The organism is Pseudomonas mandelii, from assembly GCF_002251635.1.
In the GTDB taxonomy this organism is placed as follows: domain Bacteria; phylum Pseudomonadota; class Gammaproteobacteria; order Pseudomonadales; family Pseudomonadaceae; genus Aquipseudomonas; species Aquipseudomonas mandelii_B.
This window is the reverse complement of record NZ_NMOJ01000245.1, coordinates 1-81,331: the sequence shown is the minus strand read 5'-3', so window position 1 is coordinate 81,331 and position 81,331 is coordinate 1. Positions and strand designations below refer to the sequence as shown.

General features: G+C 60.1%; 87 protein-coding genes and 2 pseudogenes. 50 read left to right on the top strand and 39 right to left on the bottom strand.

Features of this window, described 5'->3' with window-relative positions; genetic code table 11:
- Positions 1-95 precede the first annotated feature (95 nt).
- Positions 96-389 (top strand): fructose-bisphosphate aldolase, encoded by a 294-nt coding sequence (locus tag B7L09_RS30020; protein ID WP_094471853.1) that lies wholly within the window; start codon positions 96-98, stop codon positions 387-389.
- Between the two features lie 52 nt (positions 390-441).
- Here B7L09_RS30020 and B7L09_RS30015 read toward each other — a convergent pair whose 3' ends face one another.
- On the bottom strand, positions 442-864 hold the full coding sequence (locus B7L09_RS30015) for a hypothetical protein (RefSeq protein WP_094471852.1): 423 nt from the start codon (positions 862-864) through the stop codon (positions 442-444).
- Between the two features lie 200 nt (positions 865-1,064).
- Between B7L09_RS30015 and B7L09_RS30010 the strand changes: the two genes are divergently transcribed.
- Positions 1,065-1,520, top strand: a complete 456-nt coding sequence (locus tag B7L09_RS30010) for a hypothetical protein (RefSeq protein WP_094471851.1) — start codon at positions 1,065-1,067, stop codon at positions 1,518-1,520.
- A gap of 120 nt (positions 1,521-1,640) precedes the next feature.
- Here the strand turns inward: B7L09_RS30010 and B7L09_RS30005 are convergent, their stop codons facing one another.
- Entirely contained in the window at positions 1,641-2,105 is a 465-nt protein-coding gene (locus B7L09_RS30005) for a GNAT family N-acetyltransferase (protein WP_094471850.1), read from the bottom strand.
- A 969-nt stretch (positions 2,106-3,074) separates the two neighbouring features.
- On the opposite strand from B7L09_RS30005, the gene B7L09_RS30000 reads away from it, so the two are divergent.
- From B7L09_RS30000 to B7L09_RS29990, 3 genes are all read left to right on the top strand, one after another.
- Positions 3,075-3,506 (top strand): hypothetical protein, encoded by a 432-nt coding sequence (locus tag B7L09_RS30000; RefSeq protein ID WP_176457793.1) that lies wholly within the window; start codon positions 3,075-3,077, stop codon positions 3,504-3,506.
- Between the two features lie 258 nt (positions 3,507-3,764).
- On the top strand, positions 3,765-4,115 hold the full coding sequence (locus B7L09_RS29995; RefSeq protein WP_094471848.1) for a DUF6152 family protein: 351 nt from the start codon (positions 3,765-3,767) through the stop codon (positions 4,113-4,115).
- Entirely contained in the window at positions 4,115-4,627 is a 513-nt protein-coding gene (locus tag B7L09_RS29990) for a DUF6644 family protein (protein WP_094471847.1), read from the top strand. The genes B7L09_RS29995 and B7L09_RS29990 overlap by 1 nt, the downstream gene beginning before the upstream one ends.
- 121 nt (positions 4,628-4,748) lie before the next feature.
- On the opposite strand, the gene B7L09_RS29985 is transcribed toward B7L09_RS29990, so the two are convergent.
- The 7 genes from B7L09_RS29985 to B7L09_RS29950 all read right to left on the bottom strand — a co-directional run bounded on the left by B7L09_RS29985 (position 4,749) and on the right by B7L09_RS29950 (position 12,720).
- On the bottom strand, positions 4,749-5,615 hold the full coding sequence (locus tag B7L09_RS29985; protein WP_141213521.1) for a hypothetical protein: 867 nt from the start codon (positions 5,613-5,615) through the stop codon (positions 4,749-4,751).
- A gap of 102 nt (positions 5,616-5,717) precedes the next feature.
- Entirely contained in the window at positions 5,718-6,245 is a 528-nt protein-coding gene (locus B7L09_RS29980; protein WP_094471845.1) for a nucleotidyltransferase family protein, read from the bottom strand.
- 108 nt (positions 6,246-6,353) lie between these two features.
- The gene (locus tag B7L09_RS29975; protein WP_094471844.1) at positions 6,354-6,800 is read right to left on the bottom strand and encodes an NUDIX hydrolase; all 447 of its coding nucleotides are present in this window, start codon (positions 6,798-6,800) and stop codon (positions 6,354-6,356) included.
- 100 nt (positions 6,801-6,900) lie between these two features.
- Positions 6,901-7,449 carry a cupin domain-containing protein gene (locus tag B7L09_RS29970; RefSeq protein WP_007946335.1) on the bottom strand — a complete coding sequence of 183 codons (549 nt, stop codon included), beginning with the start codon at positions 7,447-7,449 and terminating at the stop codon, positions 6,901-6,903.
- Between the two features lie 825 nt (positions 7,450-8,274).
- On the bottom strand, positions 8,275-9,558 hold the full coding sequence (locus tag B7L09_RS29960; protein WP_094471854.1) for an NAD(P)/FAD-dependent oxidoreductase: 1,284 nt from the start codon (positions 9,556-9,558) through the stop codon (positions 8,275-8,277).
- Between the two features lie 70 nt (positions 9,559-9,628).
- A complete protein-coding gene (locus tag B7L09_RS29955; protein WP_094471842.1) occupies positions 9,629-11,119 on the bottom strand; it encodes an aldehyde dehydrogenase in 1,491 nt (496 codons plus the stop codon).
- 224 nt (positions 11,120-11,343) lie between these two features.
- Positions 11,344-12,720 (bottom strand): glutamine synthetase family protein, encoded by a 1,377-nt coding sequence (locus B7L09_RS29950; RefSeq protein ID WP_094471841.1) that lies wholly within the window; start codon positions 12,718-12,720, stop codon positions 11,344-11,346.
- Positions 12,721-13,001: 281 nt separating this feature from the next.
- Here B7L09_RS29950 and B7L09_RS29945 point away from each other — a divergent pair, with 281 nt between their 5' ends.
- The 5 genes from B7L09_RS29945 to B7L09_RS29925 all read left to right on the top strand — a co-directional run bounded on the left by B7L09_RS29945 (position 13,002) and on the right by B7L09_RS29925 (position 18,353).
- Positions 13,002-13,763 carry a gamma-glutamyl-gamma-aminobutyrate hydrolase family protein gene (locus tag B7L09_RS29945; protein ID WP_094471840.1) on the top strand — a complete coding sequence of 254 codons (762 nt, stop codon included), beginning with the start codon at positions 13,002-13,004 and terminating at the stop codon, positions 13,761-13,763.
- Between the two features lie 350 nt (positions 13,764-14,113).
- Positions 14,114-15,256 (top strand): polyamine ABC transporter ATP-binding protein, encoded by a 1,143-nt coding sequence (gene potA, locus B7L09_RS29940; RefSeq protein ID WP_077749122.1) that lies wholly within the window; start codon positions 14,114-14,116, stop codon positions 15,254-15,256.
- A 29-nt stretch (positions 15,257-15,285) separates the two neighbouring features.
- Positions 15,286-16,167 carry an ABC transporter permease subunit gene (locus B7L09_RS29935; protein ID WP_176457795.1) on the top strand — a complete coding sequence of 294 codons (882 nt, stop codon included), beginning with the start codon at positions 15,286-15,288 and terminating at the stop codon, positions 16,165-16,167.
- Positions 16,164-17,048 (top strand): ABC transporter permease subunit, encoded by an 885-nt coding sequence (locus B7L09_RS29930; RefSeq protein WP_010455442.1) that lies wholly within the window; start codon positions 16,164-16,166, stop codon positions 17,046-17,048. The genes B7L09_RS29935 and B7L09_RS29930 overlap by 4 nt, the downstream gene beginning before the upstream one ends.
- 207 nt (positions 17,049-17,255) lie before the next feature.
- A complete protein-coding gene (locus tag B7L09_RS29925) occupies positions 17,256-18,353 on the top strand; it encodes a polyamine ABC transporter substrate-binding protein (protein ID WP_094471838.1) in 1,098 nt (365 codons plus the stop codon).
- Positions 18,354-18,513: 160 nt separating this feature from the next.
- Here B7L09_RS29925 and thpR read toward each other — a convergent pair whose 3' ends face one another.
- On the bottom strand, positions 18,514-19,053 hold the full coding sequence (gene thpR / locus B7L09_RS29920; protein ID WP_094471837.1) for an RNA 2',3'-cyclic phosphodiesterase: 540 nt from the start codon (positions 19,051-19,053) through the stop codon (positions 18,514-18,516).
- A 60-nt stretch (positions 19,054-19,113) separates the two neighbouring features.
- Here thpR and B7L09_RS29915 point away from each other — a divergent pair, with 60 nt between their 5' ends.
- Positions 19,114-19,308, top strand: a complete 195-nt coding sequence (locus B7L09_RS29915; protein WP_010455448.1) for a hypothetical protein — start codon at positions 19,114-19,116, stop codon at positions 19,306-19,308.
- Positions 19,309-19,322: 14 nt separating this feature from the next.
- Here the strand turns inward: B7L09_RS29915 and B7L09_RS29910 are convergent, their stop codons facing one another.
- The 3 genes from B7L09_RS29910 to B7L09_RS29900 form a co-directional block, all read right to left on the bottom strand.
- A complete protein-coding gene (locus B7L09_RS29910) occupies positions 19,323-19,676 on the bottom strand; it encodes a DUF1428 domain-containing protein (RefSeq protein ID WP_094471836.1) in 354 nt (117 codons plus the stop codon).
- 16 nt (positions 19,677-19,692) lie between these two features.
- Positions 19,693-20,760: a hypothetical protein gene (locus tag B7L09_RS29905; protein ID WP_094471835.1), complete on the bottom strand. Its 1,068-nt coding sequence runs from the start codon at positions 20,758-20,760 to the stop codon at positions 19,693-19,695.
- Between the two features lie 144 nt (positions 20,761-20,904).
- Positions 20,905-21,117, bottom strand: coding sequence for a hypothetical protein (locus tag B7L09_RS29900; protein WP_094471834.1), 213 nt, complete (start codon positions 21,115-21,117; stop codon positions 20,905-20,907).
- 77 nt (positions 21,118-21,194) lie between these two features.
- Here B7L09_RS29900 and B7L09_RS29895 point away from each other — a divergent pair, with 77 nt between their 5' ends.
- On the top strand, positions 21,195-21,464 hold the full coding sequence (locus B7L09_RS29895; protein ID WP_094471833.1) for a hypothetical protein: 270 nt from the start codon (positions 21,195-21,197) through the stop codon (positions 21,462-21,464).
- Here B7L09_RS29895 and B7L09_RS29890 read toward each other — a convergent pair.
- The 3 genes from B7L09_RS29890 to B7L09_RS29880 all read right to left on the bottom strand — a co-directional run bounded on the left by B7L09_RS29890 (position 21,461) and on the right by B7L09_RS29880 (position 24,374).
- On the bottom strand, positions 21,461-22,099 hold the full coding sequence (locus tag B7L09_RS29890; RefSeq protein ID WP_094471832.1) for a Vgb family protein: 639 nt from the start codon (positions 22,097-22,099) through the stop codon (positions 21,461-21,463). The two genes, B7L09_RS29895 and B7L09_RS29890, sit on opposite strands and share 4 nt — an antisense overlap.
- A 35-nt stretch (positions 22,100-22,134) precedes the next feature.
- The gene (locus B7L09_RS29885) at positions 22,135-23,355 is read right to left on the bottom strand and encodes a helix-turn-helix domain-containing protein (protein WP_094471831.1); all 1,221 of its coding nucleotides are present in this window, start codon (positions 23,353-23,355) and stop codon (positions 22,135-22,137) included.
- A gap of 188 nt (positions 23,356-23,543) precedes the next feature.
- Entirely contained in the window at positions 23,544-24,374 is an 831-nt protein-coding gene (locus B7L09_RS29880; protein WP_094471830.1) for a helix-turn-helix transcriptional regulator, read from the bottom strand.
- 134 nt (positions 24,375-24,508) lie between these two features.
- On the opposite strand from B7L09_RS29880, the gene B7L09_RS29875 reads away from it, so the two are divergent.
- From B7L09_RS29875 to B7L09_RS29865, 3 genes are all read left to right on the top strand, one after another.
- Positions 24,509-25,027: a carboxymuconolactone decarboxylase family protein gene (locus tag B7L09_RS29875; RefSeq protein WP_094471829.1), complete on the top strand. Its 519-nt coding sequence runs from the start codon at positions 24,509-24,511 to the stop codon at positions 25,025-25,027.
- Between the two features lie 30 nt (positions 25,028-25,057).
- Positions 25,058-25,309, top strand: a complete 252-nt coding sequence (grxC, locus tag B7L09_RS29870; protein WP_094471828.1) for a glutaredoxin 3 — start codon at positions 25,058-25,060, stop codon at positions 25,307-25,309.
- Positions 25,310-25,456: 147 nt separating this feature from the next.
- Positions 25,457-25,891, top strand: a complete 435-nt coding sequence (locus B7L09_RS29865; RefSeq protein WP_094471827.1) for a nuclear transport factor 2 family protein — start codon at positions 25,457-25,459, stop codon at positions 25,889-25,891.
- 78 nt (positions 25,892-25,969) lie between these two features.
- Here B7L09_RS29865 and B7L09_RS29860 read toward each other — a convergent pair whose 3' ends face one another.
- On the bottom strand, positions 25,970-27,175 hold the full coding sequence (locus B7L09_RS29860; protein ID WP_094471826.1) for an NAD(P)/FAD-dependent oxidoreductase: 1,206 nt from the start codon (positions 27,173-27,175) through the stop codon (positions 25,970-25,972).
- Positions 27,176-27,432: 257 nt separating this feature from the next.
- Here B7L09_RS29860 and B7L09_RS29855 point away from each other — a divergent pair, with 257 nt between their 5' ends.
- From B7L09_RS29855 to B7L09_RS29830, 6 genes are all read left to right on the top strand, one after another.
- Positions 27,433-28,002, top strand: coding sequence for an RrF2 family transcriptional regulator (locus B7L09_RS29855; protein WP_094471825.1), 570 nt, complete (start codon positions 27,433-27,435; stop codon positions 28,000-28,002).
- Positions 28,003-28,035: 33 nt separating this feature from the next.
- Complete coding sequence (locus tag B7L09_RS29850) at positions 28,036-28,437, top strand: hypothetical protein (protein WP_094471824.1); 402 nt, start codon at positions 28,036-28,038, stop codon at positions 28,435-28,437.
- Between the two features lie 11 nt (positions 28,438-28,448).
- Positions 28,449-28,988 (top strand): HD domain-containing protein, encoded by a 540-nt coding sequence (locus B7L09_RS29845; protein WP_094471823.1) that lies wholly within the window; start codon positions 28,449-28,451, stop codon positions 28,986-28,988.
- Positions 28,989-29,198: 210 nt separating this feature from the next.
- Entirely contained in the window at positions 29,199-30,815 is a 1,617-nt protein-coding gene (locus B7L09_RS29840; protein ID WP_094471822.1) for an arylsulfatase, read from the top strand.
- A 68-nt stretch (positions 30,816-30,883) separates the two neighbouring features.
- The gene (locus B7L09_RS29835) at positions 30,884-32,152 is read left to right on the top strand and encodes an OmpP1/FadL family transporter (protein WP_094471821.1); all 1,269 of its coding nucleotides are present in this window, start codon (positions 30,884-30,886) and stop codon (positions 32,150-32,152) included.
- A gap of 49 nt (positions 32,153-32,201) precedes the next feature.
- Complete coding sequence (locus B7L09_RS29830) at positions 32,202-32,876, top strand: DUF3313 domain-containing protein (RefSeq protein WP_094471820.1); 675 nt, start codon at positions 32,202-32,204, stop codon at positions 32,874-32,876.
- A 34-nt stretch (positions 32,877-32,910) separates the two neighbouring features.
- Here the strand turns inward: B7L09_RS29830 and ligD are convergent, their stop codons facing one another.
- From ligD to B7L09_RS29815, 3 genes are read right to left on the bottom strand one after another with little or no spacing between them, the layout of a single operon-like run.
- On the bottom strand, positions 32,911-35,511 hold the full coding sequence (gene ligD / locus B7L09_RS29825; RefSeq protein WP_094471819.1) for a DNA ligase D: 2,601 nt from the start codon (positions 35,509-35,511) through the stop codon (positions 32,911-32,913).
- Positions 35,508-36,500: a methyltransferase gene (locus B7L09_RS29820; protein WP_094471818.1), complete on the bottom strand. Its 993-nt coding sequence runs from the start codon at positions 36,498-36,500 to the stop codon at positions 35,508-35,510. Before B7L09_RS29820 ends, ligD begins: the two co-directional genes overlap by 4 nt.
- Before the next feature lie 9 nt (positions 36,501-36,509).
- Positions 36,510-37,895, bottom strand: a complete 1,386-nt coding sequence (locus tag B7L09_RS29815; RefSeq protein WP_094471817.1) for an iron-containing redox enzyme family protein — start codon at positions 37,893-37,895, stop codon at positions 36,510-36,512.
- A gap of 192 nt (positions 37,896-38,087) precedes the next feature.
- Between B7L09_RS29815 and B7L09_RS29810 the strand changes: the two genes are divergently transcribed.
- A complete protein-coding gene (locus B7L09_RS29810; protein ID WP_094471816.1) occupies positions 38,088-38,528 on the top strand; it encodes a cupin domain-containing protein in 441 nt (146 codons plus the stop codon).
- A 127-nt stretch (positions 38,529-38,655) separates the two neighbouring features.
- On the opposite strand, the gene B7L09_RS29805 is transcribed toward B7L09_RS29810, so the two are convergent.
- Positions 38,656-39,378, bottom strand: a complete 723-nt coding sequence (locus B7L09_RS29805; protein ID WP_094471815.1) for a tellurite resistance TerB family protein — start codon at positions 39,376-39,378, stop codon at positions 38,656-38,658.
- A 397-nt stretch (positions 39,379-39,775) separates the two neighbouring features.
- On the opposite strand from B7L09_RS29805, the gene pcsA reads away from it, so the two are divergent.
- From pcsA to B7L09_RS29785, 4 genes are all read left to right on the top strand, one after another.
- On the top strand, positions 39,776-40,498 hold the full coding sequence (gene pcsA, locus B7L09_RS29800) for a phosphatidylcholine synthase (protein WP_094471814.1): 723 nt from the start codon (positions 39,776-39,778) through the stop codon (positions 40,496-40,498).
- A 6-nt stretch (positions 40,499-40,504) separates the two neighbouring features.
- Entirely contained in the window at positions 40,505-40,891 is a 387-nt protein-coding gene (locus tag B7L09_RS29795) for a DUF488 domain-containing protein (RefSeq protein WP_094471813.1), read from the top strand.
- 130 nt (positions 40,892-41,021) lie between these two features.
- Entirely contained in the window at positions 41,022-41,480 is a 459-nt protein-coding gene (locus tag B7L09_RS29790; protein ID WP_094471812.1) for a GNAT family N-acetyltransferase, read from the top strand.
- Between the two features lie 91 nt (positions 41,481-41,571).
- Positions 41,572-42,498, top strand: a complete 927-nt coding sequence (locus B7L09_RS29785; RefSeq protein WP_094471811.1) for a universal stress protein — start codon at positions 41,572-41,574, stop codon at positions 42,496-42,498.
- A gap of 132 nt (positions 42,499-42,630) precedes the next feature.
- On the opposite strand, the gene B7L09_RS29780 is transcribed toward B7L09_RS29785, so the two are convergent.
- Both B7L09_RS29780 and B7L09_RS29775 read right to left on the bottom strand, forming a co-directional pair.
- Complete coding sequence (locus B7L09_RS29780) at positions 42,631-43,443, bottom strand: class I SAM-dependent methyltransferase (protein WP_094471810.1); 813 nt, start codon at positions 43,441-43,443, stop codon at positions 42,631-42,633.
- 37 nt (positions 43,444-43,480) lie between these two features.
- Positions 43,481-43,750, bottom strand: a complete 270-nt coding sequence (locus tag B7L09_RS29775) for a DUF4242 domain-containing protein (protein WP_094471809.1) — start codon at positions 43,748-43,750, stop codon at positions 43,481-43,483.
- 183 nt (positions 43,751-43,933) lie between these two features.
- Here B7L09_RS29775 and B7L09_RS29770 point away from each other — a divergent pair, with 183 nt between their 5' ends.
- Entirely contained in the window at positions 43,934-44,926 is a 993-nt protein-coding gene (locus tag B7L09_RS29770) for an AraC family transcriptional regulator (RefSeq protein WP_094471808.1), read from the top strand.
- Positions 44,927-44,935: 9 nt separating this feature from the next.
- Here B7L09_RS29770 and B7L09_RS29765 read toward each other — a convergent pair whose 3' ends face one another.
- The 3 genes from B7L09_RS29765 to B7L09_RS29755 all read right to left on the bottom strand — a co-directional run bounded on the left by B7L09_RS29765 (position 44,936) and on the right by B7L09_RS29755 (position 46,845).
- Complete coding sequence (locus B7L09_RS29765; protein ID WP_094471807.1) at positions 44,936-46,144, bottom strand: cytochrome c biogenesis protein DipZ; 1,209 nt, start codon at positions 46,142-46,144, stop codon at positions 44,936-44,938.
- Between the two features lie 172 nt (positions 46,145-46,316).
- Positions 46,317-46,529 (bottom strand): hypothetical protein, encoded by a 213-nt coding sequence (locus B7L09_RS29760; protein ID WP_094471806.1) that lies wholly within the window; start codon positions 46,527-46,529, stop codon positions 46,317-46,319.
- A gap of 49 nt (positions 46,530-46,578) precedes the next feature.
- Entirely contained in the window at positions 46,579-46,845 is a 267-nt protein-coding gene (locus tag B7L09_RS29755) for a DUF2790 domain-containing protein (RefSeq protein ID WP_094471805.1), read from the bottom strand.
- A gap of 306 nt (positions 46,846-47,151) precedes the next feature.
- On the opposite strand from B7L09_RS29755, the gene B7L09_RS29745 reads away from it, so the two are divergent.
- The 5 genes from B7L09_RS29745 (at position 47,152) to B7L09_RS29725 (ending at position 51,466) form a co-directional block, all read left to right on the top strand.
- On the top strand, positions 47,152-47,892 hold the full coding sequence (locus B7L09_RS29745) for a response regulator (protein ID WP_094471803.1): 741 nt from the start codon (positions 47,152-47,154) through the stop codon (positions 47,890-47,892).
- Positions 47,889-49,199 (top strand): sensor histidine kinase, encoded by a 1,311-nt coding sequence (locus tag B7L09_RS29740; protein ID WP_094471802.1) that lies wholly within the window; start codon positions 47,889-47,891, stop codon positions 49,197-49,199. The genes B7L09_RS29745 and B7L09_RS29740 overlap by 4 nt, the downstream gene beginning before the upstream one ends.
- 104 nt (positions 49,200-49,303) lie before the next feature.
- Entirely contained in the window at positions 49,304-49,936 is a 633-nt protein-coding gene (locus B7L09_RS29735) for a CDP-alcohol phosphatidyltransferase family protein (RefSeq protein WP_094471801.1), read from the top strand.
- The gene (locus B7L09_RS29730; protein ID WP_094471800.1) at positions 49,923-50,522 is read left to right on the top strand and encodes a lysophospholipid acyltransferase family protein; all 600 of its coding nucleotides are present in this window, start codon (positions 49,923-49,925) and stop codon (positions 50,520-50,522) included. The genes B7L09_RS29735 and B7L09_RS29730 overlap by 14 nt, the downstream gene beginning before the upstream one ends.
- Positions 50,519-51,466: a phosphatidate cytidylyltransferase gene (locus B7L09_RS29725; RefSeq protein ID WP_094471799.1), complete on the top strand. Its 948-nt coding sequence runs from the start codon at positions 50,519-50,521 to the stop codon at positions 51,464-51,466. The genes B7L09_RS29730 and B7L09_RS29725 overlap by 4 nt, the downstream gene beginning before the upstream one ends.
- Positions 51,467-51,607: 141 nt before the next feature.
- Here the strand turns inward: B7L09_RS29725 and B7L09_RS29720 are convergent.
- The 3 genes and pseudogenes from B7L09_RS29720 to B7L09_RS29710 form a co-directional block, all read right to left on the bottom strand.
- Positions 51,608-52,348, bottom strand: a pseudogene (locus B7L09_RS29720) (HvfC family RiPP maturation protein); the annotation flags it as partial.
- The gene (locus B7L09_RS29715) at positions 52,341-53,180 is read right to left on the bottom strand and encodes an HvfB family MNIO-type RiPP peptide maturase (protein ID WP_094471798.1); all 840 of its coding nucleotides are present in this window, start codon (positions 53,178-53,180) and stop codon (positions 52,341-52,343) included. The pseudogene B7L09_RS29720 and the gene B7L09_RS29715, both read right to left, overlap by 8 nt.
- A 144-nt stretch (positions 53,181-53,324) precedes the next feature.
- A complete protein-coding gene (locus B7L09_RS29710; RefSeq protein WP_094471797.1) occupies positions 53,325-54,659 on the bottom strand; it encodes an acetamidase/formamidase family protein in 1,335 nt (444 codons plus the stop codon).
- 488 nt (positions 54,660-55,147) lie between these two features.
- On the opposite strand from B7L09_RS29710, the gene B7L09_RS29705 reads away from it, so the two are divergent.
- Together B7L09_RS29705 and B7L09_RS29700 are read left to right on the top strand one after the other, a co-directional pair.
- Complete coding sequence (locus tag B7L09_RS29705) at positions 55,148-56,194, top strand: class I SAM-dependent methyltransferase (protein ID WP_094471796.1); 1,047 nt, start codon at positions 55,148-55,150, stop codon at positions 56,192-56,194.
- Between the two features lie 89 nt (positions 56,195-56,283).
- Positions 56,284-57,126 (top strand): NAD-dependent protein deacetylase, encoded by an 843-nt coding sequence (locus B7L09_RS29700; protein WP_094471795.1) that lies wholly within the window; start codon positions 56,284-56,286, stop codon positions 57,124-57,126.
- Positions 57,127-57,242: 116 nt separating this feature from the next.
- Here B7L09_RS29700 and B7L09_RS29695 read toward each other — a convergent pair whose 3' ends face one another.
- Positions 57,243-58,145: a LysR family transcriptional regulator gene (locus B7L09_RS29695; RefSeq protein ID WP_094471794.1), complete on the bottom strand. Its 903-nt coding sequence runs from the start codon at positions 58,143-58,145 to the stop codon at positions 57,243-57,245.
- 151 nt (positions 58,146-58,296) lie between these two features.
- On the opposite strand from B7L09_RS29695, the gene B7L09_RS29690 reads away from it, so the two are divergent.
- Genes B7L09_RS29690 through B7L09_RS29680 form a run of 3 tightly spaced genes read left to right on the top strand, consistent with a single transcriptional unit; the run spans position 58,297 to position 60,881 of the window.
- Positions 58,297-58,995, top strand: coding sequence for a CoA transferase subunit A (locus B7L09_RS29690; protein ID WP_094471793.1), 699 nt, complete (start codon positions 58,297-58,299; stop codon positions 58,993-58,995).
- 33 nt (positions 58,996-59,028) lie between these two features.
- Positions 59,029-59,688, top strand: a complete 660-nt coding sequence (locus B7L09_RS29685; protein WP_094471792.1) for a CoA transferase subunit B — start codon at positions 59,029-59,031, stop codon at positions 59,686-59,688.
- Between the two features lie 11 nt (positions 59,689-59,699).
- Positions 59,700-60,881 carry an acetyl-CoA C-acetyltransferase gene (locus B7L09_RS29680; RefSeq protein WP_094471791.1) on the top strand — a complete coding sequence of 394 codons (1,182 nt, stop codon included), beginning with the start codon at positions 59,700-59,702 and terminating at the stop codon, positions 60,879-60,881.
- Positions 60,882-61,284: 403 nt separating this feature from the next.
- Here B7L09_RS29680 and B7L09_RS29675 read toward each other — a convergent pair whose 3' ends face one another.
- The 3 genes from B7L09_RS29675 to B7L09_RS29665 form a co-directional block, all read right to left on the bottom strand.
- Positions 61,285-62,604 carry an Nramp family divalent metal transporter gene (locus B7L09_RS29675; RefSeq protein WP_094471790.1) on the bottom strand — a complete coding sequence of 440 codons (1,320 nt, stop codon included), beginning with the start codon at positions 62,602-62,604 and terminating at the stop codon, positions 61,285-61,287.
- Positions 62,605-62,681: 77 nt separating this feature from the next.
- A complete protein-coding gene (locus B7L09_RS29670; protein WP_094471789.1) occupies positions 62,682-63,206 on the bottom strand; it encodes a DUF3833 domain-containing protein in 525 nt (174 codons plus the stop codon).
- Positions 63,207-63,217: 11 nt separating this feature from the next.
- Entirely contained in the window at positions 63,218-63,751 is a 534-nt protein-coding gene (locus B7L09_RS29665; protein ID WP_094471788.1) for a chalcone isomerase family protein, read from the bottom strand.
- A 164-nt stretch (positions 63,752-63,915) separates the two neighbouring features.
- Between B7L09_RS29665 and B7L09_RS29660 the strand changes: the two genes are divergently transcribed.
- From B7L09_RS29660 to B7L09_RS29645, 4 genes and pseudogenes are all read left to right on the top strand, one after another.
- A complete protein-coding gene (locus tag B7L09_RS29660; protein ID WP_094471787.1) occupies positions 63,916-64,710 on the top strand; it encodes a hypothetical protein in 795 nt (264 codons plus the stop codon).
- A gap of 56 nt (positions 64,711-64,766) precedes the next feature.
- Entirely contained in the window at positions 64,767-65,690 is a 924-nt protein-coding gene (gene yddG / locus B7L09_RS29655; RefSeq protein ID WP_094471786.1) for an aromatic amino acid exporter YddG, read from the top strand.
- Positions 65,691-65,715: 25 nt separating this feature from the next.
- Positions 65,716-65,916, top strand: a pseudogene (locus tag B7L09_RS32695) (glutathione S-transferase family protein); the annotation flags it as partial.
- Positions 65,917-66,007: 91 nt separating this feature from the next.
- Positions 66,008-66,595, top strand: a complete 588-nt coding sequence (locus tag B7L09_RS29645) for a DcrB/PsbP domain-containing protein (RefSeq protein ID WP_094471785.1) — start codon at positions 66,008-66,010, stop codon at positions 66,593-66,595.
- Positions 66,596-66,598: 3 nt separating this feature from the next.
- Here the strand turns inward: B7L09_RS29645 and B7L09_RS29640 are convergent, their stop codons facing one another.
- The 3 genes from B7L09_RS29640 to B7L09_RS29630 all read right to left on the bottom strand — a co-directional run bounded on the left by B7L09_RS29640 (position 66,599) and on the right by B7L09_RS29630 (position 69,591).
- Entirely contained in the window at positions 66,599-67,315 is a 717-nt protein-coding gene (locus B7L09_RS29640; RefSeq protein ID WP_094471784.1) for an alpha/beta hydrolase, read from the bottom strand.
- A 183-nt stretch (positions 67,316-67,498) separates the two neighbouring features.
- The gene (locus tag B7L09_RS29635) at positions 67,499-68,611 is read right to left on the bottom strand and encodes a succinylglutamate desuccinylase/aspartoacylase family protein (protein ID WP_094471783.1); all 1,113 of its coding nucleotides are present in this window, start codon (positions 68,609-68,611) and stop codon (positions 67,499-67,501) included.
- A 200-nt stretch (positions 68,612-68,811) separates the two neighbouring features.
- Positions 68,812-69,591, bottom strand: a complete 780-nt coding sequence (locus tag B7L09_RS29630; RefSeq protein ID WP_077749081.1) for an ABC transporter substrate-binding protein — start codon at positions 69,589-69,591, stop codon at positions 68,812-68,814.
- Between the two features lie 245 nt (positions 69,592-69,836).
- On the opposite strand from B7L09_RS29630, the gene B7L09_RS29625 reads away from it, so the two are divergent.
- Positions 69,837-70,481 carry a type 1 glutamine amidotransferase gene (locus B7L09_RS29625; protein ID WP_094471782.1) on the top strand — a complete coding sequence of 215 codons (645 nt, stop codon included), beginning with the start codon at positions 69,837-69,839 and terminating at the stop codon, positions 70,479-70,481.
- Positions 70,482-70,670: 189 nt separating this feature from the next.
- Here the strand turns inward: B7L09_RS29625 and B7L09_RS29615 are convergent, their stop codons facing one another.
- Positions 70,671-71,105: a rhodanese-like domain-containing protein gene (locus tag B7L09_RS29615; RefSeq protein ID WP_094471780.1), complete on the bottom strand. Its 435-nt coding sequence runs from the start codon at positions 71,103-71,105 to the stop codon at positions 70,671-70,673.
- A 101-nt stretch (positions 71,106-71,206) separates the two neighbouring features.
- Here B7L09_RS29615 and ftrA point away from each other — a divergent pair, with 101 nt between their 5' ends.
- A complete protein-coding gene (ftrA, locus tag B7L09_RS29610; RefSeq protein ID WP_094471779.1) occupies positions 71,207-72,181 on the top strand; it encodes a transcriptional regulator FtrA in 975 nt (324 codons plus the stop codon).
- A gap of 110 nt (positions 72,182-72,291) precedes the next feature.
- Here the strand turns inward: ftrA and cobF are convergent, their stop codons facing one another.
- Together cobF and B7L09_RS29600 are read right to left on the bottom strand one after the other, a co-directional pair.
- Positions 72,292-73,047 carry a precorrin-6A synthase (deacetylating) gene (gene cobF, locus B7L09_RS29605; RefSeq protein WP_094471778.1) on the bottom strand — a complete coding sequence of 252 codons (756 nt, stop codon included), beginning with the start codon at positions 73,045-73,047 and terminating at the stop codon, positions 72,292-72,294.
- Complete coding sequence (locus tag B7L09_RS29600) at positions 73,047-73,607, bottom strand: histidine phosphatase family protein (RefSeq protein WP_094471777.1); 561 nt, start codon at positions 73,605-73,607, stop codon at positions 73,047-73,049. Before B7L09_RS29600 ends, cobF begins: the two co-directional genes overlap by 1 nt.
- A 340-nt stretch (positions 73,608-73,947) precedes the next feature.
- Between B7L09_RS29600 and B7L09_RS29595 the strand changes: the two genes are divergently transcribed.
- The 7 genes from B7L09_RS29595 (at position 73,948) to astA (ending at position 81,151) form a co-directional block, all read left to right on the top strand.
- Positions 73,948-74,802 (top strand): MurR/RpiR family transcriptional regulator, encoded by an 855-nt coding sequence (locus tag B7L09_RS29595; RefSeq protein WP_094471776.1) that lies wholly within the window; start codon positions 73,948-73,950, stop codon positions 74,800-74,802.
- A gap of 2 nt (positions 74,803-74,804) precedes the next feature.
- Positions 74,805-75,449 carry a cysteine hydrolase family protein gene (locus B7L09_RS29590; protein WP_094471775.1) on the top strand — a complete coding sequence of 215 codons (645 nt, stop codon included), beginning with the start codon at positions 74,805-74,807 and terminating at the stop codon, positions 75,447-75,449.
- Entirely contained in the window at positions 75,446-76,777 is a 1,332-nt protein-coding gene (locus B7L09_RS29585; protein WP_094471774.1) for a type I glutamate--ammonia ligase, read from the top strand. Before B7L09_RS29590 ends, B7L09_RS29585 begins: the two co-directional genes overlap by 4 nt.
- Positions 76,761-77,513, top strand: coding sequence for an N-formylglutamate amidohydrolase (locus B7L09_RS29580; RefSeq protein WP_094471773.1), 753 nt, complete (start codon positions 76,761-76,763; stop codon positions 77,511-77,513). Before B7L09_RS29585 ends, B7L09_RS29580 begins: the two co-directional genes overlap by 17 nt.
- Positions 77,514-77,569: 56 nt before the next feature.
- Positions 77,570-78,919, top strand: coding sequence for an APC family permease (locus B7L09_RS29575; RefSeq protein ID WP_094471772.1), 1,350 nt, complete (start codon positions 77,570-77,572; stop codon positions 78,917-78,919).
- A 119-nt stretch (positions 78,920-79,038) separates the two neighbouring features.
- Positions 79,039-80,055: an arginine N-succinyltransferase gene (locus B7L09_RS29570; protein WP_094471771.1), complete on the top strand. Its 1,017-nt coding sequence runs from the start codon at positions 79,039-79,041 to the stop codon at positions 80,053-80,055.
- 61 nt (positions 80,056-80,116) lie between these two features.
- Entirely contained in the window at positions 80,117-81,151 is a 1,035-nt protein-coding gene (gene astA / locus B7L09_RS29565) for an arginine N-succinyltransferase (protein ID WP_094471770.1), read from the top strand.
- The last annotated feature ends 180 nt before the right edge of the window (positions 81,152-81,331 follow it).

The window sequence follows — 81,331 nt, the reverse complement described above, 5'->3', positions numbered from 1 at the left end:
GTAANTCCTCCGGTCTGCGAACCCGCGTACAGCTGCCACCCAATTTGTTTCGCAGCAAACGGTGGTAATTCTTCTTTTTTATTAGGATTTACACCATGACANATCAACAACCGCCCCGCCGCTTCACCCCCATGTCCCAACTCGCCACCGANTACCCCGTCCTGCTCATCGACAGCGACGCCCCACTGCGCGANCTCCACGCCTGCCTCAGCGAACGCCTCAACGCCGCCCTTGAACACCTCAACCTGATGGCCTGCTCCAGCCTCCCCGACTACGCCGAACACGACATCAACACCGTCACCAACATCGCCCGGATCATGGTCCAGGATGTGAGCGATGTGTTTCGGGTGATTGAGCAGCGAGGGTTTGATGCACCCAAGCGTCAGTGATCAAAGTTGAGTCGTAAAAAACCCGCACTGAGTTGCGGGTTTTTTGTTTTGTTCAGGCCTGTCGAGTTGACGAAAGGATTGTCGTCTCTATCAACGCGGCGACATCCTTCGCACCAAAACACCGGAATTTAACGCTGCCAGCACCGGTATCCAGACGGATGATCTTCGTCATGAACCCGCCTTCAACAGTGACCTTTCGGATGAATGCCAGTGGGAGCTCAATATCCAGCGTCCCGTCCTGAACGAGGCGGTTCATGGCATTGGCACTCAAACGAACCATTTTTTGCGTCAGCTCCATCTTCCCGCCAACCCAAAGTCCTCCGTATGCTTCCTTGAAGGCCTCCAGCACATCGCCCAACGCGTCCACATCCCCTGCCTCGGCTATGGAATACAAATCGTCCATGTTGTCGTAATTCACTTCGGCATCGGCGACCAGAAAATTCACCAACTTCGATTTTAAAACCTGTCCAGTCATCCTTGCCTCTCCATTATTGAAAAATGGCGACAGGTCTATTTATTCAAATAGTTCTATCACCTTTTCCTGTCACCTTTTTCTTGCCTTTTCTGCCTGGAACTTTACTACAAAATGATGTCGATATGATGGCGCACCACGACATCTTGTCAGTGGGGCTACCAGAGTCAGGCTGATTCCTGATAAAACCATGGACGTATGTGATGAGACTGATCCTTGCTGTGTTTTTGATGCTTAGCGGGTATGCCTACGCGGGTTGTGCCAACATCAGCGACAGTGACCAGCGCAACTACTGTAATGCCAAATCAGGTAACGGGAGTTGTGCGAGTATCAACAACTCGGATTTGCGCAATGCCTGCAACGCGGAGACCGGCAGCGGCAGCGGCAGCGGCAGCGGCAGTTGCGCCAACATCAATGACAGTGACCAGCGCAACTACTGTAATGCCAAAATAGGCAATGGGGGCTGTGCGAATATCAACAACTCGGATTTGCGCAATGCCTGCAACGCGGAGACCGGCAGCGGCAGCGGCAGCGGCAGTTGCGCCAACATCAATGACAGCGACCAGCGCAACTACTGTAATGCCAAAATAGGGAACGGGAGCTGTGCGAATATCAGCAACAGCGACCTGCGTAACCAGTGTGATTCATTGAAGCGATGATCAAACAGTTCATCGAGTGAACCAAGTAGAAGCCGCAACCGATTTCAGCCACAAATTACCCGCATCACTGCGGGTTTTTCATGACCTGTATTTACCCCTGCCCGCCTTCCCCGATCAAGGCTAAAGCCTCTTCGCCATAGGCACACATGCCAACTGAAGCCCTGAAGGTGAATGGTAAATAGCAGGTTCGTCACCCACGAAACCGCAGCGCCGGTAAAAATCAGCCGCGTTTAACGTAGCGTCCAGATTAACTTCTTTCACGCCCAACTCCCGCGCCAGGCATTCCAGATGGTCGAGCATCTTCAAGCCGATGCCCTCCCCCATGAAACCGGGTAACACAAAGATCGCGCCGATTTCGCTGTTGTTCAGATCAAGCATTCCAGTCGCCACCGGCTCACCCTGAATACAGCCCAGGTAGAAGTGCTTCTCCATCAAGTCGCTGTACCCGTCGTTGGCCGCGCCTGCCGTCCAGGCAAGCATCTGTTCTGCGGTATAGGCACCGATGCATTGGTGCCGTATCGCTTGAAGGCGGATATCGAATGCGGTTTGGGCATCGTGGGGCTGAGCGCGTCTAATCTCGAACATTTCATTCTCCTAGAGCCATCGGTGGACGGAGAACTAAAAAGCCCCGTCCATCTCTGGCGGGGCTTTGGGTACCTACGTCAATCCAATGAACGCGTGACCTCACGGCCCGCCAGCGGCGGTCATGGAGGAACACATCATGTTCATGCGGGAAATGTAGGTCATGGGTCGATAGTGTTTTGGATGAACGGGGTTGTCAATTTTGATGGGGAAAATAAACGCGTCCTTTTTTACATATTTCGCTCCTCACACTGTCTTTTTCTGTCTTGGAACTTTTTAACAAGCTGATGTCGATATGATGGCGCACCACAACATCAATCAGTGGGCCAACCAGCGCCAGGCTGTTTCCTGGAAAACCATGGACGTGTGTGATGAGACTGATTATTGCAGCGCTTTTGATGCTTAGCGGGTATGCCCACGCCAGTTGTGCCAGTATCAGTGACAGTGACCAGCGCTACTACTGTAATGCTAGAGCAGGTGGCGGGAGCTGTGCGGGTATCCGTAACTCAGGTTTGCGCATTGCTTGTTATGCAGAGACCGGCAACGTCAGAGGCAACGGCAGCGTCAACGTCAGAGGTAATGGCAATGGCAATGGCAATGGCAATGGCAATGGCANCGGCAGCGGCAGCGGCAACTTCAGCGGCAGTTGTGCCGCCATCAGCGACAGTGACCAGCGCTACTACTGTAATGCCAAAGCAGGTAACGGAAGCTGTGCGGGGATCAATAACTCAGATTTGCGCAATGCTTGTAATGCGGAGACCGGCAACGGCAGTTGTGCGGGCATCAATGACAGTGACCAGCGCTACTACTGTAATGCCAAAGCAGGTAACGGAAGCTGTGCGGGTATCATAAACAGCGACCTGCGCAGCCAATGTAATGCCTTGAATCACTGAGTGCACGGCTCATCCGAGTCCCCATTCATCCTGGGCCACTCCGCGCCATGCGGCTCCCTGGCAATCAAGGAAGTGTGTAATGAGACTAATACTCGCAGTGATGCTGATGTTCAGCAGCTACGTTTACGCCAGTTGCGAAAACATCAGCAACGATGACCAGCGTAACTATTGCAAGGCGCGTGAGGGCCGGGGCGGTTGTCAGAATATTAAGAACGACGACCAGCGCAACGCTTGCAAAGCGGAAACGGAAGGTACGGGTGATTGTGGAAACATTCGCGATGATGACCAGCGCAACTATTGCAAAGCCAAGCAAGGCTCCGGCGGTTGCCAAAACATCAAGAATGACGACATGCGCAATGCCTGCAAAGCGCAAACAGAAGGTACGAGTGACTGTGGAAACATTCGAGATGATGACCAGCGCAATTACTGCAAGGCCCAGCAAGGCTCTGGAGGTTGCCAGAACATCAAGGACGACGGTCTGCGCAACCAGTGCAAATCCTTGGCACCTTAGCTGAACGACACAGAGACAGCCGCGTGATAAAGGTGACAGGTCCTTTATTTAAATAGATCTGTCACCTCTTTCCACCTGCTACTGCTGGACGGCTTCGCCGTCCCGGCCTCCCCACCTCACCTGCTACTGCTGGACGGCTTCGCCGTCCCGGCCTCCCCACCTCACGAATCTATACTATTTTTAAGACTCTCTGGATTGACCTGCTCCCGATCAGAACAGGTCGACGGTCATCAATGATCCGTAACAGGAGATCGCATCATGAAGCGCTTGCTTGGGTCCCTTGGATTCTCAACGTTACTGGTGGCATCGACAGTGTTCGCTCATCACGGCTGGAGCGAGTACGACGCGAGCAAACCCTTGCAGCTGGACGGAACGATCGAAGAGTCCGGTTATTCCCACCCGCACGGGTTCATTCGCCTGAAGACCGACGACAAGACCTGGAGCGTCGTGCTGGCACCGCCATCGCGCATGGAAAACCGGGGGCTTTCCAGGGAAATGCTGAGTGTCGGCAAGCGGGCTACGGTGGTGGGCTATCAAAATCGCAACAACCCCGATGAACTGCGCGCAGAACGCATCACGGTCGACAACAAAACCACCGAGTTACGCTGATGCAGACAACCGGCACCAGCGGTGGATCGAGTCTGGACGGCTGGCTGGACTACGCGAGTGACTCGCCACTCGGGTCGGCCATGCGAAGCGAGTTATGGCTGTATCCGATCGTCGAGGTGGTTCACATCATTGGCTTCGTGGTGCTTGTCGGCTCGGTCGTCATGTTCGATCTGCGGGTTCTCGGGCTGTCGAAAGGTCTTCCGGTGACGGCACTGGCTCGCCACCTCCTGAGATGGGGAGTCGCGGCCCTGCTATTGATCGTCCCGGCTGGGCTGATGATGTTTTCAGCCCATCCACACGACTTCGCATCCAACGGCGTTTTTATCCTGAAGCTTTGCTTGATCGGTATTGCGGGCCTCAATGCGGCTCTTTTTCATGTTGGTGTGTTCCGTTCAGTAGACCGGTGGAACACCGACACCGCGGCGCCTGGAATAGCAAAAATCCAGGCGATATTTTCGATTATGTTATGGATCAGCGTGGTGCTCTGTGGCCGACTGCTAGCCTACACCTGACTGGGCAACATGGAAAAAAGGGAAAAAAGGGGCCTGATCTATTTATTCCACTTCCAACAAGTAGTATTAGAGTGCCCACCTCAAAGCGCTAAGGACAGAAACGCCCATGAAACCGTTGTATTCAGGCTCGCTCCGAATATGAAACACCCTCAGAAACAGGCACCTCCTCAATCCTATAAAAATCCGGAAGATATAACTCCCTCATCCGACCGATATCCCCTTTTACCCTATAGAATTTTTCCCCTAGACCCGAAACATCCCGAATATTAAACATCTCTAGTGAGTTTTCTTTAATTGCATCCTCTAGCTTTTCTTCGAGTACCTTAAGGCGAGGTCTGTACTCACTGTGCAGAGCCATATACTCCTGAATGCATGGCAATACTTTACGGAAAAGCTCGGACTCTTTTTCCTCTGGAATTCTATTGTATACAGATCCCAGCGATTCCCAAAAAACTGACGACCCGGCAATTATTTCCTCGGGACCCTGTGGCACGGATTTCTTTTTCAGAAAAGCAAAGACCGAAGCTTTCGATTTCTCAGACTCATATAAAACAACATCACCCTTAATAAATTTCAACGCCCTCAGCCTGGATACGAGATTAAGACCTGTCTGGTACGTCAGCTCGTAGTCATAGGCCTCGCGCACTACTCTCACGCTTGTGTTTAATGCGGGCCTCAAGTACGGATGAGAATGCCTTTGCGCATCGAACTCATCGAAAACATCTCCTATATTGACGCTCCCACTAAGCGCAGGATGTGCCAATTTCGCCACTATGCACTCGAACTCTTTATTGACTTCAGAAAGAAGTGATATATATTTTTTACTCGCCTCTGAAATCGCAATATTTGATGTCAACACCATATAATCATTTGCAATTTTATCAATTTTTTTTGAGTTATCTCGAGACGACACTACGCTATTTCGATATGCAACAAAGGCAACAAAAAGACTCAATAAAGCGGTAACTTCTGAAATACTCACTGTCATTTACACGCCCCTCATGCAATTTAAAATCAATTAGAACATTCCACCGAAAATGCTCGTAATAACCGCGCGTTCCAAGTAACGTTTTTGCTTGGTAACATTAAGTCAGCCGTACCCATGAATCCTAAGCCAAGGCCAGCGTGCCTGATAACTCTTCGCCTTCTGTTCAAATAAATCCGGCTGGGGCGTTTTGGGGTTGATACGAAGAATCCCCTGCTCCGTGTCGGCCAGACCGTTGGGTGCATAGAGCTCACCTGTTTCAATATCCAGCCCGATACACGTACCGGCGATCAGATAACGATCAATGCCGTCGCTGGTCGACTGAAGCCGAGGATAAGACCCGCCAAACCTCTGGCTGTACCAAAGATGGACACGGGCCTGGTTCTTGATTTCTACGCTAACTCCGAGATCCTGAAAGAGGCGCTGTGCCGAGTTAATGACCTCATTCTCAGCCTCCCACGACAAATCCTCATCGAAGTAGAAAACGTCGTAATCCTTGATCCCCCACGCTGGCGACTGTTTCGACTGATGATTCCAGACGGCCTGAAAAAGGCAGCCCGCCGTGAGCATGCATTGGTTCAAACCCAGTGAAGGCAAGCGCAAGGTGATTTCCGCGTTTACTGGATTGGTCATCGCGATGCTGACCTAGCAACCGCCAGGTCAAGGACAGAGCTAACTGCTACGCGAACTAATCAAGGCGTTTAAGACAAGGTGACTGACCTATTTATTGAAATAGATCTGTCACCTTTTTTTTACGACTTTCTTCAGCAACTCGTATAGCCCAGCAGGCACCAGCGGCGTTTCGCCAGTAATACTGTCGAGCGACAGCCACTTCGCAACAAAGGCAGCACCATCGCTTTCTTGAGCATCCAGGTGGGGCAGCTCATAAACGCTGGCATCCACGAATTTCGCATCGTAGACCTGCACGATTTCGTGCCCGGGCGTGCCGGCATAAGTGAAGATGTTTTCGAGTGTGCCGAGAAGGCGAACATCGGTGATGGATAAACCCAGCTCTTCGTCGACCTCACGTAGTACGGCTTGGGCGCTGGTTTCGCCAAACTCGATGCCGCCACCGATCGGGCGCAAGAAGGGCTTTCCAGCAACGGGGTCGAGTGCTTCGTTGACCAGTATCTTGCCATCGTGATGGAAGAGGCAGAGTGCGAGGGCTCGGATGCGGAGTGTGGTCATGAGGTGAAGTCCATTTGCTTTGTTTAAACCCTGTGGCAGGTGCGTCCGTTCGGCGTGGCTGCTGGCTGCTGGCTGCTGCTACAGGGTGTCCGTTTTGATATCAGAAGTTAGCCGGGGTGTTGGCGCTGATGATTTCCGCTTCATCCTGGCCAATATTGCGGAACTTGTGAGGCAGCGTCGTCGGAAAGTAATACCCGTCGCCAGCATTGAGCACACTGATCTGCCCATCAACCGTCAACTCAACCGTGCCCCGCGTCACCAACCCACACTCCTCCCCTTCCGAGTGCACAATCGGCTCTTCCCCCGAACTCGCGCCCGGCGCGTATTGCTCGCGCAACAAGCGCATCTGCCGGCTCGGCACCGACGCGCCAATCAGCAGCAATCGCAGCCCATGACGCCCAAGATCCGGCTGTTCATTGGCGCGGAACACATACTGATGCTCACGCGGCGGCTGGTCGAAGGTGAAGAAGTCCGCCAAAGACATGGGAATGCCTTCGAGCAGTTTTTTGAGGGAGCTGACGGAGGGACTGACCCGATTCTGTTCGATCAGGGAGATGGTGGCATTGGTGACGCCGCTACGCCGGGCCAGCTCGCGCTGGGACAGTTTGTAGCTTTCGCGTACTAGTTTGAGTCGTGAGCCCGTGTCCATGACAGCCTTATGCGAGAAATACTTAAGGGTTATGGGGGTGGATGGCGGGCGACTTTTGGCCGCGAAAGTACCGCTTCCCTGTCCCGGAAATGTGAAAGGCGGGTATTAAATCACGTTTGGTGGTGTTGCTCAGCAGGTTCGATGAATGGGTGGGTGAAAAGGTTGTTGGGGGCTGATGGCAGCCTGTTCACAGATGGAAACTGTGGGTATGAGTGGTCTTGCGATGGGGGTCCGGCAGTCAACATCGATGGTGGCTGATTTGGCCTCATCGCGGGCAAGCCCGCTCCCACAGTTTGAACTGCGGCGCCACAGATCTCCTGTAGGAGTGAGCCTGCTCGCGATGGCGGTGTGTCAGGCGACATTGATGTTGGCTGATCTGGCGCCATCGCGAGCAGGCTCACTCCTACAGTTTGGGCCGGGCGTACACACATTTTGTGCACGCCACAGATCTCCTGTAGGAGTGAGCCTGCTCGCGATGGCGGTGTGTCAGGCGACATTGATGTTGGCTGATCTGGCGCCATCGCGAGCAGGCTCACTCTTCCTGTTTCGCGTTTTGAACAAAGACCTCGCCAACACCGACCATCTCCCTGTGGGAGTGAGCCTGCTCGCGATGACGGTGTGTCATTCAACATCGATGTCGCCTGAAATTACGCCATCGCGAGCAGGCGCACTCCCACAGGGGGGCTGCGTCGGGTGGGGAATNNANGCACCGCTAGTGCCTGTGGGAGCGAGCCTGCTCGCGATGGCGGTGTGTCAGCTACATCAATGGCAGCTGATGTGGCCTCATCGCGAGCAGGCTCGCTCCCACAGGTTTCTGCGCGGGGCTTAGATACCGAACCGATCACGCAGCGCATAGTACGCGGCGCCCATGGCGGTGAGGGGTGCCTGGAAGGTGCGGCCGCCGAGCATCGGCATGTGCGGGAGCGAGGCGAACGCGTCGAAGCGTTCGGCGTCGCCGCGGATCATTTCCGAGATCAGTTTGCCGGCCAGGTGCGAGCAAGTGACGCCGTGGCCGCTGTAACCTTGCATGTAGTAGGCGTTTTTCTCGATGCGTCCGAATTGCGGCATGCGCGACATGGTCAGCAGGAAGTTGCCGGTCCAGCGGTAGTCGATTTTCACGTCCTTGAGTTGCGGGAAGGTCTTGAGGATTTTCGGCTTGATCAGTTGCTCGATGTCGTCCGGTTCGCGGGCACCGTAGACCACGCCGCCGCCGTACAGCAGGCGGTTGTCGGCGGTGAGGCGGTAGTAGTCGAGCAAGTAATTGCAGTCTTCGACGCAGTAGTTGTTTTTGATCAGGCTGCGCGCAACCTTTTCCGACAACGGTTCAGTGACGACGATTTGCGAGCCGCACGGCATGCTTTTGCGTGTGACCCGGTTGTCGAGGTCTTGCGGCAGGTAGGCGTTGCCGGCGATCAACAGGTATTTGGCGCGCACGACGCCTTTGGCGGTGCGCACGGTGATCGGTTCGCCGTAGGTGATTTCCACCGCTGCCGATTGCTCGTAGATTTTCCCGCCCAAGCCGATGATGGCCGAGGCTTCGCCGAGGGCCAGGTTCAGCGGGTGGATGTGACCGCCCTGCATGTCGAGCAGGCCGCCGACGTAGTTGTCGCAACCGACTTCGCGCTTGATGTCCGCCGCGTCGAGCATTTTAAGGTTTTTGTTGCCGTAACGTTCCCAGCTGCTTTTTTGCTCGGCCAGGCCTTTGAGCTGCTTCTTGTTCAGCGCAGCGAAGATGCCGCCCGGCTTGTAGTCGCACTGGATGTCGTAGTGCTGTATGCGCTGGCGGATGATGTCGGCGCCTTCGAAGATCATGCTGCCGAGGACTTCAGCGGTCTTGTCGCCGTAGCGTTCTTCGATGACATCGACGTCGCGGCTGTAGGAGTTGACCAGTTGGCCGCCATTGCGACCGCTGGCGCCAAAACCGACTTTGGCGGCTTCGAGCACGGTCACGCTGTAGCCCGCTTCGCACAGGAACAGGGCCGAAGACAGACCGGTGTAGCCGGCGCCAATGATGCAGACGTCGCAGTCCACGGCTTGTTCCAGGACCGGGAAATCGCCGGTGAAGTTGCGGGTGGCGGCGTAATAGCTGTTTACGTGGGTTTGTTTCACAGAATCTTGTTTCATAGCTTTCTCCGATGGCCACCGGCAGTGCCGGCGACCGTCGCTTTTTTTATAGGTGTTAGAGCTTGATCCAGGTCGCTTTGAGTTCGGTGTATTTGTCGAACGCGTGCAGCGATTTGTCCCGACCGTTACCCGATTGCTTGTACCCGCCGAACGGCGCGGTCATGTCGCCGCCGTCGTACTGGTTGACCCAGACGCTGCCGGCGCGCAAGCCGCGAGCGAAGGTGTGGGCCTTGCTCAGGTTGCTGGTCCAGACGCCTGCGGCCAGTCCGAAGATGCTGTCGTTGGCGATGGCCAAGGCTTCTTCAGCGGTGTCGAAGGTGATCAGCGACAGCACAGGGCCGAAAATTTCTTCGCGGGCGATGGTCATAGCGTTGGTCACGCCGTCGAAAATCGCCGGTTCCACGTACAGGCCGCCGGTGCTTTCAAGGGTGCGGCTACCGCCCGCGATCAGTTGCGCGCCCTGGTCCTTGCCGACCTGGATGTAGCGCAACACGTTGTCCAGTTGGCGCTGATCGACAACCGCGCCGACGGTGGTTTCCGGGTCCAGTGCGTGGCCCGGTTTCCAGGCTTGCAGCGCTTCCACCAACAGCGGAATGAACTGCTCGCGGATCGAACGCTCCACCAGCAGACGCGAACCGGCGGTGCAGACTTCGCCCTGGTTAAAGGCAATCGCACCGGCCGCTGCTTGTGCTGCCGCGCGCAAATCCGGCGCGTCGGCGAACACCACGTTCGGGCTCTTTCCCCCTGCTTCGAGCCAGACGCGTTTCATGTTGCTTTGCCCGGAATAGATCATCAGTTGCTTGGCAATCGCGGTCGAGCCGGTAAAGGCCAGCACGTCGACGTCCATGTGCAATGCCAGCGCCTTGCCGACGGTGTGACCGTAACCCGGCAGGACGTTGAACACGCCTTTCGGGATGCCGGCGTCCAGTGCCAACTGGGCGATGCGGATGGCGGTCAGTGGCGACTTTTCCGAAGGCTTGAGGATGAACGAGTTGCCGGCCGCGAGTGCCGGGGCGAACTTCCAGCTGGCCATGATCAGCGGGAAGTTCCACGGCACGATGGCGGCGACCACGCCCGCAGGTTCGCGGGTGATGAGGCCGAGTTGATCGTGCGGCGTGGCGGCGACTTCATCGTAGATCTTGTCGATGGCTTCGGCGCTCCAGCGGATCGCGTTGGCGGTCGCCGGGATGTCGATGTTCATCGAATCGTTGATCGGCTTGCCCATGTCGAGGGTTTCGAGCAGGGCGAGCTCTTCCTGGTTGGCCAGGATCAGATCGGCGAAGCGGATCAGGATGCGCTTGCGCTCGGCCGGGGCTTTTTTCGCCCAGATGCCGGACTCAAAAGTTTGGCGCGCGACGGCGACTGCCGCGTTGGCGTCGGCTTCGTCGGTGCTGGCGACATTGGCCAGGAAGCGGCCGTCGACCGGGCTGATGCATTCAAAGCTGTCGCCGCTGAGTGCCGGGCGGTATTGGCCGTCGATGAAGGCGCGGCCTTCGATAGTGAGGGACTGGAAGCGTTGTTCCCAGTCGCTGCGAGTGTTTGTCATGGTTGTGACTCGACGCAGAGGAATAAGTAGTCGTTGAATTGATTGCCAGTCAGCAAAGGATCAGAACACCGCAGCCCGCTGTGGGAGCGGGCTTGCCCGCGATAGCGGTGCGTCAGGCGCCATCGGTGATGACGCCATCGCGGGCAAGCCCGCTCCCACAGGGTTTGGCGGTGCACACAGGCTTTGTGTTCACCTCCTCCCCTTTACTGACGGGTTTTCGCCCATCAAACGGTGTGCAGATACCAGTTGTACTCAAGGTCCGAGATGGAATTCTCGAACTCGGCCAGCTCGCTTTCCTTGCACGCCACGAACACGTCGATGTACAGCGGGTCGATGTAACGGGCCATGACTTCGCTGTCGTCCAATTCGCGCAATGCATCGCGCAGGTTGTTCGGCAGGCTCTGCTCGTTCTGCTCGTAGCTGTTGCCTTCCACCGGGGCGCCCGGTTCGATCTGGTTGGTCAGGCCGTGGTGAATACCGGCCAGCACCGACGCCATCAACAGATACGGGTTGGCATCGGCGCCCGCCACGCGGTGTTCAATGCGCACCGAATCGGCGGAACCGGTCGGCACTCGCACGGCAACGGTACGGTTGTCGATGCCCCAGCTAGGCGAGTTCGGCACGTAGAACTGCGCGCCGAAACGGCGGTACGAGTTGACGTTCGGGCACAGGAAGGCCATCTGCGCCGGCAGGGTCTCGAGCACACCGCCGATCGCGTGTCGCAGCGCGGCGTTCTGCTCGGGATCCTCGCTGGCAAAGATGTTGTTGCCTTCTTTGTCGAGAATCGAAATGTGCACGTGCAAACCGTTGCCGGCCTGGCCCGGATACGGCTTGGCCATAAACGTGGTGTCCATCTCGTGGTCGTAGGCGATGTTCTTCACCAGACGCTTGAGCAACACCGCGTAGTCGCAGGCCTTTATAGGGTCATTGACGTGATGCAGGTTCACTTCGAACTGCGCCGGGGCGCTTTCCTTGACGATGGCGTCGGCAGGAATGCCCTGCTCTTTCGCGCCTTCGAGGATGTCTTGCAGGCAGTCGACGTATTCGTCGAGGTCGTCGATCAGGTACACCTGGGTCGACACCGGACGCTTGCCCGAGACCGGCGAACGCGGCGACTGCGGACGACCGTTCACGTTGTCCTGGTCGATCAGGTAGAACTCCAGTTCGAACGCCGCGCAGATGGTCAGGCCCATGTCGTCGAACTTGCGAACCACATTGGCCAGCACTTCTCGCGGGTCAGCGAAGAACGGCTGACCTTCGAGTTCGTGCATGGTCATCAGCAATTGCGCGGTTGGGCGCTTCTGCCACGGCTCAATGCTCAGGGTGTCAGGGATGGGATAGCAGATTCGATCCGAGTCGCCGATGTCCAGACCCAGGCCGGTGCTTTCCACCGTAGAACCATTGATGTCCAGAGCAAACAGAGACGCGGGGAGGTTGATGCCTTTTTCGTAAACCTTATGAAGACTGGTGCGTTCGATGCGCTTGCCGCGCACCACACCGTTCATATCCGCAATCAGAAGGTCGACGTACAAAACCTCAGGATATTTCTTAAGGAATGCGTTTGCTTCGTTGAGTTGAACGGTACGCAGAGGGACCGACATTTTGCACCTATTTAGCTGTTAATTATTATGTTCACTACCTTGTTGCGAGCCCAGTCAATCCGAAAGGCAAAGTGAAGTCAATAGCGAACACTTGGCCTTTCAACCTTTATTTTCGGGCCTTTTTGGGGGACGAGAGTGCCAGATCAGTCTTTGGCACCGCGTAAATCATGAGGATCGGACGATCGGCGTTTAGAATTTTTTACATGAGAGTTGTTAATTAAAATCAACAAGGCTAAGCTCCGGAAAAGCTCGTTCAAGTGTGAAACTTCGAGGTGATAAAAATGGCATTCAAGCCATTGATCGGCGTTACAGCGTGCGTCAAACAGATTGGCCTGCACCCCTACCACATCAGCGGCGACAAGTACTTGCGTGCTGTCAGCGTCGCGGCTTTGGGGCTGCCGGTGGTCATTCCATCCCTAGGCGAACTGACTGAAATCGAGGATGTGCTCGCGCATCTCGACGGTCTGCTGCTGACCGGCTCGCCCTCGAATGTGGAACCCTTCCACTATCAAGGCCCGGCCAGTGCCCCCGGCACGGATCACGATCCGGCGCGGGACGCCACCACCCTTCCTTTATTGCGTGCAGCCATTGCGGCGGGCGTGCCGGTGCTGGGCATCTGCCGTGGGTTCCAGGAAATGAACGTGGCGTTGGGTGGCAGCCTGCACCAGAAGGTTCATGAAGTGCCGGGCATGATGGATCACCGCGAAGCGGACAGCCCAGAGCTGGCGGTGCAATACGCCCCGGCGCATGCGGTGACGGTGCAACCGGGTGGCGTGTTCGAAGCGCTGGAGTTGCCGACCGAGTTCAGGGTCAATTCGATTCACAGTCAGGGCATTGATCGACTGGCTCCGGGCTTGCGCTCGGAAGCGGTTGCGCCGGACGGTTTGATCGAGGCGATTTCGGTGGAGCACAGCCAGGCGTTTGCCGTCGGTGTGCAATGGCACCCGGAATGGCAGGTCCTGTCGAACCCGCCCTACTTGAGCATTTTCCAGGCGTTCGGTGATGCGTGCCGGCGACGGGCCGCGTTGCGTAAAACCCGCTGAGTCAAAACCCGTTTACTGCCCCCGCGAGTCAGGCGGGCGTGTCTTTGCGCGTCCGTGACTTGCGACAACAACACACTGCGATAACAACAAGTACTACCAGGCAGCCAGGACGGCGGCGCCGAATAAGCCCGCTCCGGGCTTGCAATCAACTATTAAGTCAGGCCGCGTTGGCCCGACGCACGCGAAGGCGGAGTGTCAGTCGACATCATCGTTACCTGATACACCGCCTTAACAACAAGTACTACCAGGCAGCCAGGACGGCGGCGCCGAATAAGCCCGCTCCGGGCTTGCAATCAACTATTAAGTCAGGCCGCGTTGGCCCGACGACTGAAACCTGTTGGGAGTTTCACATGGCAAACGCCTCCAGCATCTACAGGAAGGCTCTTGAAGGTCACCAGGCACCGAAAAAGGTGCTGGTGAAAGTCGACCGCGTCACCAAGAAATTCGACGAAACCACCGCGGTGGATGATGTCTCGCTTGAGATCCATCAAGGCGAAATCTTCGCCCTGCTCGGTGGTTCCGGCTCCGGCAAATCGACCCTGCTGCGCATGCTCGCAGGCTTCGAGCGCCCGACCGAGGGACGGATTCTGCTCGACGGTGTCGACATCACCGACATGCCGCCGTATGAACGGCCGATCAACATGATGTTCCAGTCATACGCCTTGTTCCCGCACATGACTGTGGCGCAGAACATTGCCTTCGGCCTCAAGCAGGACCGTTTGCCCGCCAGCGAAATCGACGCCCGCGTTGAAGAGATGCTGCGCCTGGTGCACATGACCCAGTACGCCAAACGCAAACCCCACCAATTGTCCGGCGGTCAGCGTCAGCGCGTGGCCCTCGCCCGCTCCCTGGCCAAACGTCCGAAGCTGTTGCTGCTCGACGAACCGATGGGCGCACTGGATAAAAAGCTGCGTTCGCAGATGCAACTGGAGCTGGTTGAAATCATCGAGCGGGTCGGCGTGACCTGCGTGATGGTGACCCACGACCAGGAAGAGGCCATGACCATGGCCGAGCGCATCGCGATCATGCACTTGGGCTGGATCGCGCAGATCGGCAGCCCGGTCGACATTTATGAAGCACCGGTCAGCCGCATGGTCTGCGAGTTCATCGGCAACGTGAACGCCTTCGAAGGCACGGTGGTGGAAGACCTTGAGGGTCACGCGATCATTCACAGCCCGGACCTGGAACAGAAGATTTACGTCGGTCACGGCGTCAGCACCTCGGTGCAGGACAAGTCGATCACCTACGCGATCCGCCCGGAAAAAATGCTGGTCAGCACCCTCAAGCCGGACACCCGCTACAACTGGTCCGAAGGCAAGGTGCATGACATCGCCTACCTCGGCGGTCACTCGGTGTTTTACGTGGAATTGCCTGGCGGCAAAGTTGTGCAGTCGTTCATGGCCAACGCCGAACGCCGTGGCGCGCGGCCGACCTGGGACGACAAGGTCTACGTGTGGTGGGAAGACGACAGCGGCGTGGTACTGCGCTCATGAAAACACTCAATCAGCAGTTCATGCGGCTGATGCCGAGTGGTCGAAAGCTCGTCATCGGGATTCCTTTCCTGTGGCTGTTCCTGTTCTTCATGCTGCCGTTCTTCCTGGTGATGAAGATCAGCTTCTCGGAAGCGGCACTGTCCATTCCTCCTTACTCCGAGATCTACACCTTCGCCGAGCAGAAATTCCAGCTGCTGCTGAACCTCGGCAACTACTCGTTGCTGACTCAGGATGAGCTGTACATCTCGGCCTACTTCGGCTCGTTGAAGGTCGCGTTTTTAAGCACGTTGATGTGCCTGGTGATCGGTTTTCCGATGGCCTACGCCATCACCAAGGCCAGCAAGGAAACGCAAAACGTTTTGCTGCTGCTGATCATGATGCCGACCTGGACCGCGATCCTGATCCGCGTCTACGCGTGGATGGGCATTCTCAGCAACAACGGTTTGCTCAACGGTTTTTTGATGTGGACCGGGCTGACGGATCACCCGATCGAGATCCTCAACACCAACACGGCCGTGTACATCGGCGTGGTTTACGCCTACTTGCCGTTCATGGTGCTGCCGCTGTACGCCAACCTCGTCAAGCACGATCAAAGCCTGTTGGAAGCGGCGTCGGATCTGGGTTCGAGCAACTTCAACAACTTCTGGAAAATCACCGTGCCGCTAGCCAAGAACGGGATCATCGCAGGCTGCATGCTGGTGTTCATTCCGGTGGTCGGTGAGTTCGTGATTCCGGAGCTGCTGGGCGGCCCTGAGACGCTGATGATCGGTCGCGTGCTGTGGCAAGAGTTCTTCAATAACCGCGACTGGCCAGTGGCATCTGCCCTGGCGGTAGTGATGCTGTTGATCCTGATTGTGCCGATTCTGCTGTTCAACCGCAGTCAGGCCAAAGAGATGGAGGCACGGGGATGAAACGCTTCGGATTTTCAAAGTTCATGCTGATTTTCGGCCTGTCGTTTATCTACCTGCCGATGTTGATTCTGGTGATCTACTCGTTCAACGCTTCCAAACTGGTGACGGTCTGGGGTGGCTGGTCGTTCAAGTGGTACGCCGGTCTGCTCGACAACACGCAACTGATGGGTTCGGTGGTGCGCTCGCTGGAAATCGCCTGCTACACGGCGATTGCGGCGGTGGCGTTGGGGACGTTGGCGGCATTCGTGCTGACTCGCGTGACGCGCTTCAAGGGTCGCACCTTGTTTGGCGGTCTGGTGACTGCGCCGCTGGTGATGCCGGAAGTCATCACCGGTCTGTCGCTGTTGCTGCTGTTCGTGGCGATGGCGCAGTTGATCGGCTGGCCGATGGAGCGCGGCATTGTCACCATCTGGATCGCCCACACCACGTTCTGTGCGGCGTATGTCGCGGTGGTGGTCTCGGCGCGTCTGCGTGAGCTGGATTTGTCCATCGAAGAAGCGGCGATGGACCTTGGGGCGAAGCCGTTCAAGGTGTTTTTCCTGATCACCATTCCGATGATCGCGCCGTCACTGGCGGCCGGCGGCATGATGTCGTTTGCCCTGTCGCTGGATGACCTGGTGTTGGCGAGTTTTGTCTCGGGGCCCGGTTCGACGACCTTGCCAATGGAAGTGTTCTCGGCGGTGCGTCTGGGGGTGAAACCTGAGATCAATGCCGTGGCGAGTCTGATTCTGTTGGCCGTTTCGATCGTGACCTTCATGGTCTGGTACTTCAGCCGCCGTGCCGAAGCCACCCGCAAACGTGCGATCCAGGAAGCGATGGACCAGACCGCGAGCGAATCGTGGCAGCAACCTGAAAAGCGAATGGTGGAAGCCACGGTTTAGGTTGATGAGTTAACGGTGGCGAGGGAGCTTGCTCCCTCGCCACAGGTTGTGTGTTGCCCCACATGGTGGAAGCCACGGTTTAGGTTGATGAGTTAACGGTGGCGAGGGAGCTTGCTCCCTCGCCACAGGTTGTGTGTTGCCCCACAGGTTTTGTATTTACCGCATTTTTGCTTTGTGTCACTGAATAAAAAGAATGGAGTTGTACCGATGAAAATGTTTGGCAGGACTCTGCTGACACTGTCCTTAGTGGGCGCAATGGCTGCCGGCGCCCAGGCCAATGACAAGGTTCTGCGCGTCTATAACTGGTCGGATTACATCGCCCCGGACACGGTCAAGAAGTTCGAAGACGAGACCGGCATCCGCGTGACTTACGATGTGTTCGACAGCAATGAAACCCTTGAGGCACGGCTGCTCGCCGGCAAGTCCGGCTACGACATCGTGGTGCCGTCCAACAGTTTCCTGGCCAAGCAGATCAAGGCCGGTGTCTATCAGGAACTGGACAAGTCGAAGCTGTCGAACTGGAAAAACCTCAACCCGGTGCTGCTGAAAAACGCCTCCGCGAGCGACCCGGATAATGGCCACGCCTTCCCGTACATGTGGGGCTCGATCGGCATCGGCTTCAACCCGGCCAAGGTCAAGGAAGTGCTCGGCGCCAATGCACCGACCAACTCCTGGGACTTGCTGTTCAAACCGGAAAACGCGGAAAAACTGAAAGCGTGCGGCATCAGCTTCCTCGACTCGCCTACCGAGATGCTCCCGGCGGCCCTGCACTACCTGGGTTATCCGGTGAACTCCCAGGACAAGGCTCAGATCGCCGAAGCCGAAGCGCTGTTCATGAAAATTCGGCCGTCGGTGGCGTATTTCCATTCGTCGAAATACATCTCCGACCTGGCCAACGGCAACATCTGCGTCGCGGTCGGTTACTCCGGGGACGTGCTGCAAGCCAAGGCGCGCGCTCAGGAAGCGGGCGACAAAGTGAAGATCGATTACAGCATTCCCAAAGAAGGGGCCGGCAGCTTCTACGACATGGTCGCGATCCCCAAGGACGCGGCGAACGTGGAGAACGCCTACCTGTTCATGAACTTCCTGATGCGCCCGGACATCATCGCCGAGATCACCAACAACATCGGTTACAGCAACGCCAATGCGGCGGCCACGCCGCTGGTGGATGAGGCGATCCGGGACGATCCGGGGTCGTATCCGCCACAAGCGGTCATGGCGACGCTGTATGCGATTCCGGATATGCCGATCGGCGTTCAGCGCGTGATGACCCGGGGCTGGACGCGGGTGAAACTCGGGAAATAGTCGCTCAATGATCGTTCCCACGCTNAACGTGGGAACGATCACTGTCAAAGTTTCCGTTCACGCAGCGCCTTACCACCGCTGCACGCTCCCTGCAGCAGAACGGCCTCACCTGGCTTCCTCGGTTAAGGTGAATTTAGGCGCCCTCCTCGGGCGCCTTTTTTTATGCGGGGACCAGCGGCCATTCGGCCAGCGCCCGATACCGTCCTTTGCGGGATTCAAACAGGACAAAGCGATCAGCCCGCATAAAGAATTCAGGCGACGTCGCGGACTCAGGCACCGGCATTCGATAATCACGCATCAACGTCAGGTGCGGCCGAAACGCCTTCGACGCCTCCTCAAACCCGAACGGTAACATTGCCTGTTCCAGCGCATACACCAGACGCAACAACTCCGGCGGTGCCTGCTCAGGCGCCAGCACCAACACCCCTGACTTGCGCCAGACGTCCATTCGATCCAGCGCCAGCCTCAGCGGAGCACCTGGCACGTGAACCTTCGCGGCCGCCGCGCAGATCTCGCCAATCTGCGCGACGCCGACAGCCCCCAAAAACAACAACGTCAGGTGAAAGTTCTCCGCCGGCACCGGACGCCCACTGCGCAGCTCAAGGGCGCTGCGCCATTGGGCAATGGCCTTGCGTTGCTCCGGCGGGCAATTGAGTGCGAAAAACAGCCGCTTGAACGGTTCACGGGATTCGTCAGTCATGCCTGGCAGCTCCTGACATGCACGTTATAGTTGAACCAACCGAATCAACGGGAGGGGGCCATGCGACAGATCATCAGCAAAGAGCCATGGTGGGCAATGCCGCCGAAACCGGGGCAGGATGAGTCCGAGCTGGAATGGGGCTGGCTGGTTCACTATAGCGAAGGTGAGCCGCGCTTCGAATTCGTCAGGGAGCGGCCGACGGACAGCGAGATCCGCAACCGCAAAAGTTGCAGGATCACCCCGTCGCCGGAGTGATCCTTTCGTCGGGATCAGGCCTTCACGATCACTTCAAAACCACCAAAGACCAGGCGCTGGCCATCGAAGGGCATCGGATTGACGTCCGGCTGCATCCGCGGATCGTGCATGAGTGTGTCCATGCCAGCGTTACGGGTGGCCTTGTCTGGCCAGATGATCCAGCTGAACACCACGGTTTCGTCTTCCTTGAGCTTCACCGCCATGGGAAACGAGGTCACCTTGCCGTCCGGCACGTCGTCGCCCCAGCATTCAGTGACGCTGAGCGCGCCGCACTCCTTGAAAATGACCGCGGCGGTCTCGGCGTGTTTCTTGAATTTTTCGCGGTTGGCGGTGGGCACGGCAGCGAGGAAGCCATCAACGTAGGACATGGTGTTTCTCCTTCGGTTATGGAACGGTTTGCTGGGTAGTCGTTTCCATCGGGCTCCAATCGACAGCGCCGCCGCCCGAACTGACCGACGGTACGTCGGCGCTCCCCGCCAGGTTGCCCTCGATCTGCGCCGCCATGTAAAACGTACCCGCCATCACGCCGGTGGTCGGGTTCTGCACCAGTTTCATCCAGGCCTTGTCGAACGTATTGCCCAGGCTGCTACGAATCAGCGCCTCGCTGTCCGGCCGGTCGGCGGCCTGAATCATCGCGCGGATCCCCGCCACCCCCACCGTTATCAAGCCCCCGGCGAGTTTGCCGGCCGCCGCCGCTACGGCACTGGCAGCGCCCCGAGGGGCCATTTCGGCTTCCATCCGTTGGCTGGCGCGCTTGGCCACCGGCGCCATCGCCGTGTCGGTCGACCCGACGCCCTTGTCGCCGCCTGCCTTGTGGATCTTGTCGATCAACGCCGCGTAGGCCGGCAACGTATTCAGCGGCTGGGTGTGCACGACCTGATACAGCGACGCATCGCGCGCAGGCGGCGGCCCCAGTGCAATCGCGGGGATTTTCTGGATGCGGCCATTGAGCTGGGCCATCGGTACGCCGTGGCGTTGGGAGATTCGCTGCAGCTCTTCCTGAAGAATGTCCACGTAGAAGGCGGTTGCCAGGCCGAGGATTGCGTCGGGATCGATCTCTACCGCGACCGGCGCCAGCACGCGCTCCTGGTATTGCTCCAGCAGGTAGGCCGCCAGGCGCTTGGCCGAAGCATCCTGCTCGCCCTTGGCGCTGAGGGTGTACCAGCTGACTTTCATGGACAGCCATTCCTGGGTCCAGTAACTGCTGAACCAGGGAATGAAGTTCTCTTCGGTCAGTTGGTAGACCCGCGTTCGCCAGTAATCCATGGCGCCGCGGGCGTAGATTTTGGTCTGTTCGGTGGCGGACTGCGACGCGGCGACAATCTCCTGATTCACCTGGCGCCAAGTGCTCTCGGACACCACCACGATCGGCGCCACCACCGGGGCACGCACAGGCGTGGCGCATCCCGCCAACACCACCATCACGGCGACGATCAGCGAACGCAGGTTCAAGATCGCGGTTCCTACAGTGTTCCCCGAACGGTATGTCCGGTGTTCAAAGGCCTGTTTATTTGAGTATAGGTGGCGGTAATTGTTCGCTTGGGATTGGTAGCGACTTTAAGGGCCTCATCGCGGACAAGCCCGCTCCCACAGGGATTAGCGTCGTTTCAACATCTGTGTTTCACCAAAGAACATTGTGGGAGCGGGCTTGCCCGCGATGAGGCCCTCCAGAACACCAAAAAATCCGCCATCAACGACATCGATACTCACCATCGCGACGATTGCCTTCCGCAAAAAAACCGCCAGGCGCAGGATCGACCCATCCCAAGGCAAAAGCCCACACCGGAGGGGAAAATCATGTTGATCCATCTGCTGACCTGCCTGGCCCTGACGGCCATTACGCTGACTGTCTTTTCCTACATCGTCCTCGCCGAGGAGCGCAGATCATGATCCACGCCATCAGCCTTTCCGTAAGCTTCCCGGTGTTCGGCAACAACTTCTATTCGCAGCCATTCGTCTCTCGCAAAGAGCTGTCACTGGTGTTCGACAAAAACTTCGAGGCATTGCTGATACCGGCTGCCGCAAACCACTTCAACAATGAAGTGGTCGGGCTCAACGATCAGTTCCGGTTCCTCAATGACGTGTTGGTTGAACACCTGCTGGAGATCGAATTGGCCCAGAGCGCGCCCCGGTCTTCGCGTCAGTTCACGTTTTAGGATGAGGCGGGCCGACGAACGGCCCTCACCTTCCCGCTATTGCCACCGCCACAGAAAAACCGGTCCGCGCCATCGGATTCAAGCCCCGATACGCCGACACCGGCTGGCAGCGTGACACTTTGCAGCACCTCCCCGGTGTTCGGATCTACTCGCCGCAATTCACTTTCCTCTTCTTCCCAGGTGCCGTGCCACAGCGCCCCTTCAACCCAAGTCACCCCGGTGACGAAACGGTTAGACTCGATCGTGCGAAGAATCTTGCCGGTATCAGGGTCGATTTGATGGATCTTGCGTTCGCGATACTGGCCCACCCAAAGCGTGCCTTCAGCCCAGGCCAGCCCTGAGTCACCACCGCCGCCGGGCGCCGCAATGGTGCATCGATCTTNCCGCAATGGTGCATCGATCTTCTGAATGCGATCCTCGGCGATCTGGAACAGGTGGCGGCCGTCAAAGGCTGTTCCCGCATGCGCGGCGACATCGATGGAACGAGGTGTCTTACCGCTTGCCGGGTCGAGTGCATTGAGTTTTTCTCCGGAGGCGAACCAGACGTGCTCACCGTCATAAGAAACGCCATGCACGGTGTCGACGCCCGGAAAGGGTCCGTATTCGCGGATGATCTCGGCAGATGATTGCTTCATGGTTGCATCCTCTTCATTGGGTGGTGGGATGGATCCTAGTCACCCGGCACCCAAGCTGTGAGTAACAAAGTCGTCGCGAATCCCGGCAGCGGCGGCGTCATCCAGCGCCGGGCGCGCCCGCGACCAAACGACTGCACTTTGCCGGCGGTTGCCAGCGAATCGAGTGCCCGTTGCACCGTGCGCTGACTGGCCTTCAGCGCCAGGGCGAGCGCCGAACTCGACCACGACTCGCCGTCGGCCAGGAACGCGAGCAGCGCCGCCTGCGGCTCTTCGACGGGCCACGCCAGCACCACAACGTCGTCAGCACTCTGTGGTTTCAGCGCAAACCCACGCTTCGTCGCACTGACACCGGCCAGAGGCTTCAGCGCTGTGCGAAGCCGACCGATTTCGACGCGCAGTCTGGCGCGATGGGACTCATCGGTGAACTTCAGTCGAAAGGCCTGGGTGATCAGTGTTTCCCGCGCCACATCCTCGGGCCAGGCTTCGGCCAACGCCCGCACAAGGGTGAACAACACCGGGCGTTTGGCCAGGGACACTGACATCCCTGCGCCGCGCACGCCGTATCGGCACGCGTCGACTACCAGTGACGGTGAACTCAGCAATGCCTCCACCTCATCCAGCCGCAGGGGGCGTTCTTCACCCCGGGCAATCAATCGCGCGGCGGGCGTGTCGAGGACTTGAGCGGCGTGTTCAACCTCGGCGGTGAGCGCGGGAATACCGGCGTCTGAGGCCGCGCGCTCGGCCCTTTCGAGCGCAGACCGTGCCCTTCTTGTTTCGAGTCGCCGCACGGCGATCCCGGCCACCACTAATTCATGAACGACGCGCAATGCCGGCGGCAGCGGTGCGGGGTCGAGCTCGGCGAGCAGCGCTTCGACCTCATCGAGGGACCCGATCAACAACAAACGTCGAACCTGCAAATACCGCGCATGGGCCGCATTCGCGCCATCGCCATGCGCCTGCAAGGTCACTCGCGCCGCTTCGAGCGCCTTCACCGGCCAGCCGAGATCCCGTGAAGCCAGGGCGATTTCGGCCTCGGCGACCACGCACCGCGCCCGGGCCACAGGCGCTTTCGGACCAAAGGCGCGCGCGGCGCTGCGCACCAATGCCTTGGCCCGGACCAGATCGCCCAACTGCGCCATGGCGATGCCGCGAAGCGCCAGCGAAGGGGCATCGTCGCGCAAGGCAACCCGGTTCAGCGCACCGAGGGGATCGCCCGCCGCAAGTGCGTGCGCTGCGGCGGTGATCAGTGAGTCCATTTGGATTGCGCCACAGGTGTCACTCCCACGGTTCGGTGCCCGTAGATGAGTCTATCTCACGCCCACGAAACCTGTGGGAGCGAGCTTGCTCGCGAATTGGCCGGCACATCCAACATCGATGGCGACTGATCCACCGCCATCGCGAGCAAGCTCGCTCCCACAGGGATTGTGTTTAACCGGCCTGAGGGTCACCGCGGGCGTTTTGCCTCTTGCACCCACTCGCGCGGGCTGCTGCCGGTTTTGCGCCGGAACGCCCGGGCCAGCGCCGAAGGGCTTTCGTAGCCGACTTCATCGGCGATCAGCGCGATGGACTTGCCTTCACGCAAGCGTTTCTGCGCCAGGCTGATCCGCCAGCTCACCAGATAGTCGACCGGCGTCTGCCCCACCACCGAGCGAAAGTAGTCGGCGAAACTGGCCCGAGACATGTTGGCCGCCGCCGACAGTTCGGCTACGGTCCAGGCCTTGCCGGGCGCATCGTGCATCAGGCTCAAGGGTCTTGCCAGACGCGGGTCGGCGAGACCGGCCATCATCCCGGGCGTCTGGTCACGGCTGGTGAGGATGTGCCGCAACAACTGAATCACCAGCAGTTCGAACAGCCGATCCATCATCGCTTCGCGTCCACAAATGCCGCCGAACGCCTCGCTGAACAGCCAGTCCAGCGTGCCGGCCAGGGTCGGGATGCTGTCGAGTTTGAGCACCAGGTACTCAGGCAGCGCGGCCGCCAGGGCATTGCCCGCCCCACCGTCAAATTCCAGAGACGCGCACACCAACTGAGTGCCTGACGCTTCGCTGGCGAACAACCGGTGACGATAAGGACGCGGAAAAAAAATCAACGTCGGCTCATTGAGTTGCAGGACGCGCTCATCCGCCAACTTGAGCGTCAGTTCGCCGGCCTGAAGCAAATGCAGGTGCCCGGTGGCCTGCTCGCCATCAAACGCCGTGACGCCGCAAAATTCGCCACTGTGGAAGGTTCCGGCACTGACACCGAAATGCGTGAGCAAAGTGGACAAGCGATCCATGGAACGACTCCCCGGGACAAATCTGGACGATCTGTCGCATATCCTCGACGATTTGCACCCTCAAGGCCAGCATTCATCCCTAGCATGGACCCCGTACCCAGCGCATACCGCGCCTGAATCGACGGAGTCTCACCATGAGCCGCATCGCCCCCCTGAACCTTGAACACGCCACCGACACCACTCGCCCGCTGCTGGAAGGCGTGCAGAAAAAAATCGGCTTCTTGCCCAACGTCTTCAAGACGCTGGCCCATGCCCCCGCCGTGCTGTCGGCCTATCTGCAACAGTCGGTGGCCTTGGGCAAAACATCCCTGAGCGCCCCTGAAAAAGAAGCCATCTTCCTCGCCACCTCGCAGGTCAATGGTTGCGACTATTGCCTGGCGGCCCACACCCTGTTTGCCGGCAAGGCCGGGCTGTCCGCACAAGACATCGTCAGTGCTCGACACGGTCAACTCAATGCGTTTGCCACGCTGGCCCAGCAAATCACCGAAAGTCGCGGCCACCTGAGCAACGAACAGATTGCAGCGGCGCGTTCAGCCGGCATCACCGACGCCAAGATCATCGAGGTGGTCGCCCACATTGCCTCGCAGACCCTGACCAACTACCTCAACAACCTGGCCCTGACTGACATCGACTTCCCTGCCATCGATGCTTGAGGCGGATGTCTGACCCGAGGAGTACACCCCATGAACACTGTGACGCTTTACACCACCGACACCTGCCCTTATTGCCGCAATGCCAAGGCGCTGCTGGCCAGCAAAGGCATCGCCACCCGGGAAATCAATGTTCAATCGGACCCCGGAAAATTCCAGGAAATGCTCACCCGCAGCGGTCGTCGCAGCGTGCCGCAGATATTCATCGGTGACACCCATGTCGGAGGCTTCGACGACCTGGCCAAACTGGACCGTCAAGGTGCCCTGTTGTCGATGCTGGCCTGAAGCTGTAGTCCAAACCCCCTTCCCTTTACCCGGCAAGACTTCTATCAGCCCACAGAAGTCTTGCCTCGTCGTTTTGCCACTATTCATTTAATTTCTGCCAGGTTGTACGATGACCGACGAGTCATTCATAACAACAAGGAACTACCCATGAAAAAAGTGAAAGTGCTGATTGGTTTTCTGTGCCTCTTCAGTGGCTACGTGGCGGCAGCAGCTCCTGCTCCGGGCGAGAAGGATGTGGCGCTGGCGGTGGACCATCTGACGCAAGCCATGCTGAACAAGAACATCCCCGAACTGAAAGCGCTCACCGCTGAAAACCTGACCTACGGCCACTCCAGCGGCAAGGTCCAGGACAAGAAAGACTTCATCGCTGATATCGAAACGGGCAAGAGCGCTTTCAAAACCCTGGAAATGCAGAACCAGACCATCACCGTCTCGGGTGATGTAGCGCTGGTTCGCCATCATTTTTCGGCACAGGCGATCAAGGGCACCGAGGTGGTCCCGACGGAAATCGAAAACTTCCAGATCTGGCAAAAGAAGTCCGGAAAATGGCTGTTGGTCGGCCGGCAAGCCTTCCGCATCTGAATAAAAAAATCCCGCTCAAGGTGACTTGAGCGGGATTTTTTATGCAGGCAGTCTTATCGAAACAGCACTGCCAATCTCTTAGGCCACAACCGGAATCATCGGATCCGCAGCCGCCAGCGCTGTTGCGCGGTCAGCGGCCGGCGGGTAGATCCACACCGTGTTGATCTGGGTCTTGAGCGACTTGCCTTCCTGTTTGACCAGTTTGACCTGGCGATCCCAGCCCTCGGTGTAAACCGCGCCCCACGCACCCAGATCCAGACAGGTGACGTACTTGGGCTGACTGTACGCCTTCGGGTCCACGCCCAGGATTTGCGCAGCGACGTTGTTGCCGGCATGGCGCCCCAGCGAGATCGCGTGTTGGCAGGTCATCAGAGCGTAGTTGCCGATGTCATCCGTGGCGGCGTAAGCCACATCGCCGGTGGCGAAAATATCGTCCTGGCCGATGACTTTCAGATGCGCATCAACGTGCAGGCGACCGAGGTGATCGCGTTCAGCCGGGATCTGCTCGGTCAGCGAGCTGGCCCGCACACCGGTGGTCCAGACCACGGTCTTGGCGTCGATGCGTTGGCCATCGGCCAGGGTCACACCGTTTTCATCGACGGCAACGACCGACGACTTCAAGCGCCATTTCACGCCCAGCTCAGTGCTGGCTTCGGCGATCGACTGGCTGATTTCGCTGCCCATGGACGCCCCGACTTTTTCACCGCGATCGACGATGATCACTTCAATGTCAGCGTCCTCGCCGAGGATGGCCCGCAGACGCGCCGGCATTTCAGTCGCCGTTTCAATCCCGGTAAAGCCGCCGCCGGCCACCACGACGGTGTTGCGCGCTTTGCTTTGCGGCAGGTTGACCAGGGATTTCAGATGGTTTTCCAGGCGTACCGCTTGTTCGATCTGGTCCACGTCAAAGGCGTGTTGGGCCACGCCCGGAGTGTTCGGCAGCGCAAGACCGCTGCCGGTGGCCAGAACGAGTTTGTCGTAGCTGCACACTTGTCTGGCACCCGACGCATCGGTGTAGCCGACGCTTTTTTGCTGCACGTCGATGGTTTCAGCGGCGCCCTTGATGAACTTCACACCGACAGCATCGAACAGGTCGCCGAGGGGTGCCGCCAGTTGATGAGCATTCGGTTCGTAGAAGCGCGGACGCACCCGCAGCTCGGCCTGAGGCGCCAGTACTGTGACTTCTACGTGGTTGTGATCATGGATGTCCAACAGGCGCGTGGCGCTCAATGCCGTCCACATGCCACCGAAACCTGCGCCGATGACCAGAATGTGCTGTTTCATTGTTTTAACTCCAAAGAAGACCAAAGACTGAACTCGTCGCCGAGTTGACAACGGCGACTATAGTGATCCGAGTTATAAGGCGCAATGACCTTCTATCGATGGTTATCATCACAAATACAGATACCTCGACAATCCAGGCACAAGCTTCTATCTATAAGCAGAACAGCATAGATAGTCGATCAACGCCATGCCGATGCTTCGTTGCACCCCCGACCATCGGCTGATAATATTGGCGACTCATTCAGTCGGAGATAACCATGTCTCTCTACAGCGCGGGCGTTGAGTACGGCATTCACTGCCTGCTTTTTCTGGTGGGCGATTACGGCGACAGCCGGGAGGCAAGCGTGCGCGACCTCGCTGAGCTGCAAGGTGTGCCACTGGACTACCTGGCGAAAATCTTCACCAAGCTGGCCAAGGCCAAACTGGTGGTCGCGACCGAGGGCGTGCGCGGCGGGTTCAAACTCGCGCGGCCGGCGGACGAAATCAGCGTGCTGGACATCGTCAACGCCATTGATGGCCAGAAGCTCATCTTCGATTGCCGGGATATCCGTGGGCGTTGCGCGCTGTTTGAGGGTTCCCCGCCGACGTGGGCCGTGGAAGGTCATTGCTCGGTTCACGCCGTCATGATGACCGCGCAGCAACGCATGGAAGACGCCCTTGCCCAGCAGACCATTCTCGACCTCGCCCGCAGGGTCGGGCGAAAAGCCCCGGCCGAGTTCGGCACCCAGGTGGACAACTGGATCAATGATCGTCGGGAAAGGAAAACCGTGACCGGCACTCAGCCCGATGGCGAACAGATCATCCCGGTGACCGATATTTCCGACTGACGATTCGCTTGGGGCGCTCTATGATTAAAGCCCATGACGACCTCTGCTCCGATTCGCTCACCCTGCCCGCCCGGCGCCTGCATCTGCGGGCGAGACTCATTGCTGGAAACACCGGGCGCGGACGTGCGCATCCTGTTTCTGACCCGACAGGAAGAAAAGCGTCTGCTCGATCGTCTGGAAAATTTGCAAAGCCTGGCTGACCTCGAACGCTTGCAAAACCGCATGTACGCACAACTGGGCATCCGCGTGGACATCATCCCCAGCTTCAACGAAGTACGTACCATGCGCGGCATCGGCATCACCCTCGGCGAGTTGCCGGGTTTGTGCCGCAAGACCCGCCAGTCGATCCCGGCCGCGATTCGCCGCAGCCTGGAGAAACGCCCGGAGATCGCCTTCGAGATCCTCAACGCCAATGACCTGTTGCGCGACGCCTGAGGTCCGAACCGATGAATCCCCTTCTCGAATTCCCCGTTACCGACGAAATACTGACGTCCTACGCACTGGCGATCGGTAGCGATTTGTCGGGTTATCGCAATCACATTTACCGGGTGCTGAACTTCTATCGCGCGATCAGCGGCATTGAAGGCCTGCCCTCCGAAGCCGTGCAGATCGCCGGGGCGTTTCACGACCTGGGCATCTGGACCGATCAAACCATTGATTACCTGGAACCCTCGGTGCGCCTGGCCAGCGACTACCTCGCCAAGCGGCAACGCTCGCACTTGAACGGCGAAGTGACGGCGCTGATCCTGGAACACCACAAAGTGCGGTCCTACGCTGCCGATCATGCGCTCAGCGTCGAGCCCTTCCGGCGCGCCGATATCATTGATGTTTCGCTCGGCCTGATGACGTTCGGCCTGCCACGGGCCTACATCAAAACGGTGAAGGCGGCGCTGCCCAATCATGGCTTTCACGGGATGCTGCTCCGGCAAACCGCACGGCAGTTTCTGCGTTCGCCACTCAAGCCGCTGCCAATGTTTCGCTGGTGATGCAGGTGTTGCCTATCGCACCTTGCGCAACAGAAAGTGCGACAACGCCGGGATCAGCACCGCTGTAAAGCCCATGAGACAAGTGCATACGGCGGCAATTTTTTACTGGAAATTTACCAGTTCATACCTACGCTCTTGCGGGGGATACGCATTTTAGAAAGGTCGGGGGGGTCGGTCTTCGTTACTTACGTCAGTAGGCAGGAGCGTCACATGAACCAGACAAAATTCTCCCGTTTGTTAGCTGCTTCAATGGTGTTGTCTGCAATGGTTCTACCCGGCATCACCCAAGCGGCCGACAAACCCGCCCCCAACATCGTGGTCATCATGGGCGACGATATCGGCTGGTCCAATATCGGCGTCTACAACCAGGGCATGATGGCCGGCCGGACCCCCAACCTCGACCAACTCGCCGCTGAAGGCATGCGTTTTACCGACTACTACGCCGAGGCCAGTTGCACCGCCGGGCGTGCCAATTTCATTACCGGTGAACTGCCGATCCGCACCGGCATGACAACGGTCGGCCAGGCAGGTTCTCCTGTCGGTATTCCCGCCGAAGCAGTCACCATTGCCACCGCGCTCAAGGCCATGGGTTATTCCACCGGCCAGTTCGGCAAAAACCACCTCGGCGACTTGAACGAATTTCTGCCCACCGTGCACGGGTTCGACGAGTTCTTTGGTTACCTCTATCACCTCGACGCCATGGAAGACCCGGCGCACCCCAATTATCCGCAAGAACTTCTGGCCACCGTCGGCCCGCGCAACATGGTCCACAGCTGGGCGACCGCCACCGACGATACGACGGTGATGCCGCGCTGGGGCAAGGTCGGCAAACAGAAAATCGAAGACGCCGGCACGCTCTATCCCGAGCGGATGAAAACCGTCGACGACGAAATCCGCGACAAGGCTTTCACCTTCATCGACAAGGCCAAGACCGATAACAAACCGTTCTTCCTGTGGCTGAACCCGACCCGCATGCACATCGTCACGCACCTGTCCGACAAGTACGAAGCGATGCGCAATTCGCAGAATGGCTGGTCGGAGCAGGAAGCCGGCATGGCGCAGCTCGATGACATCGTCGGCGACGTCATGGCCAAGCTGAAAAAAGACGGCATGGATGACAACACCATCGTGATTTTCACCACCGACAACGGCGCGGAAAACTTCACTTGGCCGGATGGCGGCACCACACCGTTTGCCATGGGCAAAGGCACCGTAATGGAAGGTGGTTTCCGGGTGCCGGCGATCGTTCGCTGGCCTGGCAATGTACCGGCCAACACCGTGGCCAACGGCATCATGTCCGGGATGGACTGGTTCCCGACCCTCATCGCGGCGGCCGGTAACCCAAACATTACCCAGGAACTGCTCAAGGGAAAACAACTGGGCGACCGCACCTACAAAGTGCACCTGGACGGCTATGACCAGACGCCGATGATCACCGGCAAAGGTCCGTCGACTCGAAACGAAATCTTCTACTTTGGTGAGAGTGCGCTGGGCGCGGTGCGAATCGGCGACTACAAGTATCGCTTTATCGACCAGCCAGGCGGGTGGATGGGCGCCAAAGTGGCGGTCGACGTACCGATCCTGACCAATCTTCGCCTTGATCCGTTCGAACGTATGGGCTGGCCGGAAAACCAGGCGGCTCAAGGTTCCCAGCAGTACTTCGACTGGTTCAAGTTTCAGTTCTGGCGCTTCGTGTTCGTTCAGCAACAGGTCGCCAAACTGGCTGAAACAGCGATTGAATACCCACCGATGCAAAAAGGCGCGAGCTTCAACCTCGACTCTGTCAAAGCCAAGATCGCCGCGGCTCGGGCGGAAATGGCCAAGTAGGCCGTCGATAGACGGGTGGCCAACAGCGGCCACCCGCGTTCGTGAAGGACATTTTCCGAGGTAGCGCCATGCAGCTAAAAACAGCCACCCTGCCCGCCCTCACCCTGTTTGCGCTGTGCTGCCAGCAGGCCCAGGCCGGCGGCATCATGCTCTATGAAATCGGCACAGATAACGCCGGCCTGGCCAACGCCGGTGCCGCCGCCCGGGCGCAGGGGCCTTCCACCATCGCCAGCAACCCGGCGGGCATGAGCTATCTGCCAGGTACGCAAATTACCGGCGGATTGCAGGTGCTCTACGGCAACCTGAGCTTTGATCGCGACTCAAACACCAACGGCACGGGCAGCGGCAGTGGCAACGCCCTCGACCCGATTCCCGGCGGCAGTTTTTTTATCAGCCATCAACTGGATGACCACTGGAGCGTCGGATTCGGCAATTACGGCGACTTCGGCTTGGCCGCCAACTACGACAACGACTGGTCCGGGCGCTACTTCGCGCAGAACGCCAGCCTCGCCGGTTTGTCTTTTGTGCCCAGCGTGGCGTATCGCTTCAATGAGCAATGGTCGGTGGGTGTCGGCGTAAAAGCCATGTACGGCATGCTGCAAGCGCAAACCGCTATCGACCGTTCACCCTTTGGCTTCACCGACCGCGGCGACGGGCAGTTCAAGTACAAAGACAACGATTGGGGTTTTGGTGCGAATGTGGGGGTGATTTATGCCCCGCAACCCGGCACCCGCGTTGGCCTGGCCTACACCAGCAAGGTCGACCTGGACTTCGAAGACCGGCTGGATGTGAAAGGCGACGGCCGTCTGCTGGAGCGCGTCAACAACACCAATACCCAACTCGACATGACCGTGCCGCAAACGGCGACCCTGAGCCTGTTCCAGCAACTCGACCCGCGATGGGCCTTGCTCGCCTCCGTCAACTGGCAGGACTGGTCCGAGTTCGGCGATATCGCGGTGCAAGTCGACACCACCGCAGTCGGTTCCCAATCGACCACGGTCGACGCTCATTTCAAAGACACCTGGCAACTGGCCCTGGGCGCGCAATACCAGGCCACCCCGCACCTGTTGTGGAATTTCGGCGTAGCTTACGACAGCAGCGCCGTTTCCGACGGTAACCGCACGTTTACCGTGCCCATGGGCGAATCCTGGCGCATTGCGACCGGAGCCACCTATGCTGTGAACAAGGTCACCGACATTAACGTCAGCTGGGCCATGGTCTGGCTTGGCGACATGCCGGTGGACCAGACCAAGTCCACGTCGGGCACTCGAACTTCCGGTCAGTTCGACAATGCCTGGATTCAAGCGGTGACCGGAAATATGACCTGGCGTTTTTGATGCCTGCAATCGAAAAAAAAACGGCTAAATCCATGGAGCACACACCACAATGAATCTGTCCCGGAAATTATTCATCGGCGTCGCATTGACCAGCCTGCTACTCGGAGGCTGCACCTCGAAAGTCACCGAAAAAGACCAGTACTCAGGCTTCCTGTCCAACTACAACAACTTGCAGCAAGTCACCACCACCAGCGGCGAAACTGCGATGCGCTGGGTGAGCCCGTCCTGGAATCCAAACGCCTACGACACCGTGGTCTTCAACAAACTGGAGCTCTATCCGGCGCCCAAGCCGAACGAGCGGGTCAATCAGCAAACCCTGGATGAACTGCAGAACTACATGACCAGCAAGGCCAAAGGTGTGCTGGGGCAGAAATACCGCGTGGTATCGAGCGAACAATCAGCGCCGGCCGGTTCAAAAAAACTGATCATGCGCGCGGCGATCACCGGGGTGAATGCCGAAAACGAAGGCATGAAATGGTATGAAGTGGTGCCTGTCGCGGCCGTCGTCGGTGGTGTTGCCGCTGCCAGCGGGCATCGGGATCAGGACACCACGCTGTTCATCGAGGCCGAGTTTATTGACGCCAGCAACAACCAGACCGTGGCCAAAGTCGTGCGCAAAGTCTTCGGCAGCACACTGTCGAATGCCAGTCAGAAGATCACCGCCAAAGACTTCAAAGTGGCGATCGATAAACTGACCAGCGATTTGCAGGCGTTTGTCCGGTAGCGGCNAGGCTGCTGCTACAAGGCTGTGTCGGGGCCTATTTTTTCATTCCGACCCGCCGACGCATGTCGGCGGTGATGGTTTGCCGGGTTTTCTTCAGGTTCGCCCAAGGTTCATCACCGACTTCGGCCAGTCGTTCCTGCATGTTGTGGATGTTCCACTGATTGCCGCCCTTCAATTCGGCCACCTCTTCACGAAAAATCGGCACTGACACCGGCAGCCCTTCGCGAGTGCGGGCGGCGTAGGCGCAAATGGTGGTGGCGCCCAGTCCATTGCGCAGGTAATCGATGAAGATCCGCCCGACGCGATTCTTCGGCCCTGAAACCGCCGAAAAGCGCTCCGGCAGCAACTTCGCCATGTGGCTGACGATTGCGTGGCTGAAGTCCTTCACCTCGTCCCAACCGAGCTTGCGGGTCAGCGGTACCACCAGGTGAATCCCCTTGCCGCCGCTGGTCTTGAGGAAGGCCTTGAGTCCCAGTTCATCCAGCACCGACAGCGTCAGCTGGGTCGCCTCCACCATGCTTTTCCACGGCAGCGCCGGGTCCGGGTCGAGGTCGAGAACGAAGCGGTCAGGCTTGTCGAGATTCTCCGTGGTGGCGTTCCAGGTGTGCAGTTCCACGGTGCTCATCTGCACGGCGCCAATCAGCGCTTCGGCGTTGTTGATGATCATCACCGGTTGGCCGGTGACGTCCTTGTCCAGTGTGGTAATGCCCGGAATGGCCAGGCGTTCGGCATTTTTCTGGAAGAACAGCTCGCCGGCGATACCGTCCGGGGCGCGCACCAGCGCCACGGGCCGATCCTTGAGCTCGGGCAGAATCCATTCGGCGACGCTGGCGTAATATTCCGCCAGCTGCACTTTGGTGGTGCCACTGCTCGCATCGATCACCCGGTCCGGATGGGTGATACGCACCTTGCCGTCGCCGAGGCCGATTTGCGAGGGCGCGGGCGCTGCCTTGGTGGGTTTCTTTTTCGTCGCGGTGGCCGGTTTGTCAGCGGCGGCTTTCTTGCTGGTCTGGGCTTTCACGGCTTTCGGACGCTCCTCGGTGATGCCTTCGGCGGGCTTGTCATCGCGCAAGCCATGGAACACGGCATGGCGCACCGACCCGTCCTTGGTCATCTCGGCGAACGCGACTTCGGCGAGCAAAACCGGTTTGAGCCAATGCACACCCTTGGCGTCGAAACCGGTCGGCGGATTGACCACCGCCGGCTTTTTCACCTGCAAGGGTTTGAGCTGTTCGTAAATGTGCTTGAGCGTGGTCTCGTTGAAACCGGTGCCGACCTTGCCGGCATAGCGCAACTCGCCGCTGTCACGGTCATGCAGGCCCAACAACAACGCGCCGAAGGCATTGCGCGCGCCTTTGGGATCGGTGAAACCGACCACGACGAATTCCTGCCGATGCTTGCACTTGAGCTTGATCCAGTCACTGCTGCGCCGGGACACGTAAGGCGACCCCAGCCGCTTGCCGATCAGCCCTTCCATCTGCATCTGGCAGGCACTGTTGAGCAACGCTTCCGGTTCTTCGCCGAACGCATCGGAGAAGCGCAGCAGCGGGTCTTTATTGGGTTTGAGCACCGTCGCCAGCGCGACCCGCCGCTCTTCGACTGGCACCTCACGCAGGTCCACGCCATTGAGGTAAGGCATGTCGAACAGGTAGTAAAGGATGTTGCCGCTGCGGTTCGATTCAAAGGCATTTTGCAGCGCCTGAAAGTCCGGTACGCCCTGCTCGTTAGCCACCACCATCTCACCGTCGAGCCAGGCCGATTCGAGGCCCAGAGCGGCCAGGGCCTCGACCTGCTTCGGCAGTTTGTGGGTCCAGTCGTGGCCGTTGCGGGTGAAGAGTTTCACCTCGTCGTGGTCGATACGCGCCATGATCCGGTAGCCGTCGAACTTGATCTCATAGCTCCACTCGCCCTGCGGGGCTTTTTCCACCAGCGTCGCCAACTCCGGTTTGAGCTGGTCGGGCAGCTTGGCCTTGTGAGCGCCGGTGAGTTGCGCCGATTGCTCTTTAGCCGCGACCTTGCGCGCCGGCTTCTTCACCGGTTTGGGCTTGGCGGCGGTCTTGGCCTTTTTGGGGAGTATGGTGCGGTCACTGAGCACGCTGCCGGGCTCGGCGGCGACCACGTCGTAATCACTTTCGGATTTCGCCGCGCCGTCCTGATGCTTGATCAGAAACCACTGCTCCTGCTTGCCCGGCATGTGCGTGCGCACCAGGTTCCACAAGCCGCCGAGTTTCTCGCCTTGCAGCTCGAACTTGAGCTTGCCCTTGGCATAGGCCTTGGCCGGATCTTCCTGGGGTATCCACACGCCCCGGTCCCAGACAATCACGTCACCGGCGCCGTAATGCCCTTCGGGAATGCTGCCCTCAAACGTCGCGTAATCGATCGGATGGTCTTCAACGTGGACGGCCAGGCGCTTGACCTTGGGGTCCAGCGAAGGACCTTTCGGCACTGCCCAGCTTTTCAGTGCGCCATCGAGTTCCAGGCGAAAGTCATAGTGCAACCGCGAGGCATCGTGCTTCTGGATACAGAACTGCAAGGCATGGTCTTTCGCGGTTTTTTTGGCAGATCGTTTCGCAGCGGGTTCAGAGGTCGCCGAGAAATCGCGCATGCGGTTGTAATCGTCCAGATTCTTGTTCATGGCGCACCTGCTGGCTCAACGCGCCCCCCAATTCCGGGGCCGATGCGCGTGACGATCAAGGCCACGACCGCAATCCGCTCCACCCGTTGATAGCCCGGTGTCAGCAACTCTTCACCGAACACATCCGGGTCGAGTTCGCGATAGGTCCAGCCGAACATCGGCGACTCGAGGCGCGGGGTCAGTGCCTCGAGAAACGGGTCCTGGCCATCGATCATTGCCACCCCGGTGTAGAGCACCAAAGAGCCACCGGGCGCCAGTCGAAGCAACGCCTGCTCGACAATGCGCAACGATAACTGCGCACCCAGCGCGCCGCCGCCATGCCGGTAAGCGCGTTCGGTGGGGTCGGCCATGTAGGGCGGATTGGCAACGATCAGGTCGAACTGGCCGTCGACATCCTGCAGCACATCGCTGGCCTCAACCGTGACGTTTGCGACCTCGGCAAGTGCCGCGTTGACCGCCGTCAAACGCAGCGCCGCAGGATTGATATCGACAGCCAGCACTTCGGCTTCACGGCGTGCGCGGGCAATCACAATCGCCCCGACACCCGCGCCGCAACCAATGTCGACGGCACGCCGGATCGGCGCGAAGGTTTGTTGAAGATGGGCATGGATCAGCTGCGCGAACCGGTAGCTGTCCGGTCCGAAAAACACCGCGTCAGCCGCGTCGGTGGGGAAGCCCGAGTGCACGAACAGCAAATCATCGAGGCTGGACCAGCGCACGCGGCTTTTCAGTCGGCCGTTGCTTTCTTGCAGCACGCCCGCCTCCTGCAACTGCCGCTGTTCATCGGTCGATAGCAGGCCCGGTTCGAACGAGCGCGACCAGCCGAACACGTCGCGCAAGGTCCGGGCGTTTTGCCCAAAGGCACGGTCGTTGACCCGCTGGTGGGTGAGCGGGGTCGGGGTGATAAACCGGTAACCATCAGCCTGCAAACGGCGGCCCAGCTGCACCAGCGCCAGATCGGCAGCGCCCAGTTGCTCTTCCTGATTCATGCCGTGCTCCTATCGCAGACTGGATTTGAGTTCGATGAACCGTCGCGTGGCCATCAGGCCGGCCGGATGGAAATGCCGATGGGCCGACAGCCACGGGATCAGCACCGGCATCTGCTCGTGCGCGGCAAGCCCCTCCAGCGAGGTTTGCAGGCTCTGGATATCCGGGTCGTTGTCGGGCACTGCCGGTTCAGTCGCGACACTCGTGGCCCGGCGAACCGCTGTGGCTGAGCGCTCAGGCGCCCAGTCGCCGGCAATCCAGTCATGCAGCAGCTGTTTTTCATAAGGGCTGAACACGCCGAACATGGCGGCGCCGTCACCCTCGATCAACTGCCAGAAACGGCTGGCTTGCGGGTCCTGCTGGCGTTTGATCCAGCCCTTGTTTTCCATGGCGGCGAGGAACCCTGGCAACTGCTCCGGCGCCGACAGCCATTGGTTGACGGTCTTGCCTTCAAAACGGCAGTAGTCGGAATGCATGTGCTGGCCGAACGGACGCTTGCGCTCAAGCATGTTGAGCAGCTCGGCGTCGAGGTCGAACGACTCGATGATCGCGCGACTGCCCTGCCCCAGGTCGTTGAGCCGATAACCCAGCGCGACCCGGCGCAGAAAGTCCTCACGATCGCCTTCCACCGGCAGCAGTTGCAACACCGACTGCACGGCTTTTTGCGCGTGGCCGGTGCTGGCGTTGTCGATGGTCACGTGCAGGGTGAAGTAGTACGGATCGATGCCCAATTCGCTGAGTTCATAGGCGCTGATCAGCAGGTGTAAGGGCAGCTGTTCGTAGCCGAGGTTGTAGCCGATCACCTCCGGCAAAAACTCGTCGGCGGATTCGCCCAGCGCCAGTTGTATCGCGCCTTGCAGGTAATGCTCGTCGGCGATCACCCCGGGGTCTTGCAGGCCATGTTCGGCGAGCAGCTTGCGGTAAATCACCACATGGTTCTGCGCCGGGTTGCCGTCGCCGAGCTCTTCCAGATAGGTGCAGATCAGCCCTTCGAAACGCGGGTCGCGCCACTGACGCAACAGGCCATACAACCAGGCGCCGTCGACCAGTTTGGTCGGGGCCACCGCTTGCAGGAAAAACAGCGCGTGGGCCTTGTTGCTAAAGAACTGTCGCGGCCCGCCTTCCTTGCGTTGTTGCAGGTAATCGGCGTATTGGCGGGCGACGTCGACGCTGTGTTGTTCGACGAACGATTGCAGCGCCGACAGGTCCGTTGGCATTTCTTGAGGCAAGGGGGTGGCGTGTTCGAGCTGCGCCTCGAGAAAGCTTCGGGCGAGTGCGCGCCGTTGCTCGGGGTCGTCGCCCAGCAGCAGGTGTTCATAGGTTTGTTTCAGGCTACCGGCGGCCGGGATCGGGTGTTCGTGGGCGGGCCGCGATTCAAGTCGTGTCAGGGCAGTCATGGGCGCATCTCTCGGTCTGAGGCCAGTGGCAGGACGCTGAATCAACACGTCTCTACATCAGCAGAGCGATTTGCCTGGAAAAAAATTCAATCGGCGTTGAAATCGCCCTGACGGACGGGCCTGCGGTGCGCGGCCCGGCGGATGCACGAGGCCTATAATCAGCGGGTGCGGGGTCATCTTCGGAGAGCAATCATGCGAACGGTGCACGTCATCGAGCACTCGCCGGCGCCGGTGAACGTCGTGGGCGAGGCGATCACCATCCTCGCGGGCGGCGACCTCAGTAAGCCCTTTGAAATGCATATTCAGGAAGGTGTGCAAGGCGGTGGGCCGCCGCTGCACTTTCATCCGTGGGACGAGGCGTTTTATGTGGTCGACGGCCAGGTCGAAGTGACCGTGGCGGGCAAGTCCACCACCGTCTCGGCCGGGGGGTATGTGCATATCCCCGGGGGTTCGATCCATGCCTACAAGAACATCAGCCCTACCGCGAAGATGATTGGCGTGGTGTCCGACCCGCGGGGCGGGCAGTTTTTTGCGGCGGTGGATCGGCTACGGGTGCCGGAGGATTTACCACGGATACTGGAGATTGCCGAAGCGCACGGGGTTATTTTCCTGGTGCCCAAACCACCATGTTGACCGCGTTATCGTTCTTCGCTAGCAGGCTAGCTCCGACAGAGGTTTGGCGCGCACCGCAGATCCACTGTGGGAACTAGCCTGCTAGCGAAGGCGGCCTGAAAGACAACGCGATGTTTGCGGGCACACCTTACGCCGCGCCACCCTTGGCCTGCTGCTCCAGATGCACTTGCAGTTCAGGATCAATCTTCAGAGCCGCCGCCAGCTCATCCAGATAGGTGCGCTCGGCATCCTGCTGATCGTCCACCAGCATCACGCTGGCCAGGTACATTTCCGCCGCCATGCCGGGATCCGATGCCGATTGCGCCACATCCGCAGCATCCAGTGGCCGGGCAACTTCGTCATCCAGCCATTGCTGCAATTGCGGGTCATCGGTGTGGCGGCCGATTTCGGTGCTGATCATCTGCTTCTCCGACTCGTCGATCCGGCCATCGGCCTTGGCCGCCGCAATCAACGCGCGCAGGATCGCATGACTGTGGTCCTCCACTTCCGGGCCCGATAACAAGTCGACCGTGCGCGGTGCCTGTTGCGGCGCAGCTGCCTGACTGCGTTGCCACGCCTGATACGCCTGGAATGCCATCATCCCCAGTGACGCCAGGGCCGCATAGTTGGTGCCGCCACCCGAACGGGTCCGGGTCGCGCCGCCCATGGGTGAGCCGCCGCCGAGCAGGCCACCGAGCAAGCCACCCAATCCGCCGCCGCCCATGGCTGAACCGCCGCCACCGCCCAACAGGCCGCCAAGCAACCCGCCCAGACCGCCGCCAATGCCGCCTTGGGCGGATGCGCCACCCTGTTGCGCCCCGGAGCCCTGGCCGGCCCGCAGGAGTTGTTCGAGCAAATCGCTGGTGTTCATGACGACGTCCTCACTAAAGGGAAGTGATCCAGTCAGGCAACAATAGTCCTCGCTAGCAAATGTGCCATTACCGTTTAGCCTGTGGCGAGGGCGCTTGCTCCCGTCTGAGTGCGTAGCACTCACAAAAATCGGCATGGTAGGCACATTTTTGGGGCTGCTACGCAGCCCAGCGGGAGCAAGCTCCCTCGCCACAAAAGCGGAGTGCCTGATGCACAGTATTTAAGTGAACAGCATTGCGGATTAATCCGAAGTATTTCTCGGCGGCCCAGCTAAGATTTACTGACGGTGAACCTTATTCCCGGATTTCCGGTCGATACCTGCAACCGAACCGGTTTGCCGCCGCCCTTGATAACGAGGGTGATGACTGGCTTGCTTCATCTTTCTGGAGAACGCCCCCGTGATATCCACCCTACACATCGCCAGGCTCAAAGCATGGGGCGCCCATGGTTTTACCGCCACCGGCGTGGTCACTGCCTTCCTCGCCACCCTCGCCTTGCTGGAAAACCAGGCCACCAACTGCCTGCTGTGGCTGGGCGTGGCCCTGATCGTCGATGGGCTGGACGGTGCCTTGGCACGCAAGGTTAATGTGCAGTCGGTGCTGCCGAGTTTCGATGGATCGATTCTCGATCTGGTGATCGACTACCTGACGTATGTGTTCATCCCCGCGCTGTTCATCTATCGCTACATCCCCTTGCCGGACTACACGCTGCTGCTGACCGTGTCGCTGATTCTGGTTTCGTCGCTGTTTTGCTTCTGCAACGTCAACATGAAAAGCAAAGACAATTACTTCCAGGGTTTTCCCGCCGCCTGGAACGTCGTGGCCCTGTGCCTGTACATCATCGCCCCGTCGCCGTGGATTACCTTCCTGACCGTCATTGGCCTGGCCTTGCTGACCGTGACCCGAATGAAGTTCCTGCACCCGTTCCGTGTGCGCAAGTTCATGCCGATCAACATTGCCGTGACCGCCATCTGGCTGCTGTGCAGCTTGTCGCTGGTGGTCAACCATCCGGTCATCAACCCGATGGTCATGGGGCTTTGGTTGCTGATGTCGGCTTACTTCCTGGGGATCTGCATCTGGCGCACCGCCATGGAGTGGTTCGACGGATCGCGCCACAAGTAACGCGGCATGGCCATCCATATCGTTCGACTCGGCTCGCCGCGCCTGCCTGATGAAGGGCTGCGGATCGGCACGGTACGCCGCCCCCCTCGCGGTGTACCGAAGGCCGAGTTCGCCCGTCGGGACTTTTATGATGTGTGGCAGCCGCTGCTGTCGCCGAGTGCGGAATTGGTGGCCGAAGCCAAGGCGGCCGAGGATGAAAAAGCCTGGGAGGCGTTCAGGCGCAAGTTCAAGGCTGAAATGAACCATCCGGCGCCCAATCAGTTGCTGGATCTGCTGGCCGCCCTCTCCCATCAAACCGCGCTGGCGGTTGGCTGTTATTGCGAGGATGAAGCGCATTGCCATCGTTCGGTATTGCGGGAGCTGCTGGCAGCACGCGGCGCACAGATCGCCTAGATCCCTGTGGGAGCTAACCTGCTAGCGATGACTGCTTTCCAGCCGATGTAGATGTCGACTGACACTCAGCCATCGCGAGCCGGCTCGCTCCCACAGGGGGATTGGATGTTCAAAGGACTGAGGTAGCACTATGAAACCGCAAGTACGGCCCGCCACCGCAGCTGACGCGTCCGCCATCAGCCAGGTCATCATCCAGTCGCTGCGCCAGTCCAACGCCCTGGATTACTCCCCCGACATCATCGCGCAGGTGGCAAAGAGCTTTTCCACCGAGTCCATTCGCACGTTGCTGACCCAACGCCAGGTCTTCGTCGCGACGATTGATCACCGCATAGTCGCCACGGCCAGCCTTGATCGCGATGTGGTGCGCAGCGTGTTTGTCGAACCCGCTCAACAAGGGCGCGGCCTCGGGAGGCAATTGATGGCCACGATCGAGTCCATCGCCACCGAAGCGAAAATCGAAATATTGCGCGTCCCCTCCTCCATCACCGCAGAAGCCTTCTACTTCAAGCTGGGCTTTCGAAAAGTCCGCGACGAATTCCACGGTGCCGAGCGCACGATCATCATGGAACGGCCACTGACCTCCCTCTGACTGCCACGCCCACCCAACCTTCGCCGGACTGACGGACGGGAGGTCGATCATGGTCAATACTTAGGGGATTGAATGACGCGGGAGGTTCGACATGTCTGGTCAGTCACGCTTCATGCTGGTCGCCTCGCCACTGATGGAACACAGCCCCGCCTTCGACAGGGCGGCGGCGCTGGCCAAGGCCGAAGACGCGGCGTTGCACATCGTGGCGTTCGATTACCTGGAAGGCCTGGCCACCGCCAGTCTGGTCAACGAAAAGGCCCTCGAACAGATGCGACTGGGCTACGTCGACCGACACCGTCAGTGGCTCGAAGAACAGGCCCGTCCGCTGCGCAAGATCGGTGTGCACGTCACCACCGAGGTGGCGTGGGTCGAACGCCCGCTGGAAGAAATCCTGATTCACCTCAAAGAGCAGCCGATGGACGTGCTGATCAAGGCACTGGAGCACGAATCGCTGCTGTCGCGACTGATGTTTACCCCGCTCGACGTGCATTTGCTGCGTGAATGCCCGGTGCCGCTGCATTTTGTCAGCCATGCGGTTCACGCCCTGCCACGCAAGGTCGTCGCGGCGGTCGATCCTTTCCATCGCGATGATCACTACAAAACCTTCAATGACCGGATCCTGCACGAAGCGTCGAAACTGGCGAGTGCCTGTAATGCTGAGCTGGACGTGGTGTACGCCTACGACCTTTCCTCCATCAGCGCAGACGAGTTCGGCTTTGACAACGGCTCGGCGTTTTTCAGTTCCGGCAAGGCCAAGACCCTGTTCGACTGCCAGGAAGACGCCTTCAACGAATTGGCCGAGCGCAACGGCATCGCGCCCGAGCAGCGGCACATGATCATGGGCAACCCGGCCAAGGTCCTGACCCGCTATGCCGACGCCTACGACGTCGACGTGATTGTCATGGGCCGGGTCGGCCATCGCGGTCTGGGCCGGTTGATCGGTAGCACGGTGGAGCACCTGCTGTACAAAATGCCCTGCAGTGTGTGGGTGGTGTACACCGAGCGGGTGGATGAGTAACCGTCTCAAATACACCACAATTCCTGTGGGAGCGGGCTTGCCCGCGATAGCGGACTATCAGTCGACATTTGGATCGGCAGGTAGCCAGCCATCGCGGGCAAGCCCGCTCCCACAGGGTTTTGTGGTGTCTGGTCAGCGCCGGGTGATGACAACCTCCAGGTATTCACTCGGCACCACCACCGATTTCTCTCCCGCCCTGTTCATCCGGTTGATCAGCTCAGTCAGGTCGCTTTCAAAAGCCTTCGCGCCGTCGGGAGGCAGCGCTGCGAAGGCCTTGTGAAGCGGGCCGTACCAGTTGCGGAAAATATCGATGAAATGGGCCGCCGAGCGATAGCGGAAGTTGAAGGTCCGCCGCGTCACCTGCACCTGGAAATCGCGCTCATCGAAGTGCGTGTGCAACCAGGCTTCGGTTCCCCAGTTTGAAGGCGGTTCTGCGCCAGCCGGTGGCGGCAGGTGCTTGCCCAGGGTCTTGAACATCTGGCCGACAAAACCTTCAGGCGTCCAGTTGGCCAGGCCGATGCGACCGCCGGGGCGGCACACTCTGGCCAGTTCTGAAGCCGCTTTGGCCTGGTCCGGCGTGAACATCACACCGAAGGTCGAGAGCACGGCATCGAAGCTGGCGTCCTCGAACGGCAGTGCCTCGGCGTCGGCGACCTGGAAGGTCACCTCCAGACGCTCGGCCCGGGCCCGGTCTTCGCCACGTTCAAGCAGTGCGGCCACGTAGTCGGTCGATGTGACATTACAGCCACGGCGTGCGGCGGCGAGCGTCGCATTGCCGTTGCCGGCGGCCACGTCCAGCACAAGCTCGTCGCAGAGCAAGTCACAGGCTTCGGCCAGTTGCTCGCCGACGATCTGCAGGGTGGTGCCGATCACGGCGTAGTCGCCGCTGGCCCAAGAAGCCATCTGACGGTTTTTCAGGGCAGTGAGATCAAGGGGGGTACTCATTAAATCTGCTCCGTAAGGATTGGAACGCAGGCCCGGCTTACTCCGCCGTGGTCGGATCAATGATGTTCGTGACCTGGGAAATGCGGTTGGCCGGGAAACCGCTCTGCCTGGCGTGCTCCTGAATCAGCGCTTCGCTCGGCGAGATGTACACGCAGTACAGCTTGTCGCCCGTGACATAACTCTGCAGCCACTGCACCTCCGGCAAATCGCGCAGCGCCCGGCAGGACTTTTGCGAAGCCGCTTTCAAATCCCTTTCTGACAGTGTTCCAGCACCTGGGATCTCGCGTTCTATGACGAACTTTGGCATGGCAACCTCTCATTCTTGTTATTGATGACAGGGTCGGCAGTGGCCCTGTAGGCAAACTATCGCTCCGGCGCGGGCCGGCGTCCTGCCCGATCGTCGGGCAACACTGCCCGATCGTCCGGAGAATTCACGTTACGCGGCAACGCGCTCACAATCAGAAAGCCCTCAGCCGCACGGGAAGCCACCATGGACGCCCTGTCCCAAACCCTGCGCGTCGTCCGCCTGGTCGGTGCGATCTTCATCAATGCCAGGTTCACGGCGCCCTGGTGCTATCAGTCGCCCAGCGCCGACACGGCCGCCCCCTTTCTGGAGCCCGGTGCCGAGCGGGTGGTGATCTTTCACCTGATTACCGAAGGCGAGTGCTATGTCGAGATGGGAAACGACTCGCCGCTGCGCCTGACCGCCGGCGATGTGGTGGTATTCCCTCAGGGCGACGCCCATCGCATGAGCTCGCAACCGGGGCTGACGCCGGTCACGGGCAAGCGACTGGACGTAGTGCTGGCGCGCCGTCCCCGGCAACTGAGTTACGGCGGTGGCGGCGCGGTCACACGTCTGGTGTGCGGTTATCTGGCCTGCGATACGCGGTTGGCGGGCATGTTGCTGACGGGGTTGCCGGCGGTGGTCCGGGTCAATGTGCGCGGCTCGAATGCCGGAATCTGGCTGGAATCTTCAGTCCGTTACGCGCTGGCCGAAGCACGCTCGCCCAGGCCCGGCGGCGAAGGTGTGTTGGCGAAACTGGCCGAGGTGTTGTTCATCGAAGTACTGCGCCTGTACATGAACGAGCACGCTGAAGGCCGGACCGGTTGGCTGGCCGGCGTGGGCGACCGGATTGTCGGTGCTGCCCTGAATGCGCTGCACAAAAAACCCTGTCACGCCTGGACCCTGGATGAACTGGCGCGGACGGCCGGCACCTCAAGGTCGGTGTTGGCAGAACGCTTTGCGCAGTTGGTGGGGAGTTCGCCGATGCAGTACCTGACGCAGTGGCGGATGCTGCTGGCGGCGAACCTGTTACGCAGCAGTAACCGTTCGTTGATGTGGATTGCCGAAGAGGTGGGTTACCAGACCGACACGGCCTTCAGCCGGGCCTTTCGTCGAGAGTACGGCGCGCCACCGGCGGCGTGGCGGCGCAATCAGGAGAAAAAGCCAATGGCCCACGGCGCGCAGCCTGTGAGCCATTGATGTCGAGGGTTACGCGGAAGGTGCCTTGGCCTCTTCCAGCAGTTGCTGAATCATCTTTTCCTGAGTTTCGTAGGCGCCTTCACCAAAGTGGGTGTAACGCACCTGGCCCTTGGCGTCGATCAAGTAGTGAGCGGGCCAGTACTGGTTGTCGAAGGCGCGCCAGATCGCGTAGTTGTTGTCGATGGCCACCGGGTAGGTGATGCCGAGCTTTTTCACCTGGTCCTTAACGTTATCGATGATGCGCTCGTAACCGTACTCAGGGGTGTGGACGCCGACGACCACCAAGCCATCCTTCTCGTATTTCTTCGCCCAGTCCTTCACATACGGCAGGGTGTGCTGGCAGTTGATGCAGTCGTAGGTCCAGAAGTCCACCAGCACCACTTTGCCTTTGAGCGAATCATTGCTCAGCGCTGGCGAGTTCAGCCATTGGACGGCACCGGACAGCGACGGCATGGCGCCTTGGGCGTTGTCCATGGAGTCGGCCTTGACCTTGCTGACGAAGTAGTCGACGACTTTCGGCACGCTTTCCAGCACACCTTTCTCGAGGCTGCTGACGCCTTCGGACGAGGTGCCGGCCAGCAGTGTCCGGTCGGCACCGGTGGAAATCACCGCCACGGTGGCCAGCACGGCAACACCGGCACCACGACGCAGCCAACCGGTGACCGGGATCGACGCTTTCAAGCGATTGACCAGGCCGCGACCGGCAAAGATCAAGGTGCCCAGGGACAGCGCGCTGCCCAAGCCGTAGGCCAGCAGCAACAGGCTGGTCTGTGCGTTTGCACCCTGGAGCATGGCGCCGGTGAGAATCACCCCAAGGATCGGCCCGGCACACGGTGCCCAGAGCAGACCGGTGGCGACGCCGATCATGACCGAACCCAGCGGGCCGGACATTTTGCGGGTGTCGGGATCAAGGCGATTGCCCAGCGCCACGAAGGGACGCGCCATCCAGTCACCGACACGGGCGGAAATCAGCGACAGGGCGAACAGCCCCATCACGATCAGGGCGACGTGGCGACCGGTGTTGTTGGCTTGCACCACCCATTCGCTGCTGACCACGGCCAGGCTGGAGATCAGGGCAAAGGTCAGGACCATGCCGCCGAGGGTGAGCAGGATGGATGAACGGGTGCGTTTGACACCGGCGAACAGGAACGGCACGACCGGGAGGATGCAGGGGCTGAGGACGGTCAATATGCCGCCCAGGAAAGCGATGAGAAACATGGGATCACCTAAACATGTGAGGGGGTGGCGATTCACACCAATTCCCTGTGGGAGCGGGCTTGCCCGCGATGGCAGTCTGTCAGTCACATTGATGTTGGATGTGCTGGCGTCATCGCGGGCAAGCCCGCTCCCACAGGGGGACGGTGGTGCTTGTGGGGAAGTTAGCCAGGCTTCAAGCCGTCTGGTTATCCAGCTGCTGCCCCTGCGGCGTGCGGCTCGAGCCGTCCTGTGCGAGGAAGGCATGACCGCCCTGCTCTGCCACTGGCGTCAGCTGGAAGCAGGTCGCGGTGCCACAGCTTTTCTGTTCAACAGCGGCGTTGGCATGGGCAGCCGCGCCAGCTACGGAGAAAGCAACAGCGGTCAAAAAGCGGGTGACGTTGTTCATGGTGTTCTTCCTGTTTCAAAGGGGGGTTGGCAATCGGTCAGCGAAGGACTCAGTTGTCCGAATTGCAGCCGTCGGCAAATTTGCGGTAATCCAGCACCTGGGTTTTGTGCTGGGAGTCCAGGTAGGTCAGCTGGGCATTCACAACCCCGCAGGAAGGCGTGGCGTCCTCTTTCAACGACACCACTTTCTTGATGTCCAGGTGGGTGCCGTAGGTGTAGGTTTTAGCGCTGACATCGGCGGCTTCGGCACGGGCCGACAAGGTGCAGATGTTCAGGGCGGCAAACAGGCAAGCGGCGTAGATGGCTTTGGTGTTCATGACGGTTTCCTCAAGGCTTCAATGGGTAGGTCGTTCAATTGAGCCGAGGCGGTTTGGGTTGCCTCGATGGAACCCATTAGATGCTCGCGAGGTATCTCGTCTGTGTCGAAAACAGCCGCGTGTAAATCGGTACGTATCAAAGCCGGCCCCTGATACAGAGCGATACAAAACCCCTGGAAAATCGTATTTTTGCGTTCGCGTGTATCCGCCGCTACGCCAGATACACTGCAATACAAAGGGCTGCGGGCGAGCGGGCCAAGGCTCGATAGACTGCGCAACATCCCCCATTGATAGAGGCTTGGCCCCATGGAACACGTCGATCACATTCTCATCGTGGACGATGACCGCGAGATCCGGGAACTGGTAGGTAACTACCTGAAGAAGAACGGCCTGCGCACCACGGTCGTCGCCGATGGACGCCAGATGCGCAGCTTCCTTGAGTCCACGCCGGTGGACCTGATCGTGCTCGACATCATGATGCCGGGCGACGACGGCCTGATGCTCTGCCGCGAGTTGCGCGCCGGCAAACACAAGGCTACGCCGGTGCTGATGCTCACCGCGCGTAACGATGAAACCGATCGCATCATCGGCCTGGAAATGGGTGCCGATGATTACCTGGTCAAACCCTTCGCCGCCCGTGAACTGCTCGCGCGAATCAACGCCGTGCTGCGCCGCACGCGGATGCTGCCGCCCAACCTGGTGGTCACCGAAAGCGGTCGCCTGCTGGCGTTCGGGCGTTGGCGCCTGGACACCTCCGCCCGGCACTTGCTGGATGAAGACGGCACCATGGTCGCGCTCAGCGGCGCGGAATACCGATTGCTGCGGGTGTTCCTCGATCACCCGCAGCGCGTGCTCAACCGCGACCAATTGCTCAACCTGACCCAGGGCCGCGACGCCGATTTGTTCGACCGCTCCATTGACCTGTTGGTCAGCCGTCTGCGCCAACGCCTGCTGGATGATGCCCGCGAACCGGCCTATATCAAGACCGTGCGCAGCGAAGGCTATGTGTTTTCCCTGGCAGTTGAAGTACTCGGTGCGCCGTCATGAACCTCACCCTTCGTTGGCCCCGTACCCTGGCCTCGCGACTCTCGCTGATCTTTCTGATCGGCCTGATCCTCGCTCAGGCGCTGTCCTTCGGCGCGCAGTATTACGAGCGGTACGAAAGCGCAAAAAACACCATGCTCGGTAACCTGGAAACCGACGTCTCGACCTCCATCGCCATCCTCGACCGCTTGCCGGCCGAAGAACGCATGAGCTGGCTGCAACAACTGAACCGCCGCAACTACCGTTATTTGCTCGACGAAGGTTCACCGGGCGTGGCCATGCGCGATACACCCATCGCGGTGACTTCGATCAAGGACGCCATCGGCAAGGATTACCCGATGACCGTGACGGACATTCCCGGCGAGCAGAAGCATTTTCAGGTGCACCTGAAACTGGCGGACGGCAGCCCCGTGACCATCGACGTCAGGCCATCGATGGTGCCGTTGTCGCCGTGGTTGCCCATCGTCCTGCTGGGCCAGTTGGCGCTGATGATTCTCTGCACCTGGCTGGCCGTGCGAATCGCCATCCGCCCCCTCACCCGCCTTGCCGAGGCGGTGGACAACCTTGACCCCAACACCCACGCGGTGCTCCTGGACGAAAAAGGCCCGACAGAAGTCGCCCATGCCGCCATCGCCTTCAATTCNATGCAGGCACGCATCGCCGCNTACCTGAAGGAGCGCATGCAACTGCTGGCGGCGATTTCCCACGACCTGCAAACACCGATTACCCGCATGAAACTGCGCGCCGAATTTATGCAAGACTCCAGCGAGAAAGACAAACTGTGGAGCGACCTCAGTGAGATGGAACACCTGGTGCGCGAAGGCGTGGCCTATGCCCGCAGCGTTCACGGCGCCACGGAAGAGAGCCGCCGCACCGACCTTGATTCATTCCTCGACAGCCTGGTGTTTGACTATCAGGACGTGGGCAAGGACGTGCAACTGGGTGGCAAAAGTGCTGCGGTGATTGACACCCGGCCGCATGCCCTGCGGCGGGTGCTGGTGAACCTGACGGATAACGCTCTGAAGTTCGCCGGGGCCGCTGAATTGTGTGTGGAAGCGAAAAACGGCCTGCTCTCGGTGAAGGTCATGGATCGCGGACCGGGCATTGCCGAAGAGGAACTGGCCCACGTGATGGAACCGTTTTATCGGGTAGAGAATTCGCGCAACCGCAGCACCGGCGGAACCGGTCTGGGCTTGGCGATAGCGCAGCAATTGGCGTTGGCGATCGGGGGATCGTTGACGTTGAGTAATCGTGAAGGCGGCGGGTTGTGTGCGGAGTTGAAGTTGCCGGTTCGACCTGCCAGTCAGTAAACAGACACAAAGGCGCAGGAAAGCCTTTATATTGTCGGGCACCGTCGCGCAACGCGCGCTGCGGCGCACCCGATAGCAACCGACACTTATATGGATATTGGCAAATGGATGACAACCGAAGGCCCATCAAGACGCGCTCTGCGGGCTGGGCGAAATACATCACCGACCTTCTGGTAAAACGAGACATCTCCCCCAATCAGATCTCCGTCGCCAGCATCGCCTTCGCGCTCGCCGGGGCGGTAGCACTGAATGTTGATAACGGCCTTGTCGGCTCGCTCCTCTGCGCCGTCGGCATTCAGCTGCGCCTGCTGTGCAACCTCTTCGACGGGATGGTGGCGATCGAGGGCGGCAAGAAATCCGACATCGGCAGCCTCTACAATGAATTCCCCGACCGCATTGCCGACAGCCTGCTGATCGTCGCGCTGGGGTGTGCCATCGGGTATGCCGATCTTGGCTGGTTTGCGGCGCTGGCCGCGGCACTGACGGCGTATGTCAGGGTGTTTGGTGGCTCGATTGGCCTGAAGCAAAGCTTCATGGGCCCCATGGCCAAGCAGCATCGAATGGCCGTAATGACCGCAGGACTTCTGTTGAATGCCGTCGAGGCCACCGTTTACGGCACTCACTACATTCTTTTGATCGCGCTGGTCATCATCGCGGCCGGATCCGCCGCGACCTGCGTCACGCGAACCCTGGCCATCTCGCGCCAGCTCAAGGGGAATCACCATGTGGATCAGTAACGCGCTGATTTCTGTTCTTCGATTCCTCATCGGCGTCACGGCCCGATGGGAAAGCCCGCCGGACCTGACGCGCCAGCGCATCTATTTCGCCAATCACTCCAGCCACATGGACACCCTGGCAATCATCGCCGCCCTGCCACCGGAAGCCCGAGTGAACGTGAAACCGGTCGCGGCCGCTGACTACTGGGGCAAAAACCGGTTTCTGTCGTACATCTCGCAGAAAGGCCTGAATGCGGTGCTGATCGAGCGTAACCCGGCGCCCGGCGTCAACGTGCTGGAGCCGATTTTCGACGTGGTGCGGGCCGGCCATTCGATCATCATCTTTCCGGAAGGCACCCGCGGCAGCCAGGCGTTGCCCGGTCCGTTCAAATCGGGGCTGTACCGCTTGGCCGAGGCATTTCCCGAGGTTGACCTGGTGCCGATCTACCTGGAAAACCTGCATCGCTCGATGCCAAAAGGCAAACACGTCCCGCTGCCCATCATCTGCACGATCCGTATCGGCGACCCGCTGCAACGGATCAGTGGCGAGGAAAAACAGGTGTTTCTGGATCGGGCGCGTGAAGCGATTGTGAGGTTGTCGGAATGAATCTTGATGAAAAGTTTTTGTGGTTCTTCGGCGCCATCGCCGGCCTGTTGGCCGTAGCTTCGATCATCGGCCGGATACTGGCCAGGCGTGCGACAACGGAAGGCTCGATCTCGACCATCGAAAACCTCAACCAGCGGGTGAATGCCTGGTGGGGCATGGTCATCATCTTCTTCGTGTCCTACCTGCTGGGCGGCAACGCGACGGTCATTCTGTTCGGCTTCATTTCACTGTTCGCCCTCAGGGAGTTCATCACCCTGACGCCGACCCGGCCGGGCGACCATAACGCGCTGTTTTCGGCGTTCTTCATTCTGATCCCGCTGCAATACGTACTGATTGGCACGCATTGGTATTCGTTGTTCACACTGTTGATTCCGGTGTACGCCTTCCTGCTGTTGCCGGCGATTGCGGTGCTGAGTCAGGACACGGACGCGTTTCTGGAGCGGGCGGCCAAGATCCAGTGGGGGGTGATGATTTGCGTCTACTGCATCAGCCACGCGCCGGCCTTGTTGCTGCTGGACCTGGAAGGTTTCCAGGGGCAGAACGCGCTGTTGCTGTTCTACCTGGTGTTTGTCGTGCAGTTGAGTGACGTGTTGCAGTACGTGTTCGGCAAACTCTTCGGCAAGCACAAGGTTGCGCCGTTGGTGAGTCCGTCGAAAACCGTGGAAGGACTGGTCGGTGGCGGCCTGTCGGCCACGCTGATTGGCGGGTGCATGTTCTGGATGACCCCGTTCAGTTTCTGGCAGTCGCTGCTGATGTCGCTGGTGATCGTGGTGATGGGTTTTCTGGGTGGGCTGGTCATGTCAGCGATCAAACGCAGCCTGAGCGCGAAGGATTGGGGAACCATGATCAAAGGTCATGGCGGCATGCTGGATCGGATGGATTCGATCTGTTTCGCGGCACCGATCTTCTTTCACCTGACCCGGTATTTCTTCTCCGCGCCATAAACACTGATAAGCCCTGTGGGAGCGANCGTTCCCACGCTCTGCGTGGGAATGCAGCCCGGGACGCTCTGCGTCCCATTGGAACGCGGAGCGTCCCTTGAGGCATTCCCACGCAGAGCGTGGGAACAATCTCGCTGACATANCCACCCTTTCCCCGTGCATTTGCTGCAACAACGCGGTGCCACTTGTCATGAATTCGGGCGATCCAGCGGCCCCCGCTTCCACCGCCAGCCCTCCCAGCTGCGCCTGCCCATCCAGCTCGGGAAATTCCTCGATCCGCTGCAACAACCGCCACGCCAACGGGCTCAGCTCGGAAAATTTCACACTCCAGTCCTCGGCCCGGCGCACCAACAATAATGTGGGTTGAGGCGGTGCAATGTCCGGCTGATGATCCGGTCCTACTAACTGCACCGGCCAGGCATAGGCCAACGGCCAGGCCAGCGGCGACACCTGCAACGGTCGCTCCAGGATCAACGCCACATCACTCGGCGCCAACGGCTCGGCCTCGGACTGCTGCAACGCCATCTCGACCCATTCGTAATGCGCCAGCTCCACCATGAACGGCGGCCACTCACGCTCACTCAACGCCTGCGGTCCGGAGGCCAGGAACTCGACAAACTCCTGGGCGATTTCGCCGAACTTCGGGGTACGCGCGCGGTAGTCCCGCAGGAAAATCCGTACCAGCGAACGCCAGCGCTCATCACCGAGAATCTTGATCAGCACCGGAAAGGTCCCGCTGAGCAACAACGACAGGTTGGAAAAAATCAGGTCGCGGTAAACCTGTGCCCGGGCCACATCCATCCCGGCCGGAGGCGCGCAATGATCGGGATCTCGCAGGTACAGGCCCAGTGTGGATTGCTGTTGATGCAGCGAGGGCTTATCCACGGTTCACCCCCTCAGCCTGCAAGCGGCGAATGGTCTGCAATTCCGCCACCAGTTCAGAGAACGCCGGGAAGTTGAAATCCCGCTCTAGCAATGTCGGTTGTGCGCCAAACCGGGCGTAGGCCTGGGCCAGCAACGACCAGACCACCGGTTTCACCGACGCGCCATGGGTGTCGATTTTCAACGTATCGGACTCATCGAAATGCCCGGCCACGTGCATCGCCACCACCCGCCCCGAATCGATGCCCGCCAGAAAGGTCTGCGGATCGAACCCGTGATTGATCGAGTTGACGTAGACATTGTTGACGTCCAGCAGCAGGTCGCAATCGGCTTCACGCAGGACCGCGTTGGTGAAGGTCACTTCGTCCATGTCCTGCTGGGGCGCGGCGTAGTAGGACACGTTTTCCACCGCCAGACGCCGACCGAGAATGTCCTGGGCCTGGCGAATTCGCGCAGCCACGTGATGCACCGCTTCTTCGGTAAACGGCAGCGGCAACAGGTCGTACAGGTGACCGTCATCGCTGCAATAACTCAGGTGCTCGCTGTACAGCGGCACGCTGTATTGATCGAGAAACACACGGACTTCCTGGAGAAACCCGACGTCCAGCGGCGCCGGCCCGCCCAATGACAGGGACAAGCCGTGGCAGGACAACGGAAAGCGCTCGGCCAGGGTTCGTAACGCATGACCATGGGCGCCGCCGATGCCGATCCAGTTCTCCGGCGCGACTTCCAGAAAGTCGAAATCGCCGGTACGGGCGGCCAGGAGGTCCTTCATTAAACCGCGACGCAGGCCAAGCCCGACGGTCGCTTTGGCTGAGGTGATGGGGGTCTGCATGATATCGGTCTCAAGGGTTGCCAGTACGGAATCACAGTTAACCCAAGCGCTGTATCGGGGTTGTGTTCCGGTCCGGCAGTAATTCGCAGCGGTTGTATCGCCGGCGGGTCTGTACACACTTTGGTACAGACCCTTCGGCAGTTGTTACGCCAGGTCGTATTTCTCGCGCACCAGGTGGCCGATGCCGATGCGATCGAGCACGTTCATCGGGCACAGGAAGGTCACGCGAACGGTGCCCGGCAAACGGCTGATGTCGATCGAGCCGGTGATGGTCGCGCGGTTGAGCACTTCGTCATACGGCAGGCCGGTGACCGAAGCGGCGCGTTTCAAGCCGTTCTCGACGGCGACGTTGAGATTCTCACCGCTGCCGATAAAAGTGATCGGGCCACTCTGTTCGATTTCGTGCTGGCCCCAGCGCTCGCCCAGTTCGCGGACTTTTTGCCGTTGTTCGGCATTCATGGGCCGGGCCATCGGCGGCAGATCGTCGAGGTTTTGCAGGAGGATCGGCCCGTCCAGCGTCAGGTTTTTCACCACTTGCACCACCACTTCGGTTTCCCCGGAGCAATCGGTGGCGTGCCCGGCGATCTCGCCGTTGCCCTGCTGGGCATGCATGTCGCCCATGTACACACCGGCCCCCGGCACTTTCACCGGGCAGATCAATACGCAGCCTTCGCGGATCGAGTTGGTGTCCATGTGGCCGTCAGTCTTGGCCGCGTGCAGCTCTTCGCGGGTCATGCCGAAACGGTGCGGTGCATTGATCAGGTATTGGCCGAAGTCGGCGCAGTTGTGCGAGTCGGGCAAGTCACGGGACGGCGTGGTGCCGATGTTGCCGAGGAACGGGCGCATGTGCGCGGCAACGCCGGGGATGTCGGCACGGGCCAGGGACAGGATCGAATGCTGGGCGGCGAATTCCGGCAGCGCCGACATTTCAGAGGCATTGCCGGCCAGTCGGTTGGCGACGTCCTGATTGACGGTCAGGCTGACTTGGTTCTGCGCATCGAACACGATCACGTAGCCATGGCTGAAGCGAAACGCGCTGACCTCGGCGCCGCAGTTGTTACAGCGAATCGACTCCTCGCCAATGCCTTCGACATGGCTGGCCGGGTGGTCGGTGCCGCACTTGGAGCAGAATTTGGCGACGAACGGGTCGCCGTTGTAGCGCCCCTCAACGAAGCTCATGACCCCGGACGATGTCGCCAGCGAGGTGACGCGCATGCTCTTGATCTTGATTGCCACCGCATCGCCGACTTCCGCCCCGGCAATGGACACCGGTTGCGTCACTTCGTGGCCGCCCTCGAAGGCGGGCGTGATCATCGGGCCCCAGCAACCCGGCGGTGTGCCGGTGATCAGGGTGCCGCCGTCGGCCAGAGGGCCGAGCATCGGCTGGCTGGGGCCAATGAGGCCGTTGGTGTACTGATCGACGCGCAGGTGGTTGACGGGAGCGGATTTCAGGTCGGTTTCAGGCAGGAGCGTGGTCATTATTGTTCCCTTCACGGAGTCACGAGCAAAGACGGCCGCCTGTTGCGACGACCCTGAAAAGTGCCTCGACAGCCCCGGGTTTCGGGCGCTGGGTAGCCTTTACAGTTCATCGCAGGTTTGTATCTGGTCTGTGTTCGGAGGGCGCCGCGAATGAAGTGGAATGTATCGGGACGGCGGTTGGATACAGTGCGATACACACCGCCAATCCCCCTGTGGAAGCTGGCTATGTGGGCTTTCGTCGCTCCAGGCCGCGGCGCACGGGGCTGACACTCCGACTTGATACAGTGCGATACACACCGCCAATCCCCCTGTGGAAGCTGGCTATGTGGGCTTTCGTCGCTCCAGGCCGCGGCGCACGGGGCTAGGACTAAACTTATTGCACGCAGGACGGGCTTATCGTCCTGTTCATTCCCACGACCACCGCCCAGAGGTGTACGCCTCGATAAACAAGGCCTCTGGACCGTGATCCTGCTGAAGGAGCACACGTGATGGACGAGGCCCGACTCAATGATTTCATGGGCAAACTGGTGAACGACATGGGTGGCGCGGCGATGCTCGCCAACGTCATCCTCGGCGAAGAGCTCGGCCTGTACCGGGCCATGGCCGACAGTCAGCCGATCACCCCTGAAGCACTCGCCGACAAGACCGGCTGCAACCCCCGCCTGCTGCGCGAATGGCTCAGCGCCCACGCCGCTTCCGGTTACATGGAACACGAGGGCGGTCAGTTTCGCCTGCCGGAAGAGCAAGCCCTGGCGCTGGCGATCGAAGACTCGCCGGTCTATATCGCCGGCGGTATCGGGGTGGTCGCGTCGTTTTTCCATGACAAGGACAAACTGGTCAACGCCATGCGCGGCAACGGCGCCCTGGCCTGGGGCGATCACCATCCGTGCATGTTCAGCGGCACGGAGCGGTTCTTCCGGCCCGGATACAAAGCGCACCTGATCGCCGAGTGGCTGCCGGCCCTGGACGGCGTGGTCGCCAAACTGCAGGCGGGCGCCAAAGTCGCGGACATCGGCTGTGGCCACGGTGCCTCCACGGTGATCATGGCCCAGGCGTTCCCGGACTCGCGGTTCGTCGGCTTCGACTACCACGCACCATCCGTCACCGTCGCGACCCAACGCGCTGAAGAAGGCGGCGTTTCCGGGCGCGCGCGGTTCTTTCAGGGCACCGCGAAAAGTTTCCCCGGCGACGACTATGACCTGGTCTGCTATTTCGACTGCCTGCACGACATGGGTGACCCGGTGGGCGCGGCAAAACACGCGTATGACGCATTGAAACCGGACGGCACGGTGCTTCTGGTGGAACCGTTCGCCAACGACTCGCTCGACGATAACGTCACTCCGGTTGGGCGGTTGTTCTACGCTGCGTCGACTTTCATTTGCACACCGAACTCGCTGTCCCAGGAAGTCGGTCTGGGGCTCGGCGCCCAGGCGGGTGAGGCGCGGCTGCGCAAGGTGTTTACCGAGGCGGGATTCAAGACTTTCCGGCGGGCCACGGAAACGCCGTTCAACCTGATTCTGGAGGCGCGCAAATAAGTGTCGGATCAGCACCCGGACAGACCGTCTGCCCGGGTGATCGGCAAGTGCTACCCTGCAAACACTCAAGGCCCTCTGGAGTGTTGAAGATGCTTGACCGTCCCACCCACGAACAACTCGACCGACTCCAGCGATTAATGGCCGAGCAGCCGTTCATGGTCCTGACCGGCGCCGGCATCAGTACCCCGTCGGGCATTCCGGACTACCGAGACAACCAGGGCGTGCGGCGTGGCCGGCAACCGATGATGTATCAGGAGTTCCTGTCGGCCCCGGAATCACGGCGCCGCTATTGGGCGCGGGCGATGCTCGGCTGGCCGCGCGTGCGCCAGGCTCAGCCGAACGTGGCCCACGAAGCCCTGGCCAGTCTGCAAAGCAGCCGGCAGATCAGCGGGCTGATCACCCAGAACGTCGACACCTTGCACGATCAGGCCGGCAGCCATGATGTGATCGAACTCCACGGCAGCCTCCACCGGGTGCTGTGCCTGGACTGCGGGCAGCGCAGCGAGCGGGATTCGATCCAGCAACTGATGGAAGCGCAGAACCCCTATCTGGCCGGGGTCGATGCGGTGCAGGCGCCGGATGGCGACACGCTGCTGGATCCGGCGTTCGAGGCGCGGTTCCAGGTGCCGCACTGCCCGCATTGCGCGGGTGAGCGGATGAAACCGGACGTGGTGTTTTTTGGCGAGAACGTCGCGCAGGTGACGGCCGCCAAAGCCATGGCGGCGGTGGAACAGGCGGCGGGATTGTTGGTGGTGGGCTCTTCGTTGATGGCGTATTCGGCGTTTCGCCTGTGCCGGGTGGTGGCGGATCAGGGCAAACCGTTGATTGCGATCAATTTGGGCAAGACCCGGGCGGATGACCTCCTGGAGATGAAGATTGAGGCGTCGTGCGAACAGCTTTTGCCTTTGCTAGCCCAGCGTCTCTCCCCCTGATCACCGCCGCTCCCACAGGGNCGAAGCTTGCTCGCGATGGCGTAGGGTCAGTTGATAGCTCTGTTGAAGGTCCCGGCCTCTTCGCGGGCAAGCCAAGCGCCTACCGGGTCTTGTGTTCATCCTGAGGACAATCGCTCGCCCAGGTTTTCGGTTTTGAGGATATCGAACAACGCCTGCGCTGCCGCCGACAGTTCAACCCCAGGCTTGGTCAGCACCCCGATCGCCCGTTCCACCACCGGGTCGCGCAAGGTAATGCACCGTGCGCCCAACTCGCGCATTTGCCCGGCGCACAACGCCGGCACGGCGCTGACACCCAATCCGCTGGCGACCATTCGTCCGACTGTCGCCAATTGATGGCTTTCAAACTCCACCGGCAACTTCATGCCCCGGGCCTGCAAGTGTTCCTCGAGCATCACCCGCACCGTCGACGGACGCTGCAAGGTAATGAACGGTTCCTTGAGCAAGGTCTGCCAATCAATGTCGTGCTGTTGCGCCAAGGGAGAATCGTTCGGCACCACGGCAACGAAACGGTCCATATACAACGGTGTGAATTCCAGCGATGAACTCTGTGTGGGTTCAAACGCCACGCCCAGCTCCACCTGCCGGTCGCGCACCATTTCCAGCACTTGCTCGTTGATCACGTCGTTCACCGTGACGTTGACCTTGGGATAACGGGCGCGAAAGGTCTTGAGAATCGGCGGCAGCAGATTGCCGGCAAACGACGGCATCGCCGCCAGGGTCACGCGTCCGCGCTGNAGGGTGAAGCGCTGGCGCAGCTCGTCCTCGGCGTTGTCCCAATCCGCAATCAAGCGCCGCGCAAGGGGTAACAACGATTCACCTTCAGGCGTGAGCGCCACATTGCGCGTGTTGCGGGTGAATAGCCGGCCGCCCAGCCCCTCCTCCAGGGCCTTGATAGTCAGGCTCANNGCCGATTGGGAAAGGTGCAGGCGCTCGCAGGCAGCGGCGAAACTCAGGCTCTGGGCCACGGCCAGGAATGCACGGATCTGCTTGACTGTCATGGGCGCTGGCTCCAACGTATTACAGATAAGTGATTAGTGAGTTTTATCTATCAATCAACCTTAAAAATCAACTTAACAAATAAATCCTCCAGCGAGACACTCCTACCCCATACGGCTAGCCAGCCGCCCACAAAGAATAAAAGAGGTGCATATGGCAGGTTTCGACAAGCGCGTGAGTTCCTATGANGAAGCNCTGGCAGGTCTTGAAGACGGCATGACCGTGATCGCCGGCGGCTTCGGCCTGTGCGGGATCCCGGAAAACCTGATCGCCGAGATCAAGCGCAAAGGCACCCGTGACCTCACCGTGGTTTCCAATAATTGTGGCGTCGACGGTTTCGGCCTGGGCGTGCTGCTGGAAGAAAAGCAGATTCGCAAAGTGGTGGCCTCCTACGTCGGTGAGAACAAACTGTTCGAAGACCAACTGCTCAAAGGCGAAATCGAAGTCGTCCTGACCCCCCAAGGCACCCTCGCCGAAAAAATGCGCGCAGGCGGTGCCGGCATCCCGGCTTTCTTCACCGCCACCGGCGTCGGCACCCCGGTTGCCGAAGGCAAGGAAACCCGTGAATTCCATGGCCGCAAGTACCTGATGGAAGAATCCATCACCGGCGACTTCGCGATTGTCAAAGGCTGGAAAGCCGACCACTTCGGCAACGTCATCTATCGTCATACCGCCCAGAACTTCAACCCGCTGGCCGCCACCGCCGGCAAGATCACCGTGGTCGAAGTTGAAGAAATCGTCGAACCGGGCGAGCTGGACCCGGCGCAGATCCACACCCCTGGCATCTACGTCGACCGGATCATCTGCGGCACCTTCGAGAAGCGCATCGAACAGCGCACCGTGCGTAAGTGATCCCCAGCCCCCGGACCTGAAGGAAAAATAACAATGGCACTTTCCCGCGAACAAATGGCTCAACGCGTCGCCCGCGAAATGCAGGATGGTTTCTACGTCAACCTCGGCATCGGCATTCCGACCCTCGTGGCCAACTACATCCCCGAGGGCATGGAAGTGATGCTGCAATCGGAAAACGGCCTGCTGGGCATGGGTCCGTTTCCGACTGAAGAAACCATCGATGCCGACATGATCAACGCCGGCAAACAGACGGTGACTGCGCGCATTGGCGCGTCGATTTTCTCCTCCGCCGAGTCCTTCGCGATGATTCGCGGCGGCCACGTCGACCTCACCGTGCTCGGCGCGTTTGAAGTCGACGTACACGGCAACATCGCTTCATGGATGATCCCCGGCAAACTGGTCAAAGGCATGGGCGGCGCCATGGACCTGGTGGCCGGCGCGGAAAACATCATCGTCATCATGACCCACGCCTCCAAAGACGGTGAGTCCAAACTCCTGTCCAAATGCAGCCTGCCGCTGACCGGCGCCGGGTGCATCAAGCGTGTGCTGACCGACCTGGCTTACCTTGAAATCGAAAACGGCGCGTTCATTCTCAAGGAACGCGCACCTGGCGTCAGCGTTGAAGAGATTGTGAGCAAGACCGCCGGTAAACTGATCGTCCCGGACCACGTTCCAGAAATGCACTTCCAGTGAGGACAGATTCCATGCAAGACGTCGTGATTGTTGCCGCCACCCGTACCGCCATCGGCAGTTTCCAGGGCTCGCTGGCCAATGTGTCTGCCGTTGACCTCGGCGCCGCGGTGATCCGTCAGCTGCTGGCGCAAACCGGCCTGGACGTTGCTGAAGTCGATGAAGTCATCATGGGGCAGGTGTTGACCGCCGGTGCCGGGCAAAACCCTGCGCGCCAGTCCGCGATCAAAGCCGGTCTGCCGTTTACCGTGCCGGCGATGACCCTGAACAAGGTCTGCGGCTCGGGCCTGAAAGCGCTGCACCTGGCCACTCAGGCGATTCGCTGCGGCGACGCCGACGTGATCATTGCCGGCGGCCAGGAAAACATGAGCCTGTCCAACTACGTCATGCCCGGTGCCCGCACCGGCCTGCGCATGGGTCACGCCNAGATGATCGACAGTATGATCACCGACGGCTTGTGGGATGCGTTCAACGACTACCACATGGGCATCACCGCCGAGAACCTGGTGGACAAATACGGCATCAGCCGTGAAGCCCAGGACGCCTTCGCCGCAGCCTCGCAGCAGAAAGCCACGGCCGCCATCGAAGCCGGGCGTTTTGCCGATGAGATCACGCCGATCCTGATTCCGCAGCGCAAGGGCGATCCGCTGTCCTTCGCCACTGACGAGCAACCGCGTGCCGGCACCACCGCTGAAGCGCTGGGCAAACTGAAACCGGCCTTCAAGAAGGACGGTTCGGTGACCGCCGGCAACGCTTCGTCCCTGAACGACGGTGCCGCCGCCGTGATCCTGATGAGCGCCGACAAAGCCAAGGCCCTGGGTCTTCCAGTGCTGGCGACAATCGCCGCTTACGCCAACGCCGGTGTTGACCCCGCCATCATGGGCATCGGCCCGGTCTCGGCCACGCGCCGCTGCCTGGGCAAAGCCGGCTGGAGCCTGGGCGACCTGGACCTGATCGAAGCTAACGAAGCCTTCGCCGCGCAATCCCTGGCGGTGGGCAAAGAGCTGGAGTGGGATGCGGACAAGGTCAACGTCAACGGTGGCGCTATTGCCATCGGCCACCCGATCGGCGCCTCAGGCTGCCGTGTGCTGGTGACCCTGCTGCATGAAATGATCAAGCGCGATGCCAAGAAAGGCCTCGCGACCCTGTGCATCGGTGGTGGTCAGGGCGTCGCGCTGGCGATCGAGCGGGCGTAAAGCGTTCAACAGACTGCGCGGGGACCCACGAAGAACCGCTGCAGTCTGGCAACACACCCGGTGCGACTCACCTCGCACCGGGTGTGGCGAGGGAGCTTGCTTCCGCTGGGTTGCGAAGCAGCCCCAACATCTCGGCAACTGTCGAAGATATTGCGTGCGCTTCGCACTCGAGCGGGAGCAAGCTCCCTCGCCACAGAGGCCTGCGCCCTGGAGACCGGGGTTACTTCTTTTCCGGCGGCANNTNNNGCCGGCCAAGACTCGGGTGTTTATTGATTTTGTGGTGGAGGCATTCCAAAAGAAGACCGAGTAATCGCTCATCGCGAGCAGGCTCGCTCCCACAGGGTTTTGTGTTCACCGCAGATCCACTGTGGGAGCGAGCCTGCTCGCGATGAGGCCAGCCCAGTCACCCCAAAAATTGCAAGATTAACCAACTGTTAGCCCCACTGATCACCCCAAACAACCCCCACGCCAACACCCGCGTCGGCCAGCGATTCACAAACGGCCCCATGAGTTTGTGATCGTTGGTCATGCGAATCAGCGGGTACAACGCAAACGGCAACTGCAGACTCAACACCACCTGACTCAACACCAGCAACTTGCCGATCGCATTGTCACCCATCAGCCAGACGCCGATGAACGCCGGGATCAATGCCAGCCCCCGGGTAATCAGCCGTCGTTGCCAGCAGGGAATCCGCAGGTTCAGATAACCTTCCATGATCACCTGCCCCGCGATGGTCCCGGTAAACGTCGAACTCTGCCCCGACGCCAGCAAGGCCACCCCGAACAACACACTGGCCAAGGCGCCGCCCACCAGCGGGTCGAGCAAGTGATAGGCGTCCTGGATGTCCACCACATCGGTATGCCCGCTCTGGTGAAACGCCGCCGCGGCGAGGATCAGGATCGCCGCATTGACCAGCAGCGCCAACGCCAGGGAGCCAATGGTATCGATCCGCGCCAGTTTGACCGCGTCCTGCTTGCTGGCCAGGTCCTTGCCGATCATTCGGGTCTGTACGATCGAGGTGTGCAGGTACAAGTTATGCGGCATCACCGTGGCCCCGAGAATGCCGATGGCCAGGTACAGCGGCGCGGCATCGCCAATGGCTGACAGGGACGGCGTGAAACCACGGGCGACGTCCGGCCAGTACGGCTTGATCAGCACCAGTTCGATAAAGAAGCACACGCCGATGGTCGCCACCAGGGCCAGCATGATCGCTTCAAGGCGGCGAAAGCCNCGGTTTTGCAGGGCCAGCACCAGCAGCGTGTCAAACGCGGTCAGTGCGATGCCGACAGTCAGCGAACAGCCCAGCAGCAAGTGGAAGGCCAGCGCACAGCCCAGCACTTCNGCAAGGTCGGTGGCGATGATGGAGATTTCCGCCAGCACCCACTGCGTGCGCGAGGAGCGCTTGCTATAGCGCTCGCGGCACAGTTGCGCCAAGTCTTTGCCGGTGGCGATGCCCAGGCGCGAGCACAGGCATTGCACCGCCATTCCGGCCAGGCTGGCCAGCAGCACTACAAATAGCAGGCTGTAGCCGTAACGTGAACCGGCTTCGATGGCCGTGGCCCAGTTGCCCGGGTCCATGTAGCCAATGGAGATCAGCAAGCCAGGCCCGGCAAAGCGCAGCATGCGCTTGAAGAATGAAGCACGGGGGTCAACGACTACGCTGCCCGCCACTTCCGGCGGGCAAAACGGCGCAGTGGCAACTTTGGGCAAACTGAATTTCACGCAAACATCCGTCGACAGGTGGAAAAGCGCAGCTTAGACGTTTCAGCCCGTGCGCCCAAGGGGCAGATGCCCGGGTATCAGGCGCCGTGGCGGCGGAAGAACAAGGTCACCTGGCCCAGCTCGACACCGAACTTGGTCATGGCTGAGCGATTGGCCATGGTGTTTTCGTCCAGCAAGTACATCCAGTCGTCGAAATGCACCTGGTAGACCTTGTCGTCCACCGGCAGGCTGAGTTCATAGCGCCAGTGCAGCGCGTTGCCGGCGACCTCACCGCGGGACTCGCCGACCACATCGCCGGCCGTTCCGCGCCAACGGCCAGGGCCGTCCGGGTACAACGTCCAGACGCGGGTCTGCTTCGTGCCATCGCTGTAGGTAAAGGCTTCATGCATGATCAGGTTCTGGCCGTCCATTCGGCTGTTGATCAGCACATGAAAGCGCTTGATCACCTCGCCCGAGCGCTTCTGGAACATTCCCCAGCCATCCACTCGCCCGACGAAGAACCCGGGTAAATCCAGCTTGGGGTTTTGCTCGCTGTAGTGCTGCACATCGATGCTGCAACCGGCCAGGCAGACGCACAACACCAGCAGCAGATTCTTCAGCATTGTCCTGCACCTCAAGGCTTGGCGTTGCCCAGCAACTGCTGGCGCAACTCGGGATTACGTGTACGTGGGTCGAGCCAGATATCGAAAAAGGCCTTGGCAAATTGCGGGTCTTTCACTTCGTGTTGCGGCTGCTGGCCGACAAAGAACCGCGCGCCCTGCCCCGGCAAATAAACGCCGGTAATGCGCGTGCCGGCTTTTACATCGACGAACGACTGTTGCATCTGCGCCTTCCAGCGCTCGAGTTGCTCGGTGCTGACCGAGGCACCGGACAACCGCTTAATTTCATCGACACTGGCCTGCACCAGATCATCGCGGGAAATGCTGCGCTGATAGATCAGTTCCAGGGCAAACGGCTGGTCCGGCGCCAAGGGTCGAGCCGCACTCCAGAGCCGAGCGTTGTACACATCGAACCCGAACACCCGAAACTCACCGGTGCCAATGATCTGCGCGCCGGGCAATGCCTCCTGCCAATTGGCCAAGGCCTGGGTGCCTGACAATCCCAGCAACAACACACCGTGATACAAGCGCAACCGGAGTCTGTTCATCGCGTTTTTTTCACCATGGGCATCTGTTAAAAACTTATACGCAAAGCTTCAATTTGTACAATTATTTGAGTCGCAAGCTTTGTATACAAAACCCCCTCATTCCTAGAGCAATCCTGCTTCCGCAGTGCTAACGTTGGCGCCTCACTCAGGTCGGAGACGTGTGCGTGTTGATGCTCAAACTGCTGGTGATTCCAGGCTTTCTCTTGTTGATTTCCCTGGCGGGCAAACGCTGGGGTCCCAGCGTGGCCGGTTGGCTGTCGGGATTGCCGGTGGTGGTCGGGCCGATTCTGTTCTTCCTTGCCATCGAACAAGGCCAGGTGTTTGCCGCTCAATCGGCGACGGCGGCGTTGTCGGCGATGTTCGCGATGATTGCCTTCTGCGTAACCTACGCCCAGGTCGCTCAACGGGCGGGATGGCCATGGGCGTTGACGATTTCACTGCTGGTCTGGGGTGTCGTGGCCGTGATGCTCTCGCTGATTCCACCCTCGCGGGTGTTCTCGGTGATCGCGGCCGCCACCGCGCTGCTGGCGGCGCCGTACCTGTTTCCCAGCGTGCAACCCATCATTACAGGCCCGGCGCCGAAGTCCGACAGACTGCTGCTGCGCATGATCGCCGGCGCCCTGCTCACCCTCGCCGTGACATTACTCGCCAGCACCGTCGGCGAAGGCTGGAGCGGTTTACTCGCGGTGTTCCCGGTGCTCGGCAGCGTGATGGCGGTGTTTTCCCAGCAAACCCGCGGCCCGGCGTTTACGGCTGCATTGCTGCGGGCGACGGCGACCGGCATGTATTCGTTCGCGGCGTTTTGCCTGGTGTTGGCGCTGGCGTTGCCCGACATGGGCATGAACGCCTTTGCCCTCGGTGTTGCGGTGTCCGTGGGAATGTTGGGCATTACCAGGCGCTTGCTGGCGCGGCCGGTCAACCCGACGACCGAGACTGGACGATCAGCGATCAAACGCTAAGCTCCTTCACATCCAGAGGGCCAGGATGTCGCCCGCTACGTGCTGAAGGAACAGACATGAGTCTCGCATCGTCCCTCGTCCGTACCCCCCACTCAGCCACCGCCGTCGGCGTGATCGCGATCGTTCTCTGGTCCTGCCTCGCGCTATTGACCACCCTCACCGAAGGCATTCCCCCCTTTGAACTGCTGACGCTGAGCTTCGGCATAGCATTTGTGGCGAGCCTGGTGATTCTCGGTCGACGCGGGCTCGCTGGCTTCAGTAGCTGGCGACAGCCCTGGGCAGTATGGGTGACCGGGTTCGTGGGCATTTTCGTTTATCACGCGCTGTATTTTTTCGCGCTCAAAGTCGCCCCGGCGGCCGAAGCCAGTCTGATCAACTACCTGTGGCCGCTGTTGCTGGTGCTGCTGTCGGCGTTCTCGGCCGGGGAAAAGCTGCACAAACGGCAAATGCTCGGCGCGCTGTTGGGGCTGGCCGGCACCGCGTTCATCATGCAACAACACGGCCCGGAGGCTGGCGCATCGATGCCCATCGCCGGCTATCTCGCGGCCTTCGGCTGTGCGTTGATCTGGGCCGGTTACTCGGTGATCAACCGCCGGTTCAACAACGTGCCCAGCAGCATCATCGGCGGGATCTGCGGTATGTCGGCCGTGTCCGGTCTGATCTGCCACCTGACCTTCGAAACCACGGTGCTGCCTGATCCCGGGCAATGGACCGCGATTGTGGTGCTCGGCCTCGGGCCAGTCGGGTTGGCATTTCTTGCCTGGGACCACGCCACCAAACACGGCAGTCTGGCGACGCTGGGGGCACTTTCCTACCTGGCGCCGTTGATTTCGACATTATTGCTGCTCGCCGTGGGACGCAGCCATGCCGGCCCGATTCTGATCGTCCCTGCCGTGTTGATCATCGCGGGGGCGGTGATCGCCACGTCAAGAGCAAGCGATAGAGCGCCCGCAACACGTTCGATTGTTCCGAACGAGTAGCGCAAGAACCTTGTACGNCAATGGACTGTGGGGCTGGGCCAGCTACGCGCATTACATCCTCGGTGAGAACGGTCTGGCGGCTTACCCGAACGTCAAGCGTCTGTTCGATGAAATCAGCGCTCGCCCCGCCGCCCAGCGTGCGCAAGGGTTGAAAGAGAAGCTGGTGCTCAAGGCCGAGTTCGACGAAGAAACCCGTCGTAACCTGTTTCCGCAGAATCAGGCGTAAGAATGTTTGGAGGTGTTATTGCGCGCTGGAATGCATTACAGCCTCCATGGGATGATTGCGGCGAATGCGCCATCATCCCTGGAGTTTCCGAATGTCATTGTTGAGTAAAAAAGCCGTTGTCCTGTTACTGACGGCGGCCGCCAGCCTGGGGGCGTTGAATGCCTATGCCGCCAAGGCCACTGCCAGCGATAAAGCGCCTGCACAGGAAGTCTCGATGCTCGGCGGCAAGTTCAAGTTCACCCTGCCCAAGGGCTTCATCGCCAACCCGCTGCCGGCCGGCGACGCAGCCACCGGAACTGCCGGGGCAACGGGCACCATGTACACCAACCAGACCACCAAAACCGTCGTAATCGCCGCTGAAAACACCATTCCCGGTGGCGCCAATGTCAAGGATAACGACGGTCCGTTCCTCGACTCCGCGGCGGCCGACTTCGCCACCGAACAAGCCAAGGCGCTGCCTGACTTCACCAAACTCAGCGAAAAAAGCCTGACCCAGAAAGGCACCGGCCTCGGCTTGCGGCAGATCGACAGCACCGCCACCCAGGGCGGCGGCAAAACCCTCGACACCACCGTGATGGCCGCGTCCAACACGCGTATGGCGATCGTTCAGGTGATTTCGCGCCTCAGCGACAATGGCGGCCACGAGACGCTGGTCAAACAGATCGTCAGCGGTAAATAAGATTCAAGGGTTGAGGCGCTGCAACCAGGCGCTCAAGTCCTGCATTTCGGTGGCACTGATGCTGTGACCGACGCCGGGGTAGGCATGAAACTCAGGCTTGAGTGACAGGCTCTGCAACAGGCTGTTGGCCTCGGTGCCGTCGATGTACGGCAAGCGTTTGTCTGTCGTGCCATGACCGATGAAGATCGCCAGCTTCTGGCGTTTTTCATCCGGTTTGAGTTCGGATTTCAGCACCGGCAGAATCCGCCCGCTCAACGCCGCAATCCCGCCGACGGCTTCGGGATGACGCAGCGCCACCTCGTAGGACATGATCGCGCCCTGGCTGAAACCCACCAGGAACACCTTGTCGGGTTCGGTGTGATATTTTTTCGCTGCCTGTGCGATGAAGTCCAGCAACACCTGGCCGCTGGCCTTCAGATCATCGGTCTCACCGTTGTAGGCAGCGTTGCCCTTCTCGCGAAACCACTTGTAACTGCCCTCCTCCATCACCATCGGTGCCCGCACTGACAGGAAGGTGTATTGCGCCGGCAATTCATCCTTGATATCGAAAAGGTCCTGCTCGTTACTGCCGTAACCGTGGAGAAAAATCACCAGGGGCTGGTGGCGGGATTCGGGGTTGGCCTGCTCAAGATATTTGAGCGGCAGATCAGTGTGCAGCGGGGTTTCAGCGTGGACAGTGGCGCTGGCCAGCAGCGTCAGCAGAGCGAGAAACTTCAACATAAGCCTTCCTTCACAGAGCGCAGGATTCGGGGGAGAGCCTAACACTGTGAAGCTTGCCGGGGACATTCGGTGCTGCTGATGCAGCCATCGCAGGCAAGCCCGCTCCCACAGGTTTTGTGAACACCGCAAATACTGTGGGAGCGGGCTTGCCCGCGATGAGACCCGAAAGAACAGCGACATTCCTCAGTCGTTAACCAGTTTCCCAACCCGAATCACCTCACGCCCCGCCACTTTCGCCTGCCACGTGCCCGGCTGCGTATACCGCCCGCGATCAATCGCAAACAACACGCCGCTGGTCCCGGCGCGCACGGTGGTCACGCGGTCGTTCAGTGGATCAACCACCTCAAACAACGCATCGCCCTTCTCCACCCACTCCCCCGAATCACGCAGAAAACTCACCACTCCGTGATGCGGCGCGAACAGGTACTCGGTGCCCTCGAACGGCATGCCTTCACAGCACTCGTTCGGTGCCGCAGGCCAGGTACCGGTGATGAAACCTTGCTCGGCGAGGAACCCGAGAATCGCCTCGCAATTGGCCTGGGCCTGATCGACTCGCGTATCGCCCATGCTGCCCAATTCCAGCGTCGTCGCCAGGTTGGCCGGCGGAATCGCCGCCTCGGGGAAGGCCCGCGCCAGGCGCAACCACGGCGACGAACAGGACTCGTCAAATGAACTGCCGCCGGAGTCTTCACAGAGCAACGCCACCCCGGCCTTCAAACGCGCGGCCAGGGATTGCCACTGCGGCCAGTGTTGCGGCAAGGCATACAGATGAATCGCCGCATCGAAATCGCAATGCAGGTCCAGCGTGATGTCGGCCTCGCACGCGTGGCGCAGCAGCAGGCGGTGCATGGCTTCCAGTTGCGAGGCCGGTGCCGGCAAGTTGTCGAGGACTTGACCCATGGTTTGGCGAATTAACGCAATATTAGCTGCCGCGTCGCTGCCCAATCGATCACCAATCAACGCGGCCACCGGGGCGCTGAGTTCAACGAAGGCGCGGTTGAAGTTCTTGCCGCTGCCCAGCTCGAAGCGGCCCATGTGGCTGCCTTGCAGGTGCTGGTCAAGACCGATCGGATTGGCCACCGGCACCAGCTCGATCACGCCCTGCAACTGGCCCTGGGTTTCGAGTTCGGCCAAGCGTTTCTTCAGCTCCCAGGCCGTGCGCATGCCGGGTAACTCGTCAGCGTGCAGACTGGCCTGGATATAAACCTTGCGAGGGCCCGCGCCGTAACGAAACACGCTGAGGGTGCGTTCGGTGCCCAGGTGGCTCCAGGGCAGAAGATGGTCGATGCGTTGCATGGGAACTCCCAATGTTCAAACGATGAGATCAAATGTGGGAGCGAGCTTGCTCGCGATGACGATGTCCTGGTCGAAAACTCTTCACCTGACACACTGCTATCGCGAGCAAGCTCGATCCCACAGGTTATTCGTCTCAATAAAAATGCGCATAAAAAAAGTGGCAACCGCGTCAACGGTTGCCACTTTTTTGCACGGCGTGATTACTGGCCGTAAACGTCAAAGTCGAAGTACTTGTCTTGCACTTGCTTGTACTTGCCGTTGGCGCGGATTTCGGTGATGGCGGTGTTGAATTTGTCGGCCAGCGCAGTATCGCCCTTGCGCACAGCAATACCGGCGCCGCCGCCGAAGTACTTGGCGTCTTCGTAGGTCGGGCCGACGAAAGCGAAGCCTTTACCGGCGTCGGTTTTCAGGAAACCGTCGTCCAGGTTGACCGAGTCGGCCAGCAGCGCGTCTACGCGACCGGACACCATGTCCAGGTTGGCTTCCTGCTGGGAGCCGTAGCGAACCAGGTTGATACCGGCCGGCACCAGCACTTCGGTGGCGAAGCGGTCGTGGGTACTGGCACGCAGCACACCGACTTTCTTGCCCTTGAGTTCGGTCAGCGGGTCCTTGATGTCGGTACCTGCCTTCATCACGAAACGGGCCGGGGTGTGGTAGTACTTGATGGTGAAATCGACGTTCTTCTTGCGATCGTCAGTGATGGTCATGGACGACAGGATCGCGTCGATTTTCTTCACTTTCAGTGCCGGGATCAGGCCATCGAATTCTTGCTCGACCCAGGTGCACTTCACTTTCATCTGCTCGCACAGCGCGTCGCCGATATCGACGTCGAAACCGGTGAGTTTGCCGTCAGGGGTTTTCATCGAGAATGGCGGGTAACCGGCTTCGATACCGATGCGGATCGGCTTGGCGTCATCGGCCACGGCGGTCAGGGACAACATCGACAGTGCCAGGGCACCAAACATCACTAGCTTCTTCATTTATAACTCCTGTGTGCGGAGGCTTTTATTGGCAGCTTTCGAATGACTTTCGGTCGGTGACGATCGAAGTGGCCGGCAGTCTAGAGCGGCTTCAAACGGGCAAATTGTGTTTAAGCGACAAATACTTATAGAAAAGTGGCCGAACAATTCAAAGCCCTTGAAGCGTGCGCCAAGGCGGTGCAAGGACTGTAGGACAAGCCCTTTTTTCAGACAAAACCTACGCGCAAAAACTACAGAGAGTACCGATGCCCACATTGAATCTGATCCAGCACCACCCCGCCGAAGGTCCTGGCGCCATTGCCGATTGGGCCAGGTCCCGAGGCTTGACGCTGGACGTCTTTCGCGCCGACCTCGGCCACTTGCCGCCGGTGAGCGCGGCGCCCGTGATGGTGTTGGGCGGGCCTTATGAATCCAACGCCGGGCCGGCGTGGCTGGAAGCAGAACGGCAGTGGCTGGCGGCAAGTCTGGCTCAGGGCGCGGCGGTGTTTGCGATTTGTCTGGGGGCGCAGTTGCTGGCGCTGAGTCTGGGTGGGAACGTGCGGCGGATGGATCGAACCGAAACCGGCTGGACCACCGTGACGTTCGTCGATGGCCGGACGCTGAAAGTGCTGGAGTGGCACGAAGACGCAATCGACTTGCCGCCTGATGCGCAGGTGCTGGCCAGCAGTGATCAATGTGAACAGCAGATGTACCGCGTGGGGCCGACGCGGGTGGGCTTGCAGTTTCATCCGGAGTGGAATGCGGAGTCGGTGGCGTTGCTCAATGCGCACTTTGGAAAGGCGTCGCCATTGCCCCGGGGGGAACAGGACAGCGCCGCCCATGCAGCCGTGTTCGAGTGGTTGCAGGCGACGCTGGATGAGTGGTGGGCAGCATGCTCAAGCAGTCGCTGAACTTAAGGATTGATGGGCTTCTGTGGCGATGGGGCTTCTGTGGCGATGGGGCTCTGTGGCGAGAGGGCTTGCTCCCGCTGGAGTGCGAAGCGCTCCCAAAATCTTCGACAATTGCCAAGATTGGGGGGCTGCTGCGCAACCCAGCGGGAGCAAGCTCCCTCGCCACGATGGTTCAGCGGTGTCTGAATATCAGCATTCGCAGCCGATGGCGGTGGTGGCAGGCCGCTGCACCGCAACACTCAGTTCCAACCCCTCATCCAGCCACCCGGTCACGCCGCCGATCATCTCCTTGACCGGGTAACCCAGCGCCGCCAGTTTCACCGCCGCCTTGTGTACACCGTTACAGTGCGGCCCGGCGCAATAGACCACAAACAGCGTGGAAGTCGGGTAACCCGCCAGGCCCTCGGCGGTGAGCAGGCGTCCCGGAATGTTGATCGCGCCCGGCACATGCCCGCGCTCGAACGCCAACGGTCCGCGCACGTCCACCAAGACAAAATCCACATCACCGGCCTGTTGGCTGCCGTACACGTCGGAACAGTCGGTTTCATAGGTCAGTCGGTTGCTGAAGTGCATCAGGGCAATGGCCGAAGGGGCTGCGGGAATGGCGCGGACCAGGCTGGTCATGGGCTGTACTCCAAGTCTTGAGTGGGTGTGAGAAGACTTTATCCGCCCGCCACTTGCGGCTACAGTGGCGCACAAGACACTCACCGGGAACTTTCCGCCAAATGCAACCGAACCCTGGATTGGTCGCGATTCTGGCCTACGACGGCCTCTGTACTTTCGAATTCGGCATCGCCGTGGAGATCTTCGGCCTGGCGCGGCCGGAGTTCGATTTCCCCTGGTATGAGCATCGTATCGTCGCCGTGGATCAGGGCCCGATGCGCGCCATGGGTGGCATTCAGGTACTGGCCGATGGCGGCATGGAATTGCTCGAAGAGGCCCGCACGATCATCATTCCCGGTTGGCGCGACCGCAACGCGCCGGTGCCGGAACACTTACTCGCCGCCCTGCGCCAGGCCCATGCGCGGGGTGCACGGTTGCTGTCGATCTGCTCCGGCGTGTTTGTGCTGGCGGCGACCGGTCTGCTGGACGGTCACGGTGCCACCACGCATTGGCGCTACGCCGCTGAGCTGGCCGAACGTTTCCCGAACATTCTGGTGGACCCGGATGTGCTTTATGTCGATTCCGGTCAACTGATCACCTCGGCCGGCAGTGCGGCGGGGATCGATGCCTGCCTGCACCTGGTGGCGCGGGATTTCGGCACGCAGGTGGCCAATTCGGTGGCGCGGCGCCTGGTGATGTCGCCGCAACGCACGGGCGGGCAGGCGCAGTTTATTCCTACGCCCGTCAGCCCGACGCCGCGCAGCGATTTGTCCCGTGTCATGCAGTGGGCGCGGGAACGCTTGCACGAACCGCTGGAGGTTCGCGAACTGGCCAGTGAGGCGGCCATGAGTGAACGCACGTTCCTGCGTCGGTTTACTGAAGCCACCGGCATGCCGCCCAAGGCGTGGTTACAGCATGAGCGGCTGGCGCGGGCGAGGGAGTTGCTGGAAAGCACCGGGCAAAACACCGACCAGATTGCCGCGCAGTGTGGGTATCGCACGGTGGAGAGCTTTCGGGTGGCGTTTCGTGGGGTGGTGGGCGTGCCGCCGTCGGTGTATCGGGAGCGGTTTGGGCGGGAGGTCAAAGCCATTATTTGAGGTGCGCTTGAGGGCCTCCTCCCGGGCACCGGTTTACCTCAAGGCTTGCGCAAGGTCAAAGCCATTATTTGAGGTGCGCTTGAGGGCCTCCTCCCGGGCACCGGTTTACCTCAAGGCTTGCGCAACAGGTAAGTATCCATAATCCACCCATTCGCCACCCGCGCCGCCTTGCGCACCCGCTCAATCTTCGGCGCCACGTCCTTGAGCTTGCCGCTGATCAGGATTTCATCCGGCGTCCCCAGATAGGCCCCCCAGTAAATCTCCGTCTCCTGATCCGCCACTTGATGGTAGGAATCCTCGGCATCGAGCATCACCACCAACGTGTCCGCATCACTCGCCTGCCCCGCCGCCAACCGGCGCCCGGTGGTAATCTCGATGGAGCGGCCAATGCGATTCAGCGGCACCTTGTGCTGNGCTGCCAGCGCTTGAACGCTGGTGATACCGGGGATCACCTCATACTCGAACGCAAAGCGGCCCGAGGCCAGGATCGCCTGCAAGATCCGCAGGGTGCTGTCGTACAACGCCGGATCGCCCCACACCAGAAAACCGCCGCACTCGCCGTCGGACAGTTCCTCATTGATCAGACGCTCGAAGGTCTGCTGCTTGGCGAGGTTCAGCGCTTCGACACTGGTCTTGTAGTCCACCTCCCCGCGCTCGCGCTCCGGGCTGTGGGCTTCGACGAAGCGGTAGTCGTGATCGGTGATGTAGCGCTCGCAGATCTCACGGCGCAGGTCGATCAGTTTGTCTTTGCTCTGGCCCTTGTCCATCAGGAAAAACACGTCGGTGCGGTTCAGCGCCTTCACGGCCTGCATCGTGATGTAGTCGGGGTTGCCGGCGCCGATGCCGATGACCAGCAGCTTTTTCATCAGATTTCTCCTTCAAGCAAACGCAGGCGCCAGCGGCCGGTGAACCGCAACTCGACGGCCGACAACGGTTCGACGTCGATCAGGTTGAATGCCTTGGCCTGCAACACCTGCGTCAGTGCCGCACGAATGACAAAGGGATGGGTGATGGCAAGGAAATGCCCCGGTGTTGCCTCAAGGGACTGGAGCCACTGCGCCACGCGCTCAGCGAGTTGCGCGACCGACTCACCACCATGGGGCGCCGAGTTCGGGTCATCGAGCCAGGTTTGCAGTGCCTCGGGGTCGGACTTTTGCAAGTCATTGATCCGCACCCCGCTCCACCGTCCGAAGTCGTAATCCCTCAGAGCCGAGACGATTTCAACGTCATTGCCAAACAACTCGGCCGTCTGCTGCGTGCGCAGCTCCGGCCCACAGAGCACCCGTGGTGCCCCATCGAACTGGCCGCTGCGCGAACCCTTCGCCAATTGGCCATAAAATTCCAACGGCTCGTTTGTAGGAAAACGCGACATTTTTTGTGCGACGGTTCGAGCGTGGCACATCAGGGTCAAACGGGTTGCCTGCACGGTTTATCACCCTGTCGATGAAATGGAAAAAGGCTCGATGCCGCCGATAATGACGCAATTGTGCCGCAAGACGCTTGATCCAGGGCGTTTCGTTTGCATCAGCACCGACAGGATGCGGGCTCATTCGAGCCTTGAATTTCGGCAATTGCTGACACCCTTGTGGGCGATGGACTACAACGCCAGTCGACTTCCGTGTAGCCCTCAGCGCACGGGCTTTTCGCCCCATTTTGGGTCCTGAAAAAACCACGAAAAATTCACTAGACATGTAGCATGCGCTACATAAATACTGTTTTAGCGATTTATGAAACAAAACCGACATACCCATCCAGCAGGAGCCCGGATGCCCTCTCTCAGAGACCTGATCACCGATCCCGGCCTGGACCTTACGCCGGCGGAACGCAAAGTCATCCGTGCCTTACTGGACCAGTACCCGCGTAACGGGCTGGGGCCGATGTCACGTTTGGCCGAACATGCCGGTGTCAGCGACCCCACCATTGTGCGGCTGGTGAAAAAACTGGGTTTCAGCGGTTACGCTGATTTCCAGGATGCCTTGCTCAGCGACATGGACCACCGCCTCCGATCCCCCAGCGCCCTGTTGCAGCTTCGTTCTCATGTTCAGAAAGGCGACGCCTGGAGTCATTACCTGGCGAACACCCATCGGGCGCTGGTGGATACCCATGCGCTGACCCAACCCGAAGATGTGCGGATTCTGGTGGAGTGGCTGCTCGACACCCGCCATCAGGTTCACTGCTTTGGCGGGCGCTTCAGCAGTTTCCTCGCCAACTATTTGCTCAACCATTTGCGCCTGCTGCGCCCGGGCTGTTTCGCCCTGGAAGACAACGCGCAACTGCCGGACCGGCTGTTCGACGTGCAGCGCCAGGACGTGGTGCTGGTGTTCGACTATCGCCGCTACCAGTCACAGGCCCTGCGCGTGGCCAATGCAGCAAAAAGCCGATACGCCCGCGTGGTGTTGTTCACGGACATCTATGCTTCACCGCTGCGGGAAATGGCCGATCTGATTATCAGTGCGCCGGTGGAATCGGTGTCGGCCTTCGACACCATGGTCCCGGCGCTGGCCCAGGTCGAGGCGCTGATTGCCTGCCTGACCCTGCGCAGCCCGGAACTGGCCGATCGCCTGGAAGGCATCGATGCCCTGCGGACCGACTTCGACACCCACCTGCTGGAGGATAAATAAGGATGTTCACGCTCCCCCACCACTCGCCCCGGGACTTGCCGTTCACTGCCGATCACACCGCGTTGTTGCTGGTGGACATGCAGCGTGCCTGGCTCGAACCACAGTTCGACCCGCACCTCAACGGACCGGACGGCGAGTACTTCCTGACCCGCACCCACATGCAGGTGGTGCCCAATCAACGCCGATTGCTCAGTGCCTTTCGCAGCGCGCGGCAAAACGTGCTGCACACGATCATCGAAAGCCTGACCGCCGATGGCCGCGACCGCTCGCTGGACCACAAGCTCTCGGACATGCACTTGCCCAAGGGCAGCCCCCCGGCGCGGATCATCGACGACCTGACGCCGACAGAAAACGAAATCGTCCTGCCCAAGACCTCTTCCGGGGTCTTCAACTCCACCAACATTGATTACGTGCTGCGCAACCTTGAAACGCGGCACCTGATCATCGCCGGCATCGTCACCGACCAGTGCGTGGACATGGCCGTGCGTGATGCCGCCGACCGTGGCTACCTGGTGACGCTGGTGGAGGATGCCTGTGCGACCTACACGCCCCAGCGTCATCAAGCCTGCCTGAACGCAATCAAGGGTTACTGCTGGATCACCGACACCCAGACCGTGCTCGGCCGGTTGCAGGAGATGCAAGCATGAGCGAACGCCTGTCGCCGCTGCCCATGACGACCATCGTCACCACCGACCTGATCGGCGTGACCCGTGGTCGCTCGTTCCCGACGGACGAACTTGAACACTACCTGACGACAGGCTGCGGCTGGGTGCCGGCCAACAGCGCCCTGACCCCGCAAGACATCATCGCCTCCACCAACCCGTGGGGCGCGTATGGCGATCTGCGGCTGATTCCCGACCTGAGCAGCCGGGTGACGGTCAACAATGGCCCGGATGCCGCGGCCCCGGCGCTGGACTTCATCCACGGCGACATTCGTGAAACCGATGGCCGCCCGTGGGGCGCCTGCCCACGCACGTTATTGCGCAATGAAGTGGAGCGGTATCGCGCCGAGTTGGGCTTGCAGGTCAACGCCGCGTTCGAACATGAATTCAACTTGAGCAGCGGCAAGGCCGATCAGCTGGCGTTCTCCCTCGAAGCCCAGCGTCAGGGCGCCGAGTTCGGTGGCTGGCTGCTGAGCGCCCTGCGCGCCGGTGGCGTCGAACCGGAAATGTTCCTGCCCGAATACGGCAAGCATCAATACGAAATCACCTGCCGCCCCGCCCTCGGTGCGGCCGCAGCGGACCGTGCGGTGAACGTGCGTGAGATCACCCGCGAGATCGCCCGGCAGATGGGCCTGGACGTGAGCTTTGCGCCAAAGACGTCCGAGCATGCCGTGTGCAACGGCGTCCATCTGCATGTCAGTCTGCTGGATCTGGACGGCCAACCGCTGATGTACGACGCCGGCACGATCAATGGCCTGTCGACCCTCGGCCAGCATTGGGCCGCCGGCATCCTGCATTACTTGCCGGCGCTGTGCGCATTTACCGCACCGACACCGGTGTCCTACGAGCGCTTGCAGCCGCATCACTGGAGCGCCTCCTACGCCTGCCTCGGCCAGCGCAACCGCGAAGCAGCGCTGCGGATCTGCCCGACCGTGAGCCTGGGCGGTAAATCAGTGGCGGCGCAATACAACCTGGAATTTCGCGCCATGGACGCCACGGCGTCGCCGCACCTGGCCATGGCCGCGCTGCTGATCGCCGGTCGCCTGGGCATCGAGCAACGCCTGGCCTTGAACGCGATCACCGATGAAATCCCCGATTCCCTGAACGAAGAACAACGCCAGGCCCGCGGCATCGTCGCCCTGCCCGCGTCCCTTGCCCAGGCGCTCGAGTACCTGCGCAACAGCGAGGCGCTGATCGAAGCCCTGCCGAGCGCGTTGATGGACACCTGGTTCGCCCTTAAAACCGAGGAACTGACGCTGACGGAACAGCTGTCGCCCGCCGAACGCTGTGAGCACTATGCACGCCTGTACTGAATCCGCTGAACTCGGTCTTTTTACCGAGCCCGCGTACACCCTGAGCCGCGAAGACTCAGCGCACCCGTTGATTCTGGTGTGTGAACACGCCAGCCGTTTTATTCCACCCGGTTTGAATGACCTGGGCCTGAGTCACGACGCGGCCCGTGAACATATCGCCTGGGACATTGGCGCGCTGGAACTGGCCGAAGGTTTGTCCCAGACACTGGGGGCGACGTTGCTGGCGGCCAATTACTCAAGGCTCTTGATTGACCTCAATCGCCCGCGCCATGCCCCGGACAGCATCCCGTCGCAGAGCGAGATTTATCCGATACCGGGCAATCGGGATCTGGACGAGGCCACGCGTGATTACCGCCGCGAATCCCTGTTCAATCCGTTTCATGCCCGGCTGCAAACCTTGATCGACCAGCGTGTCGCACAAGGGCGGCCGGTCCGGGTGGTCGGCATTCACAGCTTCACCCCGGTTTACCACGGCCAACCGCGCGCGCTGGAAGTCGGCGTGCTGTTTGGCGAAGCCAAGGGCTACGCCCAACGATTGATTGACGGGTTAAGCCAGCACCCCTTGAAGGTCGCCGGTAATGAGCCGTACAAAATCAACCCGCTGGGCGACATGACCGTGCCGGTGCACGGCGATGCACGAGGACTGGAATCGGTGTTGATCGAGGTGCGCAACGATCTGCTGCGCACCCCTGAAAACGTCAGTCGTTGGGCAGGTTATCTGGCTCCGCTGTTGTAAAAAGTCGCGTCAAACCCGCAGCGTGCAGCTGCTTTCATCCCAAGGAGTAGGGCTTCATGGAAATAGAAGAATTCGGCTACAAGCAAGAGTTGAAACGTAGCCTGTCGCTGACCGACCTGGTGGTGTACGGGATGATCTTCATGATCCCCATCGCCCCGTTCGGTGTGTACGGTTACGTCAACGCCGAAGCGCCCGGGATGGTGCCGCTGGCCTACATCATCGGCATGGTGGCGATGCTGTTCACCGCCCTAAGTTACGGCAGCATGGCGCGGGCCTTTCCGATTGCCGGCTCGGTGTATTCCTACGCGCAACGCGGCCTCAACCCGCACGTCGGGTTTATCGCCGGCTGGCTGATGCTGCTCGATTACCTGCTGATTCCGCCGCTGCTCTACGTGTACGCGGCCATGGCGCTGAATCACCTTTACCCGGACATTCCCAAGGTCGGTTTCATCCTGGCGTTTCTGGTCAGCGCGACCTTCGTCAACCTGCGGGGCATCACCTTCACTGCTCGCATGAACATTGTGTTTCTGCTGGCGCAACTGGTGGTGCTGGGGATTTTTCTGTTCTACGCCTGGAATGCGCTGCACAGCGGTGGCGGTAATGGTCAGCTGACCCTGGCGCCGCTGTATAACCCGGACACCTTCAATTTCGCCCTGCTGATGCAAGCCGTGTCGATTGCAGTGCTGTCCTTCCTCGGTTTCGATGCGATCTCCACCCTCGCCGAAGAAATCAAGGGCGACCCGGGCCGCAGCGTCGGCAAAGCAGCGTTGATTACGCTGCTGGTGATGGGCGTGATCTTCGTTGTGCAAACCTGGATTGCCACTGATTTGGCGGCCGGCATGGGCTTCACCTCCGCCGACACCGCGTTCTATGAAATCGCCGAAATCGCTGCCGGCAGTTGGCTGGCAACCCTGACCGGCGTGGCCACGGCCCTGGCCTGGGGCGTAGCGGTTGCCATCACGTCGCAAGCGGCGGTGTCGCGCCTGCTGTTCGGCATGGCCCGGGACGGCAAACTGCCGAAAGTGCTGGCCAAGGTTCACCCGAAACACAACACCCCGTACCTGAGCATCTACCTGGTGGCCGTGCTGTCGCTGGTGATCTGCTACCTGTTCATCAACTCGGTGGACACCCTCACCTCGCTGGTGAACTTCGGCGCGTTGAGCGGTTTTATGTTGCTGCACCTAACGGTGATCAATTACTACTGGCGTCGGCAGAAGTCCGGCCAGGTGATCCGCCACCTGATCTGCCCGGTGGTTGGCTTCATCATCGTCGCGGCCATCATGTACAACATGGGTGTCGATGCACAAAAACTCGGTCTGATCTGGATTGCCTTGGGCCTGGTGTATCTGTTTTTCCTCAACAAGCTGGGCACTAGCACAGCGTTGCCCGACCCGAGCAACGGCTGACAAGAAAAAGAGCGGCGTCTGACAAGAAATCAGGCGACCGCCGATTTAATGCGTGGAAACCGACAGTGATAGTCAGGTTCGGCACACATCGCCGAACCCTTTGATACAGGAGTACATCCATGCTGGTCTTACGCCCAGTCGAGTTAACCGACCTGCCCCAGTTACAGCAACTGGCGCGCGACAGCCTGGTCGGTGTCACGTCCTTGCCGGACGACACTGAACGCTTGCGCCTGAGGATTCTCGACTCCTGCGCCTCGTTCGACCAAGACGTGGAGGTTCATGGCCCGGAGAACTATTTCTTCGTGCTGGAGGATCTCGCGGCCCGGCGCCTGGTGGGGTGCTCGGAAATCCTTGCCACCGCCGGCTTCAACGAACCGTTCTACAGTTTGCGCAACCGCCACTTCACCAGCGCCTCCCGGGAGCTGAACATCGAGCACGGCGTACCGGCGTTGTCGTTGTGTCAGGACCTCAGCGGCCACACCTTGCTGCGGGGCTTTCACATCGACACGGCGCTGGTGCGCACAGCGTTTTCGGAGTTGCTGTCCCGGGCGCGCCTGCTATTCATCGCCGCCCATTCGCAGCGTTTTGCGCAAGCGGTGATCACCGAGATCGTCGGTTTCAGCAGCGATGAAGGGCAATCACCGTTCTGGGATGCGCTGGGCAAGCATTTCTTCGACCTGCCCTACGCCGAGGCCGAGCGGCTCTGCGGTCTGGAAAGCAGGACCTTCCTCGCCGAACTGATGCCGCACTACCCGATCTATGTGCCGATGCTGCCCCAGGCGGCACAGGATTGCATCGGCCGGATCCACCCCGATGGCCAGGAGGCCTTCGATATTCTTGAGCGTGAGGGATTTGAAACCAACAGCTACATCGACCTGTTCGACGGTGGGCCGACGCTGTACGCGCGCACCTCGAACATTCTCTCCATCGCCCAAAGCCAGACCGGCACGGCGCAACGGGCTTCGCTGATCGATGCGCGCGGCCGTTACCTGGTGAGCAACGATTCGCTGAAGGACTATCGCGCAATCGTCGCCGAGCTGAATGTCCAGGCCGGCCAACCGGTGGGGTTGAGCGCCGAGATGTGCGCCGCCCTGAACGTCACCGATGGCAGCGCGATCCGGCTGATTGCCCTGTGAGCATCACCCGGCCTCGTGCCCAACGACAGCGCCCGAACTGGCGCGAAGAAGGAGCTGCATCATGATTGTCCGCCCGGTTCGCATTACCGACCTGCCCGCCTTGATGGACCTGGTGCAACAGGCCGGCCCCGGGTTTACCACCCTGCCGGCCAACGAAGAACGCCTGGTGCACCGGGTACGCTGGGCCCAACGGACCTTCGCCGACCAGGTCGAGCGGGCGGATGCCGATTACCTGTTCGTGCTCGAAGATGACGATCAGCAAGTGGTCGGCATCAGTGCGTTGGCCGGTGCCGTTGGCCTGCGTGAACCCTGGTACAACTATCGGGTCGGGCTGACGGTCAGTTCGTCGCCGGACCTGGGTATTCAGCGGCAGATTCCGACGCTGTTTCTGAATAATGAAATGACCGGCCAATCGGAAATCTGCTCGCTCTTTCTGCGCCCCGATCAACGCCACGGCAGCAACGGTCGGTTGCTGTCCCTGGGACGCCTGCTGTTCGTGGCCGAGTTCCCGCACCTGTTCGGCGACAAGCTGATCGCCGAATTGCGCGGCAGCGCCGACGAACATGGTTGTTCGCCATTCTGGGACAGCCTGGGCCGGCACTTCTTCAAGATGGATTTCAGCCACGCCGATCACCTGTCGGGGCTGGGCAGCAAACCGTTCATCGCCGAATTGATGCCACGCCAGCCGCTCTACACCTGCCTGCTCACCGAACAGGCCCAGGCGGTCATCGGCAAGGCACACCCGAACACCGAACCGGCGCTGAAGATCCTCAGCGCCGAAGGATTTGTGCATCAGGGTTACATCGACATCTTCGACGCTGGCCCGGTGATCGAAGCCCCGGTCTCGAAAATCCGCACCGTGCGCGACAGCCAACCGCTGGTTTTGGCCATCGGCACGCCTGACGAGCAGGCCCCGGTGTGGCTGATCCACAACCGCCGCCTGGAAAACTGCCGCATCACCACCGCCCAAGCCCGGTTGGTGGGCAACAGTTTGATCGTCGACCGACTCACGGCCAAACGCCTGCAACTGCAACCGGGGAACTCGGTGCGGGCGGTGCCGCTGCCTGATCAACAGCGGCAGGCAGTTGCGGCGTAATCGATCGTGTTCCAGCCGCTGCGTNCCCAAAAACGAATTAAAACCTAGTGCGAGGGAGCTTGCTCCCGTTGGGGCGCAAAGCGGCCCCAAAACCTGCCACGAAATTCTTGGGGGGCAAACCACATCGATGGATTTACGACTGCTACGCAGCCGAACGGGAGCAAGCTCCCTCGCCACAGA

Coding starts and splice junctions, on each gene's coding strand:
- B7L09_RS29930 (WP_010455442.1), top strand. CDS start 16,164: ATGAAACGCTTCGGATTTTCAAAGTTCATGCTGATTTTCGGCCTGTCG.
- B7L09_RS29590 (WP_094471775.1), top strand. CDS start 74,805: ATGTTCACGCTCCCCCACCACTCGCCCCGGGACTTGCCGTTCACTGCC.
- B7L09_RS29785 (WP_094471811.1), top strand. CDS start 41,572: ATGTCTGGTCAGTCACGCTTCATGCTGGTCGCCTCGCCACTGATGGAA.
- B7L09_RS29955 (WP_094471842.1), bottom strand. CDS start 11,119: ATGACAAACACTCGCAGCGACTGGGAACAACGCTTCCAGTCCCTCACT.
- B7L09_RS29810 (WP_094471816.1), top strand. CDS start 38,088: ATGCGAACGGTGCACGTCATCGAGCACTCGCCGGCGCCGGTGAACGTC.
- B7L09_RS29725 (WP_094471799.1), top strand. CDS start 50,519: ATGAATCTTGATGAAAAGTTTTTGTGGTTCTTCGGCGCCATCGCCGGC.
- B7L09_RS29885 (WP_094471831.1), bottom strand. CDS start 23,355: ATGGACTCACTGATCACCGCCGCAGCGCACGCACTTGCGGCGGGCGAT.
- B7L09_RS29570 (WP_094471771.1), top strand. CDS start 79,039: ATGCTGGTCTTACGCCCAGTCGAGTTAACCGACCTGCCCCAGTTACAG.
- ligD (WP_094471819.1), bottom strand. CDS start 35,511: ATGAACAAGAATCTGGACGATTACAACCGCATGCGCGATTTCTCGGCG.
- B7L09_RS29820 (WP_094471818.1), bottom strand. CDS start 36,500: ATGAATCAGGAAGAGCAACTGGGCGCTGCCGATCTGGCGCTGGTGCAG.
- B7L09_RS29645 (WP_094471785.1), top strand. CDS start 66,008: ATGTCATTGTTGAGTAAAAAAGCCGTTGTCCTGTTACTGACGGCGGCC.
- B7L09_RS29635 (WP_094471783.1), bottom strand. CDS start 68,611: ATGCAACGCATCGACCATCTTCTGCCCTGGAGCCACCTGGGCACCGAA.
- B7L09_RS29975 (WP_094471844.1), bottom strand. CDS start 6,800: ATGACCACACTCCGCATCCGAGCCCTCGCACTCTGCCTCTTCCATCAC.
- B7L09_RS29715 (WP_094471798.1), bottom strand. CDS start 53,180: ATGCAGACCCCCATCACCTCAGCCAAAGCGACCGTCGGGCTTGGCCTG.
- B7L09_RS29845 (WP_094471823.1), top strand. CDS start 28,449: ATGAATCCCCTTCTCGAATTCCCCGTTACCGACGAAATACTGACGTCC.
- B7L09_RS29900 (WP_094471834.1), bottom strand. CDS start 21,117: ATGGATCAACATGATTTTCCCCTCCGGTGTGGGCTTTTGCCTTGGGAT.
- B7L09_RS29575 (WP_094471772.1), top strand. CDS start 77,570: ATGGAAATAGAAGAATTCGGCTACAAGCAAGAGTTGAAACGTAGCCTG.
- B7L09_RS29910 (WP_094471836.1), bottom strand. CDS start 19,676: ATGTCCTACGTTGATGGCTTCCTCGCTGCCGTGCCCACCGCCAACCGC.
- B7L09_RS29830 (WP_094471820.1), top strand. CDS start 32,202: ATGAATCTGTCCCGGAAATTATTCATCGGCGTCGCATTGACCAGCCTG.
- B7L09_RS30005 (WP_094471850.1), bottom strand. CDS start 2,105: ATGTTCGAGATTAGACGCGCTCAGCCCCACGATGCCCAAACCGCATTC.
- B7L09_RS30000 (WP_176457793.1), top strand. CDS start 3,075: ATGAGACTAATACTCGCAGTGATGCTGATGTTCAGCAGCTACGTTTAC.
- B7L09_RS29990 (WP_094471847.1), top strand. CDS start 4,115: ATGCAGACAACCGGCACCAGCGGTGGATCGAGTCTGGACGGCTGGCTG.
- B7L09_RS29625 (WP_094471782.1), top strand. CDS start 69,837: ATGCCCACATTGAATCTGATCCAGCACCACCCCGCCGAAGGTCCTGGC.
- B7L09_RS29995 (WP_094471848.1), top strand. CDS start 3,765: ATGAAGCGCTTGCTTGGGTCCCTTGGATTCTCAACGTTACTGGTGGCA.
- B7L09_RS29595 (WP_094471776.1), top strand. CDS start 73,948: ATGCCCTCTCTCAGAGACCTGATCACCGATCCCGGCCTGGACCTTACG.
- B7L09_RS29795 (WP_094471813.1), top strand. CDS start 40,505: ATGGCCATCCATATCGTTCGACTCGGCTCGCCGCGCCTGCCTGATGAA.
- B7L09_RS29950 (WP_094471841.1), bottom strand. CDS start 12,720: ATGTCGGTCCCTCTGCGTACCGTTCAACTCAACGAAGCAAACGCATTC.
- thpR (WP_094471837.1), bottom strand. CDS start 19,053: ATGACTGACGAATCCCGTGAACCGTTCAAGCGGCTGTTTTTCGCACTC.
- B7L09_RS29985 (WP_141213521.1), bottom strand. CDS start 5,615: ATGACAGTGAGTATTTCAGAAGTTACCGCTTTATTGAGTCTTTTTGTT.
- B7L09_RS29915 (WP_010455448.1), top strand. CDS start 19,114: ATGCGACAGATCATCAGCAAAGAGCCATGGTGGGCAATGCCGCCGAAA.
- B7L09_RS29665 (WP_094471788.1), bottom strand. CDS start 63,751: ATGAACAGACTCCGGTTGCGCTTGTATCACGGTGTGTTGTTGCTGGGA.
- grxC (WP_094471828.1), top strand. CDS start 25,058: ATGAACACTGTGACGCTTTACACCACCGACACCTGCCCTTATTGCCGC.
- B7L09_RS29765 (WP_094471807.1), bottom strand. CDS start 46,144: ATGTTTCTCATCGCTTTCCTGGGCGGCATATTGACCGTCCTCAGCCCC.
- B7L09_RS29970 (WP_007946335.1), bottom strand. CDS start 7,449: ATGGACACGGGCTCACGACTCAAACTAGTACGCGAAAGCTACAAACTG.
- B7L09_RS29580 (WP_094471773.1), top strand. CDS start 76,761: ATGCACGCCTGTACTGAATCCGCTGAACTCGGTCTTTTTACCGAGCCC.
- B7L09_RS29865 (WP_094471827.1), top strand. CDS start 25,457: ATGAAAAAAGTGAAAGTGCTGATTGGTTTTCTGTGCCTCTTCAGTGGC.
- B7L09_RS29850 (WP_094471824.1), top strand. CDS start 28,036: ATGACGACCTCTGCTCCGATTCGCTCACCCTGCCCGCCCGGCGCCTGC.
- B7L09_RS29670 (WP_094471789.1), bottom strand. CDS start 63,206: ATGCTGAAGAATCTGCTGCTGGTGTTGTGCGTCTGCCTGGCCGGTTGC.
- yddG (WP_094471786.1), top strand. CDS start 64,767: ATGAGTCTCGCATCGTCCCTCGTCCGTACCCCCCACTCAGCCACCGCC.
- B7L09_RS29860 (WP_094471826.1), bottom strand. CDS start 27,175: ATGAAACAGCACATTCTGGTCATCGGCGCAGGTTTCGGTGGCATGTGG.
- potA (WP_077749122.1), top strand. CDS start 14,114: ATGGCAAACGCCTCCAGCATCTACAGGAAGGCTCTTGAAGGTCACCAG.
- B7L09_RS29705 (WP_094471796.1), top strand. CDS start 55,148: ATGGACGAGGCCCGACTCAATGATTTCATGGGCAAACTGGTGAACGAC.
- ftrA (WP_094471779.1), top strand. CDS start 71,207: ATGCAACCGAACCCTGGATTGGTCGCGATTCTGGCCTACGACGGCCTC.
- B7L09_RS29760 (WP_094471806.1), bottom strand. CDS start 46,529: ATGAACAACGTCACCCGCTTTTTGACCGCTGTTGCTTTCTCCGTAGCT.
- B7L09_RS29700 (WP_094471795.1), top strand. CDS start 56,284: ATGCTTGACCGTCCCACCCACGAACAACTCGACCGACTCCAGCGATTA.
- B7L09_RS30010 (WP_094471851.1), top strand. CDS start 1,065: ATGAGACTGATCCTTGCTGTGTTTTTGATGCTTAGCGGGTATGCCTAC.
- B7L09_RS29880 (WP_094471830.1), bottom strand. CDS start 24,374: ATGGATCGCTTGTCCACTTTGCTCACGCATTTCGGTGTCAGTGCCGGA.
- B7L09_RS29710 (WP_094471797.1), bottom strand. CDS start 54,659: ATGACCACGCTCCTGCCTGAAACCGACCTGAAATCCGCTCCCGTCAAC.
- B7L09_RS29980 (WP_094471845.1), bottom strand. CDS start 6,245: ATGACCAATCCAGTAAACGCGGAAATCACCTTGCGCTTGCCTTCACTG.
- B7L09_RS29835 (WP_094471821.1), top strand. CDS start 30,884: ATGCAGCTAAAAACAGCCACCCTGCCCGCCCTCACCCTGTTTGCGCTG.
- B7L09_RS29615 (WP_094471780.1), bottom strand. CDS start 71,105: ATGACCAGCCTGGTCCGCGCCATTCCCGCAGCCCCTTCGGCCATTGCC.
- B7L09_RS29855 (WP_094471825.1), top strand. CDS start 27,433: ATGTCTCTCTACAGCGCGGGCGTTGAGTACGGCATTCACTGCCTGCTT.
- B7L09_RS29925 (WP_094471838.1), top strand. CDS start 17,256: ATGAAAATGTTTGGCAGGACTCTGCTGACACTGTCCTTAGTGGGCGCA.
- B7L09_RS29875 (WP_094471829.1), top strand. CDS start 24,509: ATGAGCCGCATCGCCCCCCTGAACCTTGAACACGCCACCGACACCACT.
- B7L09_RS29745 (WP_094471803.1), top strand. CDS start 47,152: ATGGAACACGTCGATCACATTCTCATCGTGGACGATGACCGCGAGATC.
- B7L09_RS29585 (WP_094471774.1), top strand. CDS start 75,446: ATGAGCGAACGCCTGTCGCCGCTGCCCATGACGACCATCGTCACCACC.
- B7L09_RS29735 (WP_094471801.1), top strand. CDS start 49,304: ATGGATGACAACCGAAGGCCCATCAAGACGCGCTCTGCGGGCTGGGCG.
- B7L09_RS29775 (WP_094471809.1), bottom strand. CDS start 43,750: ATGCCAAAGTTCGTCATAGAACGCGAGATCCCAGGTGCTGGAACACTG.
- B7L09_RS29790 (WP_094471812.1), top strand. CDS start 41,022: ATGAAACCGCAAGTACGGCCCGCCACCGCAGCTGACGCGTCCGCCATC.
- B7L09_RS29780 (WP_094471810.1), bottom strand. CDS start 43,443: ATGAGTACCCCCCTTGATCTCACTGCCCTGAAAAACCGTCAGATGGCT.
- B7L09_RS29815 (WP_094471817.1), bottom strand. CDS start 37,895: ATGACTGCCCTGACACGACTTGAATCGCGGCCCGCCCACGAACACCCG.
- B7L09_RS29630 (WP_077749081.1), bottom strand. CDS start 69,591: ATGAAGAAGCTAGTGATGTTTGGTGCCCTGGCACTGTCGATGTTGTCC.
- B7L09_RS29640 (WP_094471784.1), bottom strand. CDS start 67,315: ATGTTGAAGTTTCTCGCTCTGCTGACGCTGCTGGCCAGCGCCACTGTC.
- B7L09_RS29935 (WP_176457795.1), top strand. CDS start 15,286: ATGCCGAGTGGTCGAAAGCTCGTCATCGGGATTCCTTTCCTGTGGCTG.
- B7L09_RS29770 (WP_094471808.1), top strand. CDS start 43,934: ATGGACGCCCTGTCCCAAACCCTGCGCGTCGTCCGCCTGGTCGGTGCG.
- B7L09_RS29755 (WP_094471805.1), bottom strand. CDS start 46,845: ATGAACACCAAAGCCATCTACGCCGCTTGCCTGTTTGCCGCCCTGAAC.
- B7L09_RS29840 (WP_094471822.1), top strand. CDS start 29,199: ATGAACCAGACAAAATTCTCCCGTTTGTTAGCTGCTTCAATGGTGTTG.
- astA (WP_094471770.1), top strand. CDS start 80,117: ATGATTGTCCGCCCGGTTCGCATTACCGACCTGCCCGCCTTGATGGAC.
- B7L09_RS29805 (WP_094471815.1), bottom strand. CDS start 39,378: ATGAACACCAGCGATTTGCTCGAACAACTCCTGCGGGCCGGCCAGGGC.
- B7L09_RS29945 (WP_094471840.1), top strand. CDS start 13,002: ATGGCATTCAAGCCATTGATCGGCGTTACAGCGTGCGTCAAACAGATT.
- B7L09_RS30015 (WP_094471852.1), bottom strand. CDS start 864: ATGACTGGACAGGTTTTAAAATCGAAGTTGGTGAATTTTCTGGTCGCC.
- B7L09_RS29685 (WP_094471792.1), top strand. CDS start 59,029: ATGGCACTTTCCCGCGAACAAATGGCTCAACGCGTCGCCCGCGAAATG.
- B7L09_RS29895 (WP_094471833.1), top strand. CDS start 21,195: ATGATCCACGCCATCAGCCTTTCCGTAAGCTTCCCGGTGTTCGGCAAC.
- B7L09_RS29730 (WP_094471800.1), top strand. CDS start 49,923: ATGTGGATCAGTAACGCGCTGATTTCTGTTCTTCGATTCCTCATCGGC.